The sequence below is a fragment of the Parabacteroides timonensis genome (assembly GCF_900128505.1).
GTDB lineage: Bacteria > Bacteroidota > Bacteroidia > Bacteroidales > Tannerellaceae > Parabacteroides > Parabacteroides timonensis.
Window position 1 is genome coordinate 2,287,112 of record NZ_LT669941.1, and the last position, 115,343, is coordinate 2,402,454.

91 protein-coding genes, 1 pseudogene and 1 CRISPR repeat array (1 of these 93 cut by a window edge) are annotated in these 115,343 nt (G+C 44.3%); of the genes and pseudogenes, 43 read left to right on the forward strand and 49 right to left on the reverse strand.

The features are described 5' to 3' along the window. The 8 genes from gcvP to BQ7394_RS16820 all read left to right on the forward strand — a co-directional run. Positions 1-1,832: the 3' portion of an aminomethyl-transferring glycine dehydrogenase gene (gene gcvP / locus BQ7394_RS16785; protein WP_075558482.1), read on the forward strand. 1,021 nt of this gene lie to the left of the window's left edge; only the last 1,832 of its 2,853 coding nucleotides appear in the window; its start codon lies beyond the left edge, outside the window; its stop codon occupies positions 1,830-1,832. A 19-nt stretch (positions 1,833-1,851) separates the two neighbouring features. Beyond that, positions 1,852-2,964 carry a glycoside hydrolase family protein gene (locus BQ7394_RS16790; protein WP_075558483.1) on the forward strand — a complete coding sequence of 371 codons (1,113 nt, stop codon included), beginning with the start codon at positions 1,852-1,854 and terminating at the stop codon, positions 2,962-2,964. Between the two features lie 112 nt (positions 2,965-3,076). Then, positions 3,077-4,465 carry an MFS transporter gene (locus BQ7394_RS16795; protein ID WP_075558484.1) on the forward strand — a complete coding sequence of 463 codons (1,389 nt, stop codon included), beginning with the start codon at positions 3,077-3,079 and terminating at the stop codon, positions 4,463-4,465. 848 nt (positions 4,466-5,313) lie between these two features. Continuing rightward, positions 5,314-8,538, forward strand: a complete 3,225-nt coding sequence (locus BQ7394_RS16800) for a SusC/RagA family TonB-linked outer membrane protein (RefSeq protein ID WP_075558485.1) — start codon at positions 5,314-5,316, stop codon at positions 8,536-8,538. A gap of 22 nt (positions 8,539-8,560) precedes the next feature. Then, entirely contained in the window at positions 8,561-10,024 is a 1,464-nt protein-coding gene (locus tag BQ7394_RS16805) for a SusD/RagB family nutrient-binding outer membrane lipoprotein (protein ID WP_075558486.1), read from the forward strand. Positions 10,025-10,347: 323 nt separating this feature from the next. After that, the gene (locus BQ7394_RS16810; RefSeq protein ID WP_075558487.1) at positions 10,348-11,256 is read left to right on the forward strand and encodes an electron transfer flavoprotein subunit beta/FixA family protein; all 909 of its coding nucleotides are present in this window, start codon (positions 10,348-10,350) and stop codon (positions 11,254-11,256) included. Positions 11,257-11,260: 4 nt separating this feature from the next. After that, positions 11,261-12,280, forward strand: a complete 1,020-nt coding sequence (locus tag BQ7394_RS16815) for an electron transfer flavoprotein subunit alpha/FixB family protein (RefSeq protein WP_075558488.1) — start codon at positions 11,261-11,263, stop codon at positions 12,278-12,280. A gap of 3 nt (positions 12,281-12,283) precedes the next feature. Beyond that, on the forward strand, positions 12,284-13,990 hold the full coding sequence (locus tag BQ7394_RS16820; protein ID WP_075558489.1) for an acyl-CoA dehydrogenase family protein: 1,707 nt from the start codon (positions 12,284-12,286) through the stop codon (positions 13,988-13,990). Between the two features lie 240 nt (positions 13,991-14,230). On the opposite strand, the gene BQ7394_RS26660 is transcribed toward BQ7394_RS16820, so the two are convergent. The 8 genes from BQ7394_RS26660 to tpx all read right to left on the reverse strand — a co-directional run bounded on the left by BQ7394_RS26660 (position 14,231) and on the right by tpx (position 26,442). Next, complete coding sequence (locus BQ7394_RS26660) at positions 14,231-14,491, reverse strand: hypothetical protein (protein WP_154674745.1); 261 nt, start codon at positions 14,489-14,491, stop codon at positions 14,231-14,233. Between the two features lie 247 nt (positions 14,492-14,738). Next, on the reverse strand, positions 14,739-16,034 hold the full coding sequence (locus BQ7394_RS16830; RefSeq protein WP_075558491.1) for an MATE family efflux transporter: 1,296 nt from the start codon (positions 16,032-16,034) through the stop codon (positions 14,739-14,741). Between the two features lie 217 nt (positions 16,035-16,251). Then, a complete protein-coding gene (locus BQ7394_RS16835; protein WP_075560083.1) occupies positions 16,252-18,324 on the reverse strand; it encodes a BT4734/BF3469 family protein in 2,073 nt (690 codons plus the stop codon). A 156-nt stretch (positions 18,325-18,480) separates the two neighbouring features. Next, a complete protein-coding gene (locus BQ7394_RS16840) occupies positions 18,481-18,867 on the reverse strand; it encodes an HU family DNA-binding protein (protein ID WP_075558492.1) in 387 nt (128 codons plus the stop codon). A gap of 359 nt (positions 18,868-19,226) precedes the next feature. Beyond that, positions 19,227-20,837, reverse strand: a complete 1,611-nt coding sequence (locus BQ7394_RS16845) for a RagB/SusD family nutrient uptake outer membrane protein (protein ID WP_075558493.1) — start codon at positions 20,835-20,837, stop codon at positions 19,227-19,229. Between the two features lie 34 nt (positions 20,838-20,871). Next, entirely contained in the window at positions 20,872-23,967 is a 3,096-nt protein-coding gene (locus BQ7394_RS16850) for a SusC/RagA family TonB-linked outer membrane protein (protein WP_075558494.1), read from the reverse strand. Positions 23,968-24,433: 466 nt separating this feature from the next. Next, the gene (locus BQ7394_RS16855) at positions 24,434-25,651 is read right to left on the reverse strand and encodes an MFS transporter (RefSeq protein WP_075558495.1); all 1,218 of its coding nucleotides are present in this window, start codon (positions 25,649-25,651) and stop codon (positions 24,434-24,436) included. Between the two features lie 287 nt (positions 25,652-25,938). Then, a complete protein-coding gene (tpx, locus tag BQ7394_RS16860; protein ID WP_075558496.1) occupies positions 25,939-26,442 on the reverse strand; it encodes a thiol peroxidase in 504 nt (167 codons plus the stop codon). A 159-nt stretch (positions 26,443-26,601) separates the two neighbouring features. Between tpx and BQ7394_RS16865 the strand changes: the two genes are divergently transcribed. From BQ7394_RS16865 to BQ7394_RS16885, 5 genes are all read left to right on the forward strand, one after another. Continuing rightward, positions 26,602-27,879, forward strand: coding sequence for a DNA recombination protein RmuC (locus tag BQ7394_RS16865; RefSeq protein ID WP_075558497.1), 1,278 nt, complete (start codon positions 26,602-26,604; stop codon positions 27,877-27,879). Between the two features lie 5 nt (positions 27,880-27,884). Further along, a complete protein-coding gene (locus BQ7394_RS16870) occupies positions 27,885-29,468 on the forward strand; it encodes a YfcC family protein (RefSeq protein WP_075558498.1) in 1,584 nt (527 codons plus the stop codon). Positions 29,469-29,507: 39 nt separating this feature from the next. Next, a complete protein-coding gene (locus BQ7394_RS16875; RefSeq protein WP_075558499.1) occupies positions 29,508-29,885 on the forward strand; it encodes a diacylglycerol kinase in 378 nt (125 codons plus the stop codon). Positions 29,886-29,946: 61 nt separating this feature from the next. Then, positions 29,947-30,123 (forward strand): DUF4250 domain-containing protein, encoded by a 177-nt coding sequence (locus BQ7394_RS16880; protein ID WP_075560084.1) that lies wholly within the window; start codon positions 29,947-29,949, stop codon positions 30,121-30,123. Positions 30,124-30,154: 31 nt separating this feature from the next. Further along, positions 30,155-30,721: a phosphatase PAP2 family protein gene (locus BQ7394_RS16885; RefSeq protein ID WP_087880609.1), complete on the forward strand. Its 567-nt coding sequence runs from the start codon at positions 30,155-30,157 to the stop codon at positions 30,719-30,721. Position 30,722: 1 nt separating this feature from the next. Here BQ7394_RS16885 and BQ7394_RS16890 read toward each other — a convergent pair whose 3' ends face one another. From BQ7394_RS16890 to BQ7394_RS16925, 8 genes are all read right to left on the reverse strand, one after another. Continuing rightward, a complete protein-coding gene (locus tag BQ7394_RS16890; RefSeq protein WP_075558500.1) occupies positions 30,723-31,973 on the reverse strand; it encodes an ABC transporter permease in 1,251 nt (416 codons plus the stop codon). Between the two features lie 12 nt (positions 31,974-31,985). Beyond that, entirely contained in the window at positions 31,986-33,272 is a 1,287-nt protein-coding gene (locus tag BQ7394_RS16895; RefSeq protein ID WP_075558501.1) for an ABC transporter permease, read from the reverse strand. Between the two features lie 55 nt (positions 33,273-33,327). Then, on the reverse strand, positions 33,328-34,596 hold the full coding sequence (locus BQ7394_RS16900; protein ID WP_235848765.1) for an ABC transporter permease: 1,269 nt from the start codon (positions 34,594-34,596) through the stop codon (positions 33,328-33,330). Between the two features lie 10 nt (positions 34,597-34,606). Next, positions 34,607-35,854: an ABC transporter permease gene (locus tag BQ7394_RS16905; RefSeq protein ID WP_235848766.1), complete on the reverse strand. Its 1,248-nt coding sequence runs from the start codon at positions 35,852-35,854 to the stop codon at positions 34,607-34,609. Positions 35,855-35,935: 81 nt separating this feature from the next. After that, complete coding sequence (locus BQ7394_RS16910; RefSeq protein WP_075558503.1) at positions 35,936-37,201, reverse strand: ABC transporter permease; 1,266 nt, start codon at positions 37,199-37,201, stop codon at positions 35,936-35,938. Positions 37,202-37,214: 13 nt separating this feature from the next. Then, positions 37,215-38,546 (reverse strand): ABC transporter permease, encoded by a 1,332-nt coding sequence (locus tag BQ7394_RS16915; RefSeq protein WP_075558504.1) that lies wholly within the window; start codon positions 38,544-38,546, stop codon positions 37,215-37,217. Between the two features lie 169 nt (positions 38,547-38,715). Continuing rightward, positions 38,716-39,963: an ABC transporter permease gene (locus BQ7394_RS16920; RefSeq protein ID WP_075558505.1), complete on the reverse strand. Its 1,248-nt coding sequence runs from the start codon at positions 39,961-39,963 to the stop codon at positions 38,716-38,718. A gap of 10 nt (positions 39,964-39,973) precedes the next feature. After that, positions 39,974-41,275 (reverse strand): ABC transporter permease, encoded by a 1,302-nt coding sequence (locus BQ7394_RS16925; protein ID WP_075558506.1) that lies wholly within the window; start codon positions 41,273-41,275, stop codon positions 39,974-39,976. A gap of 42 nt (positions 41,276-41,317) precedes the next feature. Here BQ7394_RS16925 and BQ7394_RS16930 point away from each other — a divergent pair, with 42 nt between their 5' ends. Continuing rightward, positions 41,318-42,127 carry a DNA-binding domain-containing protein gene (locus BQ7394_RS16930; protein WP_075558507.1) on the forward strand — a complete coding sequence of 270 codons (810 nt, stop codon included), beginning with the start codon at positions 41,318-41,320 and terminating at the stop codon, positions 42,125-42,127. A gap of 402 nt (positions 42,128-42,529) precedes the next feature. Here BQ7394_RS16930 and BQ7394_RS16935 read toward each other — a convergent pair whose 3' ends face one another. The 4 genes from BQ7394_RS16935 to BQ7394_RS16950 form a co-directional block, all read right to left on the reverse strand. Next, a complete protein-coding gene (locus BQ7394_RS16935) occupies positions 42,530-43,195 on the reverse strand; it encodes an ABC transporter ATP-binding protein (RefSeq protein WP_075558508.1) in 666 nt (221 codons plus the stop codon). A 43-nt stretch (positions 43,196-43,238) separates the two neighbouring features. Continuing rightward, the gene (locus tag BQ7394_RS16940; RefSeq protein WP_075558509.1) at positions 43,239-44,501 is read right to left on the reverse strand and encodes an ABC transporter permease; all 1,263 of its coding nucleotides are present in this window, start codon (positions 44,499-44,501) and stop codon (positions 43,239-43,241) included. Between the two features lie 22 nt (positions 44,502-44,523). Next, complete coding sequence (locus BQ7394_RS16945; protein WP_075558510.1) at positions 44,524-45,795, reverse strand: ABC transporter permease; 1,272 nt, start codon at positions 45,793-45,795, stop codon at positions 44,524-44,526. A 76-nt stretch (positions 45,796-45,871) separates the two neighbouring features. Continuing rightward, the gene (locus BQ7394_RS16950; RefSeq protein WP_075558511.1) at positions 45,872-47,116 is read right to left on the reverse strand and encodes an efflux RND transporter periplasmic adaptor subunit; all 1,245 of its coding nucleotides are present in this window, start codon (positions 47,114-47,116) and stop codon (positions 45,872-45,874) included. Positions 47,117-47,318: 202 nt separating this feature from the next. On the opposite strand from BQ7394_RS16950, the gene BQ7394_RS16955 reads away from it, so the two are divergent. Continuing rightward, the gene (locus BQ7394_RS16955) at positions 47,319-48,158 is read left to right on the forward strand and encodes a PepSY-like domain-containing protein (protein WP_075558512.1); all 840 of its coding nucleotides are present in this window, start codon (positions 47,319-47,321) and stop codon (positions 48,156-48,158) included. A 118-nt stretch (positions 48,159-48,276) separates the two neighbouring features. Here the strand turns inward: BQ7394_RS16955 and galB are convergent, their stop codons facing one another. Next, positions 48,277-50,784, reverse strand: a complete 2,508-nt coding sequence (galB, locus tag BQ7394_RS16960; RefSeq protein WP_075560087.1) for a beta-galactosidase GalB — start codon at positions 50,782-50,784, stop codon at positions 48,277-48,279. 94 nt (positions 50,785-50,878) lie between these two features. Between galB and BQ7394_RS16965 the strand changes: the two genes are divergently transcribed. From BQ7394_RS16965 to BQ7394_RS16975, 3 genes are all read left to right on the forward strand, one after another. Further along, on the forward strand, positions 50,879-52,183 hold the full coding sequence (locus BQ7394_RS16965) for an anaerobic C4-dicarboxylate transporter family protein (protein ID WP_075558513.1): 1,305 nt from the start codon (positions 50,879-50,881) through the stop codon (positions 52,181-52,183). A 157-nt stretch (positions 52,184-52,340) separates the two neighbouring features. Then, a complete protein-coding gene (locus tag BQ7394_RS16970) occupies positions 52,341-52,883 on the forward strand; it encodes an AraC family ligand binding domain-containing protein (RefSeq protein ID WP_235848767.1) in 543 nt (180 codons plus the stop codon). A gap of 100 nt (positions 52,884-52,983) precedes the next feature. Continuing rightward, on the forward strand, positions 52,984-53,346 hold the full coding sequence (locus tag BQ7394_RS16975) for a thioredoxin family protein (RefSeq protein WP_075558515.1): 363 nt from the start codon (positions 52,984-52,986) through the stop codon (positions 53,344-53,346). Here BQ7394_RS16975 and BQ7394_RS16980 read toward each other — a convergent pair. Continuing rightward, a complete protein-coding gene (locus tag BQ7394_RS16980) occupies positions 53,330-53,980 on the reverse strand; it encodes a DUF5715 family protein (protein WP_075558516.1) in 651 nt (216 codons plus the stop codon). The genes BQ7394_RS16975 and BQ7394_RS16980 overlap by 17 nt on opposite strands. A 107-nt stretch (positions 53,981-54,087) precedes the next feature. Here BQ7394_RS16980 and BQ7394_RS16985 point away from each other — a divergent pair, with 107 nt between their 5' ends. From BQ7394_RS16985 to BQ7394_RS17010, 6 genes are all read left to right on the forward strand, one after another. Next, positions 54,088-54,336, forward strand: coding sequence for a hypothetical protein (locus BQ7394_RS16985; protein WP_075560088.1), 249 nt, complete (start codon positions 54,088-54,090; stop codon positions 54,334-54,336). Beyond that, positions 54,321-54,635 (forward strand): type II toxin-antitoxin system RelE/ParE family toxin, encoded by a 315-nt coding sequence (locus BQ7394_RS16990; protein WP_075558517.1) that lies wholly within the window; start codon positions 54,321-54,323, stop codon positions 54,633-54,635. Before BQ7394_RS16985 ends, BQ7394_RS16990 begins: the two co-directional genes overlap by 16 nt. A 117-nt stretch (positions 54,636-54,752) precedes the next feature. Further along, positions 54,753-55,769: a PhoH family protein gene (locus tag BQ7394_RS16995; protein WP_075558518.1), complete on the forward strand. Its 1,017-nt coding sequence runs from the start codon at positions 54,753-54,755 to the stop codon at positions 55,767-55,769. Positions 55,770-55,776: 7 nt separating this feature from the next. Next, positions 55,777-56,727 carry a phosphoribosylaminoimidazolesuccinocarboxamide synthase gene (locus BQ7394_RS17000; protein ID WP_075558519.1) on the forward strand — a complete coding sequence of 317 codons (951 nt, stop codon included), beginning with the start codon at positions 55,777-55,779 and terminating at the stop codon, positions 56,725-56,727. A gap of 6 nt (positions 56,728-56,733) precedes the next feature. After that, a complete protein-coding gene (gene ubiE / locus BQ7394_RS17005; protein ID WP_075558520.1) occupies positions 56,734-57,516 on the forward strand; it encodes a bifunctional demethylmenaquinone methyltransferase/2-methoxy-6-polyprenyl-1,4-benzoquinol methylase UbiE in 783 nt (260 codons plus the stop codon). A gap of 19 nt (positions 57,517-57,535) precedes the next feature. Further along, on the forward strand, positions 57,536-58,279 hold the full coding sequence (locus BQ7394_RS17010) for a shikimate dehydrogenase family protein (protein WP_075558521.1): 744 nt from the start codon (positions 57,536-57,538) through the stop codon (positions 58,277-58,279). Positions 58,280-58,381: 102 nt separating this feature from the next. On the opposite strand, the gene BQ7394_RS17015 is transcribed toward BQ7394_RS17010, so the two are convergent. The 4 genes from BQ7394_RS17015 to BQ7394_RS17030 form a co-directional block, all read right to left on the reverse strand. Then, positions 58,382-61,747, reverse strand: coding sequence for an OmpL47-type beta-barrel domain-containing protein (locus BQ7394_RS17015; RefSeq protein WP_139317724.1), 3,366 nt, complete (start codon positions 61,745-61,747; stop codon positions 58,382-58,384). Between the two features lie 154 nt (positions 61,748-61,901). Next, on the reverse strand, positions 61,902-62,660 hold the full coding sequence (locus BQ7394_RS17020) for a DNA-binding domain-containing protein (RefSeq protein WP_075558523.1): 759 nt from the start codon (positions 62,658-62,660) through the stop codon (positions 61,902-61,904). A gap of 276 nt (positions 62,661-62,936) precedes the next feature. Continuing rightward, positions 62,937-63,701: a TIGR03915 family putative DNA repair protein gene (locus BQ7394_RS17025; protein ID WP_075558524.1), complete on the reverse strand. Its 765-nt coding sequence runs from the start codon at positions 63,699-63,701 to the stop codon at positions 62,937-62,939. Positions 63,702-63,704: 3 nt separating this feature from the next. Then, positions 63,705-64,964 (reverse strand): putative DNA modification/repair radical SAM protein, encoded by a 1,260-nt coding sequence (locus BQ7394_RS17030; protein ID WP_075558525.1) that lies wholly within the window; start codon positions 64,962-64,964, stop codon positions 63,705-63,707. 67 nt (positions 64,965-65,031) lie between these two features. On the opposite strand from BQ7394_RS17030, the gene BQ7394_RS17035 reads away from it, so the two are divergent. Next, entirely contained in the window at positions 65,032-65,859 is an 828-nt protein-coding gene (locus BQ7394_RS17035) for a helix-turn-helix domain-containing protein (RefSeq protein ID WP_075558526.1), read from the forward strand. Here the strand turns inward: BQ7394_RS17035 and BQ7394_RS17040 are convergent. Beyond that, positions 65,854-67,068: a multidrug effflux MFS transporter gene (locus tag BQ7394_RS17040; protein WP_075558527.1), complete on the reverse strand. Its 1,215-nt coding sequence runs from the start codon at positions 67,066-67,068 to the stop codon at positions 65,854-65,856. The genes BQ7394_RS17035 and BQ7394_RS17040 overlap by 6 nt on opposite strands. A 177-nt stretch (positions 67,069-67,245) precedes the next feature. Between BQ7394_RS17040 and BQ7394_RS17045 the strand changes: the two genes are divergently transcribed. Beyond that, a complete protein-coding gene (locus BQ7394_RS17045) occupies positions 67,246-68,418 on the forward strand; it encodes a glycosyltransferase (protein ID WP_075558528.1) in 1,173 nt (390 codons plus the stop codon). 3 nt (positions 68,419-68,421) lie between these two features. Here BQ7394_RS17045 and BQ7394_RS17050 read toward each other — a convergent pair whose 3' ends face one another. The 4 genes from BQ7394_RS17050 to BQ7394_RS17065 form a co-directional block, all read right to left on the reverse strand. After that, positions 68,422-69,666, reverse strand: coding sequence for an ABC transporter permease (locus BQ7394_RS17050; RefSeq protein ID WP_075558529.1), 1,245 nt, complete (start codon positions 69,664-69,666; stop codon positions 68,422-68,424). Positions 69,667-69,738: 72 nt separating this feature from the next. After that, a complete protein-coding gene (locus tag BQ7394_RS17055; RefSeq protein WP_075558530.1) occupies positions 69,739-70,938 on the reverse strand; it encodes a pyridoxal phosphate-dependent aminotransferase in 1,200 nt (399 codons plus the stop codon). Between the two features lie 134 nt (positions 70,939-71,072). Continuing rightward, positions 71,073-71,969: a YitT family protein gene (locus BQ7394_RS17060; RefSeq protein WP_046150122.1), complete on the reverse strand. Its 897-nt coding sequence runs from the start codon at positions 71,967-71,969 to the stop codon at positions 71,073-71,075. Between the two features lie 115 nt (positions 71,970-72,084). After that, on the reverse strand, positions 72,085-72,531 hold the full coding sequence (locus tag BQ7394_RS17065) for an HU family DNA-binding protein (RefSeq protein WP_075558531.1): 447 nt from the start codon (positions 72,529-72,531) through the stop codon (positions 72,085-72,087). A 491-nt stretch (positions 72,532-73,022) separates the two neighbouring features. Between BQ7394_RS17065 and BQ7394_RS17070 the strand changes: the two genes are divergently transcribed. From BQ7394_RS17070 to BQ7394_RS17080, 3 genes are read left to right on the forward strand one after another with little or no spacing between them, the layout of a single operon-like run. Continuing rightward, positions 73,023-73,265 carry a DUF4248 domain-containing protein gene (locus tag BQ7394_RS17070; protein WP_075558532.1) on the forward strand — a complete coding sequence of 81 codons (243 nt, stop codon included), beginning with the start codon at positions 73,023-73,025 and terminating at the stop codon, positions 73,263-73,265. Further along, on the forward strand, positions 73,258-73,971 hold the full coding sequence (locus tag BQ7394_RS17075) for a BT4734/BF3469 family protein (RefSeq protein ID WP_075558533.1): 714 nt from the start codon (positions 73,258-73,260) through the stop codon (positions 73,969-73,971). The genes BQ7394_RS17070 and BQ7394_RS17075 overlap by 8 nt, the downstream gene beginning before the upstream one ends. 5 nt (positions 73,972-73,976) lie before the next feature. Further along, positions 73,977-75,674: a DUF3987 domain-containing protein gene (locus BQ7394_RS17080; RefSeq protein ID WP_075558534.1), complete on the forward strand. Its 1,698-nt coding sequence runs from the start codon at positions 73,977-73,979 to the stop codon at positions 75,672-75,674. A gap of 200 nt (positions 75,675-75,874) precedes the next feature. On the opposite strand, the gene BQ7394_RS17085 is transcribed toward BQ7394_RS17080, so the two are convergent. The 14 genes and pseudogenes from BQ7394_RS17085 to cas6 all read right to left on the reverse strand — a co-directional run bounded on the left by BQ7394_RS17085 (position 75,875) and on the right by cas6 (position 93,131). Next, positions 75,875-76,495: a hypothetical protein gene (locus BQ7394_RS17085; RefSeq protein ID WP_075558535.1), complete on the reverse strand. Its 621-nt coding sequence runs from the start codon at positions 76,493-76,495 to the stop codon at positions 75,875-75,877. Positions 76,496-76,524: 29 nt separating this feature from the next. Next, the gene (locus BQ7394_RS17090) at positions 76,525-77,211 is read right to left on the reverse strand and encodes a PEGA domain-containing protein (protein WP_075558536.1); all 687 of its coding nucleotides are present in this window, start codon (positions 77,209-77,211) and stop codon (positions 76,525-76,527) included. Between the two features lie 505 nt (positions 77,212-77,716). Beyond that, a complete protein-coding gene (locus BQ7394_RS17095; protein ID WP_075558537.1) occupies positions 77,717-78,070 on the reverse strand; it encodes a hypothetical protein in 354 nt (117 codons plus the stop codon). A 148-nt stretch (positions 78,071-78,218) separates the two neighbouring features. Next, positions 78,219-78,401 (reverse strand): annotated as a pseudogene (locus BQ7394_RS17100) (DNA-binding protein); the annotation flags it as partial. 39 nt (positions 78,402-78,440) lie between these two features. Beyond that, positions 78,441-79,616, reverse strand: coding sequence for an MFS transporter (locus BQ7394_RS17105; protein ID WP_075560089.1), 1,176 nt, complete (start codon positions 79,614-79,616; stop codon positions 78,441-78,443). Positions 79,617-79,684: 68 nt separating this feature from the next. Beyond that, positions 79,685-81,568, reverse strand: a complete 1,884-nt coding sequence (locus BQ7394_RS17110; protein ID WP_075558538.1) for an ABC-F family ATP-binding cassette domain-containing protein — start codon at positions 81,566-81,568, stop codon at positions 79,685-79,687. Positions 81,569-81,677: 109 nt separating this feature from the next. Beyond that, a CRISPR array of direct repeats spans positions 81,678-84,864; the repeat unit is 29 nt; unit sequence ATTTCTATTCTAGTTAGTTCAATTAATAC. Between the two features lie 217 nt (positions 84,865-85,081). Then, the gene (gene cas2 / locus BQ7394_RS17115) at positions 85,082-85,345 is read right to left on the reverse strand and encodes a CRISPR-associated endonuclease Cas2 (RefSeq protein WP_075558539.1); all 264 of its coding nucleotides are present in this window, start codon (positions 85,343-85,345) and stop codon (positions 85,082-85,084) included. Further along, positions 85,345-86,361 carry a type I-B CRISPR-associated endonuclease Cas1b gene (gene cas1b / locus BQ7394_RS17120; protein ID WP_075558540.1) on the reverse strand — a complete coding sequence of 339 codons (1,017 nt, stop codon included), beginning with the start codon at positions 86,359-86,361 and terminating at the stop codon, positions 85,345-85,347. The genes cas2 and cas1b overlap by 1 nt, the downstream gene beginning before the upstream one ends. Then, entirely contained in the window at positions 86,358-86,873 is a 516-nt protein-coding gene (cas4, locus tag BQ7394_RS17125; protein ID WP_075558541.1) for a CRISPR-associated protein Cas4, read from the reverse strand. The genes cas1b and cas4 overlap by 4 nt, the downstream gene beginning before the upstream one ends. Positions 86,874-86,894: 21 nt before the next feature. After that, positions 86,895-89,177 (reverse strand): CRISPR-associated helicase/endonuclease Cas3, encoded by a 2,283-nt coding sequence (locus BQ7394_RS17130; RefSeq protein WP_075558542.1) that lies wholly within the window; start codon positions 89,175-89,177, stop codon positions 86,895-86,897. Further along, positions 89,174-89,851: a type I-B CRISPR-associated protein Cas5b gene (cas5b, locus tag BQ7394_RS17135; protein WP_075558543.1), complete on the reverse strand. Its 678-nt coding sequence runs from the start codon at positions 89,849-89,851 to the stop codon at positions 89,174-89,176. The genes BQ7394_RS17130 and cas5b overlap by 4 nt, the downstream gene beginning before the upstream one ends. After that, positions 89,851-90,909: a type I-B CRISPR-associated protein Cas7/Cst2/DevR gene (gene cas7i / locus BQ7394_RS17140; protein WP_075558544.1), complete on the reverse strand. Its 1,059-nt coding sequence runs from the start codon at positions 90,907-90,909 to the stop codon at positions 89,851-89,853. The genes cas5b and cas7i overlap by 1 nt, the downstream gene beginning before the upstream one ends. 18 nt (positions 90,910-90,927) lie before the next feature. Continuing rightward, positions 90,928-92,340 (reverse strand): hypothetical protein, encoded by a 1,413-nt coding sequence (locus tag BQ7394_RS17145; RefSeq protein ID WP_075560090.1) that lies wholly within the window; start codon positions 92,338-92,340, stop codon positions 90,928-90,930. 14 nt (positions 92,341-92,354) lie between these two features. Continuing rightward, entirely contained in the window at positions 92,355-93,131 is a 777-nt protein-coding gene (cas6, locus tag BQ7394_RS17150; protein ID WP_075558545.1) for a CRISPR-associated endoribonuclease Cas6, read from the reverse strand. 179 nt (positions 93,132-93,310) lie between these two features. Between cas6 and BQ7394_RS17155 the strand changes: the two genes are divergently transcribed. Then, positions 93,311-93,745, forward strand: a complete 435-nt coding sequence (locus BQ7394_RS17155) for a DUF6078 family protein (protein WP_075558546.1) — start codon at positions 93,311-93,313, stop codon at positions 93,743-93,745. Between the two features lie 217 nt (positions 93,746-93,962). On the opposite strand, the gene BQ7394_RS17160 is transcribed toward BQ7394_RS17155, so the two are convergent. Further along, positions 93,963-94,802, reverse strand: a complete 840-nt coding sequence (locus BQ7394_RS17160) for a phospholipase A (protein ID WP_075560091.1) — start codon at positions 94,800-94,802, stop codon at positions 93,963-93,965. Between the two features lie 157 nt (positions 94,803-94,959). Here BQ7394_RS17160 and BQ7394_RS17165 point away from each other — a divergent pair, with 157 nt between their 5' ends. After that, complete coding sequence (locus BQ7394_RS17165) at positions 94,960-96,753, forward strand: MutS family DNA mismatch repair protein (RefSeq protein ID WP_075560092.1); 1,794 nt, start codon at positions 94,960-94,962, stop codon at positions 96,751-96,753. 32 nt (positions 96,754-96,785) lie between these two features. On the opposite strand, the gene BQ7394_RS17170 is transcribed toward BQ7394_RS17165, so the two are convergent. Continuing rightward, on the reverse strand, positions 96,786-97,583 hold the full coding sequence (locus BQ7394_RS17170) for a M48 family metallopeptidase (RefSeq protein WP_075560093.1): 798 nt from the start codon (positions 97,581-97,583) through the stop codon (positions 96,786-96,788). A 183-nt stretch (positions 97,584-97,766) separates the two neighbouring features. Between BQ7394_RS17170 and argR the strand changes: the two genes are divergently transcribed. The 5 genes from argR to BQ7394_RS17195 all read left to right on the forward strand — a co-directional run bounded on the left by argR (position 97,767) and on the right by BQ7394_RS17195 (position 102,248). Next, positions 97,767-98,210 carry an arginine repressor gene (gene argR, locus BQ7394_RS17175; RefSeq protein WP_075560094.1) on the forward strand — a complete coding sequence of 148 codons (444 nt, stop codon included), beginning with the start codon at positions 97,767-97,769 and terminating at the stop codon, positions 98,208-98,210. A gap of 66 nt (positions 98,211-98,276) precedes the next feature. Next, positions 98,277-98,858 carry a GNAT family N-acetyltransferase gene (locus tag BQ7394_RS17180; protein WP_075558547.1) on the forward strand — a complete coding sequence of 194 codons (582 nt, stop codon included), beginning with the start codon at positions 98,277-98,279 and terminating at the stop codon, positions 98,856-98,858. A gap of 87 nt (positions 98,859-98,945) precedes the next feature. Continuing rightward, a complete protein-coding gene (locus tag BQ7394_RS17185; RefSeq protein WP_075558548.1) occupies positions 98,946-100,145 on the forward strand; it encodes an argininosuccinate synthase in 1,200 nt (399 codons plus the stop codon). After that, the gene (argC, locus tag BQ7394_RS17190; RefSeq protein WP_075558549.1) at positions 100,142-101,110 is read left to right on the forward strand and encodes an N-acetyl-gamma-glutamyl-phosphate reductase; all 969 of its coding nucleotides are present in this window, start codon (positions 100,142-100,144) and stop codon (positions 101,108-101,110) included. The genes BQ7394_RS17185 and argC overlap by 4 nt, the downstream gene beginning before the upstream one ends. A gap of 10 nt (positions 101,111-101,120) precedes the next feature. Further along, on the forward strand, positions 101,121-102,248 hold the full coding sequence (locus tag BQ7394_RS17195) for an aspartate aminotransferase family protein (protein ID WP_075558550.1): 1,128 nt from the start codon (positions 101,121-101,123) through the stop codon (positions 102,246-102,248). Between the two features lie 90 nt (positions 102,249-102,338). Here the strand turns inward: BQ7394_RS17195 and BQ7394_RS17200 are convergent, their stop codons facing one another. After that, complete coding sequence (locus BQ7394_RS17200) at positions 102,339-102,854, reverse strand: FKBP-type peptidyl-prolyl cis-trans isomerase (protein ID WP_075558551.1); 516 nt, start codon at positions 102,852-102,854, stop codon at positions 102,339-102,341. 126 nt (positions 102,855-102,980) lie between these two features. Here BQ7394_RS17200 and BQ7394_RS17205 point away from each other — a divergent pair, with 126 nt between their 5' ends. The 3 genes from BQ7394_RS17205 (at position 102,981) to BQ7394_RS17215 (ending at position 107,763) form a co-directional block, all read left to right on the forward strand. Next, the gene (locus BQ7394_RS17205) at positions 102,981-105,215 is read left to right on the forward strand and encodes a S9 family peptidase (RefSeq protein ID WP_075558552.1); all 2,235 of its coding nucleotides are present in this window, start codon (positions 102,981-102,983) and stop codon (positions 105,213-105,215) included. Positions 105,216-105,250: 35 nt separating this feature from the next. After that, positions 105,251-107,107, forward strand: coding sequence for a mechanosensitive ion channel family protein (locus BQ7394_RS17210; RefSeq protein WP_075558553.1), 1,857 nt, complete (start codon positions 105,251-105,253; stop codon positions 107,105-107,107). 98 nt (positions 107,108-107,205) lie between these two features. After that, on the forward strand, positions 107,206-107,763 hold the full coding sequence (locus BQ7394_RS17215; protein ID WP_075558554.1) for a copper resistance protein NlpE N-terminal domain-containing protein: 558 nt from the start codon (positions 107,206-107,208) through the stop codon (positions 107,761-107,763). Positions 107,764-107,850: 87 nt separating this feature from the next. Here the strand turns inward: BQ7394_RS17215 and BQ7394_RS17220 are convergent, their stop codons facing one another. Continuing rightward, on the reverse strand, positions 107,851-109,065 hold the full coding sequence (locus BQ7394_RS17220) for a C1 family peptidase (protein ID WP_075558555.1): 1,215 nt from the start codon (positions 109,063-109,065) through the stop codon (positions 107,851-107,853). 500 nt (positions 109,066-109,565) lie between these two features. On the opposite strand from BQ7394_RS17220, the gene BQ7394_RS17225 reads away from it, so the two are divergent. From BQ7394_RS17225 to BQ7394_RS17240, 4 genes are all read left to right on the forward strand, one after another. Next, positions 109,566-110,159 carry a DUF3575 domain-containing protein gene (locus BQ7394_RS17225; RefSeq protein ID WP_075558556.1) on the forward strand — a complete coding sequence of 198 codons (594 nt, stop codon included), beginning with the start codon at positions 109,566-109,568 and terminating at the stop codon, positions 110,157-110,159. A 55-nt stretch (positions 110,160-110,214) separates the two neighbouring features. Next, complete coding sequence (locus BQ7394_RS17230; protein WP_075558557.1) at positions 110,215-111,966, forward strand: hypothetical protein; 1,752 nt, start codon at positions 110,215-110,217, stop codon at positions 111,964-111,966. 72 nt (positions 111,967-112,038) lie between these two features. Next, positions 112,039-112,551 (forward strand): hypothetical protein, encoded by a 513-nt coding sequence (locus BQ7394_RS17235; RefSeq protein ID WP_075558558.1) that lies wholly within the window; start codon positions 112,039-112,041, stop codon positions 112,549-112,551. Positions 112,552-112,576: 25 nt separating this feature from the next. Further along, on the forward strand, positions 112,577-113,530 hold the full coding sequence (locus BQ7394_RS17240; RefSeq protein ID WP_075558559.1) for a hypothetical protein: 954 nt from the start codon (positions 112,577-112,579) through the stop codon (positions 113,528-113,530). Positions 113,531-115,343: the final 1,813 nt, after the last annotated feature.

Here is a 115,343-nt window from a genome sequence, read left to right on the forward strand (position 1 = left end):
CCGGATTCTACGCCGTTTATCACGGTGCAGATGGACTGCGCGATATCGCCGGACGCATCCATGCATCTGCTGGTTTCCTGGCAGCTGAACTTGAAAAGCTGGGTTACAGACAACTGAATAAGGATTATTTCGATACGTTGAAGATCGAATTACCGGCTCATGTTTCTGTGAACGTTCTTCGCGAAATCGCATTGGAATGTAAAGTAAACCTTCGTTACTTCGAAGCCGGACAAGTAGGTATTAGTATCGACGAAACAACACAACCGACTGATATAGGTGTATTATTATACATCTTTGCCGGAGCTGCCGGAAAAGATTATATGTTGGAAGAAGCGATTCCGGAAAAGACTTATTTCGATAAGAAATTTGCCCGTACGTCCGACTTCTTGCAGGAAGATGTATTCAAGAAATATCATACGGAAACAGAGTTGATGCGTTACATTACCCGCCTAGGACGTAAAGACGTATCACTGGCACAGTCTATGATCTCCCTGGGTTCATGTACAATGAAGCTGAATTCAGCATCAAGTATGTTGCCACTGGGCCGTCCCGAATTCCAGAATATTCACCCGTATGCTCCGGAAGAACAAGTGGAAGGCTACAAAGAGTTGATTGAAAATCTTTCTAACTATCTGACAGAGATCACCGGATTTAAGGGAGCTACCCTGCAACCGAACTCAGGTGCTGCCGGCGAATATACCGGTCTGCGTGTAATCCGTGCTTATCTGGAAAGTATCGGACAAGGACATAGAAACATCGTCCTCCTTCCGGCTTCCGCACACGGTACGAATCCGGCCAGTGCAATCCAGTGTGGCTATACAACCGTTACTGTTAAATGCGACGAAAACGGAAATATAGATCTGGAAGACTTCCGTGCCAAAGCAGAAGAAAATAAGGAGAACCTGGCAGCAACCATGATCACTTATCCTTCCACACACGGTATCTTCGAAGTCGATATCAAAGAAATGTGTGATATCATCCATGCATGTGGTGCACAGGTGTATATGGACGGTGCCAATATGAATGCACAGGTAGGACTGACCAATCCGGGTACGATCGGTGCCGACGTTTGTCACCTGAACCTGCACAAAACATTTGCTATTCCTCACGGTGGCGGTGGCCCTGGTGTCGGCCCGATCTGCGTAGCGGAACATCTGGTTCCGTTCCTGCCGTCTCATCCGATATTATGGGGTTGCGATCAGAATACAGTATCTTCCGCACCTTACGGTAGCGCAGGTGTTCTTCCTATCACATACGCTTATATCCGCATGTTGGGAACAGAAGGGCTGGAAACAGTAACTAAAACTGCTATCCTGAACGCAAACTATCTAGCTTCTAAATTCAAAGACACTTACGGAATCGTTTATACAGGAGCCACAGGACGTGTCGGCCACGAATTGATCCTCGAATGCCGCGGTGTAAAAGAAGCATCCGGCATCGATGAAGGCGATATTGCCAAACGACTGATGGACTTCGGCTATCACGCTCCTACACTGTCGTTCCCCGTACACGGTACGCTGATGGTTGAACCGACCGAAAGTGAAAGCAAGGCCGAACTCGACCGCTTCGCCGAAGTTATGGATTGCATCTGGAAAGAGATTAAAGAAGTAGAAGAAGGAAAAGCTTCCAAAGAAGATAATGTGCTCAAAAATGCTCCGCATCCTGAATACGAAGTAACAGCCGATGAATGGAAGCATGAATACCCTCGTAGCAAAGCAGCTTTCCCTCTGGAATGGTTGCATGACAGTAAATTCTGGATCAATGTGGCACGCGTAGACAACGCTTATGGCGACCGTAACCTGATCCCGACTCTCTGTGCTTGTGAAATTTAAAAACAACAAACAAATCTGAATGAAGAAAGTATTTATCGCTTTGGCAGCCGTTGCATTGTTTGCAACGGCTTGCACCAAAGCTCCTGAAACAAAGATCAAAGCGTACGGCTGGCAAGGTGAAGGCGGCAAAACTACCGAAGAAACTTTACAGGCCGATTTCAGCAAGTGGAAATCTCACGGTCTGGACGGTGTCTGCTATAATGCCGGTTTCAACGTAGAAAAACAGGCACGTGCCGCTAAAGTGGCTCATGCCAACGGGCTGGAATATCATGCATGGATACCCACGATGCTGAAAGGCGATGCCGATTCTAGCTGGTATGCCGTTAACCGTAACGGAGAATCGGCCTACAACGTACAGGCTTATGTCTCCTACTACAAATTCATGTGTCCGAACAATGAAAATGTAATTAACTTCCTGACTGGCGAATATGAAAAGATTGCCGCTATTCCCGATGTTGATTATGTTCATTTCGACTACATCCGCTATGTCGATGTCATCCTGGCAAAAGGCTTATGGGAAAAGTACGGACTGGTAATGAACGAAGAGTATCCGACTGCTGACTATTGTTATTGCGACAAATGCATTGCCGATTTCAAAGCAGCAACAGGTATCGATATCAAAACAGTGGAAGACCCGTCTAAGTGTAAGGAATGGGCACAGTTCCGTTGCGACGTGATCACTCACCTAGTCAATCACATTGCCGATGCAGTCCATGCCAAAGGTAAAAAGGTCAGCGCTGCTGTATTCCCCGGCCCCGATTCCCATGCTAAATGGATGGTTCGCCAGGAATGGGACGAATGGAATATAGATGCCGTCTTCCCTATGAACTACAATGATTTCTATTTGGAAGATGCTGCCTGGGTTGGCAAGATCACCAAAGAAGAGGTAGATGCGGTAAATAATAAATTCCCGGTTTATAGTGGCCTTTTCATCTGCCACGACTGGCAGAACAAAGCCAATATCAAAGATCCGGAAGGACACGGACTGATCCCTTCTGAAATAGAAGAAGCAGTACGCGGAGCCATGGAAAGCGGAGCGGCAGGCGTTTGCCTTTTCACCCCGCAGGGAATGACGGACGAACACTGGAAGGCGTTCGACAAAGCCATTCATCAGACATATACGAAGAAATAAATAACTTATACAGTATGTAAACAACGCAGGTATACGCAGCTCTAATTTTCTCATCTGCTTATACCTGCGTTTTACATTTCTATTCTAAATTCTATAAACAAACAACTATCATATGAACACGACAGCAAAGAAAGAGAAAATCAAATTTAGTAAAGCGTTTTGGGTTGCCAACACCGTCGAACTTTTTGAACGTGCAGCCTACTATGGCGTATTTATCGTAATAACACTCTACCTCAGCCGTATTCTTGGATTTAACGATATCCAGGCGGCAACTATCGCCGGAACATTCTCCGCATTTCTTTATTTTCTTCCGACTTTTGCCGGAGCATTAGCCGATAAGATCGGCTTCCGTAATTCCATGCTGCTGGCATTTTCCTTACTGACCATCGGTTATGCCGGATTAGGACTCTACCCTACCTGGCTTCAGTCAGCCGGACTGGTCGAATACGGGACAACGACGACATTTACCGGATTGCTTGAAAGTAATCTTCGTTATGGGATTATCCCGGTCATGATACTGATCGTTATCGGAGGTTCATTCATCAAAAGTGTGATTTCCGGAACTGTAGCCAAAGAAACAACTCCCGAGACCCGTGCCAAAGGTTTCTCCATATTCTATGCAATGGTAAATATCGGAGCTTTCTCCGGCAAAACCATCGTAAAACCATTGCGCGAAGCCTTAGGAAACGAAGGATTGATCACTCTCAACTATTTCTCCGCTTCAATGACCTTCCTGGCTCTGATAGCGATCTGGTTCTTCTATAAGAGCAGCCAGCATTCAGGAGAAGGAAAGACGTTCGGACAGATATGGAAGGCATTGATCAAAGTTTGCACAAACGGTCGCCTGATCATACTGATCTTTATTATTTCCGGATTCTGGATGGTTCAACATCAATTATATGCCACAATGCCTAAATACGTTTTGCGTCTGGCCGGTGAAGGAGCATCCCCTTCCTGGTATGCCAACGTTAACCCGCTGGTTGTTGTATTAACAGTTAATCTGGTCACTCAATTAATGCGTAAGAAAACAGCACTTACCTCTATGACATTCGGTATGTTTATCATGCCTGTATCCGCTCTTTGCATGGCTTCCGGAAATATGCTCGACGGAAGCACCACAATTCTGGGTATGCACCCGGTCGCCTTTATGATGGTAGTCGGCATCGTCTTCCAGGGATTGGCAGAGACATTTATATCTCCACGTTTCCTCGAGTATTTTTCTTTGCAGGCTCCCAAAGGAGAAGAAGGGTTGTATCTTGGTTTCAGCCATCTTCACTCATTCCTGTCATCCATTCTCGGATTTGGCCTTTCCGGTTTCCTGCTTAGTAAATATTGCCCGGAACCTACACTTTTTGCCACACATGAAGAATGGGTAGCCGCCAGTGCCAATGCTCATTACATCTGGTATTACTTTGGAGCAATCGCTCTGGTTTCTGCTTTTGCCCTGATTATCTACGGTCAGGTTGTAAAGCGACTGGATGTTTCTCGTAGTCTGAAATAAATACAAAAGTGGCTGAAAACAGAAATAGTATTTTCCTACTCTTTTTTCAGCCACTTACATTACTATTATATAACTACTATTTATTCCCGACACTCAAAACCACATCACACATTCAGATTGATTTACATGCTCCATACAATATATCTACAGAAAAAACAAACATAGTTCTTGTAGAACTCAGTACCTTTATAAAAACGATTCAGCACCTGTATTAATAACGAAACTTCACAGGAATTCCTTAAACTAATTTTAGTGATACTAAAAATGAATATTCCGTTTTCAACAGATTAAATTGAATAGGTTATTTAGCGAGAAACTTTGAAAGCTATACCTATTTGAAAGGTAGGGATAATAAGATTGATTTCTTTTCATAGACACATTTTTTAATTAATAATACCAGTTCTCTGTAGATGGTGTGCAATATATGAAAATATTTTTAAAAATATACCCATTTCGATGAAAATAAAATTATTTTAAATAATAAATATTGATCCTAAAATGAGTTTATGTATTTTATACTGAAAACGAAAGAATAAAATGAAAATACAGTCTTTTAGGTTGCTTATTTATAAAATAAAACACCAGCAAATACAACAAAACCTTTACTAATCAATAGAATAAAATCAATTAGAACAAAGCAAAGCTACTTGCTTTCTACTTACCAGATTATTAAACCATGTTCTAATCTGCAATATTTCTTTCAAAACAACAGGAAACACAGACAGATACAAACAAATACACAAACCTTGAACACCAAGTTCTACAAGAACTATCGCTCAAAAACAAGCATGAATTGATCTGAAAGTAAATAAATCCTTAATAACCTAATAAATCTAAAATTCAAAAGTATGATAAGAAAACTATTTCTCAGTTTGCTATCCTTCATATTATGTACAGGAATAGCATTTGCTCAAACAAAAAAAGTAACTGGTACCGTTACCTCTGCAGACGACGGGCTACCGGTTATTGGAGCATCCATTATTGTTAAAGGTACAACTGTCGGAACAGTAACAGACATGGATGGTAAATTTTCGCTGGAAGTCCCCAACGAGGGTAAAATACTCCAGATATCTTTTGTAGGCATGAACTCACAGGATGTAGCGGTAAAGCCTCAGGTTACAGTTGTTCTTCAATCCGATACGCAAGACCTGGAAGAGATCGTCGTTACGGCACAAGGACTTACCCGTAAACAAAAATCATTGGGTTATGCAACTCAGCAACTCAAAGCAGATGAGTTAGTCCAGGTTCGTCAAACAGATCTGAATAATGCCTTGGTTGGTAAAGTATCGGGAGTTCGCTTCATCGGCTCTTCCGGTGCGACCTTCGATCCGGGCAAAATTGTATTACGCGGAACCTCTTCATTAACTGAGGCCGGAGGTAACGAACCGATCTATGTTGTCGATGGAGTTATCACCAGTAATATGTCTATCAATATGGATGATGTAGCTTCCGTGAACGTTCTAAAAGGACCGGCAGCCACTGCATTGTATGGAGCACGTGGTGGCAACGGTGCTATTATCATTACATCCAAAGGAGGTACAGGCGAACACAGTGAAATAACGGTAAGCCACACTATCGCCTGGGATAAAGCAAATATCCGCTACGACCTGCAGGACGAATACGGTGGAGGTTATTTAGGTGCCGATGCCGAAATGCCCATATTTAAATATGATCCGAATAAGCATCCGGCATACCTGCAAAAGCTGGATGGTGTCCGTTATTATGACTACAACAACGATGCCAGCTGGGGGCCAAAACTGGATGGTCGCGAATATGCCCCCTGGTACGCATGGGACCCGACAGACCCTCGATTCGGACAAACAAGCCAGTGGACTTCGCAGATGGACCTGAACGATTTGTTCCGTACCGGCGTTAGCAATACGACCAATGTTGCATTTACAAAATCCGGGAAAGATTATATGAGCCGCATTTCTTTCTCCAACGTATCCCGCAACGGTATTACTCCGAATAGTAATGCCTCACGCCGGTTCCTTTCTGTCAGAACCAGCTTCAAGCCGGTCGACCGCTTAAGAGTTTCTATGGACTACAAATATACCTATCGCAACAATCATAATGCTGCCGCCGAAGGATACCAGGAACTGGGAAATGCCCTCTACTCTTACGAACAGTGGGGACATACAAATGTCAACCTGAACGATTTGAAAGATTACAAACGTCCGGATGGAACATTCCGTTCATGGAATATCACCAGCCCGACAAATCTGACCGCAGCTTTCCATGAGAATCCGTTCGCCCTGTTCAACGAGATCAACCAGGATAAAACATACCAGTGGCATGTATTCAGTGGAGATGCAGAACTGGATCTCATTAAAAATATAAAAGCCGGCATCCGCGTAAACGGGAATATCCGTAGTTACAAAAAGGAAGTACGTTTACCCCAAAACATACACGGCGAAGTTTCCGAATACACGCAGGATCAAAATCAATTATCCGACATCCAGACACAGGGTCGTTTAACATGGAGCGACCACTTTATCGACAATAAGCTTTCCGTCGATGCCGCTTTATTCTTTGAAGACCGTGTATATAATCTCAATGAATTACAAGCTTTTACCCGCGACGGCCTATTCATGGACGGCTTCTTTAGTACGGCAGCATCTTCCGGCTTACCGGGTGGAAGCAGCAAACTGACCAAACAACACGACCAGAGTGTTTACGGAACAGCCACCATAGGCTGGGATAACACATATTATCTCGATTTTTCTTTACGTAATGACTGGACTTCTACGCTGCATCCTGACAAAAACAGCTTCCTGTATGGCGGTGTTTCCGTTGCAGCCATAGCTAGTAACTGGATCAAGAATGCAGAGTGGTTGTCATTCTGGAAACTGAGAGCATCCATGGCACAAGTCGGTTCAACCATGAATCCTTATAATATTTATCCGACCTATGTATTAAAAAATTCCAGTGGTGATCTGATCAAATACGGGCAACTCTCCAATATGTGGAATAGTACAAACCTGAAAGACCTGTATATTAAACCGACTATCTCCACCTCGTATGAAGTCGGTACGGAATTCCGTTTATTTAAGGACCGCTTATGGGGAGACTTCAACTTTTATAACCGCGACTCAAAAGACCAGATCATTAATGTGAATACAACACCGGCCAGCGGTTACCGGTCACGAAAGATGAATGCAGGTCTGATCCGTAACCGGGGTATCGAATTCTCTTTAGGCGGTCAGATCATCCAGACCAAAGACTGGACCTGGGAACTGAATGCCAACCTCTCCCATAACCGTAACACGCTAGAAGAACTAATCGATGGACAAGACACTTACCAAATCTATTGGAGAAGCTGGTCTTCACGTATCTATTCTTACGCAGAAGTAGGCAAACCGATCGGTGTAATCAGGGGTTCCACATGGAAAAAAGATCCGGAAGGACGCATTATTTTACAGGAAAGAAGCGATCCTAACCACCAGTATGGCCCGTATGCTCCGCTGGTAGAATCAACGGCACAGGAGGAATTAGGCAACATCCAACCGGACCTGACCGGAGGTTTCTCTACTTCCCTGCGTTATAAAGATTTCCATTTGGGAATGTCGTTCGACTTCCAGGTCGGAGGGGTCATCGCTTCCGCCACCAATATGTTTGGCGAAAGTTCCGGTTTATTAGCATCGACCACAGGTACAAACGACAAGGGTAACCCTATTCGTGCACAAGTAAAAGATGGCGGCGGTGTACGCATCGACGGTGTTGTAGAAAACCAGGATGGTTCTTATACGCCGGTTACAGCCTACGTAGATGCCAGCTATTATTTCCAAAGTCGCAAAGGAACCATTTGGGAAGACTATGTATATAAAGCCAGTTACCTGAAAATGCGCGAATTGTCTATCGGATACGATATACCACGCTCCTTCCTGCAAAAAACGAATTGCGGTATTAAGAAAGCCAGTGTATCATTTGTTGCCCAGAATCCCTGGTTAATTTATTCCGCAGCCCCCAACCTCGACCCGTCGGAGATGGGTGCAGCAAGTTATAACTATGTTGAAGGCGGCCAGGCAGCCTCTGTACGCACGTTCGGCTTTACTGTAAATCTTACCTTCTAATTTTAAAGACACGAATTAAGTTATGAAAAAAATAAAATTATTCGCATTAGCATTAATCGGACTATTATCTTTTAATAGTTGCGGGGATTACGGAGATGACAACATCGATCCTAACAATCCTTCGAACCCGGAAACCCGTTTCCTGTTTACGTACGCCTGTAAGAATGTCTCCCTGTTTTCTTATGTGGCTAATTATAATCCCTGGACACAGTTGTTTCCTCAATACCTCTCGGAACGTCAGAACATTCAATATTCGGATTTCGGTATGACTGATTTCAATACGGGTCCTTATTATTACGAATATATCCGTAACCTGGAAACAATTATCAAACTGAATACGGATGAAGAAACCAAAGATCTACCCAACGTAATACAACTGGGCAGTACAGCCAACCAGTTGGCCGGTTGCCGTACACTACGTGCTTTCTATTACATGCACCTGACGGACATCATGGGTATGATCCCTTATAGTGAAGCATTGAAAGGGGATGATGGGAACTTCAATCCGAAATATGATACGCAGGAATTCATCTATGAGGATCTGGAAAAAGAATTGAACGAAGCGTATGCACAATTCGATGAATCCGGCACACTGGATAAAACGTATGACATTCTTTACAACGGTGACGTGGCCAAATGGAAGAAACTGAATGCTTCATTACGAATGATGATGGCCATCAAACTGTCCGATGTAGCTCCGGAAATAGGAAAAGCACGTTTTGCCAAGGCTTATGCAGACGGAGGTATGACAGACAACAGCGAGTTGTTGGAATACAAATACCTTCCGGAGACAGCCAACCAAAATCCTCTGTATACTAATATCATCGAAAGTGGACGTAAAGACTTCGCTCCATCAAAGACCATTCTGGATCAATTGATAGCCTATAACGATCCGCGCCTGAAAGAATATGCAGTACCTAATTCGGAAGGAGAATACAATGGAGTACCTTTCGGCCTTACCAAAACAGAAATTGCACAATACACAGACATGGCTTTTTTCAACGAAAGATATTATCAGCAGGATGCTCCTATCGTTGTGATTTCGCCGTCACATATTTTATTGATCGAAGCCGAAGCAGCCATACGAGGCTGGATCGGCGGAAATGCGGAAGAACTGTATAATGCCGGTATCAAAGCCTCTTTCGGTCAATACGGTATCGGTTCAGACGAATTCGACAAATACATCATACAGGATGCAATCAAACTGACGGGCTCCGATACCGAAAAGATCGAAAAGATCGCCATGCAACGCTGGTTAGCCAACTTTATGCAGGATGGTGTCGAGGCATGGTCAGACTGGCGTCGCCTGAACGTTCCGAATATCAAGCCGGGCCCATCGGCAACCATCACACATATCCCGTATCGTCGCGTATATTATCCAGACGACTATAATACAAACAAGGCTAATTACGACGCAGCGATTGCAGCACAAGGCCCGGATAATTTCGATACGCGTGTCTGGTGGGATACATCGGACAATAAATAAGAAGTTATTAATTACAAATAATGCCAAACCTTATTTTATCTGATCGAAGATAAAAAACACACTTATTAAGACCGGGGTTAATAGTGATATTAGCTCCGGTTGTCTGTTATTTAAAGGACAGAACCATATCATCAACAGACGTACATATAGATCGGTTTATGAATATAATCCCTCAAAACGACTGCTCAAAAAAACCTAAAGTGTGCACATTTCAGGTTAAAGTTGTTTGATATAAAGAATGTTTGACTACTTTTGCAGTTCGGTATTTTTTACTAATTACCGAATAATTTTCAGACAATAGAAATCTAATATTCCTATTTAATATGAGTTTAAGAATTATTGTTTTAGCGAAGCAGGTTCCGGACACACGCAACGTGGGAAAGGATGCGATGAAAGAAGACGGAACGGTAAACCGTGCCGCACTTCCCGCCATCTTTAACCCGGAAGACCTGAACGCATTGGAACAGGCCCTACGCCTGAAAGATGCCTACCCCGGATCAACTGTTACATTGCTGACTATGGGCCCGGGACGTGCCGCCGAAATTATCCGTGAAGGTTTATACCGCGGAGCAGACGGCGGCTTTTTGTTAACCGACCGCGCCTTTGCCGGAGCCGATACATTGGCTACTTCATACGCTTTGGCTACGGCTATCAAAAAAATTAATGATTATGACATCATCATCGGTGGCCGTCAGGCTATCGACGGAGATACAGCACAGGTTGGTCCCCAGGTAGCAGAAAAGCTGGGATTGACACAGATCACTTACGCTGAAGAAATCCTGAATGTGGATGAAGCAGCACGCCGTATCACCGTTAAACGTCATATCGACGGAGGTGTGGAAACCGTAGAAGGTCCGCTGCCTATCGTCATCACAGTAAACGGCTCGGCAGCTCCCTGCCGTCCGCGCAACGCCCGACTGGTACAGAAATACAAACGTGCCATGGGTGCACAGGAAAAAGCAGCTCAACCGACTGCCTGCCATCCTGATGTTCCGAGCGAACTGCCGTATGCAGACCTTTACGAAAAACGCCCGTACCTGAATATCCAGGAATGGAGCGTGAACGACGTAAACGGAGACTTGACACAGTGCGGTCTGTCCGGTTCACCTACAAAGGTAAAGACTATACAGAATATCGTGTTCCAGGCAAAGGAAAGCAAAACGCTGACCAGCGCGGATAAGGATATAGAAGAGATGATTGTTGAACTGTTAGCTAACCATACCATCGGATAAGATTATGAATAACGTATTTGTATATTGTGAGATTGAAGGCACAACCATTGCCGATGTAAGTCTCGAACTTCTGACCAAAGGTCGTAAGTTAGCGAATCAGTTAGGTTGCCAGCTGGAAGCAGTTGTTGCCGGTAGCGGCCTCGAAGGTGTAGAAAGCCAGGTACTGCCTTACGGTGTCGACAAAGTACATGTGTTCGATGCTCCGGGCCTGTTCCCCTACACTTCATTACCCCACTCTTCTGTCCTGATCAACCTGTTCAAGGAAGAAAAACCTCAGATCTGCCTGATGGGTGCTACCGTTATCGGTCGCGACCTGGGTCCTCGTGTATCTTCTGCACTGACCAGCGGCCTGACTGCAGACTGTACTTCATTGGAGATCGGTCCTCACGAAGATAAACGGGCAGGTATCACGTATGAAAACCTGTTGTATCAGATCCGTCCAGCTTTCGGTGGTAACATCGTGGCAACCATCATCAACCCGGAACACCGTCCTCAGATGGCTACCGTTCGCGAAGGTGTGATGAAGAAAGAGATCCTGGATGCCAATTATAAAGGCGAAGTGGTAAAACACGACGTAGCAAAATATGTATCCGATGCTGATTATGTAGTAAAAGTAATCGACCGTCACGTTGAAAAAGCGAAACACAACCTGAAAGGTGCTCCTATCGTAGTTGCCGGAGGTTATGGCGTAGGGTCGAAAGAAAACTTCAACCTGCTGTTCGAATTAGCTAAAGAACTTCATGCAGAAGTAGGTGCCAGCCGTGCTGCTGTCGACGCCGGTTTCTGTGACCACGACCGCCAGATCGGACAGACCGGTCTGACCGTTCGCCCGAAACTCTATATCGCCTGCGGTATTTCCGGACAGATCCAGCACATTGCCGGTATGCAGGACGCAGGTATTATCATCTCTATCAACAACGACGAGAACGCTCCGATCAACACCATCGCTGACTATGTGATCAACGGTCCGGTTGAAGAAGTGATCCCGAAGATGATCAAGTATTACAAACAGAACAGTAAATAAGATATGGCTAACTTTTATTTAGATAATCCCAGCATGAAACATCACCTGCATCACCCGTTGATGCAGCGGATCGTAGAGCTGAAAGAACGCGGCTATGCCGACAAGGATAAATATGACTATGCTCCTCAGGATTTCGAAGATGCAATGGACAGCTACGAAAAGGTACTGGAAATTGTAGGTGAAATCTGTGGTGAGATCATCGCTCCCAATGCAGAGGGCGTAGACCATGAAGGCCCGTCTGTTGCCAACGGACGTGTGACGTATGCCAAAGGTACTCAGGAAAACCTGGATGCCGTACGCAAAGCCGGCCTGATGGGTATTGCAATGCCCCGCCGTTACGACGGCCTGAACTTCCCGATCGTTCCTTACATCATGGCAGCCGATATGGTATCGCGTGCCGATGCAGGTTTTGAAAACCTTTGGGGATTGCAGGACTGTGCGGAAACATTATATGAATTCGGTAACGACGACCAGCGTCAGCGTTATATCCCGCGTGTTTGTGCCGGAGAAACGATGTCGATGGACTTGACCGAACCGGATGCCGGTTCCGACCTGCAGTCTGTTATGCTGAAAGCTACTTACTGCGAAAAGGACGATTGCTGGTATCTGAACGGCGTAAAACGTTTCATTACCAACGGTGATGCCGATATTCACCTGGTACTGGCACGTTCCGAAGAAGGCACACGCGACGGTCGTGGTTTGTCCATGTTCATCTACGACAAACGTAACGGTGGTGTGAATGTTCGCCGTATCGAGAACAAGATGGGTATCAAAGGATCCCCTACTTGCGAATTGGTATTCAAGAATGCCAAAGCCGAACTTTGCGGTGACCGCAAACTAGGTTTGATCAAATATGTAATGGCATTGATGAACGGTGCCCGCCTGGGTATCATGGCACAGGCAGTAGGTTTGAGCGAAGCGGCTTACCGCGAAGGTTACACCTATGCAACGGAACGTAAACAGTTCGGCAAAGCGATCATCGAATTCCCGGCTGTATATGAAATGGTAGCCCTGATGCGTGCCAAAGCGGATGCTTCCCGTTCCATGCTTTACGAAACTGCTCGTTTCGTAGACGTTTATAAGGCGTTGGACGATATATCCAAAGAACGTAAGCTAACTCCGGAAGAACGTCAGGAAATGAAGAAATACAGCAAACTGGCTGATGCATATACCCCGATGGGTAAAGGTATGACCACCGAATATGCCAACCAAAATGCGTATGACGCAATCCAGATCCATGGTGGTTCAGGTTTCATGAAAGACTATGCCTGTGAACGTATCTACCGTGATGCCCGTATCACAAACATCTACGAAGGAACTACCCAGTTGCAGGTGGTTGCAGCGATCCGCCACGTCACCACAGGTACTTACCTGGCTCAGATCCGTGAATACGAAGCCATCGAATACAAACCGGAACTGGAAGGTCTGAAGAACAAGCTGAAAGCAATGACCGACAAGTACGAAAAAGTAGTTGCCGCGGTTACAGAAACCAAAGACAACGAATACATCGACTTCCAGGCACGCCGTATGGTAGAAGCTGCCGCTCATTGTGTCTTCGGTTACCTGTTACTTCAGGATGCCAACAAAAACGACAGTTACCGCCGTTCAGCCGAAGTATATATCAACTACGGCCAGGCAGAAGTTGACAAGATCGAATCTTTCATCAACAACTTCAACCGCGAAGATCTGGCGTATTACAGACAAGCATAATACAACCATCTCATAAAAAAGAAAATCCGGGTATCGTTTGATATCCGGATTTTTTATTTCTACATTTGTCCCAACAACCAAACAGTATTAGCTATGAACAATTACAATCCTTTATTACACCACCGTCATAGTATCCGGCTACAAGGATACGATTACTCCCAAGAAGGCCTATATTTCATAACGATATGCACGCATAATATGCAATGCCTATTTGGCAACATCACCAACGGCCAAATGATATTAAACCAATTTGGCCAAATCATCGAATCCGCCTGCCAACAAATCGAACAACAATCCCCCTACATCCGCTTCAATATCTATTGCATCATGCCCAACCACTTCCACGCCATCATCGAAATCACCTCCCCCTGTACGGGCGGTTCGCGAACCGCCCTTTCCCGCCCCACCAAACCCCTCGGCCGCATCATCGGCGCATTCAAAACAATCACAACCAAAAACATTAATCTTATCAATAACACACCAGGCCAACGATTGTGGCATCGCAATTATTATGAACATATTATCCGCAATGATTACTCATATCAGAATATATATAATTATATATTGGAGAATCCGGAGAGGTGGGATAGGGATAAATATAGGAGATGAAAGGGGGGATGGAGGCTATGATGGGGATAGAGGCGATGATGGGGATGGGGCGACGGTAGGGGCGGTTCGCGAACCGCCCGTACAGGGCCTGCCCTATTCAAATAAGCCCCCCATTCAAATAAGCCCCCCTATAGCATATTCAGATAGAGGCAAAAGAGCGGCGATGCCACAATCCCCATTGCATAATTCCTCGTAACGATAAATAAATCAAAAACGCCATCCATAATGCATGGTTTCCCATTATTCCGTAAAACAGATAATAGACAACGAAGAATGTACCTGAAGCGACCAGCATCGAATAAAGCATCAGGCGGGTAGCTGTAGCCCCGATCAGGATGCCATCCCAAAGGAAAGCGGCAAAACCGGCCAATGGGATAGCCAGCACCCAGTAATAATAAGTTCCGGCAGCCTCTATGACTGTCGTGTCGTTGGTCAATAAGCCCAGAAAGCCTTGACCGCCTATCATATACAGAATTGTAAAGGATAATGATAACCCCCAGCCCCAACGGAATAATAGCCGGATCATCCTTTGTAATCCATTCCGGTTCTGTGCACCGACATAACGCCCTGTCATCGCTTCGCCGGCATAGGCAAAGCCATCCATGATATAAGAAAACAAGGTGAACAACTGCATTAATAAGGTATTGACAGCCAATACGACATCCCCCTGCCGCGCCCCTGTCGATGTGAAAAAGGTTGTGACAGCCACCAGGCACAACGTACGGAAAAAGATATCGCTATTTACCTGAAAGAAACGATGCATAGCTGTCCAGCCCAAAATCTCCCGCCAGCGAAAAGGAATTTTCAATCTTCCGTAATAACGTAGCCAAAGCAGTAAAGCCATAAAAAGTCCGGCGTATTGGGCAATCAGCGTACCCAATGCCACACCCTCGATCTTCATATCCAACAGATAGACAAAAGCCAGGCTTGCGACGATATTCACTATATTTTGTGTAATCGCTATAAACATCGGGAAACGGGAATTCTGCATGCCGATAAACCACCCGGCAAAACCATACAACCCCAGTACAGCGGGTGCTCCCCATACACAGATACTAAAATAAACCGTAGCCAACTCGCGAACCTCGGCAGTAGCATCTATCAAAAGAAAAGCGACTTTCCGAATCGGATACTGAAGCAGTAACAGGCATAAAGCTATAAAAAGCCCTACTCCCACTGCCCTCAACAAAACACGGGTCACCTCGTTCAGATCACGTTTACCAAAAGCCTGCGAAGTCATCCCACTCGTCCCCATCCGTAGGAAACCAAACAACCAATAGATTATATTAAACAGCATCCCTCCCACTGCGATCGCTCCGATATAGGAAGCCGATCCCAAGTGTCCCACAATGGCGACATCGATCAGTCCCAATAGAGGAACGGTTATATTTGAGACAATAGAGGGAATTGCCAGTTGAAGTATCTTTTTATTCATATTACATCCTTATATCGACATACAAAGATACAGATTTGTTTGCATTTTATCAGATTTGTATCATCTGCAACAACAATGCCGAACAGCTTTCATACAAATGTTTCACTTATTTCATCTGCCATCTGCAACAAATACACATAACACACTATTGAACAGCGAATTTACGGTTGCAGACTCAACGATTTATCTGCAACCGCATCTGCCACCTGTCACCCCTTTACTTTATTTTTACGACAGAATAGCAAGTACCGCGTCGGGTACGCCGGGAAGGATACTTGTTTTTCTGCAACAAGCGACCGAAATAAGACAACCGTTTATTTCCCAACTTCACACCGCTCATCTTTTGCAGATAAAGGACTATTTCAATCGGAGATAAACATTCACAATCTTCATCCGGCAAAGCGGGACGGAAATATTGCAAAAGCAATTGTTCTTCAACAGGCATTTGCTGAAAAGCCTCATTATTCTTTGTCGTCGAAAACTCTTCTTCGGAAGTAAACCAGTAACGCTCGCCGGAAGCCAAAGCGGCTGATGCCTGTGCATACAATTGCTCGTAATTTACCGTAAACGAATGATCGATCGTACCTGTTATTTCAATACAAATAAAACGGCGGCTTCCGGTCGGGTCGGACAATAAATCGTAATTATTGCAGGTCGCAATGAAAGAAGCATAGCGATGCAGCGCATCGACACTCCGCTTATAAGGCTGACGGGCATTGACTACCGGCTTTTGAAGGACATGCTTCAAAAAACTTTGATAAGCGGAACTGACCGAGTCGAACTCGTCGATATTAATCAGGGCAAAACGACTTAACATCAACTCCGCATTTCGCTTGTTCCCGAAATCAATACTATCGGTATAATATAGACGCAGGGAAGGAGGCAACAAATTCCGGCACCAGGTAGACTTGCCGCATCCCTGCGGTCCTACCAGCAATGGCAACGAACTGTTCGCATGCAGATGTTCGCGCCTGCGCCAATGCATAACCATACTCAGAAACCAAATATAAAACAGATCGCGCCAATCCGGATTAGCAGTCGGCAATGTATCTGCCAAAGCACGAATATGATCCTTTCCGTCCCAGACAGGCAAATGATCCAGAAAGTCATCCAATGGATGAAAGACCGGTGCGCGATCCGAATAAACATATCGTTTCACATCCCTGTCCCACAATGCCAACCCTTCGGCCTGTGCATTCAGCCCGATACTATTCAATACGGTATCTGTTATCGGAGCAAACTGAATATAATAAGATCCGCGGGCACGAAACTCGACCTCCCCGGTCAGCATATTACGCCGGAATTCATACCGACGCTTCATAAACTCATCCGTTTTAACAGCCATCAATTGCTCCTGGGGTACAGTAAACTTCTTCCCGAAATTCCTGGATAATTGATAAGCCGTATGTATCGTTTCCCTTATTTCCTCTTCAAAAAACTTCAGATCCTGGTATATCATCGTCCAGCGGACAGCATCTTCTTCCGGAATACCCGAATGGAAACAGTTTTCAGCCAACCGGATCAGAAAAGGCCTTACCTCCCTCCCTTCGTCCAGCCCTCCGGTCTTGTCCAATGCATCCTGTACACAGGCATTATACAAACGGGAAATAATATGGCTACGCTCATAACCGGGCATCAATCGCAGTAACGGGTCTTCATTTTTCTCAACCGCCTCCCTGTAAGTAATTTCAGAAGACAATTGCATCGGTTGTTCCAATGTCAATGGGATAGCCGAAGGATTATAATAAAGTTCCGGATCATACGAGAACCTGCACCCTTGCTCCAAAGACGGATTTTCAAACAGGATATCACATTGCAACTGGCCACGGTAATAATTCACCGCACGCCGGCAGGCTGCCGCATGAAACAATTCTGCCAACTCTTTCGTTTGTGGCAAAGAACCATCCGGCAGGGTAAACGGAACCAGTATTTTCACACTTTTGCCACTCGATCCGGCAAAAGCCGCCAGTGTCTGCGGAGCTTCCGAAGCTAATTTCTTTATTTTTTCCACTTCCCTACGATCTGCCAGGTTATTGACCTGTACCAAAACGACTCCATTGTACGAGCTGAAATACAGTTCATTCTCTTTTTTCCTGAACTTAGCAGCAAACAGTAAAACAGGGATCTTATCGGCATGGACATTTTTACGACCAGGCATTATACTTTTCAGTGACTCTCTCAACAATACTATTTCTCTGCTGTACTTTTCATTGGCCATCGTTGCCATTACAGCCTCCAACTCTATATTTTTCAGCGACTTACCATCGCCTTTCATCTGTGTTACTTTCATAAATACCATTTATTTTATTTGTGGCGTGTGACAGATGACAGATATCGTTGCAGATAACACCTCATCATCTGCCACACCTAACAAATTATCCTTCAACCATCTACCACCGATAGTGGCAGATGACAGATAAATTCCCAAAACTTTATGTATAAACGATTATTTCAGCTTCGTAAACTCTATATCGCTCAGCTTTTCTTTTAGTTTCGGACTGGGTTTAAAGCTGATACTTTTCAATTTGATGGACTCGGCACGTACCTTGGAAGGAACTTCCACCTCCCGGTTCGGTTGGGCGGTGATACTGAACGTGCCCAAACCGTCTATTGTAACGGTGTAGCCATCTTTCAGATGAAATGCGATCATACGGGTCAGGTTTTCGATCATCCCTTTCACCTCCCCGTAGTTGAAGGTGCTCATATCGGCCATCTGATTGGCCAGGGCGTCGAGATTTACATTACCGTAACTTACGGTGGTTACTGAGTACTTCACCTGCTCTTTGTCGGTGATATTGTCATTGATTTTCGTGAGTTTGTACCTTACAGCCATGCGGTTCCCTTTCTTTTAGATTTAATATTACTACTAGTTATGTCAAAGGTTACTACCTTTTATCTCTTTAGTCACTAGTTAGTAATACTACCCTGTACAGGATAATTGAATAGGGTGTACAGGGTGGCTTGGCAAGGTGTACAGGATAGTCAGCCAGGGTGTACAAGATAGTAATACTAAGTTGGGACTAAAGATATAAAATATAACGAGAAAAGCAATAGTTTGTAAGAAGTTTATTTCTAAAAACAAACAAAGGAAGAGCCTCCAGCTTGTCATCGCAATGACTACGGCTTTCCGACTCTTCCTTCATTATACATCAAGATATTATTTTATCTCGATAAGAAGAATAATAGGATCAATTAATAACCCGGATTCTGTGCCAGATTCGGATTCTTGTCTCTACTGGTCTGCGGAATCGGCAGATAGCGGTTCTTCACGGCGAACTGACGGTTTTCGATAAGCGCTTCACCATTGATAACGGCACGCTTGTAAGGATCAGTTTCGCTGTAATTGATTGTACCGGTAATGCGGTTCAACGGACCGTTCAGCAATGTTTCAGCCAACATCTTACCGTTGGTATCTTTCCAACGCAGAATATCAGCACGACGCACACCTTCACCAGCCAACTCAATACAACGTTCGCGACGAATCAGTTCACGCAGGCTTTCTTTTGTACTATATTTAGCACGGTCTACTGCCGGCATGCCTGCACGGCTACGGATCTGATCCAGGTAGCTATACACCTGATCGGAAGGACCGTCCAATTCGTTGGCTGCTTCGGCATACGTAAGCAATACTTCAGCATAACGGAACACGATTACACAAGTTCCGGTGCTCCAAATATTAGGATATTGTTCAAACGGATCCAAGTATTTAGCCCAAGTCAAAGATGTCTTAGAAGCATTATCTGTATAAGTTGGATAGTTGATGTTCTTCGTCTTGCCATCAGATTCTAATTCATCCAATGTATTCAAGACTTCACCTTTCCAGTCCTGTCCCGGATACAAGATTGTCATATCCATACGCGGGTCACGATTGGCAAACGGATGAGCTGCGTCATACAAACTAGACTCTTCTTTTGTCTTTCCGTCTGTCATTTCATACATATCTACCAAATTCTGTGTCGGAACGATAGACGACCAGCCACCATCCTTATTGTTATACATCTGACCAATTGTACCCAAACCGAATGTATTCGGAATGCGTTGGTCAGCAATGATAACCTCTTTCGAATCGACACCTGTCAATCTAAACAGATTTTCATAATCCGCATCCAGTTCATATTGCTTCAGGTCGATGATAGCCTGTGCAGCTTCCTTGGCTTTCTGCCATTCGCCATAATAAAGGGCTTCGCGCATCTTGATAGCCAAGACACCGCCCTTGGCAATACGTCCGCGTGCAGCAGGCGTTTCGCTGATACCGGCCAAAGCATCTTCCAAATCTTGAGCAATCTGGGCACGTACTTCTTCTTCCGTATTACGAGGCACCTGTGCTTCTTCAGCTGTCAGATAAGAATCGATGATGGGCACACCACCATACCACCAGTTCAACAAGAAATACTTGTAAGCACGGATCGCCTTTGCCTGTGCAATCAAGTCGTTCTTTGTTGCTTCCGACTTAAATTCTACATTATCGATATTCTCCAAGACCGTATTACAACGACGGATAATAGTAAAGTCATAGAACGAAGCACCCGGATTACCGCTGGACAAAGAGCCGTCTCCCCAAGGACGCCATCCTTCCCACGAGAAGTTGTTATAGCCAATATCAGAACCACAGTCGAGATATAACAACGATCCTGCATCCCACAGCCCGTTATAACATCCAACCACAAAACTCTCTGCATCTTCTTCTGTCTGCCAAGTGGTAGAAGGCGACAATGCATCATGTGGTGCTGTATCTAAAAAGTCAGAGCAAGAAGTAGAGAAAAGCGCTACTCCTGCCAATAAATATATAGATAATCGTTTCATAAAATTCAACTTATATTAGATAGTCATTAATCATTTAGAAGGTCACATTAACACCGAATGAATGAGTTGTAGACAGCGGATAGCTTGACAAACGTGTACTTACTGTTTCCGGGTCTACATTCAGCGGCATAGAATCGAATGTCAACAGGTTTTCTGCTGAATAGTACACTCTCAAACTCTGGATACCCGCCTTTTCCAGGATACTCTTCGGGAAGGTGTAGCCCAGCTGTGCAGTCTTCAGACGCAGGTAGCTTGTGTTCATTACCCAGAAATCAGAGAATACGACAGAGGCTTCACTCGGAGACATACGGGCTTCTGCCACGCGCGGCATGCTTGCGTTCTTGTTTTCAGGTGTCCATGAGTCCAGCCATGCGGTTGACGGGTGGCCTGCACTACCGGAAAATTCACCGAAGGCTTCTTTTGTATAAGCGAAACCAACGTTGGCAGCACCGGTAAAGTTCAGTGTCAAGTCGAAGTTCTTATAGCCGGCATTCACGTTCAGACCGAAGGTCATCACCGGATCTTTTGTCTTATACAGTTCGCGGTCTTCCGCTGTGATCTTACCGTCGCCATTTGTATCGACATATTTCAAGTCACCACCCTTGAACTGCAAACCGAACGGATAACCATCCTGTTTGGAGTATTTATCCATCCATGCCTGTGCTTCTTCATCAGATTGGAAGAATCCGTCTGTACGGTACACATACCATGAGTTGATAGGCGAACCTACCTGGCGCATAAAGTCGCCATCGGCCATACGTTCCACACCACCCAGGTTTTCGATCTTATTCTTATTGTATGCGAAGTTACCGACAACGCCTAACTTCCAGTCCCCCCATTGGTTGGCATAGCCCAACTGAATTTCCACACCACGGTTGCGCATAGCACCTACGTTGTCCTTATAAGCACCCAAAGCAAATTCGGTCGGGACGGGCACTTCCATGATAATATCCGTTGTCTTACGATCGTAATAGTCGAAAGTGAAGCTGATCTTATTGTTGATCATAGCGTCGATACCCAAGCCCCAGGTTGTTGACTTTTCCCATGAGAGGTCTTCAATCTTATAGCTTCCCTGATAATAACCGGTTGTCAGCGCACCACCCATCGGATAGTTTGCCCCCAAGTTGTAAGTGTTCAACCAAGGATAGAAGTCGCCTCCGGTCGGAGTTCCGTCGCTCAACGCATCCTGGTTACCCAACATACCCCACGAACCGCGAATCTTCAAGCTGTTCAGCCAATCTTTTGTATTTTCCATGAAGCTTTCTTCGCTGATACGCCATGCACCGGAGAAAGAAGGGAAATATCCCCAACGATGTCCGGGAGCAAAACGGGAAGAAGCATCCGCACGGAAGTTGGCTTCCAGCAAATATTTTCCGGCATAATCATAGTTGATACGACCGAAGTAAGAAAGCATAGCCAGTTCGCGTGTAAATCCGGAGTTGGTCTGAGTGGCCGTAGCACCGGCATTCATATCGTCCAATTCGTTGTTCGGGAAATTTTCACGATACATACTGTTATAGCGTACGTCGTATTGCTCAACATGATAACCCAACATAGCTTTCAGATTATGCAACTGCCCGAATGTCTTGTCGTAGTTCAACAGGGCGTCGAAGTTGTAGCGTGTCCAGTTGGTGAAGCGTTCTTCGAGGCTGTTCGGACGGTTCGCCTGTGTCGGGTCTTCGGCCACCTTCTTAACAAAAGCCTTGAAATGCTGGTCGTCATTCACATACGAACCGGAGAGGGTTGCCTTCAAGCCATCGATAATCTGATAGTCAACGGCCAATGATCCGGTGAAGTTCTGATTGTATTTATCGACTGTCTGTCCGGAATCCAGCCAGGCTATCGGGTTACCGTCGTTTGTTGCACCGTATGTTCCGTCTTCATTATAAATAGGAATCATCGGGCTTAGGATGTTCAATTGACGAATAATCTGGTCAGACCAGCCACCTCCATAGTTGGAATTCGGGTCTTTGTAGTCGTTCTTGATATAAGCCATGTTCAAACGAACTGTCAACTTCTTGGTGATATTCATGTCCAGGTTGGCACGGCCGTTGAACTGTTTACGTTCTGAATTCGGTAGAATACCAGTCTGTCCCAAATAGCCGACAGAGGCCATATATTTGGTGTTTTCAGTACCACCACTCACGTTGACATTGTGTTTGTGCAACACACCGGTCTGATAAGCGGCATCGTTCCAGTCTGTGTTCGGGTGTCCGTATGGGTCAGAGCCATCTTGGAACAGACGAATGTCTTCGTCGCTATAGCGGTGAGGCAATCCGTTGTTCTCGTCGATGCGGTTGTACAGCATGGCATATTCGGCAGAGCTGACACGTTCGATCACTGAAGTCGGGTTTGACACACCGACATATCCATTATAAGAAATACGGGGAGCACCGGTTTTACCACGTTTTGTAGTAATCAAGATTACCCCGTTGGAAGCCTTCGAACCGTAGATAGCAGCAGAAGAAGCATCCTTCAAAACTGAAATGCTTTCAATGTCATTCGGGTCTACACTATCCATCGAGCCACTTTCGATACCATCAATCAGGATGTAAGGAGAAGCATTGTTCAAGGTTCCGACACCGCGGATACGGATATTACTACCGTCCTCACCCGGACGACCTTCACCAGCCGTAATTGTCACACCCGGCATCAAACCTTGCAGACCGGATGATACGTTAGAAATCGGACGGTTTGTTAATTCGTCGCTTGCAACAGATGCAACGGCACCCGAAAGATTCGCTTTTTGCTGAGTACCATAACCGACAACGACTACTTCATCCAACTTCTGTGTGTCTTCTTCCAAAGAGACATTCAAGGTTGCCTGTCCTGTGTACTTGATTTCCTGCGTCAGATAGCCGATGAAGGAAATCTGGATCACATCTCCGTTTTTAACATCCAGTACAAAGTTACCATCCATGTCAGTAACTGTTCCATTTGTCGTTCCTTTCACGACAACAGAAGCACCGGCAACAGGGCCAAAAACATCATTTACTGTCCCTTTCAAACTTTTTTGTTGCTGAGAAATGTCAACTTTGGGAATTGCTGTATGGCCGGCTGCATAAACTCCTCCGGAGCATAATGCGGCAGACAAAAGCATAAGGCTGACTGGTCTTGCGATTTTCAACATAACAATTGCTTTTTGTTTAATAATAATACTAGTAACTATATGAATTAGATCCAAGGAGCTGAAACTCACCACTACTTATAGATTACATATTTTCTATGGCATTCAGATTCTCACGTCTCTAAGGATTTAAACCACCAAACATAGTTCTGATAGAACTAGTGCAAGCCGTACACCTATAAAGGCCAGAAATACAATAAGATAAACAAAAAGGAATTGAAAACTACCGCTATTTAAGATTAACTTATTTTCTTAGATCAATTATTAACATTATCCAGCTTAAAGATTGACTATTATTAATTTAATTGTTTCAATAAGCTATTTATAATAAAATATATACTATATTTGCAGCATAAATATAAAATAGTTCTATCAGAACTATGTCATAAATGGCCTGTATTATAGACGTCGAACATCTACAATACAAGCCATTTTATACAATAAGTATTTTTGATTCTTCTCTGACAAGCTATGGAATAAAGCTATCTCGCAACTTTCTTATCGACGGTACGAAAAATGAAATTACCCCGATTATCCCGACCAGTACACCGCCAATTATAAAGGTATTCCCTATTCCGATATTATCAGCCAGAAAACCAGTACTCAATAATCCTATCATCGAAGGAAGAAGGCTGATGCTCATATAAAACGAGAATACCCGCCCCATCACTACCGGATTGATGCGCGTCTGCAGTACGGTAGTGAAGGAAGCCATATAAAGAGAACCGGATATGCCGCCAATGGCCGTCAACCCCACAAACAAAGGATATCCTGAAACAGGCAGGACACCAGACAACAAGAATGTAAATCCGAGCAGAAGATACATCCAGTTTATCAATGAGATCTCGTTCAGTTTAAACTTTTTGATCCCCAGGAAGGCTCCTCCTAGCAAAGCACCTATCCCCCAAGCTGCTTCGACCAAGCTGATCTGATAAGCATTCCCCGAATAGTGATTCAATGTCATCAAAGGAAACAACACACCGACCGGCATAATAAAAAAGGTAGCAATAATAGACAAGACAAACAACCATGATAATCCGCTTTGTGCCCGTACTTCCGTCAACGCCTCTTTGGCTTCCTTCAACAATTGAACCTTTTGCGTCTTTTCCGTATTATCGGGATCGGGGATTTTTACAAACAGAAGCGAAGTACAAGCCAATGCCGCCCCGATCACATCCAATAACAGGATATTCGTCATCTCCATAAAAGAGATAAAAAGAGCAGCCAGAGCAGGCCCGGCAATGTTGCAGGCCGACTGAATGATCTGATTGATCCCTGCAATACGGATCAGCTCCGACTTAGGAGCCAGTAAAGGTACGGAAGCCTGCATGGCCGGCATGTGAAAGGCCGAACCGACGGAACGCAAAGCCAGCAAAATATATACATGTCCGAGCTTCGCTACATCCAGATAGAACAGGACGGCGAGGATCAGCGTACAGAAAGCGATAAAACTATCAGCCATAATCATGACCCGCTTTCTTTTCCAGCGGTCGATAAATATACCGGTAAACAATCCGAGTACCGACTGCGGAAGCATGGCGGCAATAGCTGCAAAAGCGAGCACTTCAGCCGATTTCGTTTCGAAACTAAGCCATAAGATGATTGCAAAATTGACGATCGAACTGGTCAGGATAGAGAAGAACTGCCCGGTCCATATAATAGCGAATACTTTTTTCCAGTTATTCATAACTTCTTTTAATTAAAATAAAATATGTATAGGAATGTACTTCCCGAAGCCTCTCCGGAAGTAAAAAATGAAGGTTCAAAAGATAAGAAGGCTCTTATCTGCCGTTACACAAAGTAAACGAAACCAAATTTAGAAGTTATTGAACACATAAAAGATGATTAATTTGCTGCAAGTATACGAATAAAATCCGAATTATCAAACTCTTAAAAAACGAAGGCTGCGGGATTCACATCCGACAGCCTTCTACACTAACCCTTAACTTTAACCAATGAAAAACAATAATCTACTTAATTTTTTAATGAAGCAACAGCTGCTTCATAATTCGGTTCGTTCGTGATCTCGGAAACAAGTTCCTCATAAACGACCTTTCCTGCTTCGTTGACTACAATCACGCCACGGGCCAATAACCCTTTCAACGGACCGTCAACCATCAGCATCCCGTACTTATCTTCAAACCATGGACCCCGGAATGCAGAAAGTGTAATCACTTTATCTATACCTTCCGTAGTACAGAAGCGTCCATGTGCAAAAGGTAGATCTTTCGATACGGCCAGAACCACAGTATTAGGCAAAGAAGCTGCTTCTTTATTAAAACGTCTCACCGATGCAGCACAGACCGCTGTATCCAGACTGGGAAATACATTGATCACAACGTTCTTTCCTTTCAATTCTTTCAGAGACAATTCAGACAAGTCACTTTTTACTCCTTTGAAATCCGGAGCCTCTGCTCCAACTGCTGGTAATGAGCCATTTGTATTTACGGCACTACCTTTAAATGTTATTTTTGCCATCTTTGTAGTATTTTATGTTTTACGTTAAAAGCGGCTCACAAATATAAGCTGCTTTGTATCACTAAAACAAAAGTTAAAGAATAATGTTCTTTCTTTTAACTCTTTTTAATTACTTAATGAGAGCACAGTTTTTCTATCTTTGACGCAAAATAAAAAGACATGGATTGGTTAATCATTTGCGGACTTCTTATCATCATTATTTTACAGATCTTATTCCGTCCTAAAAAGGACACTTCCGATACACAAAATGAACTGAAACGCCTGCTTGACGAGATGCAACGTTCGTTCGAACGCATTGAAAAAAACTTCCGGGAAGACTTCCGTCTCAACCGGGAAGAAGGACGCATCGTGGCCCGCGACAATCGGGAAGAACTGACTCGTTCCATGAGCGAATTCCGTGAAGCTTTCGACCGGGGTATCGCTTCTTTCAACAACCTGCAACGGGAAAAGTTCGCTAACCTCGACGAACAGCAACGCCTATTGATCACCAATACGGAAAAACGCCTGGAAGATATCCGTATCACCGTAGACGAGAAACTACAAAAGACACTGAATGACCGGATCGGGCAATCTTTCCGCCTCGTCACCGAACAATTGGAGAGCGTACAAAAAGGGCTCGGGGAAATGCAGACGCTCGCACAGGATGTAGGCGGACTGAAACGGGTGCTAAGTAATGTTAAGACACGGGGGAATATCGGGGAGATACAGCTCAGTATGCTGCTCGAACAAATTCTGGCTCCGGAGCAGTACGAAGCGAACTTCCATACCCGCAAAGGATCGGATGCCGTTGTCGAATTCGCCGTCAAGCTGCCAGGACGCGACGATATGCGCGAATATGTTTATCTTCCGATCGATGCCAAGTTCCCCAAAGACATATACGAGCAGCTACTGGATGCCTACGACAATGCCGACCCACAGGCAATCGAAGCCGCAGGCAAGCTGTTGGAAACAACCATCAAGAAGATGGCCAAAGACATATCCGACAAATACCTGGACCCGCCCGCTACGACCGACTTCGGTATTATGTTCCTTCCGTTCGAAGGGATCTACGCTGAAGTGGTGCGCCGCTCTGCCCTATTGGAAGAGTTGCAACGTACCTATAAAGTGGTAGTGACAGGCCCCACAACACTGGCAGCCATCCTGAACAGCCTGCAAATGGGTTTCCGTACCCTGGCGATACAGAAACATTCGGGCGAGGTATGGACGATACTCGGTGCCGTAAAGAAAGAGTTCGAGAAGGTAGGCGGTATGCTGGAAAAAGCGCAGAAGAACCTGCAAACGGCCAGCGGCCAGATAGAAGAGGTTCTGGGTACCCGCACCCGTGCCATCCAACGGAAGCTGAAAGATGTGGATACACTGAGCGACCGTGAAGCCCGTGCCATCATCCCCGAACTGGGGCCGTTGACAGAAATCGAAGAAGAAACAGATACAGAATAAGGATCATGAAGAAAAGACAGATACCTCACACATACGTTATCATATTTTATATCATCCTCTTTTGCGCCGCCCTGACATGGATCATTCCCGGCGGACAATATATGGAAAGTATCGACGACGCAGGACAAAAAACAGTCGTCTACGAAACGGTAGAACGGGTTCCACAGACCTGGCAAGTTTTTTCTGCATTCTATAAAGGTTTTGTCGACAAGGCGGACATCATTGTCTTTATCCTGATCATCGGCGGAGCATTCTGGATTGTGAACGACAGCAAGGCTTTCGATATCGGCACCGTCAGTTTCCTGCGAAAAGCCCGGAAGATGGAAAGTAATCCGCTGATACGGAAGATCGGGGTAGAGAATTTCCTTCTTACCTCCATTATGTTATTGTTCAGTATATTCGGAGCTGTGTTCGGTATGAGTGAAGAAACGATCGCCTTCTGCCTGGTATTGGTTCCGATGGCGATCTCGATGGGGTACGACTCGATCACCGGGGTCTGTATGGTGTTTGTTGCCGCCGGACTCGGGTTTGCGGGAGCCATACTCAATCCGTTCACGATCGGTATAGCACAAGGACTGGCCGGTATCCCGCTTTTCTCGGGAATAGAATATCGTATCTTCTGCTGGTTTGTGATTAACATCATCGGGTTTGCATGGATATTGCGATACGCAGCCAAAGTAAAGAAGAACCCGAAGTTCTCCCCTGTTTACGAAGAAGACCAGTACTGGCGCGACTTGCACAGCAATACCTCGCTCGACGTCACTTACCATACACCCAAAGCAGCCTGGATCAGTTTCGCCCTGTTGACGGTAGCGCAGATCGTCTTCGCCATTTATTATCCGCTGACGACCTTACGGATAGGTAACAGCGTAATCGAAGGATTACCTTTGATGCCGATCCTCACCGTCGCTTTTATCCTGACTTCAGTCATTACCCTGAGAAAAACGGTTCACCTATACATACTGAACCTATTGTTCTTTACGATCTTTTACCTTATCACAGGGGTAATGGGCTACGGCTGGTATATCATGGAGATCGCCACCCTGTTCTTTGTCCTGGGGATTGCAGCCGGAATAGCCAATAACCGTACGCCGAACGAACTGGTCAAACTCTTCCTCGACGGATGTAAAGATATTATGAGTGCCGCCCTGGTTGTCGGACTGGCAGGCGGTATCATCGTGATCCTGCAGGATGGAAAGATCATCGACACGATCCTCTTCAATCTGGCCAAAGGGATGGAAGGACTCGGACAGGTGGCCACCGTCGGCATGATGTACATTATCCAGACATTGATCAACCTGGTAATCCCTTCGGGCAGTGCGAAAGCCGCCCTGACAATGCCTATCATGGCTCCCTTCTCCGACCTCATCGGATTGTCCAAACAGGCAACCGTCATGGCTTTCCAGTTCGGTGATGGGTTCACTAACCTGATCACTCCGACTTCCGGCGTACTGATCGCCGTTCTGGGAGTCAGCCGTATCCCTTACGACAAATGGTTCGGCTGGGCCTGGAAGTTTATCCTGGTGATGGTCATCCTCGGATTCCTGTTATTGATCCCTACTGTATTGGTGCCGATGAATGGTTTTTAATTAAAATGCCTATCTTTGTGGCTTCAACAGGTTCGATTTATGAAGAATGATGGTTTTACTTTCCGCAAACGGCTACGGAGTTTCCGGTATGCTTTCAACGGAATACGCTTACTGGTTACGAAAGAGCACAATGCCTGGATACATTGCTTTGTAGCCGTCTGTGTGATAGCGGCCGGTTTTCTATTGGATATTTCGCAGACGGAGTGGATCGCCGTTGTGATCGTGATCGGTGCGGTACTGGCGGCCGAGGCGGTCAACTCGGCATTGGAAGCGATAGCGGACTTCGTTTCACCGGAATACAGCGAAGCCATCAAACGTACCAAAGACCTGGCGGCGGGAGCCGTATTAATCATGGCTATTGCTGCCGCTATCGTAGGCGGTATCATCTTTTTCCCTAAACTGATCGCTTTATATTAAAACCGCCCGTTTTGAACAAAATAGTATATATCACAGTTATTAAAATTAAATGATGAAAACAATGAAACTCCCCGAAGACCCGGCGATGCTCTTTAGCGTAGTCAACATGAAACTACGCGACCGATATGCATCACTCGATGAATTATGCAGTAAGATGGATGTAGACAAGGATATGCTTGTACACAAACTGGCTATTGCCGGCTTTGAATACAGTGCTGAAAACAATAAGTTCTGGTAAAAGTCGTTCATATCATTAATAAAACATGATTATGAGACCTATCAAACACATTCTTATTGTTCTTCTGGCATTCACCGCCTGCCTTGCAGCAAATGCACAGGAAATACAGATCAGCGGAAGCCGCAAAGCGGTACGCACCTCCGGCGACGTACTAGCCTTCGTCACACCGGCCGCCAGCCTGGCCACCATCCTGGTATTACAGGACTGGCAGGGACTGAAACAAGGGGTATTTGCCGGTGTAACGACTTTAGGTATGACCTATGCCCTAAAGTATATCGTCAAGAAAGAACGGCCCGACGGCAGCGATAACCATTCGTTCCCTTCCATGCACACTTCGGTGTCTTTCACGGGAGCGGCCTTTATACAACGCCGCTACGGTTGGAAATGGGGTATCCCGGCTTATGCCGTTGCGACTTATGTAGGATGGAGCCGCACGTATGCCAAGAAACACGATTGGTGGGATGTGGCAGCCGGAGCGGCGATAGGTGCAGGAAGTGCTTATATCTTTACACGCCCGTTCGCTAAAAAGCATAACCTGACCCTTAGTCCGGTTGCCAGCGATAAGCATTTCGGCATTTATGCCTCAATGAACTTCTGACTTACTCATAATGTAATGCTTCCGCCGGTTCCAGGCTGGCTGCCTCGTTGGCCGGATACCAGATACCGGCAATGATCATCAAAACGATCAACAGGTAAGTAATCGACATGCCAATTACGAAACGCAGGACAGTATTATCCATCAGCACAGTATTTGTCAGGTCTGCAAACATGATATTGCCACAAATCACTACTGCCGGAACAAAAGCAAGAGTCAACAGCAAGACACCTTCCCCCAGGACAGTGCTCCGCAATTGGCTGCGGGTTGAGCCTAATGCCATGCGAAGTCCCATTTCCCCCTGCCGCTGGCGGGTACGGAACCAGAATGTACCGACTATTCCCAGGAAGATATTGATCAACAGGAAGAGCAGGATCGACAAACGGGTATTCATCTCCCCTTTGCCTTCACGTATGCCATCCTCCCGTATAGTAGATACAGGAGTGATGCTTTGTAGGTAAAGGTTCCCTATCTCCACCTGATTACTGTTCTCTTTCATAAAGGTTTCGGCAAAATCCCTGTCCGCTTCCGGTTTTACCCTTACCGAGACTTCGGCCCAGGGAAGAAAACCGGCATTTATCGCCTTTATATCCCTTTCCTCCATACAGAGATACACATTCGGTCTGGGACGCTTAAACTCCGAATCACGAACAGTCCCACAGATAGCTCCTACTTTAATCGACCTGGTATTATCACCGGAATAGACCATCTTTCCGAGAACATCCTGCCCTTCGAATATCTTATCGGCCGCATCCTTTGTCAGGACAAGACTATTGGCCGTCAAATCCTCTCCCGGCTGCCGGTTACTTCCCGGTGCCGCAGGAATACGGTAGACATCGAAATACTCCGGCGTTACGTAATAGATACGGCAAGCCGTCTTCTCCACCACCGTATCACGTCCTAAAGACATATGATTGATTATCTCATTATAAGGTACACCGAATCTCGACAAAGCAACCGCTTCCACCCCCGCATGCAGCCTGAGTCTGCTCATCGCATCCCACAAGTCCTCGCCTACGGTTGCCGGATGTTCTTCGGGCGACAGATACCCTTCGGCTCCCTCTTCGCGTGCACTGAACTGGAACTTATAGGTATGGTCGATATCAAACCCCATAGGAGCATTGAAAGCGTACAGCGTCACCAGCAAAAAATCGACTATGTACCACAGGCAAACGGCAACAAGCAACAGTTCACCGAATAACCAGCTGTTACTCTTCCGCTGGTTCCATATTTGTTTTAATATATGATTGATCATCTTTGTATGGGTTTAGTATTCGTTCAACGCTTCCATTACATTCTTCCGGGCCACCCGGTAAGCCGGTATTCCAGCCGACAGCAGGTTAAGTATCAGGCAGAACACAAAGGCATAGAGGAATATCACCGGGTTAAGCAGTTCCGTCACCGACAACGCCGGCGTGCCTCCAAAAACAGAGGAGATCGAAGCAAAACTGTTACTCAATAACCAGGTACGCATCAGCCAGATGGCTATATAAGAGATAAACAACCCGATAACGCCCCCCAACAGGGTTAAGACCATACTCTCCGAAAGGATCTGCACCAACAATGTTCCCCGGGTTGCCCCGAATGCCTTACGGATACCTATTTCCGACATACGTTTCCGCATCTGCGACAAAGTCATTCCCGACAGGTTGATAGCCGGAACGAGCAGCAAGATAACGATCACCAGCAGATATTGCAGGATGGTCTTCGTCTTGTCAGGCCCCATTGCCCCCAAGCCTTTGATCTCCCAATCCAGGTGGGTATCGGGCTGGTCGTACAGCGTGAGTTTATAATCGGCCAGCGAACTGTTGTAACGAACCAGTTGCCTGTCTATCTCCTGCCGGATAGCATCGAAATCGGAAGGGGAATGTGCCAGGATAATGGCCTGATACCACCCGGTTATACTCTCTGCCCAGGTATCGTCGGGGAAAGGCTGCGCCGAATACGACACCCATACTTCGGAATACGATGCTTTGGCAATCGTAGACACATCTTTCACCACGCCACTGACGGTATAGGGTTTATAACTGATCATGATTGTCTTACCAGCCGCATCGGAAGTTCCGTAGAGCCGGCGGGCAAGCGACTCTGCAATAACGACCTTTTTGATACCCGACTGCACCTCTTCTTTCGTATATGGACTACCGGATACAAAGTCGAAGTTGAATATCTTCCAGAACACATCGTCGGTAAACAGCATCAGGCAATCTTTCTTCTCCTGCCCTCCCGGAATGGACGCCAACTGGCTGCGCCAGGGGGAAACGATGGCGACAGCTTCCGGCGTTTCCATTGTCTGGATACATTCCCGGATCGTCTTCAGGGAGAGGTAACCGTTACCATAGTTTGAACCTTTAAAGTCACGGCCGCCCCACCGAACATACATCGTCCGGTCACGGTTGTCCTCCGGCGAATAGTTATTTACCCTCACCTCGTAAGTGATCACCATCACCATGATCATACAGATAGCCAAAGCTGTTCCCAGAATGGAGATCAGGCTGAGGAGTTTATTCTCCTTCAGCATGGCCAGGGCTTGTTTGAAATAGAGTTTATACATAATCGTTATTGTTGTTTATGCAGGGGCGGTTCGCGAACCGCCCGTACGGGATCTGTTATTCGTAATGCAGGGCTTCGGCAGGTTCCATCTTCATGGCACGCCAGGCCGGATATAAAATGCCGGAGATGATCATCAGCGACATAAGCAGGCAGGTCAACGCCGTTCCTATCAGGAAACGAGGGAGGGTAAAGTCCGCCCAATAGATGTTGACCAGTTCGGCTACTCCCAGGTTAAAGCAGATGATGACAGCTGGCAGCATGGCCAGGAACAGCATTACCAATCCTTCGCTTATCAACAAAGTCCGCAAACCATGTGAAGTAGAACCCAGGGCGATACGCAGTCCCATCTCCCCCCGGCGGTGCTGTGTACGAAACCAGAACGTTCCGGAGATACCCAGGAAGATATTCACGACCAGGAAAACCAGCAAGATCAGGCGTATCCTTATATCACTCAGTACCGGACTTACGACTGCCCTCTTTATTAAGGAAGAGGGACGGACATCGATCAGATACAGGTTGCCTACCGACAACTGCGTCCCCATAACCCGGCGAAACTCGTCACTGAAACGGAGAGCGGCATCCGGACGGATACGGACACAGAGTTCCATATTCGCCAGGTCGTTCGAACTCATTTCACCGGCTATCTCCGTCTCCGGCAGCAAGGTATAAAAACAAGGCCTGCTCTTTTCGTACTCCGTCCAGCGGATAGGCGTACAAAGGGCTTTGACCTCTTTAAAGTAACCGTCTTTACCTATCTGCAGGCTTTTGCCTACCGCATTTTCGCCCGGTAACAGTTCTGCGGCACCATTGGCCGACAAAACGATCGAATGCACATCGAGCATATCAGACAAAGCCGGCCCGTTCCCGCCTTCGCGTTCTATACGGAAGACACGGAAGAAGGAAGGTGTTACCTTGTAGCGTTGCATAGTCACCCCTACCGTATCCTTATAGAACAGGCGGTTGTAATAGACCTGATTGGTATAATGTGTTGCGGCATACGGCTGAGAGCCTATCGACAGGGATACTTCCTCCACTGCCGGGTATTGCCGGATACGCTCCATGATAGTCAACAGATCCTGGCCAGTAGTCGTTTCTTTGGTGGCGGGGTCGAGGTAGTTGTCGCTATCGGGAGTACGTTCGTTGATATCGACACGGTAAGTATCGGTTATATCGAATCCCAGCGGAGTACGGACGATCGTGGACAATACGCTCATATAATCGATAATGTACCACAGGCAAACAGAGACCAACATCAGTTCCGTCAGTATCCAGACATTGCTCTTACGCTGGTTCCATATTATTTTAAACAGGTGCTTTATCATCATACATCCCTCCTTATTCCCCTTTTAATGATTCAACAATAGGTATCGACGACACACGCCACGCCGGAACACAGGCACTCAATAGGTTCAACAGTGAACAGAACAGGAAAGCGATCAGGAACACCTCCGGACGAAACAGGATCGATAACGGCACCTCCGCCGTCACATCCATACCGAAGTAGGTGGAAGAGGTGAACACCCAATCCTTCAACAGGTAAAGGAACCAATAGGAGAACAGCAGCCCCAGTAACCCGCTGACTACCGACAACACGATATTCTCATAAATGATCTGTCCGATCAATCCGGCCCGTGTACTTCCGAATGCTTTACGCACTCCCAGTTCGCTCACCCGTTCTTTCATACGCGATAAGGTCAGCCCCGACAAGTTGATGGCCGGCACCAATAAAGCGATCAGGATAGGGATGATAGAGTTAAGATAGACTCCCCTCATATCCGGCATACCGGGGCCGAAACGCATCTCTTCCACATATTTGGTATCCGGCTGTCGATAGTAATAGACCTTATGATCGACCAGCGTCTTATTATATTGTTCCGTTCGCCGGGCGATTTCCTCGCGTATCTCGTCGAAATCGGACGAAGAGTGGGCCACGATCATACATTTGTAATGTCCCATAATATTTTCCGCTCCTTTTATCTCGGGGATATTGGCCGAAGTGAAAGGTACCCAGGCATGGGCATAAGAGAATGTAGTACGGGGAGTGACATCGGCCACCACAGCGCAGACCGTATAGGGTACGAAGCTAAGCTGCATGCTCTTCCCCACCGCCTCGTCGATCGAGCCAAACATGCGGCGTGCCAGCTTTTCGCTGATCACCACTTTCCGGATACCGGCGTCAAACTCGGCTTTAGTATATAGGTTTCCCCTCAATACATTGAAGGAGCATATCTTCCAGAACACATCGTCGGTGAAGAGAACGAAGCAGCGTTCGCCCGGATCACCGGGTATCGTTGCCAGGCGTGACTGCGCCGGAGAAGTGATACTCACCGCCTCCGGTATCTCCAATGACTGAAAACATTCGCGGATCGTCTTTAGCGACAGGTAACCGTTGGCCTGGGTGCTTTCAGTCAGTTTATCCTGCACACCGACCCACTTGACATAGAGCGTCCGTTCGCGGGCCGTCTCGGGCGGCATGTTCTTGTACATCGCCTGATGAGCGATGATAATCGTCATGATAAGCGATATGGCCAACGCCGTACCGAAGATCGAGATGAAGCTGAGCCAGGGACTCTCCTTCAACATGTGAAAGGTTTGTTTGAAATATTGTTTATACATAGTTTTTTGTGTTGTGTAGGGGCGGTTCGCGAACCGCCCTTACGGGAGTCATTCATAGTGCAAGGCTTCTGCCGGCTCCAGGTGTGCCGCTTTATGCGACGGGTACCAGACAGCAAGAGTGATGATACCGGCCAGGATTCCCCAGGTAAGGAGGCTAACGGTCAACAGGCGGCCGAAAGTAACCTCCATCACTTCCGAACTAAGAAGATCGATGTAAGCCATATTCAGGCAGATCAATAAAGCCGGGATCGCAGCAATGGTCAGGATGATCAGACTTTCACCTATCACCAGCCGTTTGAGGTCGATGCGGGAAGAGCCGATAGCCATACGCAGCCCCAACTCGCTACGACGGCGGTTCACACGGAACCAGAACGTACCGATCATAGCCAGAAAGACGTTCACCAATAAGAAGATATTCACGGCAACAGTCAACCGGCGACCGTTTATCTGCAAGGAGCTATCGAGATACTTCGCACGGATATCCGGGTAATATTGCACATCAGCCAGCCAGAAGTTTCCTGCAGCCAGACTCTGTTTCATCTCCTTCTTAAACCGTGCGGCATAGTCGGCAGAGCCCTCCACACCGGAACGAAGACGGATACAAATCGGCATACGGGTCAGTTCCTGCTCACTGCTTTTGTATATATCTTTCTCAGGTATATTCATAAAACCGATTACCTGCGGTTGGTCGAAACCCCGTTTCTTGAGCGGAGCCGTTATGGCGCAGACAAGATAAGTAGTACTGTCGCCTCTGTTAAAAGCCAGCCGCTTGCCTTCCAGGCGCCCGTCGTCGGTAAGTTCCTCTGCCATAGTCCGGCTGACAACCCACCCGTCAGACAAAGCCTCCGCCAGCCGGTCGGGCGAACCACCGTCGGCCGTACGGATATCGAATACACGGAAATACTCAGGCGTAACCTCATACACCAATCCATCGGTCGACGAGATCGTATCGTTCCAATAAGAATTATGACTGTTAGAATAGTTGAACGGAGCCGAATACTGACTACAGAAAGTAACAGCCTCCACATCCGGATGCATCCGCAGGCGATCGACGATACGCAGGAAATTCTTCCCTGTTTCCTCACTACCTTCGTCATACGTTATATAAGAAGTGCTGGTACGCGGACGAACGGCTATCGTCACCTTACAGACATTATCCACCGAAATACCTTCCGGCTGGAAAGCGGTCACTCCCTGCATCAGGCAAGAGTCGAACGACCACCAAAGCAGGATAAAGACAATCAATAGCTCTATAAACACCCAGACATTGCTTTTTCCCTGGGTCTTGATCAGTTTGAGTATATGTTTAAGCATCGTATTTCTTCTTTTAACTGTTTATAGCCTCTATTATATTTACCCGTACGGCACGCCAGACCGGTATCATCGACGACAGGATGTTAAGTATCAGGCAGACCAGGAAGGCATACCCGAACACAGCCGGATTCATCATCATACCCGGTGACAGCTCCACATTTGCCTCACCTGTCAGGAGGGCAAATATACCCGGAGCAAGCAGCAGGTTCCGGAAAAGGATAACCAACAGGTAAGAAAACAACAGTCCGACCAGTCCTCCCGGCAGCATTAGCACCATATTCTCGATCAGAACCTGTGTGAACAATCTCGTACGCCGTGCCCCGAAAGCCTTGCGCACGCCCAGTTCGGCAATGCGATCCTGCATATGCGAAGCGTTTAGCCCCGACAGGTTAAGCGCCGGTATCATCAGAAACAACACCACTAACAGGCAGAGAGCAAAGTAAATGATATTTACCGGGTTTGCACCTCCCTGATTAGTCCCGATACTAGCTCCGGCAAACTGCGCAACCACATGCTTTCCATGCGATTCCAGGCCATTCAACAGGCGAATCTTTCCGTCGCGCAAACTTGAGTTATAACGGTCGATCTGTTCATCCAGCTCAGCAGCGACCTCCTGTTCCGATACGCCACGGGCCGGCAAGATACTTCCTACCAGAAAGCCGATCGAAGAATCGACCTCCCTACTGCCGGTTTCCATAATAGAGGGCAGACAGGAATAAGGTATCCACAGATCGGCAGCCACCGATGGGGTAATACCCGATACATCCTTCACCACCCCGCTCACGAGATATTCCACATCATCCAGCAGGATCGCCTGTCCCGATACCTCCGTCCGTGAAAAGAGCTTCTTCGCTAACGAAGAAGACAGGACCACACGGGGTACGGCAGACTGAAACTCGGCCTCTCCAAACGGCTTCCCGTCGATAAAAGAGAAGTTATAAAGACGCCAGAAACCATCGTTCGTCCCCATCATCGACACCTTATACGGATCGCCTCCGCCGGGCAGTTGGGCATAAGAATCCCCGTTCATCAGCGCCGTGACGATCGGATCGGTTGTTACAGCAATCTCTTCAGCCGTCTTCAACGACAGGAGACATTCTTTGGCGGTGCGGGCACTGAAATAAGCGGAACTGTTACTGTTCCCCCTCGCATATTCCAGGAAAGAGACATACAACGTCCGGTCACGATGTACCTCCGGCGCCATATTGGCGGTACGGATATGATAGGCGATCGCCATGACCATCACCATCGAGATAGCCAATCCGGTACCGATAATGTAGACCGCGCTGTAAAAGCGGTTTTGCCTCATTAGGTTCCAGGCTTGTTTGAAATATTGTTTATACATGGTGTATTATATTATTTGTTTTTACCCAGTGACAGGCAAATGCCGTGCCATAAACATAACTAACTGATAGTAAGCATCAAGAACAAATATCGCAGTGTTCAATAACGAACAGTGGTCACGGTATCGAACACTGCCGGTTGCCAGCACGGTTCGTAAACCGCCCCAGCAATTATTCGTAATGTAATGCTTCCGCCGGTTCGATACGGGAAGAGCGGCGAGCGGGATACCAGGTACCGAGCACGACCACGAACACCAGCAAAGCCAGCGTGATCACCGTAGTCAATCCGCAACGTAAAGGCGTTACGTCCATATACTGCTTCGGGAGCAGGTCGAGATGTACCAGATTCAGGCAGACGACCAGTGCCGGAAGGAAAGCGATAAACAACAGGATCATCCCTTCTCCCACCATCTGCCACAGGATGGTACGCCGGGAAGAGCCGACCGCCATACGTAAGCCTATCTCCGAATTACGTTTATTGATACGCAGCCAGAACGTTCCGATCACTCCCAGGAATATGTTAAGCAGGAAGAAAACGGCAAAGCCAATCCGGTAATTCAAGATATTATAAGCCTTTTGGAGCTGCACGTCGCGGTAATTACTCAGAGGCGTAACCTCCGACAGATAGAAATTACCGGCCCGCAACTGTTGTCGCATCTCCCGCCCGAAACGTTCGGCAAAGTCGTTCTTCGCCACCCCTTTTTTCACACGGAAACAAATGTCGACAGAGCTCCAGAGATCGTTCTCACTCTCAACGGACAACAAAGACTCGTTCAACGGGACAAAAAGGAAACGTGCCGGACGGTCGAACTCCGTCCGTTTCATCAGCCCGGTAACTCCCGTCACACGCATCTCCAGGCTATCGCCTTTATCGAGGATGGTCTGCCCGATAGCCGAAGAACCGGGAAAGAGCCGTTCTTCCACGGCGGAAGAAATCACATAGCCCTCAGCCATAGCCCGTGCCAACGTTTCGGGATTGCCATCGGAGCCGGCAACACGGAACACACGGAAATAGTCGGGTGTAACGGTCAGAATATCGGCATTCACCCTCAACGTATCGTGCCAGAACTGGTTGCTCATATTACTGCGGCAATAAGGGAAATGCCAGGAACCGACACTCACACCCTCTATATCCGGGTGCTGGCGAAGGCGTTCGGCAATGCGTTGCATATTCAGCCAAGGCTCGGGACTATCTTCCTCGTAAATAATATACCCGTTTTCGTTCTCCTGACGGACGGCAAGGGTCAACTTATAGGTGTTCTCTATATGAAAGCCTGTCGGGGTAGAGGCGGTAATGGTCAGGACAGACAGAAAATCGACGATATACCACATCAGGGCGGAGACGACAAACAATTCGAGCACGATCCACAGGTTGAAACGGCGTTGTGTCCATATTAATTTAAATAGATGTCTTATCATATATATATCATTATTTATCGTTGATCGAGTCTGCTATCGGCCGGCGCACGGCTTTCCATACGGGCAACAGCGACGAGAGCAAATTAAGGAACACGCAAAGCCCGAAAGCCGAAAAGAAAAGCGGGAAGTTGAACAACATGCCGAATGTGAGCTGTACATCGCCCGTCGCAGCCATGTATCCGACGCTGCCGAGCAGGAAGTTACGCAACACGACAACCAGTACCCACGACACCAGCAAACCGGCCAGTCCGCCGATACAGGTCAACATCAGGTTTTCGGTCAGCACCTGCGACACCAACGTACGTGCGCCGGCACCAAAGGCTTTCCTCAGTCCCATCTCTTCGGTGCGTTCCTGCATCCGCGAAGAGATAAGCCCCGTCAGGTTGATGGCAGGTACAAGCATGAAGACCAACGCGATAAGCAAGTAACGGCGGATGATATCCGACAGCGACGAACCGTAGTCGAGTTTCTGAAGCTCCGTCTGCTTCGGAGTGGATAGCCAAAATGTATCCACATACCTCTCCTGCAAAGTAGCGTTGTATTGGAGCCGGCGGCGGTTCACCTCATCGCGGACGGCTTCGAAACGGGCGGGACCGGAGACAAGCAGGTAGGCGGCAACAGGGCCGGCAGACCTCTCGGCATTGGCCGTTTCCGCCAGGACAGGAACCGAAGTGATCGGTATCCAGATATCGGCACAAGTCATCGACATAACCGATGAAACATCCCTCACCACCCCGCTGACACGGTATTCCAGCCCGTTGAGTAGAACGGCTTTGCCTTCCGCCTCTATCGTCCCGAACAGGCGGCGGGCATACGATTCACTCAACACGACACGCTTCACGCCGCTTTCGAATTCTTCACCGGTAAAGGGTTTACCGCTGAGGAAACGAAACCGGAAGATCTGCCAGAACGCACCGTCGACAGCCTCAACCATCGTCTTATAGCGGTCGGGACTTCCTGGCAACTGCGAATAGACGGTTCCCATCAACATATCCGTACCTTGCGGATCGATCACGAGGGTGACTTTCTCCACCTCCGACAAATCACTCAGTATCTGCCGGGCAGCGTGCAACGAGAGCGACCAGTTGTGCGTTCCGCCATTCTCATCCTTCGACTTCACCGATGCACGGTTAAGCTGCAACAGCCTGCTCCGGCAATCCTCCGGAGCAATGTCTGCCGTGCGGATGTAATAGACCGTGGCCATGATCATCACCATCGAGATGGCAAGCCCCGTCCCCAGGATGTAAACGAAACTGAAGAAGCGGTTCTGCTTCATCAATTGCCAGGCCTGTTTGAGGTATTGTTTATACATAATGTCTATCTTTGTTATTCAAACTTTAAAATCACACTAGTCATGGATAAGGAACTACCCAAATCGCGGATGACCGTCAAGCCCGGCAAACTATTCGTCAACCTGACCAAAAGCCAGCTCCCCGGACAGGCTCCGTTCTACAAAGGAACCCTCCCCCTTCACCACACGCTGAATATCGACGACATCGCTGAACGGGCGGTGGAGCATCGTTCTTCCTATTCGCACGGGACGCTCGTCGCCTCCTTCCGTACCATGATGGAAGAAATCTACGGCGCCATCGAGGACGGTTTCAATGTCGACTTCGGACTGGGCCGTACGGAGTTGACCGTCAATGGCCGCTTCAAGACCGAGTACGAGAAGTTCGACCGCGAGCGACATGCCATCCGCATCAAGCTCCGTCCCTCGCCCCGTCTCAACCAGCTGGCCGACTGGTTCCCGGTGGAAGTCACCCCTTACCACCGCAACGCGCCGGCACCCAGCGAAGTAAGTATCCACAACGATCCTTTCCGGCGCCAGGAGGGTCGCGAGTTCTGCGTCATCCCCGCCGGCTACACCCTCCCGCTTTTCATCCATGGCCTCCGTATCAAAGTGATGGGCGACCATCCCGAAGTGGGGCTCGTGCTTCGTCAGGAAGAGGGTGGCGACAAACGCTATTTCATCGAACCCAACCGGATCTTCATCAACGAATCCACCCGTCTGGCCTTCATGCTCCCCGAAGTACTGACGCCGGGGAGGTGGGTGGTGGAGGTGCATAGCCAATACAACCCCAGCTACCGCCTCTATCAAAAGCCTCGGGTAGGGATAGTCAACCTTACCGTCCTCGACACTACCGCATCGGGATGCGGTGACTAACTGTATCCGGGTGCGGCTCTTCACCGCATCGGGATGCGGTAGTCTACTGCATCAGGGTGCGGCACTGCCTTGCCTTAGGCTATCGACATTCCTCTCTAACAGTGTCGGGGTAGTACACAGTCTCCATCAGTCTTGCCAGTGACACACCCCCTACCCCCTCTCAAGAGGGGAAAGGTTACTCCCGGCACTACAACCGACGGCATCGGCCATCCTAAGGGAATGCGAAGCGTTCCAGGAAAGGCCTCAGCGGGTGAGTGTTAAGCGGAGGTGAAAGACGGAGCGTCCGGAGCATGCGCTGTTTGAGCGAAGCGAGTTCGCAGGCGACAGCGTAGTCTTTCACCGGAGTAGCGAAGCCGGTGCAGCCTTGATCTTTTGGTTACTTTTCCATCAAGGGAAAAGTAACTACTGAACCTGTCGTCCGTCGAAGAACCGCACCGTACGACTCGTCTGCTGTGCCTGTGCCTCGTTGTGGGTTACCATCACGATGGTGCGTCCGTCTTCTTTATTCAGTTTATGCAGGATCTCCATTACTTCGATACCCATCTTCGAGTCGAGGTTACCGGTCGGCTCATCCGCCAGAATGATGTCGGGGTTACCCACGATAGCACGGGCGATGGCTACACGCTGGCACTGACCACCCGAAAGCTGTGTCGGGAAGTGGCGCATACGGTGGCTGAGGCCTACCTTTTCAAGAACAGCTTCGGCAGCCTTACGGCGTTCGGAAGAGGATACCTTGCGATAGAGCAAAGGCAGTTCCACGTTATCGAGTACGTTCAGCGAATTGATCAGGTGGAACGACTGGAAGACGAAACCGAGCTTCTGGTTACGGAAGGCAGCCAGTTGTTTGTCGTTCATGCGGATTGTGTCGGTACCGTCAATCTCGATATGGCCCGATGTCGGAGCGTCGAGCAGTCCCATGATATTCAACAGGGTGGATTTTCCGCAACCGGAAGGGCCCATGATACTCAGGAATTCACCTTTCCGTACTTCCAGATTTACATTCTCTAAAGCAACTGTTTCAATCTCCTTCGTGCGGTAGATCTTCTCGAGGTTTGTTAACTTGATCATAATGTTTGATATTTAAATTGTTATAACTAATTCTTTATTATTACTATTCATAATGCAACGCTTCCGCCGGTTTCATCTTCATCGTTTTGCGGATTGGGAACCAGATACCGAGGGTGATCATTCCCGCCATCAGCAGATAAGCCCCTCCAAAGGTCGCCACGAACCGCCACCAGGTATACGGAAGACGATAGGTGTCGGGCATATCGAAATAAAGCATATTGATGATGAATACCAGCAGGAAAGGGACAGTAAGAGCCAACAGGATAAGTCCTTCGAGGTTCATCAGGCGGCTGAGCTGACGACGGTTCGAGCCGAGAGCGACACGCAATCCCATCTCCCCCTGCCGTGCCTGCGTACGCAGCCAGAAGGTTCCGATGATGCCGAAGAAGACGTTGATCAGCATGAAACCTACCAGGGCGGTCTTCTTCTTCATGTTGTCTTCACGGCTCTTCAGAATCTGGCTTCTCATTTCACTGAGCGGGACGACGCTCGAAACGTAGACATTGTTCACCGTCAGCCGGTCGCCCATCCCTTGCAGGAGTGTTTCCATGTCTTCCGCCCGGAAACCGGGTTTCATTCGCACCAGGCAGTCGACAGCCTGCGGTTGATTCTCTTCAATTTCCCCGAGCAGCTGCTCCCGGGTAGGTATCTGGTAAAAGAAAGGTATGCTCTCTTTATATTCCGACTCGCGGACAGAACCGGAAACCGCCAAGACGAGCAGCTCATCCGAACTATCGGGATGATACTTGACAAACTGCCCACGGGCCGAACCTTTCTCCCCGTAGAAAGCACGCTCCATATCGGCGGAAATAACGATCCCGGTCCGTTGCCCGATAATCGTTAAAAGATCCTTTCCCCCTTTTTCTTTTATCCGCAGTACGGTAAAATACTCAGGAGTGACGGTCGACTGTCGGAAACCTGCCTTGATAAACGTATCCGCATCTGCCCGGAAGAGTGTCGACCAGGAACGGTTCTCCGTATAGACACAGCCGACAAGGGACAATGAAACTTCTTCCACCTTGTCTTCCTGACGGATGTTGTCGACCAGGCGCAGTACGTCCTCACCTTGCCGGGTGGTGAGTAACGAGTCTTCCACATACCCCGAAGTACCCGGCATAATAACTCCCAACTGCACCTTATAAACATTATCGATATTGAAACCCAACGGTTGGTAATAGGTGTACTTATCCACCAGCAGTGAATCCATCATGACCCATAGAATGCCGACTACAACCAGAAGTTCGGCAAAGATCCAGCCATTGCTGCGTCGTTGGTTCCAGATTATCTTTAGTATATGCTTTATCATCTTCGTTTCGTCTTTTATCTTGTTATTTATCTATCGAGTCTTCTCCTTTCAACGAGCCGGCTATCTGTTCATTGGCAATGCGCAGGGCGGGTATCCCGGCTGAGAGCAGGTTGAGCAACAAGCAGAATAACAGGGCGATGAAGAAGATACCGGGCTTAAACAGCATATCGCCTTGCAACTTCGTATCGGCATTGGGCAACAAGAAGTCGCGACAGACAGTCAGAAGCAGGAATGAAAGGATCAGTCCGATCACACCGCCCAGCAGGGTCGTCACACTGTTCTCATAAAGAACCTGGCGTACGAGTACAGCGGAGGTTGCCCCGAATGCCTTACGAACGCCCATCTCCCCGCGGCGTTTCTGTACGGCCGATTGCGTCACGCCCATCAGGTTCAGCGCCGGAACGAGCAGTAGGAAAAGCAGCAGGCCACCCATCTCCGCGAGGAAATCTTTCAGTTCGACTTTGACCTGCCCGATTGTACCGATTGCCTTGTCGAAACGGGTAATCGGGTTGTGAAAAAAATGAATCTCTGCTTCCTGCTTCGTTGAGTTATAACGAGCGATCTGCCCCTTCAGTTCTTGGCGGATGGCATCGAAGTCGGATGCATCGCGAGCCAACAGGCAGGTATTGAAAGCACCCGACATATTCTCAAGGTATGCCATATTGAGTACCATCGGATTGGTCGTGTAAGGTGTCCAGACTTGTCCGTAGGAAGAGTCGGAGGCACGGCTGACATCTTTCACCACCCCGCAAACCGTAAAAGGCTGACGGTCGATGATGACCGGCTTTCCTACTACCTGAGTCGTGCCATACAGCCCCCTCGCAACACTCTCGCAGACAACAGCCTGGTGAATGCCGGATGTGAAGTCTGCCTCCGTGAACGGCTTGCCTTCCAGAAAAGAGAAGGCGTAGACCTTCCAGAAACCCGGATCGGTATAAAAGATCTTATATGTCTTAAACATTTGCCTACCGGGCAACGACAAAGGGTATGACATCGTGAACCAGGCAGATACGGCTTCGGGTGTTTTCAACGAATAGAAGCATTCGCGGACAGCTTCGACAGACATGTTTCCTCTGCTCCAGTTGTTCTTTGTCTTTACCTCGGTTCCTTGTTCCACATAGAGCATCCGGTCGCGGTTCACCTCCGGTACAAAATTGGTCAGCTGTACCTGAAAGACTAGGATAACGATCATGATCATTGCGATAGACAGTGCCGTTCCGAGTATGGATATCACACTGATGAGAGGATTCTCACGCAGCATGCTCAGGGCTTGTTTGAAGTATTGTTTAAACATATTATTGTCTTATTATTAGTAGCTGATAGTAACTCTCTCCCCTCTTGAGAGGGGAAAAGTTACTCCCGTCAGCATCTTATTTTATCTTGAGTTTGTTCTTATCCTTGTAGCCACTCATGTCGGAGACGATGACTTCGTCGCCGGGTTGCAGGCCGCTGACCACTTCCACGTATTCGTAATTGCTGTCACCGAGCTGGACTTTGCGTTTCAGCAGTTGGTCGCCGTTGATGACGAACAGTTCGTATTCGCCTTTACCTACGTAATAAGAAGCGTTAGCAATGCGCATGACATCGTCTTTTACGGCGTTCATGACGTAGACGTCCGTTTTCAAGCCGGAGCGGAGACGGCGGTGGCTGTCCTCTTCCAACTGTACGGTGAAGGAGATAACGCCGTTCTTGGAGAGCGGAGTCACATCGCTGACGGTTCCGTCGAGTTTATCGCTGCCAATCTTCACCACGGCTTTGCTGCCGGCGGCGATACGGTCGCCATAGGTGTCGGCTATCTCGCCCTCGATCTTGAAGTGCGACAGGTCGGAGACGATAGCGACCTTCGTGCCTTGCGGTACCTGCGAGCCGATCTCGTTGTTCACATACGTAAGGATGGCCTTACGGGGAGAACGGATCTGGGCATCGTCGAGCGTACGCTTGGTCTCAGCCAGGCCTTTGCGGAAGATGTTGAGTTCGAGTTCTTTTACTTTCAGGTCGGCATCCGTCAGGGCTTGTTCGTTAATGTATTTCTGTTCGTCTTCCTTTAGTTTGAGTTGGCTGACATTGTAGTCGAGTTCCACCTGGCGGACTTTGTCGGTGGTGCCCGCGCCGAGGCTGTCGAGGTAACGTTCGTTGCGAAGTTCCACTGCTTTACGGTCGAGTTCCATGCGGGACACTTTCAGCTTCATCTCCATTTCCGAGAGTTTGCTATGGTTGGTGACACGTAGTTTCTCAAGCTCGAGGCGTTTCATCTGTTCTTCGTCGAGGAGCTTCTTGTAGTCTGTCTCCGCGCTTTGCAGGTCGAGCTTGAGGATAGGCGTTCCGATATCGACGGAGTCGCCACCCTTTTTGTAAATCTCGACGATGCGGGAATTGATCGGAGAGTTGATGATTTCCTCAAATGCGGGGATCACCTTACCGGAGGCACTGACGGATACTTCTATCACGCCTTTATCTACGGTCGATATAGTTAAATCTTTACGATTCAGGCTGGTTTGCAGAAAAGAGATGACAACGGCTATCAGTACCACGGCAGCTCCTACACCGGCGCCGATCTTTATAAATTGCTTGCGTTGTTCTTTTCTTTGTTCCTCTTTCGATATCTCTCTGTCCATATTTAGTATTGTTTTATGTTCTGCCCCGCTAGAGGCAAACTCCGTGCCAAAAAGCTAACGTATTGAATATGTGCTATTAGTTACAAATATAGAGTGTTCAATATCGGACAGTGTGTTCGGTTTTACACAGAACATTCCACGCGGCAGGGTTGTTATTATCCAACACAATTATACAATGTATTAATCGCTAAACAAAAAACGTATGAACACAAGATCAATCTTATTCTCCCTGATCGCAGGAATGGCTTTATTCACGACGGCTTGCGACAACAACGACGACGACCACAAGAATGCGATCGAACCGACCCAGCCTGTGTTACAGACCTTCAACGACAAATATCCGGATGCCTCCAATCCGATCTTCACCATCGAAGGTAATTATTATGTAGCCGAATTCACCAACAACGGCGTCTCCACCGAAGCGTGGCTCACCGAACAGGGTAAATGGATGATGGATAAGGCCGACACGCCTTTCAACCAGTTGCCTCAACCTGTCACAACGGCCTTCGACAACGGCCTTTACGCGGGTTGGAAAGTGGACGATACCTATACCATCCACCGCGACAGCATGGCGGTAGTCTACAAGATTGAGGCCGAAAAGGCGGATAGCGACATGGATTTGTATTACTCCGAATACGGTAACCTCATCAAAGCAGTCCCCGACAAAGGAAACGAAGATGCCCCGATCGTCATCCCCAATCCTGTGCACAACCTGATGAACCTGACTTTCGCCACCTGTACCTTACTGGATATACAGAGCAACAGCGAAGGGTATATCTTAAATATGCTGGACGGCCAAGTCTACAAGATCGCCCAACTGAATAAGGATTACAGATGGCAAAGCACTTCATATACGATCCCGGAACAGGATGTACCACAGATCATCATGGCAGCATTCCAGTCTACGGGGTATGCCGGAGATACGATTGAGTCTATCAATGTAAAGATCGATGCAAACGGCACATTCTATACCTTCACTGTCGATCATAATGGACAGAGTACGGATGTAACGTTCAATGCGATAGGAAATATTGTAGAATGAGTAAGGTTCGTATTTAGGAAAAGGTGAAACATTTAGATCTGCAACATCTGAACCTACTCATAAAAAATCCCCTTCACAATGATGTGCGAAGGGGATTTCCTTTATATATAAACAATAATCATCGGCTGATCAACTCAATCCGTGCACTCTTCACGCCCGGTGAGGAAGCTTCGAAGTAGATTGTTCCCGGAGTTTCTTCCGTTTGTACAATTGCTGTAAGCTGGCCGCTGAACAATTTCATCTGCGGAGCCTGGAAGGACTCGAGGCTGGCAGGATTACCGTTGGCTGCCGCTTTATATGTTCCGGCACCACGAACGTTGAACTTGATCTGGTTGGTAGCATCCGGACAAAGGTTTCCGTTCTTATCCACCACCCGTACGTTGATGAAAGAAAGGTCTTTACCGTCGGCTGTCAGGTTGGTACGATCGGCACTCAGTTCGATATGATGAGGTTTACCGGCTGTATGCACTTCTTCTTCGGCTACGGCATTACCGTCCTTATCGTAGGCTACCACCTTCACTGTTCCCGGTTCATATTTGGTATCCATCCACATCAAGCGATAACGTTTCTGACGTTCGAAACTCTTCTGGGCAGCTTCGGTATAACTGCTGTCGATACCGATGCTCAGGTCTTTCGTACGTTTGCCCTGGCTCTTTCCGTTGATGAACAATTCGGCAGAAGGATAGTTGGTGTAAACGAACACCGGAGTTACTTCGCCCTCGCGTCCCGGCCATGTCCAGTGAGGCAGGATATGTAACGTCTTTTCCGCTTTGTTCCAATGGCTGCGGTACAGGTAGTAACGGTCCTTTGGAATACCTGCCAGGTCTATGATACCGAACAGGGAACTGTGGCTTGGCCAGTTAGTGTAATACGGGGTCGGCTCGCCCAGATAGTCAAAACCGGTCCATACAAATTCGCCGATACAATACGGCTGGTCTTCATGCTGGATAAAATCATCTTCCGGCAGGTTCGACCAACCGCAATGTTCCACATCGTAAGAAGAGCTCTGGTGGTCGTCGTAAACTGCCATCGCCTTACGTTCTACCGGGAATTTATAAACTCCACGTGAACTTACTGTCGAAGCCGTTTCACTTCCCAGAATGATCTCCTGCGGCAGTTTCTTATAGTTTTCCTGATATTTGAACGGACGATAATTGAAACCGGCCACTTCCATCACGGCTGCAAAGTTATTGTTCACGACAGCATCCGGGGCATCCATCCCCTGGGTAACCGGGCGGGTCGGATCTTCACGATGGCAGATATCCTGCAAGAAGCGGGCTATCTTGGCATCGCCTTCACGCCACTGGTTCGGCACTTCGTTACCGATACACCACATAACCACACTCGGGTTATTGCGGAAATTATGAACCAGGTTAACCATATCTTTTTCAGCCCATTCATCAAAGAACAGGTTGTAACCGTTCTTACATTTAGCCACGTTCCATTCGTCGAAGCTTTCAGCCATCAGCATCATACCCATTTCATCACAAGCCTTCACCAGGTCGGGAGCCGGCATATTGTGTGAGGTACGGATCGCATTACATCCCATATCTTTCAGGATACGGATCTGGCGACGGATAGCCGCATCATTCACAGCAGCCCCCAACGGACCCAGGTCGTGATGGTTACAAACACCTTTGAAAACAGTCTTCTCGCCATTCAGGAAGAAGCCTTTACCCGGAATGATCTCGATCGAACGAATACCGAACGGAGTCGAATAAGTATCTTTCAATTCTGTCCCGTTCTTATAAAGACGGCTTTCCGCCACATAGAGGGCAGGCATATCCGGCGACCAGAGTGTCGGGGTATGCACGATAAACTCCTGATCGACCGTACCGTTATTATAAACGATATCCGTCAACGGCAGTGTAGACTCCACCAGCATTTCTCCGTTCGGGTTGCGAAGGCTTGTCTTCACGGCATATTGCTTCGGATCGGCTCCGGCAGGCAAATCGACCTTTGTGTTTACATTTATTTTGGCGAACTCTTTCTTTACGACAGGTGTCGTTACAAAGGTTCCCCAAACCGGGATATGGGCATCTTCCGTGACAATAACATGCACGTTACGATACAGGCCGGCTCCGGGATACCAGCGGGAAGATTCCGGCAGGTTTTCCAGGCGGACAGCCAGCGTATTCTTCTGCCCCGGTTTCAGATACTTTGTAATATCAAAATGGAAAGAATTATATCCGTACGGCCAATAACCGACTTCCTGTCCGTTGATATATACTTTGGCGTGGCTCATCGCCCCGTCAAACAGGATCGTAGCCTTCTTCCCGTCGGCAAACTGGGGCACCTCAAACTGGGTACGGTACCAACCCACACCGACAAAAGGCAGACCTCCCGTACGACCGGCGTGTTCCATTGCCTCTTTCTGGCCATCCTGTGAAATAGCCACTTCCTGTTTGTCGTTCTGGGAGCTGAACGGACCGTAGATGGCCCAATCGTGCGGAACCGTCACGGATTGCCACTTACTGTCGTCGAAAGCGGGTTTGATAAAGTCGGTGTTATCTTCGCGAGTAAACTTCCAGTTCTTTTCTAACAGGAATTCACTGCGGACCTGGGCCGATAAGTTAGTTACCAGTCCTAATAACGCGACTAAAATTAGGGAATTGAATCTTTTCATGCGCATTTTAAATGTATTTGTAGTTCTTAGCGCAGCAAAAATAACTAAATTTGTAGCCTTTACAAACTAAATCTACATTAAGAAGTTATAGAATATGTTGATTCAACTTGCATTCGTATTAATTGCTATTATAATTGGTGCTCGTCTGGGCGGTATCGGACTGGGCGTGCTGGGAGGCCTTGGGTTGGCTGTGCTGACTTTTGTTTTTGGCCTTGAGCCGACTTCTCCTCCTATCGATGTGATGTTGATGATCGTAGCTGTTATCGCTGCCGCAAGCTGTATGCAAGCCGCAGGAGGATTAGACCTGATGGTTAAATGGGCCGAGAAACTCCTTCGGAAGAATCCTTCAAAAATTACAATATTAAGTCCGCTCGTCACCTACATTTTTACGTTTATCGCCGGAACCGGCCATGTCGCTTATTCCGTACTTCCAGTGATCGCCGAGGTGGCGACTGAAACAAAAATACGTCCCGAACGTCCGCTGGGTATTGCCGTGATCGCTTCACAGCAGGCTATTACCGCCAGCCCGATCTCCGCTGCAACCGTAGCCTTATTAAGTATGCTGGCCGGACACGGATTCGATATAAGCCTGATTAATATCCTGATGATCTCCGTCCCTTGTACATTGGCAGGCGTATTGGCCGGAGCTTTTTACTCCCTCCATGTCGGCAAAGACCTGGAAGACGATCCCGAATTCAAAAGACGTATCGCCGAAGGAGAATTCAAGACGGAGAAATATGAATTGAAAGACGTTAATAACAAGAAGGCGGCAGCCTGGTCCGTTGCCATTTTTATCCTAGCTACGATCGGTATTATCCTGTTCGGTTCTATCGAAAGCATCCGTCCGGTATTTAACGGGACTTCCTTGTCTATGGCTTACATTATTGAAATATTGATGTTATCGGCAGCCGCTATTATCTTATTGGTAACCAAAACCGATGGGATCAAAGCCGTGCAAGGTTCTGTTTTCTCAGCCGGCATGCAAGCAGTCGTTGCCATCTTCGGTATAGCCTGGATGGGAGATACATTTATCGGAGGGAATATGGCGGAGCTGAAAGGCTCTATCGAACAGATCGTTACTGAAATGCCCTGGTTATTCGGTATCGCTCTTTTCCTGATGTCTATCCTGTTGTTCAGCCAAGCTGCGACGGTACGTGCTTTATTGCCTTTAGGTATTGCACTGGGAATCTCTCCTTATATGCTGATCGCTCTTTTCCCCGCAGTAAACGGTTACTTTTTCATTCCGAACTATCCGACCGTAGTGGCTGCCATCAATTTTGACCGTACAGGAACGACCCATATCGGAAAATACATATTAAATCACTCATTTATGGTTCCCGGACTGATCGCGACCGGCGTTTCTGTATTGCTTGGTTTACTTCTTATCCAGCTGTTTTAATTGTAATGAATATACTTTTTATCTAAAAAAATAAGAGATTCTAACACTCACAGCACTATTGTTTTAGAAGGAAAAGACTTATCTTTGACAGAATCGTAAACACAAAAGGCAAAGGATGACAGTGGAGAACTTTATCTTGCCGGATCTTTTAAAGAACATGCGTATTTTTAACGGAGAAGTAGATAATTTTAAAGTATTACAACATTCGGCCAGATCTAATCGGGAAAACATCCGCACTTTCCTGACACATCATTCTATTGTATATGTAGTATCAGGAACGCTTCATCTGATGAATAACGATTCCGAACTATCCGTACAGGAAGGCGAAATGTGCCTTATCGCTCCGGGAGCCTATTTCTCCTCGGAGCTCATCGGCAATCAGAACTATTCCATGCTTGCCCTTTTTTTCAATCAATGGACCGCACAATATATCCTTAAACTACCCGGAATAACCGATATTTTAAACGAGCAACATAAACTGGCCTTTTGTCAGGAAGTACATATTATCCCTAAAGAGAAAATATTCCGAAACTTTTTCGACTCCATCCATTTATATCGCAAACTTGAAAAAGAAGTAAAGAATGAAATGATCCCCATCAAATTCGCCGAACTGATTTATATACTACTGGAAGGTCCGCATAAACAAACGATACTGTCCTTCCTGTCAGAAGCAGCCATGCACAACAAGAAAAAGCCCTAAAGACTACTTCCGGAAAATTGACAATAATATAAGTCATATTGCCATTTCATACTTCACCTATCCGATGTAACTTTGCATCATCAATTAAAACAAAAAGCATATGAAACCCATAGAACTGACAAAAGCAGAATTCATTCAGAAAGTCGGTCATTTTGAAGCTGACCCAAAAGACTGGAAATATATAGGAGATAAACCTTGTATCGTAGATTTCCAGGCCCCTTGGTGTGGTTATTGCAAACGCCTAGACCCGATACTGGCAGAGTTTGCACAAACTTATGAAGGACAATTATATATCTACAAAGTAAACGTAGATAACGAAGAAGAGTTGGAGACAGCATTCAACATTCGCACAATACCGACACTTCTTCTATGTAAAATGGACGGAACGAAAGAACTCATGCTGGGTACACTTCCCAAACATGAGCTAAAAAAGGTGATCGACAACCTTATTTCCGTACAGTAATGTGAAAACATCCTTGCTTGCGTTCGTGCTTTATATAACAACGGTCTTCTCGTCTCAGATCGCGAAGCACTGACGCAAGTACCATTTTCAAACGGTCGTTGTCGATATTCAGTGTATCTTTTTCATCAATCTTAGTATAGCGTACCCACGAAACATCAAAGGTAGTTCCATAGCGATGGGCAGAGTTCATGGAGGCATTGTAGTTACGTTTTCCCAGTTTCTTGACATCATCGACAGTACGGGTGACACTCGTTACTTTCAACTTATATAAAGAAGCATTCAGATTGTAGAGTGAATCCTGAAAGTTGCGACCGATATCTTCCAGCAAATCTGCTGCTTCAGGAATAAGGTAAGGAATGGAATGTTTCAGTTCTTCTACCTCATAGTAATCGTTGGTTTTGATCTCTTTCATTTTCTTGGATGCATGTTCGGCCTCTTCCCGGTTGCTGATAGGTTCAATACCAATTTTTTGTGCTACCGCCAGCTGAACATCATTCAAATCATTAAAATCACGATTATAACTACCATTATACCAGATGGTTTTCAACTCACCACGTTTTTCTTTACAGGAAGGGAACGCACTAACTGCCACTAACAGGGCTAATAAACATATTGTATTTGTAACTATTCTCATTCTTTTCCGATTTTGGGAAACAAAAATAGATAAAATACCCGACTTACGGGATAAGGAGAGAAAAGATTTCGTACTTTTGTGAACAGCATAAATAAAAGAATATGGATATGAGTACTTTAGAACTAAAACTTTCACTGATTGAACAATTGACGCAAATCGATGACGAACAATTGTTGCATAAGATCAAAAATCTTATCAGCCAACACACGCACAAAAAAGCAGAACGTCTTCCGGCACAAATGACGATAGATGAACTAAAAGAGGTGTTGAAAAAATCCCAGGAAGACTTTCGCAACGGGAGATATATGACAACAGAAGAATTACGTAAAAGACATCCCCTATGCAAAGAGAAATAGCCTGGTCTGATAATGCCATAACCTTACTTGATGAGATTTACAATTTTTACTGCAAGAAAAGTAAATCCGCTGCCATTCGTTTATACAACAGGTTACTCGATTCAACCGAACCTTTGAAGACTTTTCCACAAGCAGGTCCATCAGAACCCTTATTAAGCGAATTCTCTGAAAATTATCGTTCGTTTGTTGTCGAAAAACATTATAAGCTGATCTATACGATCAGTCCCGACCTCATCGAAATACATGCTATATGGGATTGCAGGCAAGACGACTGGAAGCTAAAAGAAATGTTCCGCTAGTTATTCTCAAAAAAAAGCCCGAATATATTTAGGAGACAAAGAATATTACTAATTTTGCGTACCTGAATAAAAAGCAGGATAGAACATTAAAACTATAAGAAAAAAGGAAAAGAACGGATGATAGAACGAATATATATTCTTGAAAGTGTAGACCCGGTTATTTTTTACGGAGTGAATAATGCGAACATGCAACTGATAAAAACGTTGTTTCCGAAACTTCGCATCGTAGCCCGCGGAAATGTAATGAAAGTAATCGGTGATGAAGATGAGTCCGAGCTATTCCTGAAGAAAATCCGCGAAGTTGAAAAATATTGTGAAGAGTTCAACTCCCTGACAGAAGATGTGATTCTCGACATTATCAAAGGAAAGGCCCCGACAGTCGTTAAACAGGAGAACCTGATCATTCACGGTATGAATGGTAAAGCGATCGTTGCCCGTACCGAAAACCAGCAACTGCTCGTTAAGGCTTTTGAAGAGAACGACCTTGTATTTGCCACCGGTCCGGCCGGGACAGGTAAGACATTCGTTGCTATCGCTCTTGCCGTCAAAGCATTAAAAAATAAAGAAATAAGAAAGATCATTCTGAGTCGTCCCGCCGTTGAAGCCGGAGAAAAACTGGGCTTCCTACCGGGAGAGATGAAAGACAAGCTCGATCCGTATCTCCAGCCGCTGTACGATGCTTTGCAGGATATGATACCGGGAGCGAAACTCAAAGAATATATGGAAAATAACGTCATCCAGATCGCCCCGCTGGCTTTTATGCGCGGACGTACGCTGAACGATGCCGTTATTATCCTCGATGAAGCACAGAATACGACTACGCATCAAATCAAAATGTTCCTGACCCGTCTGGGGATGAACGCAAAAATGATCGTTACCGGTGACGTCACCCAGATAGACCTTCCTCCTACTGCCACTTCCGGGCTGGTGCAGGCCATGCAGATACTGAAGGGAGTGAAAGGGATCGGCAGGATCGAATTCGACAAGAAAGATATCGTCCGTCATAAGCTGGTACAACGTATAGTGGAAGCGTACGACAAATTCGACGATAAACGACGCAGTGAGACAAAGACCCACTCGCCTAAAACAACAATAGAAAAGAACAACAAACTATCAGAAAACAATCAAAAATAAATTGGTCATGAAGAAGGCGTTAGTTAAAACAGATTACAATTTTCCGGGACAGAAGAGTGTTTATCATGGTAAAGTACGCGACGTGTACAATATCAACGATGAAGTATTGGTGATGGTCGCAACCGACCGTATCTCTGCTTTCGACGTAGTATTACCGGAAGGAATTCCTTACAAAGGCCAGATGTTGAACCAGATTGCAGCCAAATTCCTTGACGCAACCACCGACATTTGCCCGAACTGGAAAATGGCATCTCCCGACCCAATGGTTACCGTTGGTGTACAGTGCGAAGGATTCCCTGTCGAAATGATCGTACGCGGTTATCTTTGCGGAAGTGCATGGCGTGCTTATAAGAGCGGTGTTCGTGAAATCTGCGGTGTCAAACTGCCGGAAGGTATGCGCGAAAACCAACGTTTTCCGGAACCAATCATCACTCCGACAACAAAAGCTGCTATCGGTGCTCACGACGAAGATATCTCAAAAGAAGAAATCCTGAAACAGGGACTTGTTTCTGAAGCAGACTACGCCGTACTTGAAAAATATACAATGGAATTGTTCAAACGTGGAACAGAGATCGCTGCACAGCGCGGCCTGATCCTGGTTGACACCAAATACGAATTCGGACACCGTGACGGTAAGATCTACCTGATCGACGAAATCCATACTCCCGACTCTTCCCGTTACTTCTATTCCGAAGGTTATGAAGACCGTTTCGCCAAAGGTGAACCGCAGAAACAGCTTTCAAAAGAATTTGTTCGCGAATGGTTGATGGATAATGGTTTCCAGGGCAAAGCAGGACAGGTAGTTCCTGAAATGACTCCGGCTATCGTCGAAGGTATCAGCGAACGTTACATCGAGTTATTCGAACATATCACCGGTGAAAAATTCGAAAAAGGCGATACAGACAATCTGTTGGCCCGCATCGAAAAGAACGTAACAGAATATCTGAAAAATAAATAAGAGAATATGAAGTACGGTTCAGAACAGATATTACCTTACAACGGAGAAGAACAGAAGAGCACACAAGTCAGACGTATGTTCGACTCGATTGCAGGCACCTATGATCTATTGAACCATACGCTCTCGTTCGGAATCGATAAAATATGGCGCAGGAAAGGCATTGCTTTCCTGCGTCCTTTTTCTCCGCAGTCTATACTGGATATCGCCACCGGAACCGGCGACCTCGCTATTTCCATGCATCGCAAATTGAAAGCCCGTCAGATCATCGGGGCCGACATTTCCGAAGGCATGATGCAGGTCGGACGCGAAAAAGTAGCAAAAGCCGGTTACTCGGAATATATATCATTCGAACAACAGGACTGTACGGCGCTCACCTACCCCGACAATTCGTTTGACGCCGTAACTGCTGCATTCGGAGTACGTAACTTTGAAAATATCGAACAGGGGATAGCAGAGATGTTCCGGGTATTAAAACCCGGCGGTCATCTGATGATCCTCGAACTTTCCACACCGGAACATTTTCCGATGAAACAACTTTACCAGATCTATTCAAAGACGATCATTCCATGCATCGGCCGGTTATTTTCGAAAGAAAAGGCTGCTTACAGCTACCTACCGGCATCTATCAAAGTAGTTCCGCAAGGAAAGGTGATGAAAGAACTGCTCATTCGCCGGGGATTCTCCGAGGCACGGGTTCGCACCTTTACTTTTGGAATTTGTTCATTATATACAGCCAGTAAGGAGAGTTCGCCCAGTAAGGGCAGTTCGCGAACTGCCCATACAAATTAAACATAAAAAGAAGAAGGCTATGCAGAAATATGGTTTATTGGGATATCCACTCGGGCACTCGTTTTCCAAAACTTATTTCAATCAGAAATTTGAGGCGGAAAAAATAAATGCTCAATACGTAAACTTCGAGATCCCGAACATCAAAGACATCAAAACAGTATTGAAAGAAAACCCGGACTTAAAAGGTCTGAATGTAACGATCCCTTACAAGGAACAGGTTATTCCTTTTCTGGACGAACTGGATGAAGATGCACGTCTGATCGGTGCTGTCAACGTGATCAAGTTCACTAAAGGTCTTTTCGGAAGAACAAAGCTGATCGGCTACAATTCCGACATCATCGGCTTCAAGCAGTCGATCGAACCTTTCCTGAATGAAACGCACCGGAAAGCCCTCATCCTCGGAACCGGAGGCGCCTCCAAAGCTGTCTTCCAGGGATTGAAACAACTGGGAGTAGGCGCCACTTTGGTATCACGCAAACCAAAAGAACACTGCATTACATACGAAGAAATTACAGCCAAAACGATGGAGCAATACACGGTCATTGTCAATACAACTCCGCTGGGAATGTTCCCCAATGTAGACAATTGTCCTAATATTCCATACGATTTGCTCACACCCAACCATTTATTATACGACTTGTTATACAACCCCGATGAAACCCTCTTCATGAAGAAGGGAAAAGAAAAAGGGGCCGTCGTCAAGAATGGGCTCGAAATGCTGCTCTTGCAGGCATTTGCGGCTTGGGAGATTTGGCAGAAATAAATGGAGGTCACAATTTGTGACTTCCAATTCCATAAACAAACAATGGGAGTAAAAGCAATCATATAAGCTCCTACTCCCATCGAATAGTTATAAAGTACCTCCCTATCTCACTCTTACCTTATATACTTTATCATCCACCTGCACGATATAATTACCTTCGGGCAACGTCCAGCGACTGTCGTTCGGAGCGGCTTCGAAGCGACGAATAAGCGAGCCGGTGAAGGTATAGACATATACTTCGCGGCGCATGCCCAGGCGCAGATAGAGACAACCTTCGCCGCCACGGACTTCGATTGTTTCAGCCTCAATCCGTTCATTGGCTACCGGATCCGGATTCTTTTGAATACCATCGATGCGGATCTCCAAATCGCTTCGCACGTAACGGATAACATACTTGCCATCGCTGGCACGTGGCTCGATTGTTTCGCCACAGCTGGTGCTTACTACCGGCTTCGACTGGTCGTAATCGGCAGCAAGGGTAAGATAGAAACCGAAGCTGCCCCACGATTCTACCTCGTATTCACCCGCTGCCGGGTCGGTGGTTGCACCTTCCACGGCGGGAAGGGTGACGGTGTAGTAGACTGGCGTAGGCTCAGGCACATAAGGTGGATTATAACGGAAGCTGGCGGAGACGGTAACGGCATAGTCTGGCATGATGAATTGATTGTTACCATCAACCGACACAGTTTCGTCGCCCCCCGTATTCGTCACCGTCCAGCCGGCGAAGTCGTAGTTGGTATGCTCTGTATAACTGAGAGTGACAGTTTCATCGGCTGCCGCTTCGCCCTTATCAGCCCCAATCGTTCCGCCGGTAATATCAGTTGCAAGCGTGATCTTGTAGCGCGGCTTTTCAAAGGTAAGTTGCTCTTCTTCGAGACTACAAGTATTACCTACGTTATCAATAGCCGTCACCGTAAGCTTGTGCTTGCCATAAGAGGGAGCCGTCAGTGTGATAGGCTCGCCCGTATAAGCTACTGATTCCGATGCGCCTTCATCCCATTGATAGGTATAAGAAGCCACACCGCTCTCATCGTCAGTAATCGTGACAGAGACATTCAAACCATCAAGTTGTTTAATCTCGATTGCCGGAGCTGTTTTATCAATCTGAACAGGTAGTGTTTGTAGCCCCGACGAAGCTGTTCTATTATCTACCTCATCTATATTTCTTATACGTTTTAAATAATAGGTATAAGGAGAAGACAAAGTCACTGATTCTGCCCACTCACCCTCTGTTGCTGATATTTGGAAACCCTCAGAAGGTGTAAGCGTAAATATTTCACCTTCCTTATGCCAACCATCAACTGGTTCTGCCAACTCTTCTGCCTCCGCTGCATAGGCTTCTACCAGCGTTAGTTCATTAACTGTCACTTCACCGTTTTCCTGTGGCAATGTAATATCATAATTACTCTTATTGAAACGATTTTCACCTTCATCACTAATATTACTATCTGTAACTTTGCCAGTCTGTAAATCTTTAAATATCGGCTTCTCACTCCCAACAAGTTCATTTTCTCCTACTGTATAATAAAGTTCCTCTCCACTATACAACTCCTGCTTGGGGATATTCAGCGTCAAATTTTTCGGAGCAATCTCATATTCGATTGTAGTACTGAGTTCTGTATTATAATCGTCTTGCCAACTAAATGCTTCAGAATGATCATCTGCGTTTTTCGGTAAATCAGCGGGAGTAATATCTACCCATTCTATTTCTCCTCCGTCGTTCCATACTTTGCCCTTAACCTTTATATCTAACTCATCTCCATAAGTATAAGAAGCATCCTGCCCCGTCACCGAGATAGTCGGATTGTATTTCCATACGGCGTAATAGGTGTTATTGGCTTCTGAGGACAGTAGTACTTCAGTCCTGTCATTATCAGCACTGCTCCACCACGCAAAGGTATATCCAGGGCGCCAAAGCTCCGTAGGCGCAGTCACTTCACCGCCCTTCGCCGCCACCACCTGCTTTTGCTCCCGGTAGTCTATATAACCGCCGTTGCCATCGAAGGTGAGGAGGACGCCTTCCACGCAACTATAACCGGTTATAGTACCATTATCTAATTTATATAAATTCCCTAGTTCCTCGGTGTCAGATAGAGAGCCGCCACCTTTCTCCAGCGTCCCAGCCACTGCCAGCACGCCATTATTCGTAATCTTACCTTTATTCGTAACCTTCGCCCCCTCTTCCAATATCAGCGTTGTCCCTTCTCCGATAGTAAGCGTTTTATCGGCTTCCACTTCTAAGTTTTTGCCTTCGGGGATGGTTATCACGCCTTCAGGAAGCGACGTTGGGTTGCCATAAACCTTGCCGCTGTATGTACCTTTTAGGATGACACCGCTCCAAGCATCAGTATTATCGTCATTCCCAATACTACTTGCTATAATAAAAGCATTACCACTCTCGCCAGTAGAGAAAGTGCCAGCAGCAGCATCAAAACCGCCACCAATACCGGCACCACCATCAGTACTCGTAGCCGTCACAAAACCACCCTCAATCGTAATGGTTCCACCAGCACCACCAACACCCGTGGCACTTACACGACCTCCACCACCAATACCGGCACCATTCTTACTCGTAGCCGTCACAACACCACCCTCAATCGTAATGGTTTCACCAGCACCACGATTACCACCACCGATACCAGCACCATATTTACTCTCAGCCGTCACAACACCACCATCAATCGTAATGATTCCACTATCACCATAACCATCACCATCACTATCACCATAACCACCACCAATACCGGCACCACCATCACCCGTAGCCGTCACAACACCACCACGAATCGTAATGATTCCACCAGAACCATACCGACCACCACCAATACCGGCACCTTTATCAGTACTCGTAGCCGTCACAACACCACCATTAATCGTAATGGTTCCACCAGAACCACCTTTATAACCACCACCAAAACCGGTATAACCACCACCAATACCGGCACCATAATCACCCATAGCCGTCACAACACCACCATTAATCGTAATGGTTCCACCAGAACCATACTGACCACCACCAATACCGGCACCATAATCACACCCAGTCGCCGTCAACTCCCCCGCTCCATCTATCTCCAGCGAAGCGCTTCCTTCACAGCGAAGAGCTGGATGGTTATTGTAGTCGCCCGTTGCCTTCAACTTATTCACCCCTTCCAGCCACAAGTTTACACTTGCATCCCCTTGTATATCAAATGGACAACTACTCGACTCAATATTCACATCCCTCAAATAGATTGTCACTGTCAAACCCGTTTTTACAGTTATATTATTTCCCGTTGTCTTACTCAGGTCCCGCTGCGTAATCCGATACGTGCCACTCTCTTCAATCACGACCGATTTGTCGTCCACATAGAAGGTCTCCTTTATTTCTTCCGTCTCTTCCCCCCACGACACCGGCAGGCATAAAAAAAGGAATGCGACGACCCATGCGCCCATTCCCGTGATGCGATTCTTGTAATATTTACTCATACTAATGTTGTTATGCTGTTTCATTGTTATATTGGTTATTTGTTCATCCCATTTTGACGATGATGCATCGCCCGATCGGGCGAAACCTCATCGCCTGGTCGGGCGAAGGTGTGCCGCCTGGACGGGCGATGCACCTTCGCCAAACTTAAATAGGTTATTCGATGACCGGACGGTCGTCGTCGTCATCATCATCTTTCGGTTTGCCGCCGATCCACAGTGTAGTCGATGCACTGCGCGGCGATTTGAGAAGTGAGCTGGAAGCATACTGTGTAGTTACCGTCAGCGTATATTCGCCATTAGTCAGTTCAGAGGGGATTAGCAAGGTCAACTCAGATGGTTTGTTTGCCGTAATCATATCTTCGTCCAATTTCGTCACTACACCCTTCGAGTCGGTCAGCGTGACACCTACTGCTTCGTTGTCGCCTACGACCTTCAGCATCGCACCGCGTACAAAAAGGTTGCGGCCAGCCGTTGCACTACCGTCGCGAAGCTTCGTCTTGCGATCTTCTGTTTCAAGGATATACATGATATTCGATCTTTCGCCCAGTATTTCCACGCTGGTCTTCGCGATTTCTTCGCGCAGCTCCTTGCCCTGGTTGAAAACGACATAGATGGAGTTCTTTTCCTTATTCCATACGCCTCCTTCCACAACACCCGTCAGGCGGGCCACGGCATAGAAGAGGCCGGTGTTCACACTTACTCCGTTCAGAATAAGACGGGTTATGATTCGGTTGTACAATGAAATGGAGTGGCGAAGCGTCTCCTCACGCAGACCGGTGTCTTCTTCACGCATTTCTTTGATAATGTCATCGATACCGGCACTTCCATTTGATTCCAGTTGTAAAATCTTGTCAGTCAGATTGTCGGCAGTTACGGTGTTGTCGACGAGCCACCCTTTCAGTTTGTTCTGCATACTAGCATGGATTAGATTAGTTCTAGTAGAACTATGGAATCACAACAACTGACAATCAACAACCTTGTATTTATTATGATAAATATTCTTATTTCATATATTTTGCCCCAAACCTCTCAACCCTTTGTTTATTGAGGAGTTATACTTATCTTTGGCAAACATTATTAACATAGTTCTACTAGAACTATGCTGTTTATTTAATTACTTTTCTTAAAAAAGATCAATGCTTTAGTATCCTATAAAAAGATCTAAGTCTATTTATACGGGCTTCGCCCCCTATTGCTTTTCCGTCATATACTTCCAAAAACGCACCGGCATATGCTGGCGATGAAGCTTCGGGTTGATACGTTCTTTGATGGCAATCGTCTTGAAATACTCTTTCCACATCTGCTGAAACAGTTTCTCATCTTTATCCATCAGGCTCTCATTAAGGAAGCCGGATAACAGATGCTCTTCCTTTTGCTCGAAACGAACCTCAATCGTCTCTTTCAGATCATAATAATAGCCATACTCCCGACGCATATCGTAGATCAGCCATTTCTGATCGCCGAAACGATCGTTCAGATACGGAAGGACAAGCGGCAATACATTATATATAGGCTCGACGGCAGAGAAGTAAGTGCCGTCCAAAGCCTTTTGGAAACGGAGAAACTGCATGATGCGGAGACGTTCGTTGCTTACTTTCTTCCAGACCTTGGATATCTGTAGTACATCAGGATCACCGAAATTCATCTCAATAGATTTCGAATGGTCAAGCGCCTTGCGGATATAGCGGAACAACAGCATATCGACCTCCGGCAGCTCCGACAGCCAGGAGACTGTCAAACCCGACAACGATAGTTTCGATATCTTCTTTTCAAGCCCTTTCCATACCCGGTCTGCTTTCTCGCTGTCCGAACATATAGTAACCGTTTCCTCACAGAACAGAGGCAACGGCTCTCCTTCCATCCTCAGCGCATCCGGAAACGATTTACGGGAATACGCATCGAAAACGGCTGTGAGCAATCCTTCAAAAGTCTTATCGTATATAAAAACTACCATATATTATTCCGGAAACTGTAAAGTCAATTGCCTGTCATCTATTTTCTTTCTGCCTTTTTGTAATAGCAGATGGCGCACATTCTCCGGTTTCAGTTCATTTACCGTATGCATCGGCAATTCATTGCAGGTGATAAAATATTGCGCCTTCTTCATCACAATACCTATTTTCTTTAATTGCTCGGCTCCCAAACGACCATAACGGCGAGATACAACGATCAGTTTAGCCGACTTCACTCCTATGCCCGGTACGCGAAGGAGCATCTCGTAATCCGCTTTATTAATGTCGACCGGGAATGCCTGCGGGTTACGCAACGCCCACGATAATTTCGGATCCAATTCCAGATCGAGATCCGGATAGGCATCGTTCACGATCTCATCCACCTTAAACTGGTAGAAGCGCAACAGCCAGTCGGCCTGATACAACCGGTTTTCCCGCACCAAGGGCGGTTGTTTCAACATCGGCAGACGTGTGTCGTAATCATTTACAGGGATAAAGCCGGAATAATACACCCTTTTCATTGTCGGTCGCTGATAAAGGGCCGACGACAGGCGAAGGATATCTTTATCCGTATCGGGCGTCGCTCCTACGATCATCTGCGTGCTTTGTCCCGCCGGGGCGAAACGTGGAGCATGCCGGAACCGCTTACGCTCTTCCGAACTCTGCAAAACGCCTTGCTGGATATAACGCATCGGAGCAAAAACACTCTTAAAGTCTTTCTCGGGAGCAAGTATCTGCAAGCTTTGTTCATTCGGGATTTCGATGTTCACACTCAATCGGTCGGCATACAAACCAGCCTCGTTCACCAGTTCCTGACTGGCACCGGGAATACTTTTCATGTGGATGTACCCGTTGAAACGGTGTATCAGCCGCAAATCCTTTATAGCACGCACCAATCGCTCCATCGTATAATCCGGACTCCTGACAACCCCCGAACTCAGAAACAATCCTTCGATATAATTACGACGGTAGAATTCGATCGTCAGATTGACCAATTCCGAAACGGAGAGCGTCGCCCGCGGCAGGTCGTTACTCCGGCGGTTGATGCAGTAAGCACAATCGTACATACAATAATTGGTCAGCATGATCTTCAATAAAGAAATACACCGTCCGTCTTCCGCAAAACTATGGCAAATACCCCAACCGGCCGCACTTCCTATCATTCCGCTTTTCTTGGAACGGGAAGTACCGCTTGATGCGCAGGATACATCATATTTAGCCGATTCAGCTAATATTTTTAGTTTTTCGAGAACTGTTTCATTCATATTTCAGGAGGATATGCCACACAAAAATAAGGATTAAAAAGCTATCTTTGCGATAAAATAAAGTGAAATGTTCTTAGATAATATTCCTGTACATAACCTGGATGAAACGGACTTCTTCGTCGTCGAACTGATTGAAAACTGCGCGCCTTTGAATTTTCAGGGATCGCACCGGCATAATTTCTACGAACTGCAATTCTTTACGGAAACGGGGACAAACGAAAGCCACAATATCGACTTCGTGGAATATCCATTGCAAGCCAACCAGCTTTACCTGCTTCGTCCCGGACAAGTACATACACTGAAACTAAAAGATCAGAAAGGATTTCTGTTCGCCATTAATCCCGATTATTTCGAGCGCCTCTGCCTTCATATCGAGAGGTATGCGGATCATACATTTCCTAATATGCTTCTTCTCCCGGAGAAAGAAATCCCGGCTATCCGCCAGGTCATTCATCTAATCTACACCGAACATGAAGGACTGCACCGAAAAAGTCTGCTTAATTCATACATGCACGCCTTGATCACCCATCTGTTATTATTATACACCGATACCCGGGTCGATCAGGATATACGCGTCAGTAAAGTCTTGTCCCTGATAGACAAGCATTACATCAGCGAGCGATCCACCGACTTCTACGCCTGCGAAGTAAACCTCAGCAATAAACGGATGAACGAACTGACAAAAAAGGCCGTCGGCCACACAGTCAAACAACTGATAGACCAACGGCTATTACTGGAAGCCAAACGCATGATCAGTTCCGGAGCTTCGAGCTTCAAGGAAATTGCGTTCAACCTGGGATTCAGCGAAGCTTCTTATTTCACCCGCTTCTTCAAGGAACAAAGCGGCTGTACCCCCGAACAATTCCGGTCGTTATTGAAGAAAGACCTGTCATGAACGGACTTTGATCATCGCCAACCGTCGCCGCGTATCGACAAACAACAGCATAAAAGAGGTCAGTCCGCAAACGAACAGCCCGCACATCATCGGTACCACTGAATTGTTTTGCAGGAAACTGACTACAGCCGACAGTATCCCGGTAAACAACAATTGCAGGAATCCCATCAATGCCGAAGCCGCCCCGCTGTCTTCCTTAAAATAAGCCAGTCCAAGCGATGTCGTTGCCGGTAGCAGCAATCCGATCGGGATCAGATTCAGGAAAACCAACACCAATAAAGGCACGACAGAAGTCGACACCAACGAAGTCAGCACCAGCAATACTCCGATCAACAACTGAAAAACAAGCGTATATCTCACCAGCTTCTTCAACGTCATATATTTCAGGAAGAAATTAATAATATAGGTACCGAACATCAAACCCAATGAATTGACTGCAAAAATAATGGCAAATGTATCTCCCGACATTCCGCCCTTTTCCATGATCAGGAACGGAGCATTGGAAACATATACCATCAAACCACCGTAAGCCATACAACCTATTATCGTATAAACCATATACGGCCATACTTTCATCACTCGTACATACCCTTTCACCATTTCCCGCAACGAAGGTTTCTTCGCTTTCACCCCTTCGGGTAAAGGCATCGATTTACTTTTCGGAAGAAATATCCAGGTCAGCAGAATGGTACAAGCACCTAACAGCGCCATCGTATTAAACACTCCGTGCCAATGCCATTGTTTCAACAGCAAATTACCGATAGTCGGAGCAATGACAGGAGCAATACCAGAAATGATCACCAATAAAGAGAATACCTTCGTCCGTTGTTCATTCACAAACAGGTCGTTCACTGCTGCACGTCCGACCACGACACCGGCACATCCTCCGAAAGCCTGAAAGAAACGGATCACCCATAGTTGTTCGATCGAAGTCACATAGATGGAAGCAAACGAACTGACCGTATATAAAGCAGTCGCCAGCAAGATCGGATTTTTCCGTCCGTAATAATCGGAAAGCGATCCCCAAAACAGTTGCCCGATAGCAAAACCAGCCAGAAAGATGGATAAGGATATTTGTACTTCACTCAAAGAGACCTGCAAACTTTCGGCAATATCCGTAAAAGCAGGAAGATAAAGGTCTATACTCAGAGGTTCCAGCGCAGCCAGTAACGAAAGGACCAGAACCACGATTCCCATTTTTCTATTCATCACATTATACCTATTAAAATTACCGCGACAAAAGTACTGTCTTCCTTCCGTCCGCCTTTTACATTAATTGCACATTTACTGGGACAATAAAGAACTTCAGGGTATTTCTTTTATGAGTTATGGTAATTAAGCAGGAAACATGTACATTTGTACGTTTTTTTAAATACAGCTTCAATAATGAAAGACTTATTCATATTCAACAATATAGAACTGATCCTGGCGGCCACAACTGCCGGTTTATTTATCATTCAACTTTTGTATCATCTGGTGACATACGCCCGCCCATTAAAGGAGTCCAAGAGAAACAATACGGAGAAAAAAGAGGCTCAACCGGCCGTATCTGTTATTGTCTATGCAAAAAACGAATCCGAAAACCTACGGAGACATCTACCGTCTTTATTGACTCAGGACTATCCCGAATATGAAGTAATCGTGGTGAATGACGGCTCTACGGATGAGAGTGACGAAGTATTGAAAAAGCTAAAAAACAACAATAAACATCTGTATCACACCTATATTCCGGAAGATGTAAAATATCTGAGCCGAAAAAAACTGGCCCTGACTGTCGGAATCAAAGCTGCCAAACACGAGATCCTCCTTTTCACGGAAGCGAACTGTGAGCCTATGAGCAAAAACTGGATCTCCACGATGGCACGCAACTATAATAAAGAAACCAGTATCGTATTAGGATTTTGTGCTTACGGCAACCATAAGGGCTTCTTCCATAAACTAGTCGCTTACGATAACCTGATGAGCGGACTACAATACATATCTTCTGCTCTAACCCGCCACCCTTATGTCGGCAACGGACGTAACCTATCTTATAAAAAAGATTTATTCTTTGCCCACAAAGGATATTATAAATCACTGAGCCTGCACGCCGGAGACGACGACCTGTTCATCAACGAATCGGCAAACGGTAAAAACACACGGGTGGAATATACCCCCGAAAGCATCACCGAAATGGCAAAAATAGAACGGTTCAGTATGTGGAAAGAAATGAAAGTTTCGCGCGCTGCCACCCATCGCCATTATAAAGGAGGAGCATTGACATTCTACAGGATGGAAAGCATGAGTTATTTTCTCTTCTTCCTGGCGGTTGTTGCCGCAATCGTTCTCGGTATTTACGGAAACTGGCTGTTATCCGTTCTAGCAGGCTTGTTATATATCACCAGATTCGCTGTAAAAGCGACAATCCTGCATAAATCTGCTCATTTGTTACAGCAGAAGCCGGTCACAAGATGGTTATTCTTCCTTGAACTGATTCTACCTTTATTCAATCTGTATGTAAGGATATACCGGACGTTTCGCGGGAAAAACGACTATACTTTCCGGCTGGGAAACAAATAAGGATTATTCGAAACGGATACTTTTTGCCGGATCGATCTTGGTGATCAGGTAAGAAGGACCAAGCATCATCAGCATGGATGCACATAAAGTTCCGATATTCAACAGAACAAGCGAAAGAATATTCAGGTCGATGGGAACTGCATCCAGATAATAAGTGGAAGGATCAAGCGTGATAATATGGAAATGAGACTGTATCAGACAAATAGCAATACCGATCACATTCCCCCAAAGCATTCCTTTCCCGATAAGGAAAAAAGAAATATAAAGAAAGACTTTACGGATACTGGTATTGCTTTCCCCCAGTGCTTTCAGGATACCTATCATATTGGTTCGTTCCAAAATGATGATCAACAGACCTGAAATCATAGTAAATCCGGCTACTGCAAAGATTAGGACCAATATCACCACCACATTTATATCCAATACATCCAGCCAGTTAAAGATCATAGGGTTCAATTCCTTTATCGAACGAACAAAATAGGTATTCCCGTTCCGGTCCTGCTTCTCTACGAGATCGAAATACAAATCCTCTGCAGTCTGATCCAGATCGTCATAATCATCGACCAGTAATTCCAGACCACTCACCTGATCCTTTTCCCAACCGTTCAAACGACGGATCTGCTTGATATCAGCCAATACAAACAACTTGTCATAATCCAGGAACCCCGTCTCATAAATACCTGTAATCGTAAATTTACGTGCACGGACATCTTCCTGTACAAAATAAGTCAGAAAAGAATCCCCCAGTTTAAGACCAAGCAAATTAGACAAATATCTGGAAATAATGACATCGGTGGAAGTCTTATCCGGATTTATCGTGAGTATCTCGCCCTCCTTCAGGTTATTACGAAAGAAAGACCAGTCATAATCCGTATCCACTCCTTTCAATACAACTCCCTGAAAATCGTTATCGGTCTTCATGATACCCATCTTCGTGGCAAAAGTCTCCACATGGCAAACCCCGGGAAATGCATGAAGTGCCTGAAGCAAAGAGTCGCTTACCGCTATCGGTGTCGACTCGTACGAACTATTATTATCAAAGTTGGTGATCTGGATATGAGAGCCAAACCCGATCACCTTATTACGAACTTCCTTCTTAAAACCAATTACAATCGCTACAGAAAGAATCATCACAGCCAGCCCGAGTGCAATACCGATTATGGCAATACGCACAGCAGGAGGTGTGACCTGACGATCACCCTCCTTGCTAAAATGAATTCTTTGCGCTATAAATAGTTCTAAGTTCAATTCGATTCAGTTGATAGTTGACAGTTGACAAGTGACAGTTGACAGTTAAGTGTTTGTTCAACTGTCAACTGATTAAACGACTCTTCCCGGATATGCTTCCAGAGCCTTTGCCAGGACAACCAGTGCATTAGCCAGATCTTCCTTTTTCAGAACGTAAGCGATACGAACCTCGTTCTTTCCTAAACCGGGTGTTGTATAAAAACCGGAAGCCGGAGCCATCATAACCGTCTGTCCTTCATACTCGAACTCATCCAGACACCAGGCACAGAACTTGTCGGCATCGTCTACCGGCAACTTGGCTACGGTATAGAACGCTCCCATCGGAATAGGAGAATAACAACCCGGAATACGATTCAAACCGTCGATCAGGAATTTGCGGCGTTCCACATACTCGTTGTAAACTTCCAACATATATTCTTCAGAGGTATCCAGTGAAGCCTCGGCAATGATCTGTCCGACCAAAGGAGGACTCAAACGCGCCTGACACCATTTCATAACATTTTCCTTCACCATTTGGTTCTTCGTGATCAGCGCACCGATACGGATACCGCATTCACTGTAACGTTTAGAAACAGAATCGACCAAGACCACATTATTCTCTATCCCTTTCAAATGAAAAGCAGAGATATAAGGTGCTCCGGTATAACAAAACTCGCGATACACCTCATCCGAGAAAAGGAACAGATCGTACTTCTTCACGATATCACGAATCTGATCCATCTCCTTTTGTGTATAGAGATAACCGGTCGGATTGTTCGGGTTACAAATCAGGATCGCTTTCGTACGCGGTGTGATCAATTCTTCAAAACGCTCTACCGACGGAAGAGCAAACCCTTCATCGATAGTAGACGGAACAGTTTTGATCACAGCCCCGCTTGAGATTGCAAAAGCCATATAGTTCGCATACGCAGGTTCGGGAACAATGATTTCGTCACCCGGGTCCAGGCAAGCCATAAAAGAAAAGAATACAGCTTCGGAGCCACCGGTTGTGATGATTATATCGTCAACATCTACATTGATATTGAACTTCGCATAGTACTTAACCAATTTCTCACGGAAACTACGTATTCCCTCACTGGGAGAATACTCCAAAACCTTACGATCAATACGACGCATGGCCTCCATCGCGACCTCAGGAGTAGGTAAATCCGGTTGACCGATATTCAGATGGTACACCTTGGTACCCTTTGCCTTAGCCTTATTGGCTAGCGGAACTAGTTTTCTAATAGGGGAAGCCGGCATGTCGACACCCCGCTGTGAGATATTAGGCATTACTTTTTCTATATGTTAGTTTAAAGTTCGGCAAAGATAGGAAATAATTGAAAGTTGAAAGTTGAAAATTGAAAATTAATGTCGGTTTGCACGTTTTCCCGTCATTTAATTTTCAATTTTCATTTTTCAATTCCTCAAATTCCCGGACGAGGAGAATCCTTACTTGCATGCATTGTCGATATAAAGGCATTCGGATCTATCTCTTTGATCTCGTCTTTCAAACGCGGCATGTCTTTACGTTCGGCTATTGTAAAGATAATCTCTTTTTCCTTACCTTCATACATTCCCCGTCCGTGCAGGAATGTACCACGCATCCCCATCTTTCCGACAATAAGATCCTTTATTTCCTGTGTCTTTTTCGACACGATAAATACGGCACGGTTCGGGTTTTCCGTCTGGAACATTTCAACAACCTTGCCATATACGAAAATAGTGAACCAGGAATACAAAGGAACAGCCCAATCCTTAAAGACGATTAATCCCAGCAATACGACCGCCGAATCCAACAGAATGATCATGTTGCTGACTTTCAGATTAGAATTGTTGGCTATCACGCGGGCAAGGACATCTGTTCCGGCACTCGTACTTTGTGCCTTAAAAATACAGGCTACGCCGATACCCAATATTGCTCCACCATAGAAACAGGCTATAAAAGTATCGTTCTCCACCAACGGTTCATTTCCACAGAAATACGACAGGGTATCCGTAAAGATGGATATCAGAAGGAATGTTACAATCGTTTTAGGACCGGACGACAGACCGATCTTTTTCATTGCCAGGATCATCAACGGGATATTAAAGCATAAAGCAGTAGCACCCATCGGCAAACCATCCGGGAAAATCGAAAATACTCCTTTCGTTACATAATGTATCACAATGGAAATACCATAACACCCTCCCGGAACAATCTTAAAAGGAGCAAGGAACAGCACATAACTCAGTGCTTGAAGAAAAGCCCCGACCACGATAAAAGAGTAGTCGACGACAGCACTTTTCAAAGTAGCATTAGAAGGAAGACTTAGTTGTTTCATAAAAGATTAACCATTATTTATTTTTTAAGTGTCGCAAAGATATGTAAAAAAAGAAGAGATTGCACCAACAAATTGCGCAATCTCTTCAAATTCATTTTCTACTTAAACTCACTTTCTACTCAATCACCGGCCGGTCATCTTCCGAACCGGAGCCGGAACCAGGAGCGGTTACCATCGGCCATTTTTCTACACTGGCCTTAGATATTTCCCTTTTCAAACGTAAACTCGGACGAAAAACAATATGCGGATTCTTAAACATCGACGCGTCATAATCTTTTACATCCGATACTCCTCCACTACCTATTTTCAACTGAAAATTACCTAGTTCCCCAAACTGAACCACTTCACCACGCAACAACGCTTCCGAAGCCACAAACACCAATCCGTCTAACACCAGCTTCACATCCCCGGGAGATGCCGTGCTATAAGCAGAAATGCTGGAACAAATCTGATCAAAACCCAGAGTGCCTGTTGCAGACACACTCCCATAATACTTCTTTGCACCTTCCACTGCATCTTTACTCATGTCCCTCCGTTGGACCAATTTATACTTCAATGCCATAACCTAAACAATCTTTATTATTAATACTATCGCAATCAGAACAGGGCCCTCTCTCTTTCTGATTACAACATAAAGGTACGGAATAGGTATAACATGGGATGGAACTACGTGGATGTTCACATGAAAAAAGTAATTTTTTTTTGAACAACAACTCTTTATGTGCAAATTTTTTCCATTTGGTTACCTACAGATTACTAGGCTCTTTATTTATTTTAAGTTTACTTCTAGGAATGAAATGGGTGTATTAGCATGATATATATATAATATATATATATCATGCCAACATACTCATATCACTCTTAAAAATAAATTTGAAGTAAATAGAGAGTATACGTAATCTGTAGGTAACCAAATGGAAAAAATCAAGACCTAAAAACACGCAAACAAACAAACACAATAAGCTGATTTTCAGCAAAATAAAACACATAAATTTATTTGCATATCACAATAACTACATCTAGATTTGCAGCATAAATCTCAAATAAATAAGCATGAAGATAATAAAATTACGGGAACTGGCATTAGCCTACTTCCCCGGCGATAAGCCAAAGACAGCCCAGCAAAAATTTGCAAAGTGGCTGAGAATAGAACCTCTCCGACGAAAGTTGGAGCTTCTGGGGTGGAAACCTTATCAAAAGGTACTTACACCTAAACAGTTCGACTGCATTATTGATCATGTGGGAGAACCGGATGACGAAATTATTAATCATTTAAAAGGAAACAATTATGCATAAAAAAATTATTTTTTCAGGTTTCAACAATGGGAAGGCAACAAAAAGAGGATGGTACATTCCTTTGGATGTTTTATACCAAAGGACCAAAGAAAGTAAAGAACTACGAGAAAAGACTCTGGATATCCGGGAATCTTATGCCCGTTATAATGAAGCTAAAGCCCGTTGGGAAGAATCGTGTGCAAAAGAGAATTGCGAACAGGAAATAATAGATGCTACCGAGAAAGAGATGAAAGATTGGGAGAAGAAATATAAAGAGGCCAAAGTACTATTACCGATAATCACTGTTCACGCCAGCTTCCCCGAAGGGCGTAAAGATGCAGATTCGCATACCTTTTATAACACTATTCTGACAGATATAGATCATATACCCGAAGAACGGATAAATGAGCTTATACTCCATATAAAAAAACTACCGTTTGTACTATTCGCATGTCGAAGTGTCAGAGGGGAAGGTATTCATATCCTTTCTTATGTCGAGGTGGAAGGCGGCATAAACGATAATAATTTCAAAGATGTCTTTGAGGCTACAACACGCATTGTCGAATACATTTTAAATATTGAGGTTGACAGAAACGTAAACAGCATCAGCCGATGTATGTTTTTGAATCATGACGAAAACGCTTATTATAACCCCGAGGCAACTCCGTTAAACGTAGATACAGCACTGTGGTTGGAAAGAAATAATATTAACAATTCAAATTTTTAATAACAATGAGAAAAAGAAAAATTTTAGTAGCATACTTGCTTGCTGCTGGTAATAATTTAAACTGGGGTGTCGGAAATCGACACTCTACATTAATATCATTAGCAAGTGTACTAAACAAAGCCGGCTTCGATGTAGAAGATGCCGTAGCAGAGTGCACTTCAAGATATGCACAATCTGATTTCGATACCGATGAGATCGAAAAGACCGTCAGAGATGTCTACCGTAGATATTCATCCGAACACGGCAAAAATCAGAACTCTTTTACCCCCCAAAAGGACAAAGGGACAAAAGGACACAAAGGCACGTTGCCAGACAACGAAGAAGAACTGATTGACGACGACAAGCTACTCCCTGCGGAATGTCCGGATGTAGAAGAAGCCAGAAAATATGTCCTTGACTTTTTCTACAAATATATAATTAATCCCAAACGCAGCAAAGAGATACAGTTTACGACATTGATAGCCTTTTTGACGGCAGTAGGAGCTATATTTAAATCTGTAAGATGCTTGATAAAATGGGGTGAAGTGGCAACAGCAAAACTTTACTATCTTGTTAGTGGCCCCGCAGCGTCAGGAAAGAGCTGTATCGGTCGGGGATTTGAAATCTTCCGGATACATGCTAAACACATCGAAAACGAATCGAAAGAAGAGGCTCGAAAGAAAAAAGAAGAACATAAAAACTGGGAAAAGTGCCAGAAGAATTGCAAAGAAGGGGATTGTGGATGCGGTGCCGAACCTGTCATACCGGCACTTGTCAAAATTGACTTATCTCTCAATATATCAGCAAGCAGGCTGATCCAAAAAACAGTGGACAACGGTCTCCTCCCCTGCTTGCTCTATACCACAGAGATCGATTCCAATCTGGATATGAAAGAAAACCCTCTCTCCCCTACTTTAAGGGCGACATATGAAGGCGAACCTATCTCCTCTTATACACAAATACGCGGAGATGTCTACAAAGACAAAACTCAGCTTGCCATACTGGCGGCCGGTACACCTGCACAGTTGACTAACTTTTTAAAAAATAAAGAAAACGGTTTAGCCAGTCGTTGCCTGAATAACTATCTACCGGAAAGTCCCTACCAAGGGTTGAAAGACGAAGGCGATCTAGACTATGACACCTACAAGGCTCATCAAGAAGCATTTGAAGAAAGAGCAAAGACATTCAGCCAATATGCAATGAATGCAGAGCTAACTTTTAACTTGACAAAAAGCTCGCGGGATATGTTAGACACCTACATCAAAGATGCAGAGATGCGTTATGCTCGTTTTTCAAGTGATTCACTTGACAGCTTCATCAGACGATTAACAAAGAAAGATGTCAATCTAGCGATGATCCTAACGGTTTTTGGACTGTATGAAAAGGGAATCCGTACGGGAAAGCATGATATCCCCGACGAAATCATCGCACTCGTAATCAGTTGGAACGACTTCTGGATCGATCAGCATGTGCGTTTATTATCTTCTTTGCCGGATATCCCTGTAAACAAAGATAGTTATGAAACCACATATGCGTATATATTCGAAAACCTCCCCTGCAAGTTTACCTTTGGTCAGGCAGCAGAGATATTCAAGATAATCCAGGATGTACACCCCAAGACAGTCCAACGAGTTCTAAAAAAATGGGTCTCCAAAGGCAGACTCCGGTCAGAGCATAGATGCTATTATAAAGCAGATTGCCCGGAAGCAGCCTCGGAATCCTAAAGCACACAGAGGTATATACAAAGGATAAATAGCTTTATGTCCTTTTGTCCTTTTGTCTTCTTCCCCCAGTTTTTTTATACAGAGGTGAAAAAAGCAACCATATTCTCCGTATAATATCGTTATATCTCCACAGAAATATAATGATATTTCCGGAAGAATATGGTTACTTTATTTTATTCAAAATCAGATAAAACTAAATTTTATTGTTTTATTTCCAAATTATCAAAATCAACCGTTTGTTTACCAAACACATAGAATCCTATTCCAGAAGAAGTTAAAGGCAAATATCTTGCTTCCAAAGCTAACATATCATTTACATAGAATTGCAATCTTTGATATGAACTTTTTACTTTAAAATCTAATGATACTTTCTTTTGAGATTTAAGCTTTATTCTGTTTTTTATTCTACCAACCATCTGGTAATCTTTGAATCTATATAGGTATGATTGTTGTTCTGTCACAACAAACAATAAGAAATTACCTTCATCTATATAATCCAACATAATACCAAACACGTTATTTTCATCTATTTTCTTTACAAGAGCCTCACATGTTATTTCGAAATCTTTATTAGGATCAAATCCCCCATATGTATGCGTTTCAACAAAGGATGGTTCTGCTTTTGTTCCAAACATAATGGTGGCAAAATTACTCGCACCCTTTTTGCTCTCCATATGCATAACCCCATCTCTTATTACTGCTTCTCCATCAGAGGATGATGCTTCAGTCCATCCTAATGAATTACTATCAAAAGTATCTTTTATTTGAGCATTTGTTATTGTTGCCAACAACAAGCCTATTGAAATTAATAAATGTTTCATTGTCAATTCTTTTATTGTTTTATACCTAGTTATTTACCCAACCTGGCTTGAAATTCACTAATTAATGGTTCTAAATCTTTTACGATTCGATTTATTTCCCGATAAGTTTCTTCCCTGTTTTGACCAATTAAAGGTGCGGCCTCTGATGTGATTTTTATTTGGAAAGTTAAATCTCCACCAAGATTACTTTCTTTTACAGAAACTCTTGTTCTTACAACTTTATCTGCATCGGGAAATGTTTTATATAACCAAGGTGTCTGTATAAAACCTGATGCTACATCTGTTGTTTGGATCTCATCAAAATAGTTCAATATTATTTGATGTATCATTTTCCAAGCTAATTCACTGTCTCGTTTTCCATCTTCTTTATCTGTATATAAATCATTGGAGATTTTCACTGTGAAATACTTGTTGACTAATCCAGATGCTACAGATACATCAAAAAAGGCATCTCTGCGTAATGTATAAGAGACTGCTTTTCTTTTATCCGTCGCAAAGAATTTTGTCTCTAATGTCACGTAACCCTCTTTTTCAAACTTTAAAACTAAAAAACCATCTTTCTTTTTAAGAGATGCATTAGTAACTCCATCTGCCACATAATTACCATCAATAAAAATTTTGGCATCTGACGGAATTACCGTTATTTTCACGTCTTTACCAAATAAATTTGGAATAAAGAGTAAAGAAAGAAATAATGATATAATTTTCTTCCTCATAATGATTATATATTTATCCCTCCCTGTCTCCTCCGTTCGGCGTTAACAAAAAAGAAGCGTGGAGACTATTGGATATTATTGACATTGAGGCTCTGGACTGCCCACTACACAATAATAAACAATAGCTCCACGCCTTATGTTGGTATACGATTATATCCTAGCATAATCAGAATGAGTATACAACAACATAGGCGTAGAAACTGTTTGTTATTATCCGTGTAGTTGAAATTGTCCAGATTTCAATGTCGGATAATATCTTAACGCTTCTACGTCTTAATTCTAATACGTGAAGGCAAAGGTAGGGATATTTAGAAATGAAAACAACCGTGTAGCAAATATTTATTATAAATTTTTATATGGTTGAAAAAAGGAATAAGTTCTTTAGACATAGGGGAAGTCCGGATGACAAAATACTCGAAAAAAAGGAGACTACGCAAACAATTTGCGCAATCTCCTTTTATCTGATATAATAACCGTTTATGGGACTACCCGGTGCCTTTTATTATTAAAGGCTCAATGCGCGGTTATTATTATTTGTTACATTCAACAATGTTACATATTTGCGATACTGATCGGGAGTCAGAACCTGTTTCATCAATTTCAAGTTCCCATATACAGCCTGATGCATTTTCTTCTGTTGTTTGCTTTCGCTTGAACGAAGGCTTGCACGTTGCATATCAAGGAAATATTCATTTATATTTGCTACTTCATTTGTCTGAGATGGAGTTAATTGTAAATAATAACTCAGTTTTTCAAAGTTAATAGCAAACGGTTCTTTACTCATCTTACGGTTCTCGCGTGCAAAACCTACTGTTGCACATAATAAAATGGCTGCTACAGCCATACCAAAACGTCTCATAATACCTAAACATTTAATTAATAAACCTAAACATGGAGGCCGCTGCCTCCTATCTATCTCTCTTTTTGCGTTCATCTATATAACAGTATGTTTTATAACATTGTTCACGAACAGGTTTATTAATATATCCAAATCGCTAATATATTTGCTATAACAGATTTGTAATCGCCACAGCCGGAATATCCAGCTTTGAGAATGCAAACATCTTCTTGCCCAAGTCTTTCAGGGAAGCTCCGATATGATATACTTCTGTCCCGTCCACTATCAGAAAACGGTCGTGGCTGTTACGATAGGTCTTTATATCAATCGGAGGATATTGGCTGTAATGTTTTTTTGATCAGGATAAAAATACAAAAATATTATCTAAACCTCAGCCCACCAACTTATATTTCTCATACGACGACCGTACCCAGCGCAGATAAACCAGAAGCGACACCAGGCAACAACCCGAACCGACTAAATAAGCTGTTGCCAGATCTGCACGGGAAGCAATAAAACCGGCAGCAAGCATACCGATTCCCACACCGAAATCGAAAGAAGTCAGATAAGTGGAAGTAGCCGTCCCACGCATATAATGTGGAGCAACATTCACAAAAAGACATTGAATAGCCGGTACACAAACACCAAATCCGATACCGATAGCCAAGGCAGAAGCGAAGAAAACAATCTCATTATGGAAAAGGGCAAAAACGGCAAACGAAAGTGTCAGGAACGTCAGTGCACTGATCGAGACCAGATGAATCTTTCCGTGATCGACCAAACGTCCGGAAATAAGACGGGCCACTCCGACTCCTATCGCCATGAAAATAAAGAAATAACCCGGATTTGCTACATTGATTTCTTTCCCGTACAACACCACAAAAGAGGTCACCATCCCATAAGGAATCGCACTTAGCAGATAGGCCAGGGCTGTCGGCAATGCTTTCACCAGGATAAAACGATCCAGTGAAAAAGTTGGTCTCGGCACTTTCTCCCGCTTCGGATAACGGATCAGGCAAACCGAACCGACACCCACCAAAGCGATTACCAATCCGACAAACACCACAGGATGAAAACCGAACCGGTCATAAATAAACACGGCCACCAACGGCGAGAGCGACATCGCCAGGTTGATCGTCAACCCATAAAAGCCCATTCCCTCTCCTCTTCGTTTGGAAGGGATCACATCGATCGCTATGGTATTGCCGGCAACGGAAGTCATTCCCATAAACCCACCCTGAATAAAACGAACTGCCATAATAGTCAACACCGTCGTTGCAAACAAATAACCGGTAAACATACAGGCAAAAACCATAAAGGCAAACAAATATAATGGTTTACGGGAAAAACAATCCACCAGATATCCGGAGAACGGACGAACACATAACAAACCGATTGAATAACTGGAAAGGGCGATTCCCACTTCCGACGGGTTAATCTTCAGAACTTCCACCAAGTAAACCGGCATAGTTGGCATCAACATATAGAATGAGAAGTTCATCAGGAAATAAGAGATACAACACTGAATGAAATTCCGGTTCCAGAGCACAGGTTTCGTTTCGTTCATATCTTTAGTAATTAAATACGGATGGAAATACTCCCACCCGTACATTATATTATATATGTAATATCGTATTAAGCCAATTCACTTAGCTCCAGCCAACGCATTGTCTTTTCGTCGATTTCTTCAATTACTTTCGCAATACGTTCCGACTTAGTCATCAATTCATCGTTGCTAAGAGTTCCGCTGCTCATTGCCGTTTCCAGTTCAGCTTTTTCGGCTTCAAGCTGCGGTATTTCCGCTTCCAGTGCTTCGAACTCCTTCCGCTCCTTGAAAGTAAGTTTCTTTTTCTGCTCAGGCTGCGGACGGTTATTCTTTTCAGGAGCCGGTGTTTGTTTGGGCTGACGGGCTGCTTCAGCCTCTTTCTCCAACTGATCCTGCACCTCTTTCCAGTCACGGTATTGGGTATAATTACCAGGGAAATCCTTCAAATCGGCATTACCACGGAATACTAACAAGTGATCGACTACTTTATCCATAAAGTAACGGTCGTGCGAAACAACGATTACACAACCCTTAAAGTTTCGCAGGTACTCTTCCAATACATTCAGGGTCACGATATCCAGATCATTGGTCGGCTCATCCAGTACCAGGAAGTTCGGGTTGCGCATCAGGACGGTACACAGATATAAACGACGTTTTTCTCCACCACTCAGCTTATAGACATAGCTATGCTGCTTTTCGGGAGTGAACAGGAAATAATTCAGAAATTGGGAAACACCCAACTTCTTACCGTCCCCAAGATCGACATATTCGGCTATATCCTGCACGACATCGATCACCTTCATCTGCTCGTCAAACTGCAGACCATCCTGACTGTAATAGCCGAAACGGACTGTTTCGCCGACATCGAAGCGTCCACTATCCGGTTCCACTTCGCCCATCAGCATTTTAATAAAGGTAGACTTCCCTGTTCCGTTGTTACCTACGATACCCATCTTTTCGTAACGGGCAAAAATATAATTGAAATCTTCTACAATCTTGATACTGCCGAAACTTTTCGTAACATGTTCCGCTTCAAAAATCTTCGAACCGATATAGGATGCTTTCACATCCAGGTTCACATTACCGTTATCCCGTTGCTGCTTGGCTTTCTTTTCCAGTTCATAAAAAGCATCGATACGATATTTAGCTTTCGTACCGCGTGCCTGCGGCTGACGACGCATCCATTCCAACTCTTTCCTTAACAGGTTGTTGGCACGTTCTACTTCTGTGTTCATCGTCTCCATCCGTTCCTGACGTTTTTCCAGATAATAACTGTAATTACCTTTATACTGATAAATTTGCTGACGGTCTATTTCGATAATCTCGCTGCAGACACGATCCAGGAAATAACGGTCGTGAGTAACCATCAGGATACTGATATTGGCACGGCTCAGGTAACCTTCCAGCCATTCGGTCATTTCCAGGTCGAGGTGGTTGGTCGGCTCATCGAGAATGATCAGTTCGGGGTCGGTGATCAGAACGTTAGCCAATGCCACACGTTTCAACTGCCCACCGGACAGATGTTCTACTTTCTGATCGAAGTTTGTGATCTTCAACTGCGAAAGGATCTGTTTGGCACGTTGTTCATAATCCCAGGCTTTCAGGTTATCCATACGCATCAGGATATCCTGCAGGTTGGAATGATCATCGCTCGCCATCACTTCTTCATACTCGGCAATCAGACGAACCGTCTCGTTCGGAGAATAGAAACAGGCTTGCAGAACAGTCAACCCTTCCGGATAAACAGGTGTCTGCTCCAGATAACCGACACGCAGGTCGTTGCGAAACACAACCGCCCCATTATCATAATCCTCCTTTCCGGCAATGATATTCAGTAAAGTTGTTTTACCTGTACCGTTCTTTGCAATAAGGCCCACTTTCTGACCTTGTGCAATACCAAATGTAATATCCTCAAAAAGAACCAAATCGCCGAAGCTCTTGGTCAGTCCGTCTATCTGTAAATAACTGATCATATTGCCTTGTGTACTTTACTTTGAGGGGCAAAGATACAAAAATTCGGTGGAGAGGCACGATTTAGTCTGGAAAGCCAATATTTTAAATTATGACTTAACTTTTTATTTTCAATAAATTCTAGTTAGTTCAATTAATACCAGGGAACAAACACATATAAGGCATTTCTATGAAATTTCTATTCTAGTTAGTTCAATTAATACGGATAAAGATCTGTTACCTAACGAACCAACTTGCATATTTCTATTCTAGTTAGTTCAATTAATACTCCCTATCGAGCAGTTGATTGGAACCATTGAAACCCATTTCTATTCTAGTTAGTTCAATTAATACATTATACAGTATTACCCTGCCGGCATTACTATCAGAATTTCTACTCTAGTTAGTTCAATTAATACTCAATCACCAGAAGGCTCTTTTAAATATCAAACAGCGATTTCTATTCTAGTTAGTTCAATTAATACTTTCGGAATGAACCCTTTTACCAGTGCCAATTTTCTATTTCTATTCTAGTTAGTTCAATTAATACATTTTGTATATTCGCGGATACGATATGAATTTGTATTTCTATTCTAGTTAGTTCAATTAATACACCTGGAAGGAATTAAACGGGGAGTCCTGCATTGATCATTTCTATTCTAGTTAGTTCAATTAATACAGCTCTAGCTAGTAATATTACCGCATGGTTTCAATATTTCTATTCTAGTTAGTTCAATTAATACTAGTCGATTAATAAGGAGGTTCGTTACTTGTTGATGATTTCTATTCTAGTTAGTTCAATTAATACAGTCGACGCTTTGGAGTATGCTTGAAAAATTCATTATTTCTATTCTAGTTAGTTCAATTAATACAATCTATTCAAGGATTATCCAAAGGTTTTATTCGTGCATTTCTATTCTAGTTAGTTCAATTAATACACGGCCGCGCCGTGTTGCTCTCGAGCGCGAAGGCCATTTCTATTCTAGTTAGTTCAATTAATACCATTTTCGACAATAAGACGAATTTTGTCAAGGTCATTTCTATTCTAGTTAGTTCAATTAATACTAAAAGAAGATGAAAGAAATAACCATTCATAATTTATTTCTATTCTAGTTAGTTCAATTAATACCTTTTTCACTTCAAGATACTCTAAAGCGAATGCATCATTTCTATTCTAGTTAGTTCAATTAATACCTCTTCTGGAATTGGAATACGTTCTTTTTCTTCTATTTCTATTCTAGTTAGTTCAATTAATACAATTCAACATTCCCATTATCAGGAGGGCATACAGCATTTCTATTCTAGTTAGTTCAATTAATACTTATACGAGGAGCTCCCGGAGTTAAAGCGTAAATTCATTTCTATTCTAGTTAGTTCAATTAATACTTATCAATATAAGATGTGTCGGTAGCAGTTGGCACAATTTCTATTCTAGTTAGTTCAATTAATACGCATAAAGTTTAATTCCTTTAGGTTAGAGGCTCCATATTTCTATTCTAGTTAGTTCAATTAATACAGGAGTTCTATAACGGAATAGCTAAGGTTGTAAACCATTTCTATTCTAGTTAGTTCAATTAATACCCTAATGCAGCAACTGCAGCAGCTGCTAAAACGTAATTTCTATTCTAGTTAGTTCAATTAATACTTCTCTGATACCGGGATGAGTTATATATACCAAGATTTCTATTCTAGTTAGTTCAATTAATACAACTGGCAGGAAGTAGGTGGAGGAAGGCTAGGCGGATTTCTATTCTAGTTAGTTCAATTAATACATTTGTGAATATTTCAATGCCGGTCTTTTCAGCTATTTCTATTCTAGTTAGTTCAATTAATACCTTATTTTGAAAACATACATGCCAGACTGAAGGAACATTTCTATTCTAGTTAGTTCAATTAATACCATCGCTTTTTACGGTTTTCTGATCTCCCCAGACAACATTTCTATTCTAGTTAGTTCAATTAATACTTGTACATCTGTGGAGCCAGGGACATTTCTGCCTATTTCTATTCTAGTTAGTTCAATTAATACCACCAGGTACAATCTTCCCCCCTATTTCCAACCATATTTCTATTCTAGTTAGTTCAATTAATACGTCACGAAAGAACTCAATGACCATCCCGGCAAACCAATATTTCTATTCTAGTTAGTTCAATTAATACCCAATTCAACAGTCGGTATTCGGATCTATTTAGTGAATTTCTATTCTAGTTAGTTCAATTAATACTTATCAAAAGAAGCAGGGGGGACACTGATACGTGTATTTCTATTCTAGTTAGTTCAATTAATACATATATAAATGCCGAAAGGCCCCAGTCTATTGACATTTCTATTCTAGTTAGTTCAATTAATACGAAGCGGGAAGAACATCGGTTCCTGCAAATACTGGATTTCTATTCTAGTTAGTTCAATTAATACTGATTTGGAATACGCGTCAGAATACGACGAAATTCCATTTCTATTCTAGTTAGTTCAATTAATACGACGCGGCCCGGGAAAGAGATTCAAATAGTTTCCGTATTTCTATTCTAGTTAGTTCAATTAATACATCTCGAAAGACAACAGACAAACAGCGTGTATATGATTTCTATTCTAGTTAGTTCAATTAATACATATATATTTTCATCTCCATAATATTGTATAGACATATTTCTATTCTAGTTAGTTCAATTAATACTAAATACCAATTTTCATCTTCGCTCTGCTTTTCACATTTCTATTCTAGTTAGTTCAATTAATACATTCGACAGTAATCAAAGATTCAACTGTAATCGTCAATTTCTATTCTAGTTAGTTCAATTAATACCGGGATGCCCTAAGTGTTGTAGTAGCCATTGGGCACATTTCTATTCTAGTTAGTTCAATTAATACTTATTTGATGCATTACAAATTTAGGTCATCCATTATTTCTATTCTAGTTAGTTCAATTAATACAAGGTCTTGCCTGTGACAGGACTAATCCATATATCGATTTCTATTCTAGTTAGTTCAATTAATACCATGGAGCAATTCCGGAATGGGGCACATCTTGAATAATTTCTATTCTAGTTAGTTCAATTAATACTTCAGTTCAGTTTTAAAGGCGAATTAAACGAGATTATTTCTATTCTAGTTAGTTCAATTAATACGATACTTTGGATGCACTGAAAGAGGCTGTTCCCGAATTTCTATTCTAGTTAGTTCAATTAATACCCGGACGTTCGTTTTTTTTATAAATGTCGCTCAGATAATTTCTATTCTAGTTAGTTCAATTAATACTTCAATGGGTTAGATACGTTTTCCCTTCAACTCGATTTCTATTCTAGTTAGTTCAATTAATACCTTATCTATTAAAAATCACAAAGATTTATATATCAACAAGTTCTAAAGTAAAAAATACATATTTCTTGAGATAAAATATGTCGACCTCCAATAATATAAAAAACCTTGGAGGTCGACATATTAGATAAAAGACTATAAATCAACAAGTCAAAGATCTTCTTTAATGTTTTAAGCGATAGAAATCTTCAAAGGTCATGTGATCGACAGATATTAAAAACTAAAGGAATATATCAATAGAACTACGTTCTTTACCTATAATCTGTTTATCCATTGTCACTTTTGAAGCATTCTTAAAAATAACGATACTATCGCAAGTCTTATCCATAAAGGCTTCTGCCTGCATTATCAATTCCTTTAGACGAACTTCGGAGATCTCACCTTCAAAGACAGAATTCTGGATCCAGTTCAAATAACGTCGACAAAGTTTTAACATCTTCGCAACCCGTTTTTCTCCACAATCATAAACTAAGATCACATACATTACCAATACATTTTAAAAGGTTTATATTCCTCTATTTCCAATAAATGCTTAGCTAACTTATAACATTCCAGTTTGATCAAATGTCTGTAACTAACTTTTCTACCCAGGGAACGATGCTGTATCGTTTCTTCCAGCCGATCTTCAACCGCTTTTACAAATATCTTTTTTCCTGATGAGTTTAGCAAGCATTTATTTAACTTCTTGTCAAAATGTTTACTTTGTATCTCTTTACGATTTAGAACCTTAAAAATCACTCGATCTACAATGATAGGCTTAAAAATTTCAGCCACATCCAAAGCCAATGAATAACGTCGCTCACCAGGGGTATGTAAATAACTGATCGTCGGGTTCAGTTGTGTTTGATGTATAGCCCTCAAACATAAAGTATAACACATCATGTTTCCAAACGACATTAAAGCATTTACTTCATTCTGTGGAGGTTGTTTTGTCCGAGAGCCCATTTCAAACTCATTTAAGATCAAATTGAAAGCCTCATAATATGTTTGACGGATCATTCCTTCTACCCCCATCAATTCATCTACAGACTCCGTACCAGAAATTTTCTCAGCATAATTATTGATTATATCCATAATATCTGCCATGTCTTTTCCTCTGCGATTATAATACTGCAGATTTTTTACCATATTATAAGCTGCTCCTTCAATGAACTTTCGTGCAATTACCATACGTTTCTTTTTTGATTGATAAGCAGATGTCTGAGCTAAAATCATCCTTCCGGAAAGCAAAGAATCCCTCGGCATAAACGAACCTGTATAGTTTTCATAATAATCAAAAAAGTGCATTGCAATATCTTTCTGCCCTAGAAAATTAAACAATGAACTATTGGCACGCAAAGAACCGAACACATAAAATTCATTGATATCTTCAATAGGCAAATACCGGGGAGTCCCCAAAACCTCTCGTCCATCCTCATCATCTGAATAAGGAATAAATTTCAATGTATTATCTTTTCGCTCCAATATTCCGGGATTGAACAAATAAAATGTCTTTTTCATAAATCATCTGGTTCTACAATATAACAAAAATCATAATAACTACAGTTTTTACAGATACGCTTTTTATCTTTAGGAGGACAAATATCCGAATGAATTATTTGGCTGATCTCTCCTTTCATTTCATTCAGCGTCTCTCTGTCAACATCACTTAACACGACTTGTTTTGTCTGTCTCAATGTCGGATACTCTAAAACACCGGAACAACCAACAATGCCATTACGTTCAAAGACATATAAATAGTACTTCAATTGCCATTCATGCGCTGTTTCTATTTTATCAGATTTTTTTATCTCATGAATTACTTTGTTCGTTGCATCATAATAATCCACTTTAATCCCATCGACCTCTACCTCTTCATATTTACTTGAACGTTGCGGATAGGAATCTTCGTGGATCAATTTTCCCTCATACACTAAATCTGAAGTATGCTCAAAATTGATACCATTAGCAAACAACCAAAGTTTTCGTTTGCATATTTGATAATAATTGAAATGTGTTCCGGTGATTTGCATAACAAGTTTGATTATAATTAATCATAAAAACAATTGTTCATTCATATTATCTATTTTAGATATCTGAAGCCCTATTTCCTCATTATAAGCACGTTTCATAACCAAGATAGATTTATTATTGAGTCTGTCGTCATTCATTTTAGTATAACAAAAAGTCTCTCTACTTATTTCCTTATTTTTTAACAATGCGAAAAAACGACTCTCTCTAATTGAAACCAATAATCCTTCAGCCTTTATTAATTGACATGAATCAAGGTATTTTTGATATTGTTGTACTAAGCAAACAGGAAGAACCTTAATACCATCGAATTGTTTATAAAACATATCTTCTGATTTTTCATCATAGGCTAAAAGTTTCAATCGATTACGTATACTTAAAGACAACATTTCATAGGTTATATCAAAATCCTCTTTTTGACAATCCTCCCAATCTGGATATACCTTATCAATATATGCTTGTAAATCTTTCTCATGAATGACCCCATTATCTTTTTCCTCTATTTTATAGAGGATTTCTATCGAACGAGAAACAATCGCTTCATTATAAATGAACTTATCTTTTTCATTTTGCGTATCAAAAACATGACAAACACAAAACCCCTTTTGACGTTTTCTGTTCACTCGACCAAAGCGCTGAACTAATGCATCCAAAGGAGCTGGCTCTGTATAAATCGTATCATAATCAATATCCAGACTAACTTCTATAGCTTGAGTTCCTACTAATAGCTGTATCTCCTCATTTTGAAGTTTAATTTCTTTTTTATTACGATCTTCTGCATTAAATGAACCATGAAGTAATAATTTGCTTCCCTGGATATAGAGGCTCTTATAAACATTTTGTGCTTGTTCAACTGTATTACATACAACAAGGACCTTTTTTCCCTCATCAAGATCCTTTTGAATTAAATCTAACGAATTCTGTAATACTCCTTCTTCTATACTAATTTTATGTCTATCAAATTTTTTATACAAATTTTCATCTGCAACTACTCTGCTATGTTCACCTATTGCCCGTTCTAAAATATGCAACATAAACGAAGGTAAAGTTGCAGTCATTACAAAAACATTTACATTCATATATCGCGAGCAAAATTCTAATAAAACTATAATCTGAGCAAATGTTTTACTATCATAAGCATGGATCTCATCAAAAATAAAATATCCACCTGACCACTCTGACATTCCCTTTTCAAAACCTTTTAGTCCAAATAAATACTTCAACAATTGAAAAGGAGTAACTATTTTCATTGGAGTAACTAATGTTTTAAAATCTTGTATCAGTTGTTCCCTCCCCGTTGCATTCCAAGATTTATCAGATGACATCTTATTCTCTATATATTGTGACAGCTTTCCATGAAGCATTCCGACCCAATGAGTATCACTAGATGCATAACCATCACTAAACTTCATATTTAGTCTTTCATACATGGCATTAATGGAAGCTGTGTAAGGTAATACATAAAATATTCGACCTTCACCTCTTTTTTCTAATTGACGTTTTAACCACAAAATAGATGTTTCTGTTTTTCCTGATCCGGTTGGAGACGATAATATTACATTACCTATGAGTTGATATGCTTCTTCTTGATGTTTATATAAAGGATACTCAAATAAAAAAGAAAAATTAGCATCAGACAATTTATAAAGTCTTGTAATACCAGCGGATGCCAGATGGTCACATTGTTTCACAAATCCAATCAGCAATAAACATCGCATAAATACATTATCCGACAAACAACAAGGAGTATGATGGTATGATTTTACAAGAGAAACAATATCTATAATATCATCGTTGATCTTTTGAAAACCATAAACATTTAAGATCTTCCAAATTTTATTTCTCCATAACTTTCCACATTCATCTTCAAAAGACAGATTATCACATGAATACCAACCAGGTCGAGCAACTGATACATAATTATCAAGAACGAATTCATATATTTCATCAAGGCTTCTATGATGTCCTATCACTGCATAATATATAAGCTCTTTCCATTTATCTGGAATATCAGCTTGTTTAATAAAGTAAAGTGAAAATATTTCATGCCTTTGATGGTTCCAGGTATTTGGTGAGTATTTATAAAGTATGCGTTGAAACTCACTATGCGACTTTCCTGTATCATGAAATACGATACAGTCATGCACTAGTTTCCAAAATACTTTACGATCCGCCAAGGGCAAATTAGGAAAGCACTTAACCAACTGTTCATAGATGATTAAACAATCATCTATATGCTGTTTTAAAGAAACCTCAGGTTCTGACTTAGCCAGAACCTGAGGTTTCTGAGGAAGAGTCACACTCATATATATTCGGCAAAATTCAATTGATGAAAATAAATATCAATTTGTTTTTCTTCAATACAATCTCTATACGCAGTTAAATGTGTCTGTACATCAGCTGCATTATACGGTATAACAGAATAAGCTTCAGTTCCTATGTTATTACGAGGTATTGTTTCCGTAAAATATTTTGGCAATGCCTGTATAGCCCCCGGTAAACAATTTTCTTTAAAAGGTACAATTTGTCCTTTAATCTTACATGCACCTATAACTTCATTCAATTCAACCTCTTCTATAGAGTTGACAGAAGCTAAATCCGAACTTCTTCCTAACAAAATAGAATAGTAGGGATTACGAAAGTATCTCACCAACTCTAAATCAACTAAATAAAGATACAGACAGTTTTCAAAAAGAAACTCTCTCCTAATCACATTGGATTTCACTTGATTTTTGGGGATGTTTTTTGAGTCTAGTTCAACCTGATAGATTGTTTCCAAATCAACGGATTTTCCCTCATATTCAAAATAATAGCCTAAAAGCAATTCACTGTGAACAAGATATTTACCAGCACAGGCATTCAAAATTCCCAATACCGTACTAATAGGAGGAACAAGCAATGTAGGCTGGAACCCGGATATAATATTGGGATAGCGAAAACTTGAAGTCCATGAACTTATTTTAATACGGTAAGCCTTCATTATTTCATCAGATTAGTTATTTGCTCACAATAAGCATCAATCATTGCATTTACAGGCCCATAGACAATAACATTTTGATATTCCTGTTGCAAAGATATCAATGCATCATCCTGCTCATCAAAAAAGCCACTTCTTCTTCCTATGAAAATTTTCCCGATAAAATCGTCATGATACTCATTAATAACTTCTTTTATTCCCTTTGTATTCAACTTAACCATCTCATCCCGATCACCATAACTTGACACAACGTGAGAGAAAGGATGATTACCGGAATTAGTCGATGCAAGAATTATAAATTTAGGAGTTACATCTCCCATATTATTGGTTTGCATAGCTCCACCTGAAATATTTTTTAAAGCTTTAATCGTATCACAAGCCCGTTGAACACGAGTTTCTAATGGGAGTTGAATCAATTTTTGTCCAGTAACAAAAGGATCATTTTTTTCAATACAACCATTTTCCATAGCTTCATCTTTCAATTTTTTTGAAAGATTCTGGAAACCAGTTTTATTATAATTAGAAAAAGTTCCAACCATATTCAAATCCAGGCTAAACATGCCCTTCATTATTGCACTATATTCCTGTTTTCCATAAGGCACTGAATCACCTTCCTGACGTGCCATACTGGACCAGCTTTCAACCGGACGCACAGCACAGGCCGACACTATTGCCGAATTTTTTAAAGGAGATACCCTTGTTACAGTGACATTCACCTTTTTCTTTTTTCCCTTATCATCAATAATCTCTTCAGAAGCGGCTCTCATGTATCCAAAGACATCATCATCCGGATATTCTATCGGATTAGCATTTGTATATGCTATTTTATCTTCGCGAATTACAGGAGAAAGTTTCCAACCACAATTCTTTTGCAAAGAATCTCTCCACCAAAAACGAACTGCCTGTCCTGATACATAAGTATAGTTACGACCATTCTTGATAATACTTTTAGTCGCTACTGCATTATCAAAATTTGACATAATGTTCTTTCCTGCATTGTTCAAAGCCACCACATCGACGTCTATCAGGTAAAATCCCTGAACTTTTAAATTTTCATTCATATTGTTTATATTATAAGGTTAAACTTCATCATCGACAAATTCTTTTTCATCGAAAACTGTTTCTTCTGCTTCCACATTCAAATGTCTTTCATGTAATTTCTGATAAATTGAAATCAATAGAACATCACGTGTTTCCATCCAGGAGTTTGAATCTGGAAATAAGTAATCTACATAGTCCTCTACAGTGACAAGAGGCATCTCATTTCCTCTCCTATAATTATCTTCTATTACTTTCAATACAAATCGTCTCAACAAATATGGATTCTTCACGCCATTCAGTTTTGTCAAGACCTTTTTCATGTCTACTTCCGAATTATAGCTAAGAATAAAATCTGCTATTTGATTTATTTTGTCAACAGTTTCCTTTTTCATACTCTGTATATTAATTAAATAACACTCTAATAGTTCTAAATCAAAATGGTGATACACACTCCATTTCCTGACATCACTAATAATATTTGCTCCTATCAGCAATTTGTCATAAATAATATTTCTCCAAAACTTGAAATTATCTTCATTTATGCTTATTTCCTGTTTTTTATCTAAGGCTATAAAAGAATTTGTTTCATCATTGTATTGTATTTTCTTATAATCGGAACATCTATAATGATGATTCACAAAAATATTCCAGTTTGTCTTATATTGTGCTTTACGTGTTTCTTTATAAAAATCAAAGGCTTGGGACGGAAGCGTATAAATTTGTACATCAGGACTTGCTCCAAAGTTTGTAAAATGATAAAGTGTTATATATTCACTTCCGATATTATTATCTGCATAATGCATACTCACCTTATCCAAAAATCTAAATATAGCTGTCCCAGGGGATCGAGACTCATTTCTTAATAATCCCAGAGAAGCATTCTGCCCTAGATCATATAATATTCTATCACAACATTCTTTTGCATATAGCTCAGTAGTTGGCTGGTTTGTACTACTAATCACACAAACTCTACCTTGAAGCAACTCACATCCCAAAGGAAGAAAATGATATCGTATCAATGCTTCTTTCGATAACATAATTCCTGTATCAAAAAAATTATGAAAATTCACGAACGTACCTGAACCGGATAAAACCGTATTATCTCTACCTGCCGGAAAAAGTTTCGTTTTTCTTCCGGTAACTCTACAATAGCCAACAATATATGGTAAAGTTTCTTCCAAAAGACCCAAAAAGTATAATTTCGTTTCTTCTTTTTTCTTCTCTGCTTTAAAAGCAGGTTGTGTTATTTTTGAATTCAGAAAGAACGGATTAATCTTCGCATCCCAATTATCCACATATATTTTAGTAGCTAACATGATTAATTCCAACACATCACATTCAGGATAATAATCAGATAAAGCCTTTAACACATATCCTCCTGAATCAACAAAAGGATCTCCGGTCGGTTCCAAGAGAACTTTATAATCAATATTTGTACATGTTTTCTTCATTTTATATTGTAAATTTAAATATATACTCCAATCATCCCAAATCCAATCGCCCCTTTCTCCCCCCATCCACTTTCATAGCCTATCTTCATCAAAGGTTCCGGGAGCTTAACTTTAAATTTGTACCGATATCCTCGTACAAATGTTTGCTGCGGAGTTCCGGCTTTTATTTTCACTAAAACAGACTTCGGTTCATCGAGCACCATAAAGTCACAATAAACCTCCCTGTCATATTCTTTTCCATAATAAGCCTCGTAACGCGCCAAAAGACCTGTCAGAATACCAGTGACATACGATGGATCAGAAGGAGAAATATATTCCGTCTTTCCGTTCTCCTTACGCATCGAAACACAAACCGGTGATAAAGTCTCAAAACATATTTCTTTCTGATAATCCAGTGATGGCATGACCTGCACCTCACGCACTTGGAATTCTACACCAGATATCTTATCAGCAATATGGAAACTTTGTTGACAAAACACGCCTTCAATAAATTGTTGCGTACTTTTCTCCGGTAAAAAGCTAATAAACCATTCTATTATATCTGATTTTATAACTAAACGTTGGCGTTGTTTATCTATTCTATATTGAGGTATGATAAGATTAGAGAAAGTAAATAGTTTAAAACGCTTACCACCAATAACGAAGCCATTTTCATGCAGCCAAGATGAATAATTTTCATCACTATGAGCTAATATTCGATAAATAGCAGCCGATAATTCATACTGATAATTAATTGGTAGTTCATATCCTAAAACATGCGGTTGTATTTGTAAGGTTAACTTAAATCTCATGCTCAATTAATTTAGTTTTTCACAAATATATAAAAGTAGAAAGCATTACAATCCATTTATCCGGATTATTTCACGCAAATCCTAAAAAACAATCTTTGCATGTTTTTTTTCTCTTCAAGCTTCGTATAATTAAATAATAAAACGTATGTTTGCTTGGTTAACTAAACAAAACATACATAATGGAACCTACACCTAAATACGAATCCGTCCCCTATAGTTTTGCATACTGCCTGAATGAGCAATGCAAGCACTATACGAAGTGCCTGCGTTATCTTGTTTCGAAGCAGCTCACACCGGAACAGACCACTTTTTCGATCGTAAACCCCGATTGCACAACACCGCAAGCAGATACCTGTCCCTTTTTCAAAGCCGACCAAAAGAACAGGTACGCTTTGGGGATCACTCAATTATTAGATGATCTGCCTCATAACAAAGCTATTGCCATTAAACGGGCAATGAATACTAAATTCAGTAAAGAAACCCTTTATCGCATCCAGAAAAAAGAACGATTAATTACCCCTGACGAACAAAATATCATTCGTATGATCTTTATCCGTCAGGGTATCCATACTGATCCGCTTTTCGACCAATATGTAGAGCAATACGATTGGTAAGAAATTGTAAACTTTTTAGACCTTTATTACTTATAATCCCCACTTAAATGGGTAATATCCCCCATACAAGTGGGTAGTATTCCCCATTAGAGTGGGATTAATTCCCCACGCAGATAAAAATTGTGGGGAAAAAGACATGGCAAAACACCTGCAACCTTCACGGTAACGCTTGCAGATGAATGAAAGAAGAATATTAAGGATTATATAAAACTGATTCTCAATATATACTGAAATCCTGCGGCTTTATCACAAACCCGATCCTCAGCATGCTTTTGAACTGATTATATTCCAGCAAATTCTCTCCGTAGCCATTATAATATTGAAGGAAGAAATATTGGTTTTCGTTATTATTGAATTTATAGCTCAGCTCTACCTGAGTATTAAAGCTGAACCATGTTTTACGTTTCGTCAGAATCACTCCGCAGTTAAAGCGTTTATTGTCTGTCCGGAAATTCGTTGCCACCTGGAATATACCGTTATATTTCAGTAAGTCCTTATTATATTTTCCATCGACGATCGGTATCCATGTTTTGAACTGAGCTTCCCAGTTCTTGTTAAGGACAACGGCCGCTGCAAATGTGACCTTATTCCAGCTACGGGAAGCCGTGCTATCTTTCCCGTTCGACTCATGTTCAAGCATCAGATATCCTTTACCGATATATTTGTTGTGATGGATGATCAGATGGCCTAAACCGATTCCCGGATTAAAATTCAGGTCGCGCATAGGAAGAGATTTTTGGAAAACATTCCAAAAGGCTTTCTGGGTATACTGGATAAAAAGATACGTATCGAAAGGTAATTTACTTTTGGTTAACCGCTGGGCTATACTCAACTGAAACTTGACATCCGAATTGGCAGCAGTCGGTTTATGACCGATCGTTGTTCCACCGATAAAATAGTTATCCTTAAACAGTGAAAAATAAGGCGCTTTATCCAATACGGCACGTACGCTATCTGCATTATATTCCATCCTAGGATCTTTCACAAGCACCTGGGCTGTAACCTTTACAAAACCCGTGATGAATAAAACCAACAGAGACAATGTTATTTTCTTCATAAACATTATTATATAAACCCTATAAACAATGCAAAGGTACTATTCCTTTATCCAAACAATTCTCCCAAATCGCCTGAATAATGGTCCATTCGGTAACCTTCTTTTTATTAATAACCATTTCTTAACTGGTATGTTCATTTTTTATATCTTTGCCCACATGGAAAAAGTATACCAATATTATAACGAAACTATTACAGCTTATAAACGCCGCTCGGATAGCCTGAGAAAGAAAATGCATTTATGCGGGACAATCCGCTTGTTGCTGGTTGCCGGCCTTGTTGCTAGTATATGGCTACTGAAAGCAGAAGGCTGGTTAGTGCTGTCCAGTGCGGTCGTATCGTTCATTATCCCGTTCATCGCACTAATGGTTTATCATACGCACTTGTCTTACCTGAAAGAGTACGCAGATACTTTAGTACAATTGTGCAACGACGAATTAAAGGCGTTGGATTATGATTTCAGTGCTTTCGACGGAGCTCCGGAAAAGAGTTCGGCCGATCATTCCTTCAGCCTGGATCTCGACCTATTCGGCAACCGTTCTATCTTCCAGTCGATCAACCGGACAGTGACAGTGGTTGGAAAAGAGACACTCACCCAATGGTTTATCGACCCGCTTACCGACAAAGAGGAAATAAAAAAACGCCAGGAGGCTATCCTGGAATTAAGTTCACTCACCCAGCTAAGGCAACATTTCTTTGTCACCGGCAGACAATATCCTAAAGAGAAAGGAGATGTCAATACATTAACTGCATTGACGAATCATACTCCTTCGTTTATAACCAGTACGCTTTGGAAATGCTTGACCTGGATTATTCCGGCCATTTGGGTAGCTATATTTATAGGTATAGGATTGGAGTTGATCAGTTTTTCCTTTTTCGGAATATTCTTTGCTTTTGCATTCTTGTTATCCAATCTGCGCACCAAACAAATCACTGCGCTTCACAATTCCGTGAATAAAATGGAAATGATACTTTCCACCTATTCCCTACTGATCAAAAGTATAGAAGGCGATATTTTCAAATCGGCAGAACTTTCGGATATAAGCAAACAGTTTGCAGGAGCAGACGGGACAGCCTCGAAAGCATTAAAGAAGCTATCCAAATGTATAGGGGCTCTCGACCAACGAATCAGTTTCATAGGAATTGTTCTGAATGTCTTTATCTTACGCGATACCCGGACTGCAATGAGATTGGAGAACTGGATACAGACACATGCAGAAGACATCCCTCACTGGTTTGAGGCGTTGGGACGCTTCGACGCTTATAGTTCGCTGGGAGGATTTGCCTTTAATCACCCGGGATACATCTATCCGGAGATAGCTGATACTTATTTCAAGATGAGCGGTAAATCGTTAGGACATCCGCTGCTTCGCCGTGACGTTTGTGTGAGAAATGATATATCCATCGAGAAAAGTCCCTGGTTCCTGATTATCACAGGGGCGAATATGGCTGGTAAAAGTACCTACCTACGTACGGTCGGAGTAAATTATCTGTTGGCTTGTATCGGAGCTCCGGTTTATGCCGATTCACTGACGGTATATCCGGCTAAAATGGTAACCAGCCTACGCACTTCCGACTCGCTTGTCAGCAACGAATCTTATTTCTTTGCCGAACTGAAACGCCTGAAGATGATCATCGACCGTTTGCAACAGGGAGAAAAACTATTTATTATCCTGGATGAGATATTAAAGGGAACCAACTCTATCGACAAACAAAAAGGATCGCTTGCCCTGATGAAGCAATTGGTATCTTACCAGACTTGCGGAATTATCGCAACCCACGACCTGGCACTGGGCGAACTGGAAAAGGAATTCCCTACCCAGATAAAGAATTACCGCTTTGAGGCAGACATCAAAAATGAAGAGCTGACCTTCTCGTATCAACTGCGTGAAGGGGTTGCACAGAATATGAATGCTTGCTTCCTGATGAAAAAAATGGGGATCACCGTGTAATCCCCATTCCTTTTATCTTATTTCTACTTATCTTATTTCTTCGTCCGGTACTTTTCTATCTCAGGAAGATATCTTTTAATATCGTTTATACGCGTGGCATCACTCGGGTGAGTACTCATAAACTCCGGTGTGCTGCCTCCTTTTCCGGCAGACATTTTTTGCCAGAAGTTAACCGCCACTTCCGGATTATAACCTGCCATAGCCATAAACACCAGTCCCATATAATCGGCTTCCGACTCATGCTTGCGAGAGAAAGGCAGCATGACGCCGTACTGTGCCCCTACTCCATAGACTGTGCTTGCCAGTGTCTGAACAGTTGCACTTTTATCACTTACAGCCTGTCCCAGGATAGCAGCACCATATTGGGTCATCAACTGCTGGCTCATTCGTTCGTTGCTATGCTTGGCTACGGCATGGGCCACTTCGTGACCGAGTACGACCGCCAACTCGTCATCCGATGCAACCAAAGGAAGCAAGCCCTCATATACCACGATCTTTCCACCCGGCATACAGAACGCATTCACCTGGTTGTCTTTCACCAGATTAAATTCCCATTGAAAATTCTTGATCTCGCTTTCCATTCCATTGGCTTTCAGATAAGCCTCAGTTGCTGCCGCGATCTTCTTTCCTACCCGGGTAACCATTTCACTCTTAGCTTTATCAGTAGATTTCGTGGCCGATTTCATATAGTCGCCATATTGCGTCAGGCTCGATGACAACACTTCCTGATCCGAAACAAGCAGTACTTGCTTTCTTCCCGTCAAAGGCACACTTCCACAACCAGTCAGCAGTAAAAATACCGCCATTAATAAACCTGTAATCTTTTTCATCTCTCTCATTTAGTTTTTACCGATACAAAATTATCATTTCTTTATAAGAATAGAACAATTCCAAAGGCATTTTTGCTCAATAGATATATAGGATAAATAATTATGCAAAAAAACAACGCAACTATGTATAAATATTCAATTATTCCCGTTATATTTGCAACCGTTTTGCATAAATATACAAACATGAGTACAAAGAAGGAACGATTGGACGCTATTTGTCGCATCATACAAACAAGGACAATATGTAATCAGGAAGAGCTGCTTAAAGAATTGGAAGCCAGCGGATTTCAGGTTACACAGGCTACTTTGTCGCGCGACATAAAGCAACTGAAAGTAGCCAAAGTACACGATGCAAACGGCGATTATGTATATTGTCTGCCCGATTATTCAGCGTTGATACAGCCGAAAAAGCCCCAGACACAACATCATCCCAACATCGAATTTTCCGGAAATCTGGCAGTTGTAAAGACAAGACCGGGGTATGCGATGGGTATCGCTTCCGATATCGACACACACGCTCCTCACGAAATACTGGGAACGATAGCCGGAGACGACACGATCCTGATCATCCCCCGCGAAGGGATCAGCCGGGACCGGATAGTAAAAGCATTATCACATTTTATATAAGGGCGATAAGGGAGACTGGAGATCTTCCGTTTATAAACAAAGTAGACAAAGAACAAGCAGTAAGAAATGGAACAGGAAACAGAAATCGATGTAATGATCGCTGATGCCTCTCATGAGGTATATGTCGACACAATTCTTGATACAATAGAGGCCGCTGCCAAGGTACGCGGAACCGGTATCGCAAAGCGTACGCATGAATACGTGGCCCAAAAGATTATAGAAGGGAAAGCGGTCATTGCGCTGGCAGGGGATAAGTTTGCAGGTTTCAGTTATATAGAATCGTGGGGAAATAAGCAATACGTCACCACTTCCGGGTTAATCGTTCATCCGGATTACCGTGGATTGGGTATTGCCAAACGGATTAAGGATATGACCTTCCAGCTGGCTCGTATGCGTTGGCCGAAAGCGAAAATATTCAGCCTGACATCAGGAGCGGCTGTGATGAAAATGAACACGGAACTGGGATATGTACCGGTGACTTTTGCCGACCTGACTGACGACGAATCATTCTGGCGTGGTTGCAACGGTTGCGTAAACCATGACATCCTGGAACGTACAGGCCGCAAATATTGTATTTGTACAGCCATGCTGTTCGACCCGGCCGACCCGCATCGTGCCGCCCGTGAAGCAGAAGAAAGAAAAAAGTAAAAGTAATATAAAACAGACGGGGTTTCCGGTAAGGGCGTTTCGCGAAACGCCCATACGGCAGTGCAAGCTCCATAAAACAGACAGACAATGAAAAAGAAAGTAGTAGTAGCATTCAGCGGAGGTTTGGATACCTCTTTTACCGTAATGTACCTTGCCAAAGAAAAGGGTTACGAAGTATATGCGGCCTGTGCTAACACTGGTGGTTTCAGCGAAGAGCAGTTGAAGCAAAACGAAGAAAACGCCTACAAACTGGGTGCAACAAAATATGTTACAATCGACGTAACTAAAGAATATTACGAAAAGAGCCTGAAATATATGGTATTCGGTAATGTACTGCGTAACGGCACCTACCCTATTTCCGTTAGTTCAGAACGTATCTTCCAGGCATTAGCCATTGCCCGCTATGCAAACGAAATCGGTGCAGATGCTATCGCTCACGGTTCGACCGGTGCCGGTAACGACCAGATCCGCTTCGACATGACTTTCATGGTACTGGCTCCGAATGTAGAGATCATTACCCTGACACGTGATATGGCGTTGACTCGTGACTACGAAATCAACTACCTGAAAGAAAATGGGTTTGTTGCCGACTTTACAAAACTGAAATATTCTTATAATGTAGGTCTTTGGGGAACTTCCATCTGTGGAGGCGAAATCCTTGATTCAGCACAGGGCTTACCTGAAAACGCTTACCTGAAACAAGTGGAAAAGACCGGTAGCGAAGAATTACGTATCGAATTCAAGAACGGAGAGATCCATGCTGTAAACGGTGAAGTATTCGAAGATAAGATCGCCGCTATCCAGAAAGTAGAAGAGATCGGCGCAGCCTACGGTATCGGCCGCGACATGCACGTAGGCGACACGATTATCGGTATCAAGGGACGTGTAGGTTTTGAAGCTGCTGCTCCCATGCTGATCATCGGTGCACACCGCTTCCTTGAAAAATATACATTGAGCAAATGGCAGCAGTACTGGAAAGACCAGGTAGCCAACTGGTACGGCATGTTCCTGCACGAAAGCCAGTATCTGGAACCGGTTATGCGTGACATCGAAGCCATGTTGCAGGAATCACAGCGCAACGTAAACGGTACGGCTATCCTCGAACTCCGCCCGCTTTCATTCTCAACTGTCGGTGTTGAATCGAAAGACGACCTGGTGAAGACTAAATTCGGTGAATACGGCGAAATGCAGAAAGGCTGGACGGCAGAAGATGCGAAAGGCTTTATCAAAGTAACTTCCACACCGTTGCGTGTTTATTATAATAATCATAAGGACGAAGAAATATGATCAAGATCGGAATTATAGGTGGTGCGGGATATACGGCAGGCGAACTGATTCGCTTGCTGCTTAATCACCCGGACGCCGAGATTACATTTGTGAATAGTACCAGTAACGCCGGGAACCGGATCACTGACGTTCATAGCGGCCTGTTCGGAGAAACCGATATGCGTTTCACCGCCGAACTTCCCCTGAACAGCATCGACCTTCTTTTCTTCTGTACCGCCCACGGCGACACAAAGAAATTCATGGAAAGCCATACTGTCCCTGAGAACGTGAAGATCATCGACCTCAGCATGGATTACCGTATCGAAAGCGACGAACACGATTTCGTTTACGGTCTGCCCGAACTGAACCGACGACGTATCTGCAACTCCCGACACATTGCCAACCCCGGTTGTTTTGCCACCTGTATCCAACTAGCCGTTTTGCCGCTAGCCAAACACCTGATGTTGAATTCAGAGCTGCATGTGAATGCGATCACCGGATCGACAGGAGCCGGTGTTAAGCCTTCGTCGACTTCTCATTTCAGCTGGCGAAACGATAACATTTCGATCTATAAGCCGTTCACTCACCAGCATCTGGCAGAGATCGGACAAAGCCTGCGCCAGTTGCAGAATAGTTTCGATAGCAGTATCAACTTCATACCGGTAAGGGGTAATTTCTCCCGTGGTATTTTTGCCACCACTTACATCGACTGTAAGGTTAGCCTGGAAGAGATCAAACGTATTTACGAAGAATATTACGACGATCATTCTTTCACGTTCATTACAGATAAGAATCCGGACCTGAAACAGGTGGTAAACACAAACAAGTGTCTCCTGTATCTACAGAAATATGAGAACAAATTATTGGTCATATCCATGATCGACAACTTGTTGAAAGGCGCCAGCGGACAGGCTGTGCATAATATGAACCTGCTGTTCGGTTTAGAAGAGACTGTAGGATTACATCTTAAACCGTCAGCGTTTTAAATAAGACAAAATGAAACTATTCGACGTATATCCTTTATTTAATATAGAAATAGTAAAAGGAAAAGGCTGCCATGTATGGGATGCGGAAGGGACTGAATACCTCGACCTGTATGGCGGACATGCCGTTATCTCCGTCGGTCATAGCCATCCTACTTATGTAGCTGCTATCACCGACCAGGTGAACAAACTGGGATTCTACTCCAACTCGGTTGTCAATAGCTTGCAACAAAAGCTGGCAGACAAACTGGGGAAAGCTTCCGGTTATGACGATTATTCTCTTTTCCTGATCAATTCCGGAGCCGAGGCTAACGAAAATGCTTTGAAGCTGGCTTCATTCCATAACGGTAAAAAGCGGGTAATTGCTTTCAAGCATGCTTTCCACGGCCGTACTTCCGCAGCGGTTCGCGTAACGGATAATCCGAAGATAATTGCTCCGGTCAACGAAGACCTGGCTGTTACTTATCTGCCGTTGAACGATGCAATAGCTGTTGAAGCAGAACTGCAAAAAGGAGATGTATCTTCCGTTATCATCGAAGGTATCCAGGGTGTCGGCGGTATCCAGCTTCCGACAGACGACTTTATGAAGGAGTTGCGTGCTTTGTGTACCAAATATGAAGCTTGCCTGATCCTGGATGAAATTCAGTCGGGTTACGGACGTAGCGGGAAATTCTTCGCTCACCAATATGCAGATATTAAACCCGACCTGATCACGGTAGCCAAAGGTATCGGTAACGGTTTCCCGATGAGCGGATTGCTGATCAGCCCGATGTTCAAGCCTGTTTACGGTATGCTGGGAACGACTTTCGGAGGTAATCATCTGGCTTGTGCCGCTGCTATCGCAGTATTAGACATCATGGAAAATGAGAAATTGATCGACAATGCAGCGAAAGTAGGAAACTTCCTGATCGAAGAATTACACAAATTGCCGGGTATCAAAGAAATCCGTGGCCGTGGTTTGATGATCGGTATCGAATTCGAAGAATCCATCAAGGAAGTACGTAGTAAATTACTGTTCGAAGAGAAAGTCTTTACAGGTGTTGCCGGAACAAATACGATCCGTTTGCTTCCGCCGCTTTGCCTGACAATGGATGAAGCCAAAGAATTCCTTGCCCGCTTCAAAAAAGTACTTAATGCTTAATTAGTTCTTTATTATAAAAGAATGCCGCCAACGGAGTTTCCGAAGGCGGCATTCTTGCTTATTACATCTTACCGGCTGGCAAGTATGAAATTACTTGGCTTCTTCCACTCTATAGTTAAATATCAGGGTAGATCCGAAAGGAATATTTCCCTGACCCAACTGATAATCATAAGCTAAAGTTGAAGGTAAAATTGCTTCAATAGAATCACCGACCGAAGTCTCAAGAATAACTCCTTTCAAACCTGTTATCAGGTTGCCTACAACAAAATTCTCCTTTATCTTATTCTGAAACGTTGTCCCATCAATAAAATGCCCGTCCAACTCAAAATTCAAATTACTGCTAGAGGTCGGATACTTAGGTGTTTCAGCTTTTCTGTCAATGACCCGATACAGGGTTGTATCTCCATACTTCACCAATTGTTCATAAACCAATTTTCCATCAGCGTCTTTCTCCTGTTTCTTCTCACGAATATACTCACGGTTCTTTTCATAATGAGCTATTTGCTCCGGAGTTAATTCAAAGCTGTTGTTATCGTCATTACTACAAGCGGTAAACGCACTCAACATCACCATCGCAGAACATGCGACTGCATAAATTGATCTCATTCTTCGATTTTATTTTATTATTAAATTCTTTTGAAGCCGCAAAGATAATAATAAAGAGTTTCTGCTTTGTTATCTCAAAGAACTTTACGTTATTTGCATATACAGAAACAAACACAATAAATACAAATGAAGCTAAATAAATTCTTTGTTGCCGCCGCTATTACTATTTGTTGCAGCAATTTGTGTTCCGCACAAAAATCATTGGAGTTAGAAGAAGTACTGAGTGGTAAACTGATTCAGACCAAAGGCGTCGGAGCCATGAACTGGATGAAAGACGGAGAGCGTTACAGCCGTCTGGAACAGAACAAGCAAGAAGGAGGAATGGATGTCGTAGCTTACCGTGCCAAAGACAATGCCCGCGAAGTAATTATCCCTTCTACTATGTTCATAGATAAATCGACCGGCAAGCAAATTGCCATGGGAAGAATATCGTGGAGCAACGACAATGATAAAGTATTGATCTATAATAATACAAAACGCGTATGGCGATATGATACCCGCGGCGATTACTGGGTGCTTTCCTTGCATGACGGAAACCTGCGCCAACTGGGCAAAGGATTACCCGAATCATCTATGATGTTTGCCAAATTCTCCCCCGACGGAACAAGAGTAGCCTACGTTTCCGACAACAATCTTTATGTAGAAGATATAAACTCCGGTAAAAGAACCCAGTTGACCAGCGACGGAAGCCAAACCATCGTTAACGGTACATTCGACTGGGTATATGAAGAAGAATTCAGTTGCCGGGACGGTTTCCGCTGGAGCCCGGACGGCAAATACATAGCCTACTGGCAGAGTGATACGGAAGGGACCGGTGTATTCGATATCATCAACAATGTCGACTCCATCTATCCCACCATCCTGCATTTCCCCTATCCGAAAGCAGGTACTACCAATTCAGCCGTAAAAGTAGGATATATCCCGGCAGAAGGAGGGACGACCACCTGGATCAACATTCCGGGAGATCCCCGTAACAACTACATTCCGCGCATGGACTTCATTCCTGAAAGCAACGAACTGTTCATCCAGCAGTTGAACAGGGAACAGAACACCAATAAAGTATGGGTTGCCAAAATCGGTAGTGCCACACCGGAAAATATCTTTACAGATAAAGATGCCGCCTGGCTGGATACGAACGATAACATCCTGTGGCTGAAAAACAATCAATATTTTACCTGGGAAAGCGAACGTAGCGGATGGCGTCACCTGTATCGCGTGAGCCGTGACGGAAAAGAAATCGTTCCTGTAACAAAAGGTGATTTCGATTATATCGAGCCGGTAGGAACCGATTTGCAGAAAGGTTTGGTTTATTTTATCGCTTCACCGGAAAACTATACCCAACGTTACCTGTACAGCGCAAACCTGTTCGGCAAAGGTGAAGTAAAACGCCTGAGCCCTGAAAGCCAACCGGGACAACACCGTTATAATATGTCTCCGACCGGAAAATGGGCCGTACATACATACAGCAATTCGGTAACCCCTCCGGTGATCGACATGGTTTCATTCCCCAAGAACCAGTCCGTACGTATCATTGAGGATAATGCAAAGGCTAAAGAACAATACGACGCCCTGGGATTAAGCCCGAAAGAGTTTGTCAAAGTAAAATCAGGCGACCTGCAACTGGATGTCTGCATGATCAAACCGGTCGACTTCGACCCGTCGAAGAAATACCCGGTGATCATCGAAGTCTATGGCGAACCGGCCGGATCGACCGTGCAGGACGTATGGGGTGGCGGCGACCTGTGGAACCAATATATGGTTAACCAGGGATATATCTACGTCAGCATCGAAAACCGCGGAGCCAATGCACCACGCGGACGCGAATGGCGTAAATGCATCTATGGAGAAGTCGGCACATTCGCATCCGAAGACCAGGCACGAGGCATACAAGACCTGGGACGGCAGTATCCGTTCATCGACCTGTCCCGCATCGGTATCAACGGATGGAGCGGTGGCGGTAGCCAGACACTGAACTGTATGTTCCGTTATCCGGAAGTATTCCATACCGGTATTGCGATCGCCTTCGTTGCCGACCAACGTTTATATGATACCGTTTACCAGGAACGTTACATGAATACTCCGCAAAACAACCCGGAAGGTTACCGCAAAGGCTCTCCCATCAGTTACACGGATGGTTTGAAAGGAAACCTGCTATTGATACACGGAACCGGCGACGATAACGTACATTACCAGAATTGCGAAATGCTGGTAGACGAACTGGTCAAACATGGAAAAATTTTCAGCCAGATCAGTTATCCGATGCGTAGCCACAGTATCTACGAACGCGAAGGTACTACTATGCACCTGCGGAAAAGCATGGCGGATTACTGGTTGAAACATTTACCGGCCGGAGCTAGATAAGTACGATTAAATTAAAGCATAGAGTAAAAAACACTATGAAACATTTGGTATTATGCATTGCCGTAATATCGGCCATATTCCTTGTGCCGACCCGGGGAACCTCCCAGATCAGAGAAAAGGCAGAAGGATTACTGAACGCCGTTATTACAGATAATAAAACGAACGAAATCCCGGCCGACTCTGCATCGGCAATTGAAGATAAGGTCCGGTTAGATTCTATCAGACTGCAGGAACTCGAGCTTCAGGTGCAGGAGATGAAGTTGAATGAGATAGTGCTCCGGAACGAGTTGAACGATGCATTGCATAGGCATATCACGACCGACTCGCTGAAAAAAGAGGAACAGCGCCGCAGTATCGACTCGCTTCGGACACTGACTCCCGGTGTTCCGCTTGTCATCGACAACGATACCCTCCTCACCTTTTATGCCAAGAGAGGAGGCGTATCGGCACACGACCGGGCGGAGAATGCCGTAAACCTGATCCAGAAAATAGGAAAAGACCTCAGCCTGAAAACAGACTCCGTAAGTCTGTTCCACAGCGAATACCAGACAGACATCATGTATGGCGAAAAAGTGATACTAAGTGTCACCGACCAGGATGCCGTATGGCAAAATACAGAAAGAGAAGAGCTTGCTAAAAAATATCAGACGATTGTCAACGACAAGATCTTGTCGCTGAAAAAGGAACACGGCATACTTCAAGTCACCAAACGGGTGGCACTATTCATCCTGGTACTGGTCGTTCAGTATTTCTTATTCAAGCTGACCAATTACCTGTTCAGGAAATTACGCCGCCGGATCATCTGGTTGAAACAGAACAAGCTCAAATCTATTACCATACGTGAATATGAATTCCTCAACACCCACCGGCAAGGCAGGATACTCATATTCCTGAATAATATTTTACGCTATATTGTGCTGTTGATACAGCTTATGTTCAGTGTACCGATGCTGTTCGCTATCTTTCCACAGACAGAGAACCTGGCAATGAAACTGTTTTCCTACATCCTGGAGCCAGTCAAAATGGTTCTGAAATCTGTTATCGAATACATTCCGAACCTATTCATTATCGTTGTCATCTATTACTGTGTAAAATATATCATCAAAGGTATCCAATACATAGCCAATGAGATTGAAAGTGAAAAATTAAAGATTACCGGATTTTATCCGGACTGGGCACAACCTTCTTTCAATATCATACGCTTCCTGCTTTATGCATTTATGATCGCAATGATCTATCCGTATCTGCCGGGGTCCGACTCCGGTGTATTCCAGGGAATATCCGTCTTTGTCGGACTGATCGTTTCACTCGGATCGAGTACGGTAATCGGAAATATCATCGCCGGGCTGGTTATTACCTATATGCGTCCGTTTAAATTGGGCGACCGTATCAAACTGAACGAGACAACGGGAAATGTAATCGAGAAGACACCTTTCGTAACCCGTATCCGTACCCCCAAGAACGAAGTGGTAACGATCCCGAATTCATTCATCATGTCGTCACATACGGTGAATTATAGTGCCTCCGCCCGCCAGTTCGGCCTGATCATCCACTCGACGGTCAGTATCGGTTACGACATCCCCTGGCGTCAGGTTCATCAGCTACTGATCGATGCGGCACGTTCTACGCCGGGAGTGCAGCCTCATCCGAAGCCGTTCGTGCTGGAAACTGAGTTACAGGACTATTATCCCTGTTATCAGATAAATGCTTATATAAAGGATGCCGACCGGCTGTCGCAAATCTATTCAGACCTGCACCAGAACATACAGGATGTATTCAATGAAGCAGGTATAGAGATCATGTCGCCCCACTATTATGCAGAACGTGACGGAAGTGCGGTTACTATTCCGCCTGAGTACCAGCAGAAACCGGACAATCCGGATAAAAAGTGAGAAACAGCGCATTATATAGTTAAAAAAGTCCTCCTGCAAAACAAAATGCAGGGGGACTTTTGTTATAACGGCAAAGTCACTAATAAAAATGCACAATAATGAAAAAGTATTTTATCGCAGTAGCAGCTCTGGCTTTATTAGCTGCATGTAGCGGGAAGAAAACAGCCGAACCCGCTTTAATTGAGGAAGAAAGTGTCGCAGTAGCAGAAGCAGTACCCGACGCACCGGCTTTGCCTGAAGTAACAGGAAAAACAACCAAGCCTGTGAATATGCGTGATTCACTGAAAGTTGATCCCAAAAAGGGAGCCGTTATTCAGAAAAAATATAAGGGAACATTCCCCGCTGCAGATGGTCCCGGCATCGTTTATGACCTGACTTTATATTATCAGCAAGATAGCGAAGATGGCGTTTACGAAATGGATGCCACTTATCTGGAAGCAGAAAACGGACAGGATAAAACATTCTCTTCTACCGGTAAACGCCAGGTAAAACATGGTACACCTGCCAACTCAGAAGCTGTCGTTTACGAATTGATCCCAAGCGATGGAAGCATGGCATTCTATTTCCAGGCAGAAGGCGACAGTTTGACACTATTGAATCAGGAATTACAAAAAGCAGCATCAGATCTGAATTACACCCTGACGCTCGTTCCATAAAGAAGCACATCTTTGTATAAATAGAAAAGAGGCACCCCAACTCCTACCGGGAATGCCTCTTTTCGTTTTATTTTCGGATATATTGAATTATTTAATACCTAACTTAGCTTTAATAGCTTTAGGCAGTGCATCTTTATGAACGACAATGTTCATTGTTTTGTAGCGTACGAATGCTTTCGATGCATACCAAATACCGTTATATTTGTTGGCTGTACCCCAAGAGTTTTTCACCATGTAATATTCGTTTCCTTCCTGATCTTTGGCAATACCATAAATCTGCATACCGTGGTCGTCAGTAGTTTCCCAGTTATCATAAGCCAACTGGCGTTCTGCCTGCGTACACCATTTCTGCGGTTGCGGTTTCGTATTCAATTTCTTTTCTTCCGGTTTCATCTTCAACCAATGAGCCATGTCCGATCCGCTCAGTTCCTGTACCTTTTCGTTGTCAGGCATAACAGCTACACCGTCGCGGGTAAAGCCTGACTCACTTACGTCGGATCCCCAGGCAATCGTATAGCCTGTATTGATCGCATTGTCGAACACTTCCATGAACTCGTCGATCGGCAGGTTGTAAGACAGTGCGTGACGCCAGTTATCCTGGATTTCCAGCGAAAATTGCGTATAGAACGGATGATGCGTATAAGAAGTCAACGATACATAATCCGACGATTTTAATCCTGTAGATTCATAAAATGACTTCGGAGTATATTCTTTTCCTTTATAAGTAAACTTTTCCGGAGCTTTTCCCAGATAGATTTCATGTACGGCAGCTACAGCCTTTTTCCACAACAGGTTGTAATTCTCGTCATACTGGAATTTTTTTACTTTACCGCCGGCCATAGCACCTACCATAGCATCTGTGAGGGCAGACAACTCTCCATGGTTACTCAATGTATCGCTATACATCACCCCGGGGCGCATTTCTTCTTCCGGCACCAAACCAAAAGCTTCCATTCCGTAAATCACATCATAGAAAGACCCACCCTGCGAGAATGAAGCATCACCATGAGTACGGACAGCCATATCGGCACGATCCTGATAAGTGTGGTAAACGGTAAACATCTCTGAAAGATCATATTCTCCCTTTCCCATACGAAGCAATTCAGATTCCAGGAAAGCCATGGTAGAGTAGCACCAGCAAGTACCTGCCCGGTTCTGATTCTTAATGGATGTAATCGGGTTTTCCTTTACGGTCGTAAAAATGAAACCTTCTTCTTTTTCTCCCTCTTTTTCCTGTGCTCCGACATTTGTTGCAGAGAACGCACAAGCCAACATCAAGCTGGCAACAATAAGTTTCTTCATCTTTTGTTTTCGATTTTATTAGCAATTATACATTTTGAGACAAATGTAAGGGAAATATTTGACCCCGCCAACAAGCCGACAACCGGAAAAACAGCTACATCTCGTTCTTAAAAAAAGAAAATGACCTCAATACGTTCCAAAATTCCTTTTTGTGACACCAAAATTCCTCATTTTGAATATCCTTTAAATAATAAATATATTTTTGTGAAAATTCAATAAGTATTGAAGCACATAGTATATCACAAAATACACTATTAGAATCATGACTAGAAAAAACGTTCCTTTTTTTTAGTCATTTTTTGTAAGTATTCTTCTCTTCTTGTCAATCATATATTAGATACTGAATATCATCTTTTTACAATAGAATTATTAATATTCCTTTCTTTTTACATTTCGGCTAAAATCAATGACTAAAAAAAAGGAACATTTTTTTTAGTCATCCCTTCTTTCTCGGCATGCCAATCTACACTGTATATCAACCCATTAAAAACAGAAACAAAATGAAAAAATTATTATTATTCATATTACTAAATTGCCTGGCAACCCTGCATGCGCAAGAACCGCTAAAAACGGACACAATCCCCACGCTGGCTGTCAAAACCAATATCCTTTATTGGGCGACAACCACTATCAACCTGTCTGCCGAGCTGCGCCTCGACGACCGCTGGACGCTCGACCTGGCGGGCAGCTACAACCCGTTCACCTTCGCAAACGACAAGAAATGGAAGCACTGGATGATACAACCCGAAGCACGCCGCTGGTTCAACCGCAGCTTCGACGGGCATTTCCTGGGAGTGCACCTGCACGGCGGGCAGTTCAACGCCAACCGCCTCAACCTGCCTTTCGGCATCGGGGGCGACACGTTTAAGAACTACCGCCACGAGGGCGTCATGTATGGTGCGGGCATCGGCTACGGCTACCGCTGGAACTGGAACCGCCACTGGGCGATGGAGGCGGAGCTGGGCCTGGGCTACTTCGGCTTCGAATACGACAAATACGACTGTGAGACCTGCGGCGCCAAACAGGGCAGCGGCCACGAAGACTTCTTCGGCCCCACCCGCATCGCCGTATCGCTGATTTATACGATAAAATAACAACTGACAGATAAAACGATAACAACTATTTATAAACTTAAATAAGAATAAAACAATGAAAAAGAACTATCAAAAATGGCTGGTCGGCGCATTAGCATGTGCCCTGGCAATGCCTTTCACAGGCTGTTCCGGTGAAGATGATCCAACTCCGTCAGTAAAACCGGGAACCGGAGAAACGTTCCAAACCGAAATTTCGATTGCCCTGACCAACGGCACTTCGAAAACTTCGACTAAAGCAAGCGATACAGAAGTACAAGAGCCAAGTGCTGATGGTGTAATCCAATTTAATGGTTTGCAGAACATCAAACTGGTATCTTACTCGATAAATAATTTATCTACAACTGACTATGCAGCGAAAGAAAATTCACAACTAATCACCATCCGAAATTTACAAGACATCGGTTCTGAAACCCAAGGGACAAGTGATCCCAAATACATCAAACAAAAACAAGCTGTCTCTTTAAATGCAGAAACTCAAGGTTTTCTATTCTATGGAGAAAGTGCTTATGAGACTCCTGTGGGTAAAATAAAAACAACTTTCCCTACAACAGATGGTAATGATGTTAGCAGTATCAATTTTGAATTAGTAGAAATTGAAGTAGACGCAAACGATTACAAAACAGAAATGGAAGCCTATTTGAAAGATGTCTACACTGCATTATACAACTACAATCCTGTAATCGTTACAAAAAGAGACGGACAAACCACTACTAAATTATATAACTCATTAAACACAGCAGAGAGTGGTTCTTTCATGCAGATTGCTGATTTGATGGCGCAATTGTATGTGCTGGCAAACAACAATCAAATAGGAGAAAAAGCAAATGATGATGGAGATGGCTCATTAGACAATATCAAGAATGCTATCTATTCAGATGAAAACCAAACAATCTTCACGGTTGCACCTTCTGGTACATATGCAGATGAGACAATCTCCAACCTCAGCTACACCGTTGTTACCGACGGATTAGCAACAGCCTTGACTGACGCTAAAGCTCCGGCTTCAAACTATAGATTGTCTTTCGTAGAGCATGGTAAAGATGGTAATACTGGTGAATTTCTAACCGAAGATGAAAACACCTACGTTTCTCCGGCTTCATTATATTATTATGTAAATACATATCCGGTTGATTATACACAAGGAACTTTCGAACAGCTTACCTGGAAAGATGGTCTTATAGAAAGTTACAATACTCCATTAGATCTTAAAACCTCACAACCCGGTTTCATTGCCATGGCACACTCTGCCCAATACGCAGTGGGTCGTTTGGATATTGAATTAAACTACGACGATAATTTAAAAGACCGTGACGGCAAAGATTTTAATACACAGAACGATGGCTTGCAACTAAAAGGTGTCATCGTCGGACAACAGAAAGACGTAGCCTGGAACTTCTTACCTTCAACAGCAACAGTAACAGAAAAGTCTATTTACGATAATACAGTTGAAGATAATGCTGCCAAAGTGTTAGTATTCCCTACTTCTCCAACTACAAATGAAGTAAAAGTAGTATTGGAAATGCTGAACAATACTGACAATGCTTTTATCGGTGCAAACGGACAAAAGATACCGGGACACTCAACTTTCTATGTAGTAGCTTCGTTAAATAAAAGTAGCGTAGATGCTGTAGAGGGTGTAAATGCTATCTTCCAGTCGGACTACAAAACAACGGCTAAGATGACATTAAAATCATTACAAAATGCCTACAACACCGTTCCCGACTTGACAGCAACTAACCTCGAATTTGCCTTGAGCGTAGATTTGAGCTGGCAGCAGGGTTACAAATTTGAAGTAGACATCGAATAACCCCACCCCCATATCGGGCCCGCCCCNAGTTTCTTTTACAACACCCTCCCGGCGGATACTACGCAGACGGAGATGACGGGCGTCTTCATGGGGCATGCCCTCTTGCCCGCCGAAGCGTCGACCGACACCATCTGCCTGACGATGCAGAATACTGCCGCCGCCATTGTGCTCACCCCCCTTAGCGGCACTCCCTTGGGCGAGGCGGCGATGTACGTGCGCGAGACGGCCATGGGATGTGCCTGTTCCGACAGTCTCTTCCTTTTCGACGGGTCGCCCGTGCTGCGGGGATTGCGCACCGACGCGGGCGGGTTGACGGCTTTCTACAGTGCGGCATTCCCTTCACGCGACGAATCGGCGGCTGCGGCTGCGCCCGACAAGGGTCTTTGGGAGGTGGATATCTACATCCGCATGGACAAGGAGATTACAAAAAATACGCTGCATATCGACCGTCCGCTCCGGGCAGGCATTCCGCAGGTGCTCTCCTTCACGGTCGACGACCGGGGAGAGATTGCTCCCTCGCAAGACGTGACCGTCTCGGTGGAGCTGGATTGGAATCCGGGGTTCGATTTCGATCTGGAATTGTAAGTAAGAGAATAAAATAAAACGAAATATGAATATAAAGAAATATTTAGCAATTGCCCTGGCCGGTCTGCTGACGGCAGGCTGCTCGAAAGAAATCCCCGACGGCAGCCGCAAGGTGGAGGTGCAAATCCGCGTCGTCTCGCAAAACACGACGACCCGCGCCATGGGCGACCCGGGAGATGATTCGGGCGAAGACCTGGAGTGGGACAAGCTGGTGGTGATATTCGGCGGGACAGAGGGAACTACGGAGGTTGTGAAAGCGTCTCTGTCGTATGATGACTATATGGCTTTGCCGGAATCTAATGAATATACGGACGCTAAGCAACTCTCCATGGTGGTTCCAGTCGGAAAGTATCGCATTTATGGGATTGCTTATAAGGAAACAATACATTCCGATCTGAACAGCAAATTGGAATCCGCAATAACAACTACTGAATTAGAACAATATACCATTGATAATAATCCAACGACAGCAGAAAAAGCATACTTCCTGACGCTTGCCGCCGATGTAACACCCACCCTAGAAGGAGAATACGTCGAAGTCGGCGGAGAAACACCAAGTTCTGCCCATCTGGAAGTGAATCGCCTGGCGGCTAAGATCGATGTGCAGTGGGATGCGAAAGAGGCGTATGAAAATGGATTCACGGACGTGCGTGTTCCGGACTTCTCATTTACCGGACCGGCAAGGGGTTATCTGTTCCCTGCCCTCAACACGCAAGCAGTGGAAACAGCAGAACCAATAAAATTTGTCAACACCTCCCCCATCAGCCAACGCAACGGGAGGCAATATCATTATACGTTTCTCGATGGCGTAAGCAAACCGTCTTTCAAGTTTACCATTTCAGCCAATCAGGAAACGGTTTCCGGTGACTATACATTCACATTCAATCAAACATTGGAACGACAAAGCTGGTACAAAATCAATGTCACCATCAAAGGCGTGCAAACTGGTAATAACAATTATACAGTCACTCCCCAATAACCCTTAAAACAACAAGCAAATGAAACTACATACACTTCAACAACAGATAAACACGGCAGTCCGCCACATGCGCGGTCTGCTGTTTGCCGTTTTATGCCTGTCGGCTACGGTGCCGGCGGCAGGACAAACCATACACTACGTAACTCCGGACGGTCAAGCAGACGGAACCTCTTGGAGCGGTACGAAAACGCTCGCAAAGGCGCTCGAAGACGCCCAATCCGGCGACGAGATATGGGTGCAAGGCTTCGAGCAAATTAGCAACAAGAACCAATTATATATGACAACCACCGGCTTCACACTCCCCGCCGGTGTCAAGCTATACGGCGGCTTCAAAGGAAATGAAACAAGTATCAACGAGCGGCAAACCTCCGGCAAACTGTCGCGTATGACCTACCGCTCCGTCCTGACGGGTGCCTTGCAAGGGGACAATGAGGTAGACAAAACCTTCCTGATTTTCCCGGAGAACACCCAGCGTAACGGCAACGCCACCCACGTCCTTTCCATCGACCTGGGCGACAGGCAAAATACGGGCAACGCCCCGACCGTCGTCAACGGCTTCACCATCACCGGCGGACATGCCGACGGCACCGACGAATACGGCGGCGGTATCTTCATCACCAACACCACCGGCCAGGGTGTCAACTACTACCAAATCAAGCAATGCGTCTTCTTCAACAACTACGGGACGCTAGGTGGCGCCATCTACGTAGATCCTAACACGCTTAACAATACAAACAACAACACCTCCCTCATCAGCCACTGCGAATTTTTCAACAACGCCGCGGGCAACCGTGTGGCACTCGCCAACTCGGGCGGTGCCATCTACCTGGGCGGTACGGGCAAGGTGGTCAACTGCTCCATCTTCAACAACGAGCAGGGCGGGATACGCCTTTCTGCCGGTGCAAGCGTAATCAACAGCACCGTCGTACGAAATACGGGCGGGGGTATCGATGCCATCGCCCAAACAGACCGGTCCGCCACTGTCTCGAACACGGTGATCTGGGGAAACACATCGCTCTATTCCCAATATGAACCCACGTTCCAACACTGCGCTGCGCACGAATTTGACGAAGAGAACAACGACAAGGGTAACATCTACGTCAGCGACAAGAACAACGACAACAATCAGGCTTCGCCTTTCTTCTCCTCGCCCTCGACACGCATCGGTTTCGACATTAGTTTCTCCTGGCAGAAGAACGCCTACCCGCTTTGGGAATGGGAACCTACCCTCGGCTCCGCATTCATCGACAAAGGAAACGACACTTTCTATGATGCAACCGACCTGCAAAGCAACACCGACCTGACGGGCGACCCGCGCATCGTCAACACCATCGATATCGGCTCCTACGAATACCAGCAAATCAACGAGGCACGCATCCGCTACGTGAAGCCAGTCGCAACAGGCAACGGCGACGGCTCCTCCTGGGAGCATGCCTCCGGTAACCTGCAAGAGATGATCAACGAATTATACGACGACGGCACGAAGGGAGCCGGCGAAGTCTGGGTAGCCGCAGGCGAATATGTACCGAAACACTACCTGCCCGGCACGGAACTACCCAACACCCAAAACTCCAGCAACCAGTACCTCTCTTTCTACATGCGCGACGGTATCAGCGTATACGGCGGATTTGCAGGAGGCGAAACATCTCTGCAAGACCGTCAGACAAAAAACGGCGGCCTTCCGTGGGAATTTGAGAACCAGACCATCCTGCGCGGTTACCGCAGCACAGGCGTTGACGACAGCGGCCTACTGAGCTGGAACGAAACCACCAAACGCTGGACATTGAGTGCCGGCGAATCGGCCCATGTGGTA

What these genes read in the sequence shown, in the direction of transcription:
- BQ7394_RS17145 (WP_075560090.1), bottom strand. Translation starts at nt 92,340, where the DNA reads ATGAAGAAAACATGTACAAATATTGATTATAAAGTTCTCTTGGAACCG.
- BQ7394_RS16995 (WP_075558518.1), top strand. Translation starts at nt 54,753, where the DNA reads ATGATAGAACGAATATATATTCTTGAAAGTGTAGACCCGGTTATTTTT.
- BQ7394_RS17075 (WP_075558533.1), top strand. Translation starts at nt 73,258, where the DNA reads ATGCATAAAAAAATTATTTTTTCAGGTTTCAACAATGGGAAGGCAACA.
- galB (WP_075560087.1), bottom strand. Translation starts at nt 50,784, where the DNA reads ATGAAAAGATTCAATTCCCTAATTTTAGTCGCGTTATTAGGACTGGTA.
- BQ7394_RS17080 (WP_075558534.1), top strand. Translation starts at nt 73,977, where the DNA reads ATGAGAAAAAGAAAAATTTTAGTAGCATACTTGCTTGCTGCTGGTAAT.
- BQ7394_RS17065 (WP_075558531.1), bottom strand. Translation starts at nt 72,531, where the DNA reads ATGGCATTGAAGTATAAATTGGTCCAACGGAGGGACATGAGTAAAGAT.
- BQ7394_RS17035 (WP_075558526.1), top strand. Translation starts at nt 65,032, where the DNA reads ATGTTCTTAGATAATATTCCTGTACATAACCTGGATGAAACGGACTTC.
- BQ7394_RS26660 (WP_154674745.1), bottom strand. Translation starts at nt 14,491, where the DNA reads ATGCCACAATCGTTGGCCTGGTGTGTTATTGATAAGATTAATGTTTTT.
- BQ7394_RS16920 (WP_075558505.1), bottom strand. Translation starts at nt 39,963, where the DNA reads ATGATAAGACATCTATTTAAATTAATATGGACACAACGCCGTTTCAAC.
- BQ7394_RS17110 (WP_075558538.1), bottom strand. Translation starts at nt 81,568, where the DNA reads ATGATCAGTTATTTACAGATAGACGGACTGACCAAGAGCTTCGGCGAT.
- cas6 (WP_075558545.1), bottom strand. Translation starts at nt 93,131, where the DNA reads ATGAGATTTAAGTTAACCTTACAAATACAACCGCATGTTTTAGGATAT.
- BQ7394_RS16910 (WP_075558503.1), bottom strand. Translation starts at nt 37,201, where the DNA reads ATGCTTAAACATATACTCAAACTGATCAAGACCCAGGGAAAAAGCAAT.
- BQ7394_RS16965 (WP_075558513.1), top strand. Translation starts at nt 50,879, where the DNA reads ATGTTGATTCAACTTGCATTCGTATTAATTGCTATTATAATTGGTGCT.
- BQ7394_RS17020 (WP_075558523.1), bottom strand. Translation starts at nt 62,660, where the DNA reads ATGCAGAACAAACTGAAAGGGTGGCTCGTCGACAACACCGTAACTGCC.
- BQ7394_RS16815 (WP_075558488.1), top strand. Translation starts at nt 11,261, where the DNA reads ATGAATAACGTATTTGTATATTGTGAGATTGAAGGCACAACCATTGCC.
- BQ7394_RS16790 (WP_075558483.1), top strand. Translation starts at nt 1,852, where the DNA reads ATGAAGAAAGTATTTATCGCTTTGGCAGCCGTTGCATTGTTTGCAACG.
- BQ7394_RS17085 (WP_075558535.1), bottom strand. Translation starts at nt 76,495, where the DNA reads ATGAAACATTTATTAATTTCAATAGGCTTGTTGTTGGCAACAATAACA.
- BQ7394_RS17090 (WP_075558536.1), bottom strand. Translation starts at nt 77,211, where the DNA reads ATGAGGAAGAAAATTATATCATTATTTCTTTCTTTACTCTTTATTCCA.
- BQ7394_RS17045 (WP_075558528.1), top strand. Translation starts at nt 67,246, where the DNA reads ATGAAAGACTTATTCATATTCAACAATATAGAACTGATCCTGGCGGCC.
- BQ7394_RS16805 (WP_075558486.1), top strand. Translation starts at nt 8,561, where the DNA reads ATGAAAAAAATAAAATTATTCGCATTAGCATTAATCGGACTATTATCT.
- BQ7394_RS17070 (WP_075558532.1), top strand. Translation starts at nt 73,023, where the DNA reads ATGAAGATAATAAAATTACGGGAACTGGCATTAGCCTACTTCCCCGGC.
- BQ7394_RS16875 (WP_075558499.1), top strand. Translation starts at nt 29,508, where the DNA reads ATGAAGAATGATGGTTTTACTTTCCGCAAACGGCTACGGAGTTTCCGG.
- BQ7394_RS16795 (WP_075558484.1), top strand. Translation starts at nt 3,077, where the DNA reads ATGAACACGACAGCAAAGAAAGAGAAAATCAAATTTAGTAAAGCGTTT.
- BQ7394_RS16895 (WP_075558501.1), bottom strand. Translation starts at nt 33,272, where the DNA reads ATGTATAAACTCTATTTCAAACAAGCCCTGGCCATGCTGAAGGAGAAT.
- BQ7394_RS17165 (WP_075560092.1), top strand. Translation starts at nt 94,960, where the DNA reads ATGGAAAAAGTATACCAATATTATAACGAAACTATTACAGCTTATAAA.
- BQ7394_RS16855 (WP_075558495.1), bottom strand. Translation starts at nt 25,651, where the DNA reads ATGAATAACTGGAAAAAAGTATTCGCTATTATATGGACCGGGCAGTTC.
- BQ7394_RS17205 (WP_075558552.1), top strand. Translation starts at nt 102,981, where the DNA reads ATGAAGCTAAATAAATTCTTTGTTGCCGCCGCTATTACTATTTGTTGC.
- BQ7394_RS17195 (WP_075558550.1), top strand. Translation starts at nt 101,121, where the DNA reads ATGAAACTATTCGACGTATATCCTTTATTTAATATAGAAATAGTAAAA.
- cas2 (WP_075558539.1), bottom strand. Translation starts at nt 85,345, where the DNA reads ATGTATGTGATCTTAGTTTATGATTGTGGAGAAAAACGGGTTGCGAAG.
- BQ7394_RS17155 (WP_075558546.1), top strand. Translation starts at nt 93,311, where the DNA reads ATGGAACCTACACCTAAATACGAATCCGTCCCCTATAGTTTTGCATAC.
- BQ7394_RS16940 (WP_075558509.1), bottom strand. Translation starts at nt 44,501, where the DNA reads ATGATAAAGCATATACTAAAGATAATCTGGAACCAACGACGCAGCAAT.
- BQ7394_RS17225 (WP_075558556.1), top strand. Translation starts at nt 109,566, where the DNA reads ATGAAAAAATTATTATTATTCATATTACTAAATTGCCTGGCAACCCTG.
- BQ7394_RS16925 (WP_075558506.1), bottom strand. Translation starts at nt 41,275, where the DNA reads ATGTATAAACAATACCTCAAACAGGCCTGGCAATTGATGAAGCAGAAC.
- BQ7394_RS17060 (WP_046150122.1), bottom strand. Translation starts at nt 71,969, where the DNA reads ATGAAACAACTAAGTCTTCCTTCTAATGCTACTTTGAAAAGTGCTGTC.
- BQ7394_RS17230 (WP_075558557.1), top strand. Translation starts at nt 110,215, where the DNA reads ATGAAAAAGAACTATCAAAAATGGCTGGTCGGCGCATTAGCATGTGCC.
- argC (WP_075558549.1), top strand. Translation starts at nt 100,142, where the DNA reads ATGATCAAGATCGGAATTATAGGTGGTGCGGGATATACGGCAGGCGAA.
- BQ7394_RS16980 (WP_075558516.1), bottom strand. Translation starts at nt 53,980, where the DNA reads ATGAGAATAGTTACAAATACAATATGTTTATTAGCCCTGTTAGTGGCA.
- BQ7394_RS16830 (WP_075558491.1), bottom strand. Translation starts at nt 16,034, where the DNA reads ATGAATAAAAAGATACTTCAACTGGCAATTCCCTCTATTGTCTCAAAT.
- BQ7394_RS16930 (WP_075558507.1), top strand. Translation starts at nt 41,318, where the DNA reads ATGGATAAGGAACTACCCAAATCGCGGATGACCGTCAAGCCCGGCAAA.
- BQ7394_RS16990 (WP_075558517.1), top strand. Translation starts at nt 54,321, where the DNA reads ATGCAAAGAGAAATAGCCTGGTCTGATAATGCCATAACCTTACTTGAT.
- BQ7394_RS16890 (WP_075558500.1), bottom strand. Translation starts at nt 31,973, where the DNA reads ATGATCAATCATATATTAAAACAAATATGGAACCAGCGGAAGAGTAAC.
- BQ7394_RS16850 (WP_075558494.1), bottom strand. Translation starts at nt 23,967, where the DNA reads ATGTTGAAAATCGCAAGACCAGTCAGCCTTATGCTTTTGTCTGCCGCA.
- BQ7394_RS16840 (WP_075558492.1), bottom strand. Translation starts at nt 18,867, where the DNA reads ATGGCTGTAAGGTACAAACTCACGAAAATCAATGACAATATCACCGAC.
- BQ7394_RS17235 (WP_075558558.1), top strand. Translation starts at nt 112,039, where the DNA reads ATGACGGGCGTCTTCATGGGGCATGCCCTCTTGCCCGCCGAAGCGTCG.
- BQ7394_RS17095 (WP_075558537.1), bottom strand. Translation starts at nt 78,070, where the DNA reads ATGAGACGTTTTGGTATGGCTGTAGCAGCCATTTTATTATGTGCAACA.
- BQ7394_RS17040 (WP_075558527.1), bottom strand. Translation starts at nt 67,068, where the DNA reads ATGAATAGAAAAATGGGAATCGTGGTTCTGGTCCTTTCGTTACTGGCT.
- BQ7394_RS17215 (WP_075558554.1), top strand. Translation starts at nt 107,206, where the DNA reads ATGAAAAAGTATTTTATCGCAGTAGCAGCTCTGGCTTTATTAGCTGCA.
- BQ7394_RS16985 (WP_075560088.1), top strand. Translation starts at nt 54,088, where the DNA reads ATGAGTACTTTAGAACTAAAACTTTCACTGATTGAACAATTGACGCAA.
- cas4 (WP_075558541.1), bottom strand. Translation starts at nt 86,873, where the DNA reads ATGCAAATCACCGGAACACATTTCAATTATTATCAAATATGCAAACGA.
- BQ7394_RS16955 (WP_075558512.1), top strand. Translation starts at nt 47,319, where the DNA reads ATGAACACAAGATCAATCTTATTCTCCCTGATCGCAGGAATGGCTTTA.
- BQ7394_RS17015 (WP_139317724.1), bottom strand. Translation starts at nt 61,747, where the DNA reads ATGAGTAAATATTACAAGAATCGCATCACGGGAATGGGCGCATGGGTC.
- BQ7394_RS17210 (WP_075558553.1), top strand. Translation starts at nt 105,251, where the DNA reads ATGAAACATTTGGTATTATGCATTGCCGTAATATCGGCCATATTCCTT.
- BQ7394_RS16800 (WP_075558485.1), top strand. Translation starts at nt 5,314, where the DNA reads ATGATAAGAAAACTATTTCTCAGTTTGCTATCCTTCATATTATGTACA.
- BQ7394_RS17185 (WP_075558548.1), top strand. Translation starts at nt 98,946, where the DNA reads ATGAAAAAGAAAGTAGTAGTAGCATTCAGCGGAGGTTTGGATACCTCT.
- BQ7394_RS17025 (WP_075558524.1), bottom strand. Translation starts at nt 63,701, where the DNA reads ATGGTAGTTTTTATATACGATAAGACTTTTGAAGGATTGCTCACAGCC.
- BQ7394_RS17000 (WP_075558519.1), top strand. Translation starts at nt 55,777, where the DNA reads ATGAAGAAGGCGTTAGTTAAAACAGATTACAATTTTCCGGGACAGAAG.
- cas7i (WP_075558544.1), bottom strand. Translation starts at nt 90,909, where the DNA reads ATGAATGAAAATTTAAAAGTTCAGGGATTTTACCTGATAGACGTCGAT.
- argR (WP_075560094.1), top strand. Translation starts at nt 97,767, where the DNA reads ATGAGTACAAAGAAGGAACGATTGGACGCTATTTGTCGCATCATACAA.
- cas1b (WP_075558540.1), bottom strand. Translation starts at nt 86,361, where the DNA reads ATGAAAAAGACATTTTATTTGTTCAATCCCGGAATATTGGAGCGAAAA.
- BQ7394_RS17220 (WP_075558555.1), bottom strand. Translation starts at nt 109,065, where the DNA reads ATGAAGAAACTTATTGTTGCCAGCTTGATGTTGGCTTGTGCGTTCTCT.
- BQ7394_RS17030 (WP_075558525.1), bottom strand. Translation starts at nt 64,964, where the DNA reads ATGAATGAAACAGTTCTCGAAAAACTAAAAATATTAGCTGAATCGGCT.
- BQ7394_RS17105 (WP_075560089.1), bottom strand. Translation starts at nt 79,616, where the DNA reads ATGAACGAAACGAAACCTGTGCTCTGGAACCGGAATTTCATTCAGTGT.
- BQ7394_RS16935 (WP_075558508.1), bottom strand. Translation starts at nt 43,195, where the DNA reads ATGATCAAGTTAACAAACCTCGAGAAGATCTACCGCACGAAGGAGATT.
- BQ7394_RS17055 (WP_075558530.1), bottom strand. Translation starts at nt 70,938, where the DNA reads ATGCCTAATATCTCACAGCGGGGTGTCGACATGCCGGCTTCCCCTATT.
- BQ7394_RS16900 (WP_235848765.1), bottom strand. Translation starts at nt 34,596, where the DNA reads ATGATGATAAAGCACCTGTTTAAAATAATATGGAACCAGCGTAAGAGC.
- BQ7394_RS16945 (WP_075558510.1), bottom strand. Translation starts at nt 45,795, where the DNA reads ATGTTTAAACAATACTTCAAACAAGCCCTGAGCATGCTGCGTGAGAAT.
- BQ7394_RS16970 (WP_235848767.1), top strand. Translation starts at nt 52,341, where the DNA reads ATGCGTATTTTTAACGGAGAAGTAGATAATTTTAAAGTATTACAACAT.
- BQ7394_RS16865 (WP_075558497.1), top strand. Translation starts at nt 26,602, where the DNA reads ATGGATTGGTTAATCATTTGCGGACTTCTTATCATCATTATTTTACAG.
- BQ7394_RS16885 (WP_087880609.1), top strand. Translation starts at nt 30,155, where the DNA reads ATGAGACCTATCAAACACATTCTTATTGTTCTTCTGGCATTCACCGCC.
- BQ7394_RS16835 (WP_075560083.1), bottom strand. Translation starts at nt 18,324, where the DNA reads ATGAAAGTAACACAGATGAAAGGCGATGGTAAGTCGCTGAAAAATATA.
- BQ7394_RS16975 (WP_075558515.1), top strand. Translation starts at nt 52,984, where the DNA reads ATGAAACCCATAGAACTGACAAAAGCAGAATTCATTCAGAAAGTCGGT.
- BQ7394_RS16820 (WP_075558489.1), top strand. Translation starts at nt 12,284, where the DNA reads ATGGCTAACTTTTATTTAGATAATCCCAGCATGAAACATCACCTGCAT.
- BQ7394_RS17160 (WP_075560091.1), bottom strand. Translation starts at nt 94,802, where the DNA reads ATGAAGAAAATAACATTGTCTCTGTTGGTTTTATTCATCACGGGTTTT.
- BQ7394_RS16810 (WP_075558487.1), top strand. Translation starts at nt 10,348, where the DNA reads ATGAGTTTAAGAATTATTGTTTTAGCGAAGCAGGTTCCGGACACACGC.
- BQ7394_RS16880 (WP_075560084.1), top strand. Translation starts at nt 29,947, where the DNA reads ATGAAACTCCCCGAAGACCCGGCGATGCTCTTTAGCGTAGTCAACATG.
- ubiE (WP_075558520.1), top strand. Translation starts at nt 56,734, where the DNA reads ATGAAGTACGGTTCAGAACAGATATTACCTTACAACGGAGAAGAACAG.
- BQ7394_RS16870 (WP_075558498.1), top strand. Translation starts at nt 27,885, where the DNA reads ATGAAGAAAAGACAGATACCTCACACATACGTTATCATATTTTATATC.
- BQ7394_RS16950 (WP_075558511.1), bottom strand. Translation starts at nt 47,116, where the DNA reads ATGGACAGAGAGATATCGAAAGAGGAACAAAGAAAAGAACAACGCAAG.
- BQ7394_RS16915 (WP_075558504.1), bottom strand. Translation starts at nt 38,546, where the DNA reads ATGTATAAACAATATTTCAAACAAGCCTGGAACCTAATGAGGCAAAAC.
- tpx (WP_075558496.1), bottom strand. Translation starts at nt 26,442, where the DNA reads ATGGCAAAAATAACATTTAAAGGTAGTGCCGTAAATACAAATGGCTCA.
- BQ7394_RS17010 (WP_075558521.1), top strand. Translation starts at nt 57,536, where the DNA reads ATGCAGAAATATGGTTTATTGGGATATCCACTCGGGCACTCGTTTTCC.
- BQ7394_RS16845 (WP_075558493.1), bottom strand. Translation starts at nt 20,837, where the DNA reads ATGAAACGATTATCTATATATTTATTGGCAGGAGTAGCGCTTTTCTCT.
- BQ7394_RS17180 (WP_075558547.1), top strand. Translation starts at nt 98,277, where the DNA reads ATGGAACAGGAAACAGAAATCGATGTAATGATCGCTGATGCCTCTCAT.
- BQ7394_RS17170 (WP_075560093.1), bottom strand. Translation starts at nt 97,583, where the DNA reads ATGAAAAAGATTACAGGTTTATTAATGGCGGTATTTTTACTGCTGACT.
- BQ7394_RS17130 (WP_075558542.1), bottom strand. Translation starts at nt 89,177, where the DNA reads ATGAGTGTGACTCTTCCTCAGAAACCTCAGGTTCTGGCTAAGTCAGAA.
- cas5b (WP_075558543.1), bottom strand. Translation starts at nt 89,851, where the DNA reads ATGAAGGCTTACCGTATTAAAATAAGTTCATGGACTTCAAGTTTTCGC.
- BQ7394_RS17240 (WP_075558559.1), top strand. Translation starts at nt 112,577, where the DNA reads ATGAATATAAAGAAATATTTAGCAATTGCCCTGGCCGGTCTGCTGACG.
- BQ7394_RS17200 (WP_075558551.1), bottom strand. Translation starts at nt 102,854, where the DNA reads ATGAGATCAATTTATGCAGTCGCATGTTCTGCGATGGTGATGTTGAGT.
- BQ7394_RS16905 (WP_235848766.1), bottom strand. Translation starts at nt 35,854, where the DNA reads ATGTTGAAGGAGAGTCCCTGGCTCAGCTTCATCTCGATCTTCGGTACG.